Origin of the sequence: Micromonospora alfalfae, assembly GCF_022230925.1 — a bacterium.
Classification (GTDB): Bacteria; Actinomycetota; Actinomycetes; order Mycobacteriales; family Micromonosporaceae; genus Micromonospora; species Micromonospora alfalfae.
Genome location: NZ_JAKKFH010000011.1, coordinates 169656 through 284998 on the forward strand (window position 1 = coordinate 169656; position 115343 = coordinate 284998).

104 protein-coding genes (2 of these 104 cut by a window edge) are annotated in these 115343 nt (G+C 69.8%); 41 read left to right on the forward strand and 63 right to left on the reverse strand.

Features of this window, described 5'->3' with window-relative positions:
* The 7 genes from MED01_RS11525 to MED01_RS11555 form a co-directional block, all read right to left on the reverse strand.
* On the reverse strand, nt 1-32 hold the start of the coding sequence (locus MED01_RS11525) for a glycosyltransferase family 4 protein (RefSeq protein ID WP_238668507.1). 1282 nt of this gene lie to the left of the window's left edge; 32 of the gene's 1314 nt are visible here — the first part of the coding sequence; its start codon is at nt 30-32; its stop codon lies off the left edge, out of view.
* A 243-nt stretch (nt 33-275) separates the two neighbouring features.
* A complete protein-coding gene (locus MED01_RS11530; protein WP_238668508.1) occupies nt 276-1154 on the reverse strand; it encodes a sulfite exporter TauE/SafE family protein in 879 nt (292 codons plus the stop codon).
* Complete coding sequence (locus MED01_RS11535; protein WP_238668509.1) at nt 1151-1747, reverse strand: rhodanese-like domain-containing protein; 597 nt, start codon at nt 1745-1747, stop codon at nt 1151-1153. Before MED01_RS11535 ends, MED01_RS11530 begins: the two co-directional genes overlap by 4 nt.
* 92 nt (nt 1748-1839) lie before the next feature.
* Entirely contained in the window at nt 1840-3240 is a 1401-nt protein-coding gene (locus tag MED01_RS11540; RefSeq protein WP_238668510.1) for an MBL fold metallo-hydrolase, read from the reverse strand.
* Nucleotides 3241-3581: 341 nt separating this feature from the next.
* Entirely contained in the window at nt 3582-3851 is a 270-nt protein-coding gene (locus MED01_RS11545) for a metal-sensitive transcriptional regulator (protein WP_130400556.1), read from the reverse strand.
* A gap of 182 nt (nt 3852-4033) precedes the next feature.
* Nucleotides 4034-6310, reverse strand: coding sequence for a catalase/peroxidase HPI (katG, locus tag MED01_RS11550; protein WP_238668511.1), 2277 nt, complete (start codon nt 6308-6310; stop codon nt 4034-4036).
* A complete protein-coding gene (locus MED01_RS11555) occupies nt 6307-6762 on the reverse strand; it encodes a Fur family transcriptional regulator (RefSeq protein ID WP_308193459.1) in 456 nt (151 codons plus the stop codon). The genes katG and MED01_RS11555 overlap by 4 nt, the downstream gene beginning before the upstream one ends.
* Nucleotides 6763-6961: 199 nt before the next feature.
* Between MED01_RS11555 and MED01_RS11560 the strand changes: the two genes are divergently transcribed.
* The 3 genes from MED01_RS11560 (at nt 6962) to MED01_RS11570 (ending at nt 9979) form a co-directional block, all read left to right on the forward strand.
* Nucleotides 6962-7369 carry a YciI family protein gene (locus MED01_RS11560; protein WP_238668512.1) on the forward strand — a complete coding sequence of 136 codons (408 nt, stop codon included), beginning with the start codon at nt 6962-6964 and terminating at the stop codon, nt 7367-7369.
* Nucleotides 7370-7377: 8 nt separating this feature from the next.
* Nucleotides 7378-8523, forward strand: a complete 1146-nt coding sequence (locus MED01_RS11565) for an RNA polymerase sigma factor (protein WP_238668661.1) — start codon at nt 7378-7380, stop codon at nt 8521-8523.
* Between the two features lie 430 nt (nt 8524-8953).
* Complete coding sequence (locus tag MED01_RS11570) at nt 8954-9979, forward strand: glycoside hydrolase family 11 protein (protein WP_238668513.1); 1026 nt, start codon at nt 8954-8956, stop codon at nt 9977-9979.
* Nucleotides 9980-10233: 254 nt separating this feature from the next.
* On the opposite strand, the gene MED01_RS11575 is transcribed toward MED01_RS11570, so the two are convergent.
* The 9 genes from MED01_RS11575 to MED01_RS11615 form a co-directional block, all read right to left on the reverse strand.
* Nucleotides 10234-11748, reverse strand: coding sequence for a serine/threonine-protein kinase (locus MED01_RS11575; protein ID WP_238668514.1), 1515 nt, complete (start codon nt 11746-11748; stop codon nt 10234-10236).
* A 59-nt stretch (nt 11749-11807) separates the two neighbouring features.
* Nucleotides 11808-12701 carry an SGNH/GDSL hydrolase family protein gene (locus MED01_RS11580; RefSeq protein ID WP_238668515.1) on the reverse strand — a complete coding sequence of 298 codons (894 nt, stop codon included), beginning with the start codon at nt 12699-12701 and terminating at the stop codon, nt 11808-11810.
* Between the two features lie 199 nt (nt 12702-12900).
* On the reverse strand, nt 12901-13515 hold the full coding sequence (locus MED01_RS11585; protein ID WP_238668516.1) for a dihydrofolate reductase family protein: 615 nt from the start codon (nt 13513-13515) through the stop codon (nt 12901-12903).
* Nucleotides 13516-13901: 386 nt separating this feature from the next.
* Nucleotides 13902-15308, reverse strand: a complete 1407-nt coding sequence (locus MED01_RS11590) for a glycoside hydrolase family 62 protein (RefSeq protein ID WP_238668517.1) — start codon at nt 15306-15308, stop codon at nt 13902-13904.
* Nucleotides 15309-15494: 186 nt separating this feature from the next.
* Complete coding sequence (locus MED01_RS11595) at nt 15495-16580, reverse strand: hypothetical protein (RefSeq protein ID WP_238668518.1); 1086 nt, start codon at nt 16578-16580, stop codon at nt 15495-15497.
* A gap of 57 nt (nt 16581-16637) precedes the next feature.
* Entirely contained in the window at nt 16638-17081 is a 444-nt protein-coding gene (locus MED01_RS11600; protein ID WP_238668519.1) for an OsmC family protein, read from the reverse strand.
* 25 nt (nt 17082-17106) lie between these two features.
* Nucleotides 17107-18846, reverse strand: coding sequence for a multicopper oxidase family protein (locus MED01_RS11605; protein WP_238668520.1), 1740 nt, complete (start codon nt 18844-18846; stop codon nt 17107-17109).
* Nucleotides 18843-19295: a DUF6220 domain-containing protein gene (locus MED01_RS11610; RefSeq protein ID WP_238668521.1), complete on the reverse strand. Its 453-nt coding sequence runs from the start codon at nt 19293-19295 to the stop codon at nt 18843-18845. The genes MED01_RS11605 and MED01_RS11610 overlap by 4 nt, the downstream gene beginning before the upstream one ends.
* Before the next feature lie 10 nt (nt 19296-19305).
* Nucleotides 19306-20301, reverse strand: a complete 996-nt coding sequence (locus tag MED01_RS11615) for a carboxymuconolactone decarboxylase family protein (protein ID WP_238668522.1) — start codon at nt 20299-20301, stop codon at nt 19306-19308.
* Nucleotides 20302-20445: 144 nt separating this feature from the next.
* Between MED01_RS11615 and MED01_RS11620 the strand changes: the two genes are divergently transcribed.
* The 3 genes from MED01_RS11620 to MED01_RS11630 all read left to right on the forward strand — a co-directional run bounded on the left by MED01_RS11620 (nt 20446) and on the right by MED01_RS11630 (nt 23084).
* Entirely contained in the window at nt 20446-21576 is a 1131-nt protein-coding gene (locus tag MED01_RS11620; protein ID WP_238668523.1) for a sensor histidine kinase, read from the forward strand.
* A gap of 25 nt (nt 21577-21601) precedes the next feature.
* Nucleotides 21602-22264: a response regulator gene (locus MED01_RS11625; RefSeq protein ID WP_238668524.1), complete on the forward strand. Its 663-nt coding sequence runs from the start codon at nt 21602-21604 to the stop codon at nt 22262-22264.
* A gap of 106 nt (nt 22265-22370) precedes the next feature.
* On the forward strand, nt 22371-23084 hold the full coding sequence (locus MED01_RS11630) for a hypothetical protein (protein ID WP_238668525.1): 714 nt from the start codon (nt 22371-22373) through the stop codon (nt 23082-23084).
* Between the two features lie 13 nt (nt 23085-23097).
* Here the strand turns inward: MED01_RS11630 and MED01_RS11635 are convergent, their stop codons facing one another.
* Together MED01_RS11635 and MED01_RS11640 are read right to left on the reverse strand one after the other, a co-directional pair.
* On the reverse strand, nt 23098-23865 hold the full coding sequence (locus MED01_RS11635; RefSeq protein WP_238668526.1) for a class I SAM-dependent methyltransferase: 768 nt from the start codon (nt 23863-23865) through the stop codon (nt 23098-23100).
* A gap of 257 nt (nt 23866-24122) precedes the next feature.
* Nucleotides 24123-26831: an RICIN domain-containing protein gene (locus tag MED01_RS11640; protein ID WP_238668527.1), complete on the reverse strand. Its 2709-nt coding sequence runs from the start codon at nt 26829-26831 to the stop codon at nt 24123-24125.
* Nucleotides 26832-27383: 552 nt separating this feature from the next.
* On the opposite strand from MED01_RS11640, the gene MED01_RS11645 reads away from it, so the two are divergent.
* On the forward strand, nt 27384-28526 hold the full coding sequence (locus MED01_RS11645; RefSeq protein WP_274525566.1) for a LacI family DNA-binding transcriptional regulator: 1143 nt from the start codon (nt 27384-27386) through the stop codon (nt 28524-28526).
* 163 nt (nt 28527-28689) lie between these two features.
* The gene (locus MED01_RS11650) at nt 28690-30273 is read left to right on the forward strand and encodes a gluconokinase (RefSeq protein ID WP_238668529.1); all 1584 of its coding nucleotides are present in this window, start codon (nt 28690-28692) and stop codon (nt 30271-30273) included.
* 26 nt (nt 30274-30299) lie between these two features.
* Here the strand turns inward: MED01_RS11650 and MED01_RS11655 are convergent, their stop codons facing one another.
* Genes MED01_RS11655 through MED01_RS11675 form a run of 4 tightly spaced genes read right to left on the reverse strand, consistent with a single transcriptional unit; the run spans nt 30300 to nt 34415 of the window.
* The gene (locus MED01_RS11655; protein WP_238668530.1) at nt 30300-31190 is read right to left on the reverse strand and encodes an ABC transporter permease; all 891 of its coding nucleotides are present in this window, start codon (nt 31188-31190) and stop codon (nt 30300-30302) included.
* Nucleotides 31190-32089 carry an ABC transporter permease gene (locus tag MED01_RS11660; RefSeq protein ID WP_238668531.1) on the reverse strand — a complete coding sequence of 300 codons (900 nt, stop codon included), beginning with the start codon at nt 32087-32089 and terminating at the stop codon, nt 31190-31192. The genes MED01_RS11655 and MED01_RS11660 overlap by 1 nt, the downstream gene beginning before the upstream one ends.
* Nucleotides 32086-33198, reverse strand: coding sequence for an ABC transporter ATP-binding protein (locus tag MED01_RS35690; protein ID WP_274525567.1), 1113 nt, complete (start codon nt 33196-33198; stop codon nt 32086-32088). Before MED01_RS35690 ends, MED01_RS11660 begins: the two co-directional genes overlap by 4 nt.
* Nucleotides 33195-34415 (reverse strand): ABC transporter substrate-binding protein, encoded by a 1221-nt coding sequence (locus MED01_RS11675; protein WP_112584430.1) that lies wholly within the window; start codon nt 34413-34415, stop codon nt 33195-33197. The genes MED01_RS35690 and MED01_RS11675 overlap by 4 nt, the downstream gene beginning before the upstream one ends.
* A 185-nt stretch (nt 34416-34600) precedes the next feature.
* Between MED01_RS11675 and MED01_RS11680 the strand changes: the two genes are divergently transcribed.
* Together MED01_RS11680 and MED01_RS11685 are read left to right on the forward strand one after the other, a co-directional pair.
* Entirely contained in the window at nt 34601-35683 is a 1083-nt protein-coding gene (locus MED01_RS11680) for a LacI family DNA-binding transcriptional regulator (protein ID WP_238668532.1), read from the forward strand.
* 148 nt (nt 35684-35831) lie between these two features.
* The gene (locus tag MED01_RS11685; RefSeq protein ID WP_238668533.1) at nt 35832-39293 is read left to right on the forward strand and encodes an alpha-glucuronidase family glycosyl hydrolase; all 3462 of its coding nucleotides are present in this window, start codon (nt 35832-35834) and stop codon (nt 39291-39293) included.
* Between the two features lie 176 nt (nt 39294-39469).
* Here MED01_RS11685 and MED01_RS11690 read toward each other — a convergent pair whose 3' ends face one another.
* Nucleotides 39470-42469, reverse strand: coding sequence for a glycoside hydrolase family 95 protein (locus tag MED01_RS11690; RefSeq protein WP_238668534.1), 3000 nt, complete (start codon nt 42467-42469; stop codon nt 39470-39472).
* A 455-nt stretch (nt 42470-42924) separates the two neighbouring features.
* Between MED01_RS11690 and MED01_RS11695 the strand changes: the two genes are divergently transcribed.
* Nucleotides 42925-43392 (forward strand): hypothetical protein, encoded by a 468-nt coding sequence (locus MED01_RS11695; RefSeq protein ID WP_238668535.1) that lies wholly within the window; start codon nt 42925-42927, stop codon nt 43390-43392.
* A 76-nt stretch (nt 43393-43468) separates the two neighbouring features.
* Nucleotides 43469-44476 carry a hypothetical protein gene (locus MED01_RS11700; protein WP_238668536.1) on the forward strand — a complete coding sequence of 336 codons (1008 nt, stop codon included), beginning with the start codon at nt 43469-43471 and terminating at the stop codon, nt 44474-44476.
* 15 nt (nt 44477-44491) lie between these two features.
* Here the strand turns inward: MED01_RS11700 and MED01_RS11705 are convergent, their stop codons facing one another.
* The gene (locus tag MED01_RS11705) at nt 44492-45295 is read right to left on the reverse strand and encodes a helix-turn-helix domain-containing protein (RefSeq protein ID WP_238668537.1); all 804 of its coding nucleotides are present in this window, start codon (nt 45293-45295) and stop codon (nt 44492-44494) included.
* A gap of 172 nt (nt 45296-45467) precedes the next feature.
* On the opposite strand from MED01_RS11705, the gene MED01_RS11710 reads away from it, so the two are divergent.
* Both MED01_RS11710 and MED01_RS11715 read left to right on the forward strand, forming a co-directional pair.
* Entirely contained in the window at nt 45468-45812 is a 345-nt protein-coding gene (locus MED01_RS11710) for a DUF1330 domain-containing protein (protein WP_238668538.1), read from the forward strand.
* A 110-nt stretch (nt 45813-45922) separates the two neighbouring features.
* Entirely contained in the window at nt 45923-46798 is an 876-nt protein-coding gene (locus tag MED01_RS11715) for an alpha/beta fold hydrolase (RefSeq protein ID WP_238668539.1), read from the forward strand.
* A gap of 7 nt (nt 46799-46805) precedes the next feature.
* Here MED01_RS11715 and MED01_RS11720 read toward each other — a convergent pair whose 3' ends face one another.
* Nucleotides 46806-47036, reverse strand: a complete 231-nt coding sequence (locus MED01_RS11720) for a hypothetical protein (RefSeq protein WP_238668540.1) — start codon at nt 47034-47036, stop codon at nt 46806-46808.
* 125 nt (nt 47037-47161) lie between these two features.
* Here MED01_RS11720 and MED01_RS11725 point away from each other — a divergent pair, with 125 nt between their 5' ends.
* Entirely contained in the window at nt 47162-47557 is a 396-nt protein-coding gene (locus MED01_RS11725; protein WP_238668541.1) for a hypothetical protein, read from the forward strand.
* Between the two features lie 15 nt (nt 47558-47572).
* Here the strand turns inward: MED01_RS11725 and MED01_RS11730 are convergent, their stop codons facing one another.
* From MED01_RS11730 to MED01_RS11745, 4 genes are all read right to left on the reverse strand, one after another.
* Complete coding sequence (locus MED01_RS11730; RefSeq protein ID WP_238668663.1) at nt 47573-47956, reverse strand: hypothetical protein; 384 nt, start codon at nt 47954-47956, stop codon at nt 47573-47575.
* A gap of 124 nt (nt 47957-48080) precedes the next feature.
* Entirely contained in the window at nt 48081-49250 is a 1170-nt protein-coding gene (locus tag MED01_RS11735) for a hypothetical protein (RefSeq protein WP_238668542.1), read from the reverse strand.
* Nucleotides 49247-49762, reverse strand: a complete 516-nt coding sequence (locus tag MED01_RS11740; protein ID WP_238668543.1) for a SigE family RNA polymerase sigma factor — start codon at nt 49760-49762, stop codon at nt 49247-49249. The genes MED01_RS11735 and MED01_RS11740 overlap by 4 nt, the downstream gene beginning before the upstream one ends.
* Before the next feature lie 234 nt (nt 49763-49996).
* On the reverse strand, nt 49997-51175 hold the full coding sequence (locus MED01_RS11745) for a MalY/PatB family protein (RefSeq protein WP_238668544.1): 1179 nt from the start codon (nt 51173-51175) through the stop codon (nt 49997-49999).
* Nucleotides 51176-51458: 283 nt separating this feature from the next.
* Here MED01_RS11745 and MED01_RS11750 point away from each other — a divergent pair, with 283 nt between their 5' ends.
* Nucleotides 51459-52505: an SMP-30/gluconolactonase/LRE family protein gene (locus MED01_RS11750; protein ID WP_238668545.1), complete on the forward strand. Its 1047-nt coding sequence runs from the start codon at nt 51459-51461 to the stop codon at nt 52503-52505.
* 51 nt (nt 52506-52556) lie between these two features.
* Here the strand turns inward: MED01_RS11750 and MED01_RS11755 are convergent, their stop codons facing one another.
* Entirely contained in the window at nt 52557-53195 is a 639-nt protein-coding gene (locus MED01_RS11755) for a hypothetical protein (RefSeq protein ID WP_238668546.1), read from the reverse strand.
* Nucleotides 53192-53353 (reverse strand): NAD(P)-dependent oxidoreductase, encoded by a 162-nt coding sequence (locus tag MED01_RS11760; RefSeq protein WP_238668547.1) that lies wholly within the window; start codon nt 53351-53353, stop codon nt 53192-53194. The genes MED01_RS11755 and MED01_RS11760 overlap by 4 nt, the downstream gene beginning before the upstream one ends.
* Before the next feature lie 73 nt (nt 53354-53426).
* Here MED01_RS11760 and MED01_RS11765 point away from each other — a divergent pair, with 73 nt between their 5' ends.
* From MED01_RS11765 to MED01_RS11775, 3 genes are all read left to right on the forward strand, one after another.
* Nucleotides 53427-57509 carry a tetratricopeptide repeat protein gene (locus MED01_RS11765; protein ID WP_238668548.1) on the forward strand — a complete coding sequence of 1361 codons (4083 nt, stop codon included), beginning with the start codon at nt 53427-53429 and terminating at the stop codon, nt 57507-57509.
* Between the two features lie 65 nt (nt 57510-57574).
* Nucleotides 57575-58255 (forward strand): haloacid dehalogenase-like hydrolase, encoded by a 681-nt coding sequence (locus MED01_RS11770; RefSeq protein ID WP_238668549.1) that lies wholly within the window; start codon nt 57575-57577, stop codon nt 58253-58255.
* Nucleotides 58252-59112, forward strand: coding sequence for an oxygenase MpaB family protein (locus MED01_RS11775; protein WP_238668550.1), 861 nt, complete (start codon nt 58252-58254; stop codon nt 59110-59112). Before MED01_RS11770 ends, MED01_RS11775 begins: the two co-directional genes overlap by 4 nt.
* Nucleotides 59113-59157: 45 nt before the next feature.
* Here MED01_RS11775 and MED01_RS11780 read toward each other — a convergent pair whose 3' ends face one another.
* The 5 genes from MED01_RS11780 to MED01_RS11800 form a co-directional block, all read right to left on the reverse strand.
* Nucleotides 59158-59598: a DUF5980 family protein gene (locus MED01_RS11780; RefSeq protein WP_238668551.1), complete on the reverse strand. Its 441-nt coding sequence runs from the start codon at nt 59596-59598 to the stop codon at nt 59158-59160.
* Nucleotides 59599-59981: 383 nt separating this feature from the next.
* Nucleotides 59982-62306, reverse strand: coding sequence for a beta-xylosidase/alpha-l-arabinosidase (locus MED01_RS11785; RefSeq protein WP_238668552.1), 2325 nt, complete (start codon nt 62304-62306; stop codon nt 59982-59984).
* A 38-nt stretch (nt 62307-62344) separates the two neighbouring features.
* Nucleotides 62345-63205, reverse strand: coding sequence for a carbohydrate ABC transporter permease (locus MED01_RS11790; RefSeq protein ID WP_238668553.1), 861 nt, complete (start codon nt 63203-63205; stop codon nt 62345-62347).
* Nucleotides 63206-63207: 2 nt separating this feature from the next.
* Nucleotides 63208-64206, reverse strand: coding sequence for a carbohydrate ABC transporter permease (locus MED01_RS11795; RefSeq protein ID WP_238668554.1), 999 nt, complete (start codon nt 64204-64206; stop codon nt 63208-63210).
* Entirely contained in the window at nt 64203-65507 is a 1305-nt protein-coding gene (locus MED01_RS11800) for an ABC transporter substrate-binding protein (RefSeq protein ID WP_238668555.1), read from the reverse strand. The genes MED01_RS11795 and MED01_RS11800 overlap by 4 nt, the downstream gene beginning before the upstream one ends.
* 139 nt (nt 65508-65646) lie before the next feature.
* Here MED01_RS11800 and MED01_RS11805 point away from each other — a divergent pair, with 139 nt between their 5' ends.
* From MED01_RS11805 to MED01_RS11820, 4 genes are all read left to right on the forward strand, one after another.
* Nucleotides 65647-66651 (forward strand): LacI family DNA-binding transcriptional regulator, encoded by a 1005-nt coding sequence (locus MED01_RS11805; RefSeq protein WP_238668556.1) that lies wholly within the window; start codon nt 65647-65649, stop codon nt 66649-66651.
* A gap of 146 nt (nt 66652-66797) precedes the next feature.
* Nucleotides 66798-68645, forward strand: coding sequence for a glycoside hydrolase family 15 protein (locus tag MED01_RS11810; RefSeq protein WP_238668557.1), 1848 nt, complete (start codon nt 66798-66800; stop codon nt 68643-68645).
* Nucleotides 68646-68773: 128 nt separating this feature from the next.
* On the forward strand, nt 68774-69328 hold the full coding sequence (locus MED01_RS11815) for a hypothetical protein (RefSeq protein ID WP_238668558.1): 555 nt from the start codon (nt 68774-68776) through the stop codon (nt 69326-69328).
* A gap of 619 nt (nt 69329-69947) precedes the next feature.
* Nucleotides 69948-72137, forward strand: coding sequence for a HelD family protein (locus tag MED01_RS11820; protein WP_238668559.1), 2190 nt, complete (start codon nt 69948-69950; stop codon nt 72135-72137).
* A 766-nt stretch (nt 72138-72903) separates the two neighbouring features.
* On the opposite strand, the gene MED01_RS11825 is transcribed toward MED01_RS11820, so the two are convergent.
* Entirely contained in the window at nt 72904-73299 is a 396-nt protein-coding gene (locus tag MED01_RS11825) for a DUF3224 domain-containing protein (protein ID WP_238668560.1), read from the reverse strand.
* A 263-nt stretch (nt 73300-73562) separates the two neighbouring features.
* Here MED01_RS11825 and MED01_RS11830 point away from each other — a divergent pair, with 263 nt between their 5' ends.
* Nucleotides 73563-73880: a hypothetical protein gene (locus MED01_RS11830; protein ID WP_238668561.1), complete on the forward strand. Its 318-nt coding sequence runs from the start codon at nt 73563-73565 to the stop codon at nt 73878-73880.
* A gap of 92 nt (nt 73881-73972) precedes the next feature.
* Here MED01_RS11830 and MED01_RS11835 read toward each other — a convergent pair whose 3' ends face one another.
* Nucleotides 73973-74659, reverse strand: a complete 687-nt coding sequence (locus tag MED01_RS11835) for a hypothetical protein (RefSeq protein WP_238668562.1) — start codon at nt 74657-74659, stop codon at nt 73973-73975.
* A gap of 233 nt (nt 74660-74892) precedes the next feature.
* Nucleotides 74893-75900 carry a WD40 repeat domain-containing protein gene (locus MED01_RS11840; protein WP_238668563.1) on the reverse strand — a complete coding sequence of 336 codons (1008 nt, stop codon included), beginning with the start codon at nt 75898-75900 and terminating at the stop codon, nt 74893-74895.
* A 342-nt stretch (nt 75901-76242) separates the two neighbouring features.
* Between MED01_RS11840 and MED01_RS11845 the strand changes: the two genes are divergently transcribed.
* Entirely contained in the window at nt 76243-76509 is a 267-nt protein-coding gene (locus MED01_RS11845; protein WP_238668564.1) for a hypothetical protein, read from the forward strand.
* Between the two features lie 35 nt (nt 76510-76544).
* On the opposite strand, the gene MED01_RS11850 is transcribed toward MED01_RS11845, so the two are convergent.
* Nucleotides 76545-76835, reverse strand: a complete 291-nt coding sequence (locus MED01_RS11850) for a hypothetical protein (RefSeq protein WP_238668565.1) — start codon at nt 76833-76835, stop codon at nt 76545-76547.
* A gap of 152 nt (nt 76836-76987) precedes the next feature.
* Nucleotides 76988-77761: an alpha/beta hydrolase gene (locus MED01_RS11855; RefSeq protein ID WP_238668566.1), complete on the reverse strand. Its 774-nt coding sequence runs from the start codon at nt 77759-77761 to the stop codon at nt 76988-76990.
* Between the two features lie 217 nt (nt 77762-77978).
* On the opposite strand from MED01_RS11855, the gene MED01_RS11860 reads away from it, so the two are divergent.
* Nucleotides 77979-78587, forward strand: a complete 609-nt coding sequence (locus tag MED01_RS11860) for a TetR/AcrR family transcriptional regulator (RefSeq protein WP_238668567.1) — start codon at nt 77979-77981, stop codon at nt 78585-78587.
* A 155-nt stretch (nt 78588-78742) separates the two neighbouring features.
* On the opposite strand, the gene MED01_RS11865 is transcribed toward MED01_RS11860, so the two are convergent.
* The 4 genes from MED01_RS11865 to MED01_RS11880 form a co-directional block, all read right to left on the reverse strand.
* Nucleotides 78743-80182, reverse strand: coding sequence for a dihydrolipoyl dehydrogenase family protein (locus MED01_RS11865; protein WP_238668568.1), 1440 nt, complete (start codon nt 80180-80182; stop codon nt 78743-78745).
* Nucleotide 80183: 1 nt separating this feature from the next.
* Nucleotides 80184-80741: a hypothetical protein gene (locus tag MED01_RS11870; RefSeq protein ID WP_238668569.1), complete on the reverse strand. Its 558-nt coding sequence runs from the start codon at nt 80739-80741 to the stop codon at nt 80184-80186.
* 81 nt (nt 80742-80822) lie between these two features.
* On the reverse strand, nt 80823-81122 hold the full coding sequence (locus tag MED01_RS11875) for a hypothetical protein (RefSeq protein ID WP_238668570.1): 300 nt from the start codon (nt 81120-81122) through the stop codon (nt 80823-80825).
* 243 nt (nt 81123-81365) lie between these two features.
* On the reverse strand, nt 81366-82601 hold the full coding sequence (locus MED01_RS11880; protein ID WP_238668571.1) for a low temperature requirement protein A: 1236 nt from the start codon (nt 82599-82601) through the stop codon (nt 81366-81368).
* 310 nt (nt 82602-82911) lie between these two features.
* Here MED01_RS11880 and MED01_RS11885 point away from each other — a divergent pair, with 310 nt between their 5' ends.
* Entirely contained in the window at nt 82912-84156 is a 1245-nt protein-coding gene (locus MED01_RS11885) for a PQQ-dependent sugar dehydrogenase (protein WP_238668572.1), read from the forward strand.
* Between the two features lie 114 nt (nt 84157-84270).
* Here the strand turns inward: MED01_RS11885 and MED01_RS11890 are convergent, their stop codons facing one another.
* On the reverse strand, nt 84271-84963 hold the full coding sequence (locus MED01_RS11890) for an SMI1/KNR4 family protein (protein ID WP_238668573.1): 693 nt from the start codon (nt 84961-84963) through the stop codon (nt 84271-84273).
* A 153-nt stretch (nt 84964-85116) separates the two neighbouring features.
* On the opposite strand from MED01_RS11890, the gene MED01_RS11895 reads away from it, so the two are divergent.
* Both MED01_RS11895 and MED01_RS11900 read left to right on the forward strand, forming a co-directional pair.
* Nucleotides 85117-85725 carry a DinB family protein gene (locus MED01_RS11895; RefSeq protein ID WP_238668574.1) on the forward strand — a complete coding sequence of 203 codons (609 nt, stop codon included), beginning with the start codon at nt 85117-85119 and terminating at the stop codon, nt 85723-85725.
* 276 nt (nt 85726-86001) lie between these two features.
* Nucleotides 86002-86154 (forward strand): ATP-binding domain-containing protein, encoded by a 153-nt coding sequence (locus MED01_RS11900; protein WP_238668575.1) that lies wholly within the window; start codon nt 86002-86004, stop codon nt 86152-86154.
* Between the two features lie 71 nt (nt 86155-86225).
* On the opposite strand, the gene MED01_RS11905 is transcribed toward MED01_RS11900, so the two are convergent.
* Nucleotides 86226-86987 carry a hypothetical protein gene (locus MED01_RS11905; protein ID WP_238668576.1) on the reverse strand — a complete coding sequence of 254 codons (762 nt, stop codon included), beginning with the start codon at nt 86985-86987 and terminating at the stop codon, nt 86226-86228.
* Nucleotides 86988-87126: 139 nt separating this feature from the next.
* Nucleotides 87127-87468 carry a VOC family protein gene (locus MED01_RS11910; RefSeq protein WP_238668577.1) on the reverse strand — a complete coding sequence of 114 codons (342 nt, stop codon included), beginning with the start codon at nt 87466-87468 and terminating at the stop codon, nt 87127-87129.
* 196 nt (nt 87469-87664) lie between these two features.
* Here MED01_RS11910 and MED01_RS11915 point away from each other — a divergent pair, with 196 nt between their 5' ends.
* Complete coding sequence (locus MED01_RS11915) at nt 87665-89236, forward strand: LPXTG cell wall anchor domain-containing protein (RefSeq protein ID WP_238668578.1); 1572 nt, start codon at nt 87665-87667, stop codon at nt 89234-89236.
* Between the two features lie 112 nt (nt 89237-89348).
* Here MED01_RS11915 and MED01_RS11920 read toward each other — a convergent pair whose 3' ends face one another.
* The 3 genes from MED01_RS11920 to MED01_RS11930 all read right to left on the reverse strand — a co-directional run bounded on the left by MED01_RS11920 (nt 89349) and on the right by MED01_RS11930 (nt 91592).
* Nucleotides 89349-90092, reverse strand: coding sequence for an alpha/beta fold hydrolase (locus MED01_RS11920; protein ID WP_238668664.1), 744 nt, complete (start codon nt 90090-90092; stop codon nt 89349-89351).
* Between the two features lie 97 nt (nt 90093-90189).
* The gene (locus MED01_RS11925) at nt 90190-90759 is read right to left on the reverse strand and encodes a DJ-1/PfpI family protein (RefSeq protein ID WP_210781253.1); all 570 of its coding nucleotides are present in this window, start codon (nt 90757-90759) and stop codon (nt 90190-90192) included.
* 89 nt (nt 90760-90848) lie between these two features.
* Nucleotides 90849-91592: a GntR family transcriptional regulator gene (locus MED01_RS11930; RefSeq protein ID WP_238668579.1), complete on the reverse strand. Its 744-nt coding sequence runs from the start codon at nt 91590-91592 to the stop codon at nt 90849-90851.
* A gap of 388 nt (nt 91593-91980) precedes the next feature.
* Between MED01_RS11930 and MED01_RS11935 the strand changes: the two genes are divergently transcribed.
* The 7 genes from MED01_RS11935 to MED01_RS11965 all read left to right on the forward strand — a co-directional run bounded on the left by MED01_RS11935 (nt 91981) and on the right by MED01_RS11965 (nt 100406).
* Nucleotides 91981-93414, forward strand: coding sequence for a sugar ABC transporter substrate-binding protein (locus MED01_RS11935; protein ID WP_238668580.1), 1434 nt, complete (start codon nt 91981-91983; stop codon nt 93412-93414).
* A 47-nt stretch (nt 93415-93461) separates the two neighbouring features.
* Nucleotides 93462-94361, forward strand: a complete 900-nt coding sequence (locus MED01_RS11940; protein WP_238668581.1) for a carbohydrate ABC transporter permease — start codon at nt 93462-93464, stop codon at nt 94359-94361.
* Nucleotides 94361-95272 (forward strand): carbohydrate ABC transporter permease, encoded by a 912-nt coding sequence (locus MED01_RS11945; RefSeq protein WP_238668582.1) that lies wholly within the window; start codon nt 94361-94363, stop codon nt 95270-95272. Before MED01_RS11940 ends, MED01_RS11945 begins: the two co-directional genes overlap by 1 nt.
* Nucleotides 95272-96339 carry an ABC transporter ATP-binding protein gene (locus MED01_RS11950; RefSeq protein ID WP_238668583.1) on the forward strand — a complete coding sequence of 356 codons (1068 nt, stop codon included), beginning with the start codon at nt 95272-95274 and terminating at the stop codon, nt 96337-96339. The genes MED01_RS11945 and MED01_RS11950 overlap by 1 nt, the downstream gene beginning before the upstream one ends.
* Nucleotides 96339-97415: an ABC transporter ATP-binding protein gene (locus MED01_RS11955; protein ID WP_238668584.1), complete on the forward strand. Its 1077-nt coding sequence runs from the start codon at nt 96339-96341 to the stop codon at nt 97413-97415. The genes MED01_RS11950 and MED01_RS11955 overlap by 1 nt, the downstream gene beginning before the upstream one ends.
* A gap of 255 nt (nt 97416-97670) precedes the next feature.
* Nucleotides 97671-99131 carry an NAD-dependent succinate-semialdehyde dehydrogenase gene (locus MED01_RS11960; RefSeq protein WP_238668585.1) on the forward strand — a complete coding sequence of 487 codons (1461 nt, stop codon included), beginning with the start codon at nt 97671-97673 and terminating at the stop codon, nt 99129-99131.
* 66 nt (nt 99132-99197) lie between these two features.
* Nucleotides 99198-100406, forward strand: a complete 1209-nt coding sequence (locus MED01_RS11965) for an iron-containing alcohol dehydrogenase (RefSeq protein WP_238668586.1) — start codon at nt 99198-99200, stop codon at nt 100404-100406.
* Between the two features lie 57 nt (nt 100407-100463).
* On the opposite strand, the gene MED01_RS11970 is transcribed toward MED01_RS11965, so the two are convergent.
* The 12 genes from MED01_RS11970 to MED01_RS12025 form a co-directional block, all read right to left on the reverse strand.
* A complete protein-coding gene (locus MED01_RS11970) occupies nt 100464-100769 on the reverse strand; it encodes a GNAT family N-acetyltransferase (protein ID WP_238668587.1) in 306 nt (101 codons plus the stop codon).
* A gap of 143 nt (nt 100770-100912) precedes the next feature.
* Nucleotides 100913-101854, reverse strand: coding sequence for a DUF5996 family protein (locus MED01_RS11975; protein ID WP_238668588.1), 942 nt, complete (start codon nt 101852-101854; stop codon nt 100913-100915).
* 65 nt (nt 101855-101919) lie between these two features.
* Complete coding sequence (locus MED01_RS11980) at nt 101920-102891, reverse strand: CPBP family intramembrane glutamic endopeptidase (RefSeq protein WP_238668589.1); 972 nt, start codon at nt 102889-102891, stop codon at nt 101920-101922.
* Between the two features lie 351 nt (nt 102892-103242).
* Nucleotides 103243-104874 (reverse strand): phosphoenolpyruvate--protein phosphotransferase, encoded by a 1632-nt coding sequence (gene ptsP / locus MED01_RS11985; RefSeq protein WP_238668590.1) that lies wholly within the window; start codon nt 104872-104874, stop codon nt 103243-103245.
* Nucleotides 104867-105142 carry an HPr family phosphocarrier protein gene (locus MED01_RS11990; protein ID WP_238668591.1) on the reverse strand — a complete coding sequence of 92 codons (276 nt, stop codon included), beginning with the start codon at nt 105140-105142 and terminating at the stop codon, nt 104867-104869. Before MED01_RS11990 ends, ptsP begins: the two co-directional genes overlap by 8 nt.
* 9 nt (nt 105143-105151) lie before the next feature.
* Nucleotides 105152-106192, reverse strand: a complete 1041-nt coding sequence (locus tag MED01_RS11995) for a zinc-dependent dehydrogenase (protein WP_238668592.1) — start codon at nt 106190-106192, stop codon at nt 105152-105154.
* The gene (locus MED01_RS12000) at nt 106189-106623 is read right to left on the reverse strand and encodes a PTS mannitol transporter subunit IIA (protein WP_238668593.1); all 435 of its coding nucleotides are present in this window, start codon (nt 106621-106623) and stop codon (nt 106189-106191) included. The genes MED01_RS11995 and MED01_RS12000 overlap by 4 nt, the downstream gene beginning before the upstream one ends.
* Nucleotides 106616-106924, reverse strand: coding sequence for a PTS sugar transporter subunit IIBC family protein (locus MED01_RS12005; protein WP_238668594.1), 309 nt, complete (start codon nt 106922-106924; stop codon nt 106616-106618). The genes MED01_RS12000 and MED01_RS12005 overlap by 8 nt, the downstream gene beginning before the upstream one ends.
* A 4-nt stretch (nt 106925-106928) precedes the next feature.
* Nucleotides 106929-108089 (reverse strand): mannitol-specific PTS transporter subunit IIC, encoded by a 1161-nt coding sequence (gene mtlA, locus MED01_RS12010; protein WP_308193458.1) that lies wholly within the window; start codon nt 108087-108089, stop codon nt 106929-106931.
* Between the two features lie 59 nt (nt 108090-108148).
* On the reverse strand, nt 108149-109057 hold the full coding sequence (gene pfkB / locus MED01_RS12015) for a 1-phosphofructokinase (RefSeq protein ID WP_238668665.1): 909 nt from the start codon (nt 109055-109057) through the stop codon (nt 108149-108151).
* A gap of 13 nt (nt 109058-109070) precedes the next feature.
* Nucleotides 109071-109832: a DeoR/GlpR family DNA-binding transcription regulator gene (locus MED01_RS12020; RefSeq protein WP_238668595.1), complete on the reverse strand. Its 762-nt coding sequence runs from the start codon at nt 109830-109832 to the stop codon at nt 109071-109073.
* 404 nt (nt 109833-110236) lie between these two features.
* A complete protein-coding gene (locus tag MED01_RS12025) occupies nt 110237-110467 on the reverse strand; it encodes a hypothetical protein (RefSeq protein WP_238668596.1) in 231 nt (76 codons plus the stop codon).
* 167 nt (nt 110468-110634) lie between these two features.
* Here MED01_RS12025 and MED01_RS12030 point away from each other — a divergent pair, with 167 nt between their 5' ends.
* The 4 genes from MED01_RS12030 to MED01_RS12045 form a co-directional block, all read left to right on the forward strand.
* Nucleotides 110635-111858, forward strand: a complete 1224-nt coding sequence (locus MED01_RS12030; protein WP_238668597.1) for a sensor histidine kinase — start codon at nt 110635-110637, stop codon at nt 111856-111858.
* Nucleotides 111846-112502 (forward strand): response regulator transcription factor, encoded by a 657-nt coding sequence (locus MED01_RS12035; protein WP_238668598.1) that lies wholly within the window; start codon nt 111846-111848, stop codon nt 112500-112502. The genes MED01_RS12030 and MED01_RS12035 overlap by 13 nt, the downstream gene beginning before the upstream one ends.
* A 111-nt stretch (nt 112503-112613) precedes the next feature.
* Nucleotides 112614-113375, forward strand: coding sequence for an ABC transporter ATP-binding protein (locus MED01_RS12040; protein WP_238668599.1), 762 nt, complete (start codon nt 112614-112616; stop codon nt 113373-113375).
* Nucleotides 113372-115343: the 5' portion of an FtsX-like permease family protein gene (locus tag MED01_RS12045; RefSeq protein WP_238668600.1), read on the forward strand. 497 nt of this gene lie beyond the right edge of the window; 1972 of the gene's 2469 nt are visible here — the first part of the coding sequence; the start codon lies at nt 113372-113374; the stop codon falls past the right edge of the window. The genes MED01_RS12040 and MED01_RS12045 overlap by 4 nt, the downstream gene beginning before the upstream one ends.

Here is a 115343-nt window from a genome sequence, read left to right on the forward strand (position 1 = left end):
ACATTGTCGGTCTGCAGGTCGGGGTGGGCCACGATGACTCCCTGCGTGACTAGGTGCGCGCCCGCGCCCGGGCAGATCAACACCTTGCCATGAACGGGCCCGTCCGCCAGCCGATCATCCAGATAAAAAAATCATCGGTGGGAATCGTGACTCGTGAAATGCCATCTGGATGACATCTACGCGGACGGCGGTAGAGCCAGGTCGACCAGCGAATGAACGCCCTGGGCAGCCGCAACGGCTCCCGCCCCGCCGTGCACACCCAGGCTGGCCGATGGTCAGTGGCGGGACGATGATCCGGTCGGTTCGGGCACTCTCCTGGAGTGCCGGACGGTCAGCGTCACGGTGATCACGGCGACGACGCCGACACCGGCCCAGAGCAGCGGTCTGGTCCGCAGGTCGTCGGGCAGTTGCTGGCCGAGGACGAAGACGCCCATCACCACGACGAACCAGCCGAACGCCTTGCGCAGGATGTCCGCCGGGATCCGATCGGTGAGCCGTCCGCCGACGAAGCTGCCCGCGATGGCGGCGATGCTGACCGCTGCCGCGAGGCCCCAGTTGATGTCCACACTGGCCAGATAGCCCGCCAGGCCGGCGAACGACTTCATGGCGATGACCACCAGCGAGGTGCCGACCGCGACCGACATCGGCAGGCCACCGAGTAGCACCAGGGCGGGTACCACCAGGAAGCCGCCGCCCGCGCCGACCAGGCCGGTCACCAGTCCGACCACCACACCGTCGAGGATCACCCGCGGTACCGGCAGTTCGTGCGGCACCACAGTGCCGTCGGCCTGGCGTCGGCCACGGATCATCGCGACCGCGGTGGCCAGCATCATCACCGCGAACCCGGTGAGCAGGATTCCGGCGGGGATGAGCCCGGCCAGGCGACCACCGGCGTAGGCGCCGGTCATGCCGGCGAGACCGAAGATCAGGCCGGTGCGCCAGCGCACCCGGTGGGCGCGGGCGTGCGGAATGACGCCCACCAGGCTGGTGGCACCGACGACGAGCAGCGACGTCGCGATGGCCTCCTTCGTGGGCAGGTCGGCGACGTAGACCAGCAGCGGTACGGCCAGGATCGACCCGCCCCCGCCCAACAGCCCGAGGCTGACCCCGATCAGCACGGCCAGCCCGATGGTCAGCGCCAGGGTGGCGGTCATGCCCGCTTCACGGCGCTCCCGCGCAGCTGGCCGACGACGGTGTCGAGGTCGGTGGCACCCCGGTTGTAGGGCAGCTTGCTGAGCATCATTCCCATGGCGCAGGTGTTGGTGACAGCGGCGAAGGTGAGACCGGCGCCGATGAACCCGGCCACCCACTTGAGCTGCGGCACGAACACCGAGGCGAGAACGCTGACCAGCACGATCGAGCCGGCCACCAGGCGAACCTGACGTTCGAGGTCCCAGCGGGGCACGCCCCGCGTGATCGGCGCGTTGGCCGCCTGCCAGGACATGATGCCGCCGTCCAGCACCGTCAGGTTCGGCAGGCCGGCCTCAGCCAGTGCCTGCCGGGCCTGGACTGCGCGGGCACCGGAGCGACACACCAGAACGACGTCCTCGTCCAGCTGGTCACGCACCTCCTGGCGGTGCTCCTTGAGCAGGTCGAGCGGCACGTTGTAGGAGCCGGGGATGTGCGACGTCTCGAACTCCGTCGGGGTACGCACGTCCAGCACGCGGGGCGCACGACCGGATTCGATCAGCTCGCGAAGGCCGGTGGCGTCGAGCGTGGCGGCGCGCGCGGTCTCGGAAGTACTCATTTCTCCTCTTTCCTGGATGAGGTGCCAGCTGTCATGGCAGGGGGATGCTGGCCGGCGGCGGTGGCGCCGGCCGGTGGTGCGGACCGTTCAGGTCAGGCGGCGGTGACCAGTTCGAGGCCGGCGACCTGGGCCTGACCGAACGCGTCGTCGACCACGACCACCTCGTGGCCGGCGTTCGCCAGGAGAGAGGCGGCGGCGGTGGCCCGGTAGCCGGAACCGCAGTGCACCCAGACGGCGCCGGTCGGTACGTCGGCCAGCCGCCGGGGCAGGTCGGGCAGCGGGATGTGCACGGCGCCGTCGATGTGGCTGGTCCGCCACTCGTTGGTCATCCGCACGTCGAGGATCACGTCCGCGCCGGGCAGACCGTCTGGGACGTGGCCCTTCCGAGCCGCCGCGAGGGCCACGAAGTCCGCCATCCGCAACTCCCGCAGCTGACCGGGCCCAGTGGCCCACTGCCCGGCGTCGCCGGTGGCCTGCGCGGCGGGGCGATCGATGCCGATGCGGACCAGTTCACGTTGGGCGTCGGCGACCTGCTGCGGTGTCTCGGCGAGCAGGGTGATCGGCACCCCCCACTCGATCAGCCAACCGAGCCAGGTGGCCATCGGACCGTCCAGACCGAGACTGACCGTGCCGGTCAGGTGCGAGGCGGCGTACGCCTTGCGGTGCCGCAGGTCCACCACCCACTCCCCATCGGTCATCCGCTCGCGTAGTTCGGCGGCGTCGGCGCGGGTCACCGGCGTGAGGTCGATCGGGGCCGGGCCGCCGACGTTCACCACCCCCATGTGGGCGTAGTACGCCGGGTAGGCGTCGAGGCCGGCGAGGGTCTCGGTGACGAAGTCGTCCGCGGCCAGCCGCAGGACGGGGTTCTTCTCCTTCTCCCGGCCGATGGTCGACTCCGGAGCGTCGGACTGGCTGGCCGAGCAGAAGCTGCCGAACCCGTGCGTCGGCCACACCTGCGCACCGTCGGGTAGCAGATCCGCCAACCGTTTCGCCGAAGCGTGCTGGTGCTGGGCCAACTCGTGGGCGTGGTGCTGGCCCAGCAGGTCGGTACGGCCCGTCGTGCCGAACAGCAGCGACCCGCCGGTGAAGACGCCGGTTGCCTCCCAGCCGACGTCGGTGGCCACGTCCAGGACGTACGACAGGTGGTGGAAGGTGTGACCTGGCGTGGCGATCACCCGCAGGCGAAGGGAGTCGGAGACGGTCACCTGGTCGCCGTCGGAGACCAACGTCCGCTCGAAGCCGACCTCGTCGGCCGCGGCCACCAGGTAGTGCGCGCCGGTGATCCGGGCGAGTTCCAGCCCGCCGGAAACGTAGTCGTTGTGCAGGTGCGTCTCCAGGACGTGGGTGATCCGGACGCCTTTCTCCCCCGCGAGGTACATGATCCGGTCGATGTCGCGCTGGGGGTCGACCACGATCGCGACCTGCCCGTCCGACGCCACGTAGCTGCGATCACCGAGGGAGGACGTCGCGACGACGGAAACCTCAACTGGCATGTCTGCGCTCCTTCGAAATACCCCGGGGGGTATATAGACGACACACTGCTGTTCGGTTCTTCACCCACACGATTACCCGCTCACGCCATCGCCAGTCGGCGGAGGGCGTCGCCGAGCTACCGCTCTGCCCGCGCGAGGCGCAGGCCCGCCGCACCCGGTCGCCGCTTCATCGACTCCGTGTCGCGGAAATGCGGGTATCCGTCAAGCCGCGACACCCCGATACCGAGCCTGGAGTCGGATCGCCGCCGACGCGGCGGCCCTTCGGGGACGATGCCCCGCCCGGCCGTGCCCCGACGCGACGGTCCGGGCCACCCTCTCGGGCGGCAGGGCCCGGCCGCGCCTCAGGCGAGAGCCAGGAAGAGCTTCTCGAGCTCCTCCTCGGTCATCTCCGGCTCCTCGCCACGGTCACGCGCGGCCCCACAGTGCCGCATCCCGGACGCAATGATCTTGTAGCCCGCGCGGTCGATCGCCTTCGACACCGCCGCGAGCTGGGTCAGCGCCTCGCGGCAATCCTGACCGTTTTCCATCATCTCGATAACCGCGTTGAGCTGCCCACGCGCCCGCTTGAGCCGGGTCAGCGCATCCGAGGTCATCTCCGGTCGAAGCTTCATCGGCACCTCCTGGAGGCCACCATACCCCCGGGGGTACCCGACTCGCCAACACAGCGTCTCGGAGCCTGGGGAACCCACCACCGGCACTGACACACGGACAAAGAGGTCAGATCGGACGGCACGGTACCGAAAGAGCCCCGATCGATCCTGACGGATCGGCCGGGGCTCGTCGGTGGTACCTGTCAGGCGATGTCGAACCGGTCGAGCTCCATGACCTTGGTCCAGGCCGTCACGAAGTCGGCCACGAACTTGTCGCGGGCGTCCTGGCTGGCGTAGACCTCGGCGAGGGCGCGCAGCTGCGAGTTGGACCCGAAGATGAGGTCGACCGCCGTGGCGGTCCACTTCACCTCATCGGTGGCCAGGTCGCGGATCTCGTACACGTGCTCGTCGGACTTCGACGCGCTCCACCGGGTGCCCGGGGAGAGCAGGTTGGCGAAGAAGTCGTTGGTGAGCACGCCCGGCCGGTCGGTGAGCACACCGTGCCGGCTGCCGCCGACGTTGGCGCCGAGGGAGCGCAGGCCGCCGATGAGGACGGTCATCTCGGGCGCGGTCAGGTTGAGCATGTAGGCACGGTCGACGAGCAGCACCTCCGGCTGGGTCTTCTCGCCAGCGCGCAGGTAGTTGCGGAAACCGTCGGCACGCGGCTCGAGGACCCGGAAGGAGTCGGTGTCGGTCTGCTCCTGGGTCGCGTCGGTGCGGCCCGGCCGGAACGGCACCGTCACCTCGACGCCGGCGTCCCGCGCCGCCTTCTCGACGGCTGCCGAACCGGCCAGCACGATCAGGTCGGCGAGCGAGATCTTCGCCCCACCAGCGGCGTTGAACTCCTGCTGGATGCCCTCAAGGGTGGTGAGGACGGTGGCCAGCTGCTCGGGCTGGTTGACCTCCCAGCTGCGCTGCGGCTCAAGGCGAATGCGCGCCCCGTTGGCGCCGCCGCGCTTGTCGGTGTGCCGGAAGCTCGCGGCAGAGGCCCAGGCGGTGGAGACCAGCTGGTCGATCGTGAGACCGGACGCCAGCACCTTCGCCTTGAGCGCGGCGATGTCGGCGTCGCCCACCAGCTCGTGGTCGACGGCCGGCACCGGGTCCTGCCAGAGCTGCGGCTCGGCCACCCACGGCCCGAGGAAGCGCTCGATCGGGCCCATGTCGCGGTGCAGCAGCTTGTACCACGCCTTGGCGAAGGCCAGCGCGAACTGGTCGGGGTTCTCCAGGAAGCGGCGGGAGATCTTCTCGTACGCCGGGTCGACGCGCAGCGACAGATCGGTCGTGAGCATCGTCGGCCGGTGCTTCTTCGCCGGGTCGAAGGGATCCGGGATGATCGCCTCGGCGTCCTTGGCGACCCACTGCTTCGCGCCGCCGGGGCTGGTGGTGAGCTCCCACTCGTAGCCGAAGAGGATCTCGAAGAAGCGGTTGCTCCACTGCGTCGGCACGTCGGTCCACGTCACCTCGAGACCACTGGTGATCGTGTCGCCGCCCTTGCCGCTGCCGTGGGTGCTCAGCCAGCCCAGGCCCTGCGCCTCCAGCGGGGCACCCTCGGGCTCCGGGCCCACGTGGTTGTCGGCGACGCCGGCACCGTGGGTCTTACCGAAGGTGTGACCACCGGCGATCAGGGCGACGGTCTCCTCGTCGTTCATCGCCATCCGGCCGAAGGTCTCGCGGATGAAGTGCGCCGCCGCGGCCGGGTCCGCGTTACCGCGCGGGCCCTCCGGGTTGACGTAGATGAGCCCCATCTCGGTCGAGCCGACGCCGGCCGCCATCTCCTTCTCGGAGGCGTAGCGCTCGTCGCCCAGCCAGGTGTCCTCCGGACCCCAGAAGATCTCCTCGGGCTCCCAGACGTCCTCGCGACCGAAGCCGAAGCCGAAGGTCTTGAAGCCCATCGACTCCAGGGCGACGTTGCCGGCGAGCACCAGCAGGTCGGCCCAGGAGATCTGCTGGCCGTACTTCTGCTTGACCGGCCAGAGCAGCCGGCGGGCCTTGTCCAGGTTGGCGTTGTCCGGCCAGCTGTTGAGCGGGGCGAACCGCTGCCCACCGTCGCCGGCGCCGCCACGGCCGTCCTCGATCCGGTACGTGCCGGCGGCGTGCCAGCTCATCCGGATCATCAGGCCGCCGTAGTGGCCGAAGTCGGCCGGCCACCAGTCCTGCGAGGTGGTGAGCACCTCGACGATGTCGCGCTTGAGGGCCTCGACGTCGAGCTTCGCGAACTCCTTGGCGTAGCTGAAGTTCTCGCCCAGCGGGTTGCCCTTTGACGAGTGGGCGTGCAGCACCGACAGGTCGAGCTGGTTGGGCCACCAGTCCCGGTTGGTGCGCGGACGACCACCGGTCTTCGGGGTCGGCGAGTCGATCGCCGGGTTCTCACTCTCACTGCCGTGCGCGGTCACCGAGTCGTGCGCGACCGGGCAGCCGGCCGCCGCCTTCTGGTCCACGCCCTGCGCACTGACGGGGCCGTTGTCCTGGGTGTCGCTCATGTACTTCCTTCCGAGCTTGCGGATCTCTGGGGCGTGCGTTCGGTCGCGCAGTCGGGGCAGGTGCCCCAGTAGACGACCTCCGCCTCGTCGACCGTGAAACCGTGGTCGCCCGAGGCGGTGAGACAGGGAGCGTGACCGACGACGCAGTCGACGTCGGCGATGGCGCCGCAGGAGCGGCACACGACATGGTGGTGGTTGTCAGCGATTCGGGACTCGTAGCGGGCGGTCGCCCCGGCCGGCTGGATGCGCCGCACCAGGCCGGCGTCGGTGAGCACGCGCAGCACGTCGTACACCGCCTGGTGGGAGACCGTGGGCTGCTCCGCGCGGACCAGCGCGATCACCGCGTCGGTGCCGACGTGCGGGTGGTCGCGCAGCGCCGCGAGCACCGCCAGCCGGGGCCGGGTCACGCGCAACGAGACGGCCCGCAGCTGCGCCTCGAAGTCGGACATCACGGGTACGAACACTAGCTCACTATTTTGGAACGAATCAAGTTTTGCGCCGCCCGAGGTACCCCAACGGCGGACGATTCACCCGAGGTTAACCTGCGGGAGGGAAAAAAATCGGACAGCCATGTCGAGAAATGCCGACCGGCTTCGTCCCCGGAGTGAACGTGACCACGATGGGTCGCAGCCAACACCGAGGAGCATCACGATGGCCAAGTACCTGCTGCTCAAGCACTACCGGGGCGGCCCGGCCGGGGTGAACGACGTACCCATGGACCAGTGGACGCCGGCGGAGATCTCAGCCCACATGCAGTACATGCGCGACTTCGCGGCCCGACTCGAGGGCACCGGCGAGTTCGTCGACGCTCAGGCGCTCGCCCCGGAGGGAGCGTGGGTCCGGTACGACGGCGAGGGCCGGCCCCCGGTCACCGACGGCCCCTTCGCGGAGACCAAGGATCTCATCGCCGGCTGGATGGTGATCGACGTCGACAGCTACGACCGGGCCGTTGAGTTGGCCGGGGAACTGTCGGCCGCTCCCGGGGCGGGCGGGAAGCCGATCCACGAGTGGCTGGAGTTGCGCCCGTTCCTGAGCGAGCCCCCCACCATCACGGAGTGACGGCTCCGATGGACGAGACGCTGCTGCGCAGTCTCACGCCGAGCGTCCTCGGGATCCTCGTCCGCCGCGGAATCGACTTCGCGGCGGCCGAGGACGCCGTGCAGGACGCCCTGGTCGAGGCGGTCCGGGTCTGGCCGGCCGACCCGCCGCGCGACCCGAAGGGCTGGCTGACCGCTGTGGCGTGGCGACGCTTCCTCGACGCGGCCCGGGCCGACACCGCTCGCCGTCGGCGCGAGGATCTCGTCGACGAGGAGCCGGCGCCAGGGCCCGCTCCCGCTGTGGACGACACGCTCCAGCTCTACTTCCTGTGCGCCCACCCGTCGCTGACGCCGTCGTCGGCGGTCGCGCTCACGCTGCGCGCCGTCGGCGGGCTGACCACCCGGCAGATCGCCCACGCCTACCTGGTGCCCGAGGCGACCATGGCGCAGCGCATCAGCAGGGCCAAGCGCACCGTCTCCGGGCTGCGGTTCGACCGACCCGGTGACGTCGCCACAGTGCTGCGCGTCCTTTACCTGGTCTTCAACGAGGGCTACTCCGGCGACGTGGACCTCGCCGCCGAGGCCATCCGGCTCACCCGGCAGCTCGCGGCCGCGATCGACCACCCCGAGGTGGCGGGGCTGCTCGCCCTCATGCTGCTGCACCACGCCCGGCGCGCCGCCCGGACCGCCCCCGGCGGCAGCCTGGTGCCGCTCGCCGAGCAGGACCGCGGCCGCTGGGACACCCGGTCGATCGCCGAGGGCGTCGAGATCCTGCAGGCGGCCCTGGCCCGCGACCAGCTGGGTGAGTTCCAGGCCCAGGCGGCCATCGCGGCGCTGCACGCGGACGCGCCGACCGCCGCGGAAACCGACTGGGTGCAGATCGTGGAGTGGTACGACGAACTGGCGCGCCTGACCGCGAACCCTGTCGTCCGACTCAACCGCGCGGTGGCGGTCGGTGAGGCCGACGGCCCCAGGGCCGGCCTGACGGCGCTCGCGGCGGTGGACGACGCACTGCCCCGGTACACGGCGGTGGCGGCGTACCTGCACGAGCGCGACGGTGATCTGGCAACGGCGGCGCGGTTGTACGCCGAGGCCGCCCAGCAGGCCCTCAACCTCGCTGAACGCGACCATCTGACCCGACAGGCCGCCCGGCTCAACGCCCTGCGTCGTCGCTGACCGCTCGGGCAACTGGAGCGGCTGCCCCTGCCACCGGCCACGGCCGGGACACCTGGTCCGGAAAGTCTCCGGAACTTTCGGCGGCCCCACCCCGACCGTTGTTCGGCTGTTGCGACGCCGCGGTGACCGTCCCGGACTCTGATCGACTACTGACCTGGATGGATGCCGCTCCGGTGACGGCAGCGGTGTTGCCAGCCTGTTTCCGAAAATTGTTGACAAGTCGACGGCTGGGTTAATACGGTCGCCATCGACGGCGCTCGATTGTCGTCAGCACCAGCCACCACGACCCACTTCTCCGATCGTCGTGCAGGACGACCGGCCCACCACCACCGAGCGGTACGACGCCGTGGCCGTCCCCCGACCACCGGCAGCCTGCCGAGGCGTACCGCGCCGCTGGCCCCCGCCAGCCGTCAGAGGAGGCAACAGTTCCATGACCGACACCAGCCACACCAAACCGAGAGGCCGCGGCCGTATGCGGCTGCTCCTGGGCGCCGCCTGCGCCGCCGTCGTGGCCGTCGCCGGCACGATGACGGCCACCAACGCGTACGCCGAGGCCGACCGGACCCTCACGTCGAACCTCACCGGCACGCACAACGGGTACTACTTCTCGTTCTGGAAGGACAGCGGCAACGCCAGCATGACGTTGCGCGCCGACGGCCGATACACCAGCAGTTGGGACAGGAGCACCAACAACTGGGTCGGCGGCAAGGGTTGGGCCACCGGTAACCGCCGGACGGTCACCTACTCGGGCAGCTACAACCCGGGTAACAACAACACCTACCTCGCCCTGTACGGATGGACGCGCAACCCGCTCATCGAGTACTACGTGGTGGAGAACTTCGGCAGCTACAACCCGAGCAGCGGCGCCCAGCGGATGGGTACTGTCACCACTGACGGCGGCACCTACGACATCCTCCGCAGCCAGCGGGTCAACGCCCCGTCGATCGACGGCAACCAGACGTTCTACCAGTTCTGGAGCGTCCGCCAGCAGAAGCGGTCGAGTGGCACCATCACCACCGCCAATCACTTCGACGCCTGGGCCCGGGCGGGCCTGAACCTCGGCACCAACCACAGCTATCAGGTGATGGCCACCGAGGGTTACCAGAGCAGCGGAAGCTCCGACATCACCGTCCGGGAGGGCAGCGGCGGCGGCAACCCGACCAACCCGCCCACCACCGGCAATCCGGGGACCGGAAACTGCAACGCGACGATCTCCGCCGGCCAGCAGTGGGGTGACCGGTTCAACCTCAATGTCGCGGTCAGCGGCACCAACAACTGGGTCGTCAGCCTCGGCCTCGGTGGCGGTCAGAGCATTCAGAACAGCTGGAACGCCGCCGTCAACGGCAACAGCGGCACCGTCACCGCGACGCCGAACGGCAACGGGAACAACTTCGGCATAACGATCATGGCCAACGGCAACTGGAACTGGCCGACGATCAGCTGCCGCACCAGTTGACCCTGATCAGTACCTGACATCGAAGCACTGGCGTGGCGGCCTCGGTCGCCACGCCAGTGCCGCGTTGCGCAGGCCACTCCCCCGTCCGCCTCGGTTCCCATGACGGCCTCGGGCCGACCCCGCGCGACGTGCCCCTTGCGCTGCGCCCGCCGAGGCACCGCCGACGTACAACTCAACGGCGTTTCCGCGGGTGCAGAGCAAAGGGCGGATCTTGCGCCACGAGTTGCGAGACCACGGGGCGTTGCCGCCGTGCGCTACACCTGCGGCACCGCCGTCTCTCCTCCGGCAGTCGATTCCTCCGCCGGAGGTTGCACGGATGGGTCCGCCGCCGGGTTCTCCGTCGGCCCCGAGGTCGACGGCGCTGTCGTTCCGCCCGTCGGGGCTGCCGTCGGGGCTTTCGTCGGCTCCGCAGGAGCGCTCTCGGACGCGGTGGGACCGGGCGCATCGGTAGTGCCTCCACCAGACGGCGTCGACGGCTCCACCGTCTCCTCGTCCCGGGTGGGCGTCGGGGTCGGGGAGCCGGGCGCCCGGACCGGCAGGCCCGCAGAACTGCGGGTGGCTGGTTCACCGCCACCCACTCCGGGGCCTGGTTCCCGCTCGGTCGGCACCGTTGGCGACACCGCGGGAGGCGTCGACGGTCGCCCGGTCGGGCCGGGCATGATCCCGATGGGATCGGCGAGCACCAGGACGGCAGCCGCGGCGGCCATTGATCCGAGAAGCACCGCGAGCGCTCTTGGCCCAGGAGTGACGGCCCGGCCCACCGTGCCGCCGAGGGCCGACCGCCGGGCAGAGGTGACCTCGGTCCGCACCCCGATCTCGGTCGCCCCGGTGGCGGTGGACGGCAGGTGGTCGGACGGGTCCGCGAGTGTCTGCGCCGCCGTGGCCGTGTCCGCTGCCGTGGCCAGGTCCGCTGCCGTCGGGAAGCGGTTGGCGGGCTCCTTGGCCATCGCTGTGGCGACCACCCGCCGGACCTCCGCCGGAACGTCCTCCGGCAGCGGCGACGGTTCCTCCTCGAGGTGCCGCAGCGCCACCGCGACGGCATTCTCGCCCTGGTGCGGTGGCCGGCCGGCGAGGCAGTGGTAGACGACAGCCCCCAGCGCGTAGATGTCGATCGCTGGTGTTGTCTCGTTCTTCGCGACCTGCTCGGGTGCCATGTACAGGGCAGTGCCGACGATCTGGTTCGTTCCGGTCAGGCTCGTCGCTTCCTGCGTCACCGCAACACCGAAATCGACGAGTACGACGTGTCCGTCCGGCTCGATGATCAGATTGCTGGGTTTGACGTCACGGTGGACGACACCGGCGTCATGCGCGGCCTGCAACGCTCTGGCGGACTGCACGGCGATCGACATCGTCTCGGCCACGTCCAGCCGGCCGAGCTCGGCGATCCGCTCCGACAGGGGCTGCCCCTGCACGCACTCCATCACGATGTAGGCGAGGACCAGCGCTCCGGATTGGGACACCTCACCGTAGTCGTAGACCTGGGCGACACCTGGGTGACGCAGGGCCGCCATCGCCCGCGCCTCGCGCCGGAACCGCTCACCGAAGCCGCCGTCGGTAACCAACCGTGGGTGCAGCATCTTGACCGCCACGCAGCGGTCGAGTGTTTCGTCGACCGCCCGCCACACGTCACCCATTCCGCCGCTGGCGATGCTTTCGACCAGGCGGTAACGGTCTCCGACGACTTGCCCCACATTCGGCATAGCTTTCGGTACCCCGTACTCCTCGATCTCAAGCACGTCGAGGCTGGGCACCGCGTCGCGTCGGCGCACCGCAGGCCGAGCCCGCCCCGCCGCTGCCGGCGGGGCGGGCTCGGCCGTCTACGGCATGGTCAGCCGTTCAGCCTGGCAATCAGGGCGGTGGCCATGCCCTGCTCACCTCGGGCGTTGGGGTGGAACGGCGCTGCCGAATTCTGCGGCACCAGACCCTCGACCCACCGGGTGCCGCTGCCCTTGCACGAGTCGCGGCCGATCGACGGGGTGTAGACATCGGCGTAGGTGGCGCCGTTGGCGCTCGCGACACTGGCGAGCATCGCGTTGAGCGACTTCTCGACACCACGCAGGTACGGCACGTCCTGGTAGGCGATCGGAACGACCGGCCAGCAGCCGTAACCGCTGTCCGGCAGGATCGCCGGATAGCCGAGCACCACGACCCGCGCGCCCGGTGCGGCCTGCCGGACCGCCTGGAGCACGGCGGTGATCTTCGGCGTGGCGGCGACGATCCGCGCCTGCAACTGGTCGACACCTCCGGCGGTGTAGCGGTTCTTGCACGGAGAGCCGAGCGGGCTGCTGACGCTCGCCTGCGCGCAGTCGCCGATGATGCCGGAGAAGCCGATGTCGTTGCCGCCGATCTGCACCGTCACCAGCGACGTGTTCGACGTGACCGCGTTGAGCTGCGGCGGCAACGTGATGCCCAGTTGGCCGCTACCGCCGTAGAGGATGTCGTCAGTGGTGGCGCCGGAGCAGCTCACGTCGGCGAACGACGACGAGCCGGCGGACGCCGCCACCAGCGACGGGTAGTTGCGGTTGGACCGCAGGCAGTTGAGGTCGACCTGGGTGGGAATCAGCGGGCCGGCTGTGTACGAGTCGCCCAGCGCGACGTAACGGCCGGTGGGCACGGCGGCGCTGGCGGGGGTGGCGACGGTGAGCAGCACGCCGGCGGTGGCGAGGGCGAGTGCTGCCAACCGGGTGGCTGCCCGCGGGCGGGGCAGGCGGGGACGGGTCATGGCGCCTCCCAGGAGGGATCAGGGGTGGTGGTGCCCGAGATCCTGTCGCCGTCGACGCCCACCGTCAATATCGATGGACCTCACTAAATGATGGTCCGAAGTGTGGGATGCATCGGTGGTGGTCAATCAGATGGCGCGGGTGAGGTTGCCGCGCACCTCACTCGCGCTGCACCTCCCGCCGAACCGCCCACGCCGCGCACTAGCCTCCGGCCTGCACCTGCTCCTTGATCTCGTCGTAGCCGACCGGAGTCGGTGCCGTGCCCGGCGCGTAGATCACGCGCAGGACGCCGGTCGGGAACGCCTCCGTTGCCACCAGTCGCAGGTGGTACGCCGCGTCTCCCTCGTCGAACAGCTTGCGGCCCTTGCGCGCGGCCACCGGATGCACCAACAGACGCAGCTCGTCGACCAGGCCGGCGGCGAGCAGTTGCTGCACGACGGAGATCGACCCGGGGATGAGGATTCCCCGGACGCCGGCATCGGCCTTGAGCGCGGTGACGGCGTCGAGGAGGTCCCCGTCGATCAGCTCGCAGTTGCGCCAGGAGAACTCCAGCGGCTGGCGCGAGACGACGACCTTGCGCATGTCGCCGAGTTGCTTGGCGAACGGCGCGTCGTCGCCACCCGCGGCCTCCCGACCGGGCCAGGCCCCGGCGAAGCTGTCGTACGTCTCGCGGCCGATGAGCAGCACATCGGCGGCGTCATAGTCCTCGGTGACGGCGCGGCCCATGTTCTCGTCGAAGTACGGGAAGTGCCAGTCAGGGTCGATCTCGGCCACACCGTCGGCCGAGATGAACAACGTGGAGATGACCTTTGCCATCGCGGGGGATCCCTTCGAGCCGGGTGATGTCGGTAGGTCGACCGGCGCATCGTCCCAAACTCGTCGTCCACGGGCCGCCCCGATGGCGCGTGTCGTATCCCGTCTTTGTCAGTCAGACGTCACGGGGGCGATCCGATGCCAGGTGTCGAGCAACTTTGGCTGCCCCAGCCCGTTCGCCCTCTCGACGTGCGGCAGACCGGCGTCGAGCCAGTCTCGCAGCACAGCGCTGCCGTTGCGTGATCGACTCGCGTTCAAGAAAGTCGCGGCGTCAGGACGATCGGGATACCGCGACTTCCATGAACCCGAGTGGATCAAGCGCGCCCGGCGTGGTGCGGGCGGGCTCGGCGTGACGCCGAGCCCGCCCCTTGCGGGTCAGTCGAGCATGATCAAAGCGGGCGCTGCAAGGTCAGCAGACCCGGCCGGTACGGCAACAGGCCGTAGTCGCCGCCGGAGCTGGGGGAACGACCCTGGTAGAGCAGTTGCAGGTTGCAGGGGTTGACGGTCATGGTCTGGTCGGCGTTGGTGCGCAGCAGCTCACCGTGGCTGATGTCGTTGGTCCAGGTGGCGCCGCTGTTGGCCTTGCCGGCGAACGGGTTGCTCTCGCTGGTGGCCTGCGGCGTCCATGAGCCGCCCAGGCTGGTGGCCGTGAACGAGCGGAAGTAGCGACCCTGCGAACCGATCGCCTCGACGATCATGAGATAACGGGTCTGGCCCTGGAGCTTGTAGACCTGAACGGCCTCGAAGAGGTTGTTGGTGGTGTCGCTCATGATGGTCGTGTAGTTGGAGCCGAAGCTGCCCGGGAAGTTGCCGATCGGCATGCTGGCCCGGTAGATCTTGCCGTTGTCACCGGCGAAGAACAGGTACATGTTCTGGTCGTCGCCGATGACCGCCTGGTCGATCGGGCCGGTGCCCGAGCCGGTGATGCTTCCGCTGAACAGCGTCTGCGCCGCCGACCAGCCGTTCGGGTTTGTCGGGTTGGTCGAGGTCCGGTAGGAGAACGCGGGCCCACCCCACTGGTAGGTCAGCACCCAGATGTTCTTCGGCGCGAAGTAGAACAGCGACGGTGCGACTGTCGCGTTGTTCATCGCGTTCTGGCTGGCCGAGCCCATCTGCGAGTAGTTCGTGAAGAGGCCGAAGTTCATCGAGCCCCACCGGGTGCCAGTGTCGTGGGTGGTGGCGTAGACGAGTTGCTGGCCGTTGTAGGGGGCGACTGTGAAGTCCTTGAGTGACACCCAGCCCGACTTCGGGGTGGCCAACACCCCGGTGGAGGACCACCGGTACGTCGAGGGAAGATTGCACGTCTCGCTCGGCGGCGGGGTCGTCGGCGGCGGATCGGTCGGCGGCGGGTCAGTGGGCGGCGGGTCGGTCGGCGTCGTGCCACCGGTGCAGGTGACACCGTTCAGGGCGAAGCTCGTCGGTGCCGGGTTGCTGCCCGTCCAGGACCCGTTGAACCCGAAGGACACAGTGCCGTTGGCCGGGACCGCACCGTTGTAGCTCACGTTCTTCGCGGTCACCGCCGACCCGCTCTGCGTCAGCGACGTGTTCCAGGCCTGCGTCACCGTCTGCCCGGCGCCGTACGACCAGGTCAACGTCCAACTGCTCAACGGGTCACCCAGGTTCGTGATCGCCACGTTGGCGCCGAAGCCGCCCTGCCACTGTGACGACACGGCGTAGTTCACCGAACAACCCTCAGCCGCGGCGCCGGCCGGCAGCGCCGCGACAACTGTCGACGACACCAGTAAGCCGACGCCGGCCGCAACCAGACCGACATTGGTGGCTCTGGATCTGGTCATATAGCACCCTCCTCGCGGGACGGCGGCCTATACATTGGTGGCGGTCGCTGTGTCGTGACCGATTGTGAGCGTTAACAGGCCGCGTCAGGTATGTTACGGGAGCGCTCCCATACCCTCAACAGCATCTATCCCTCGTTCTCGCCGACGTCGACTTTGCCGGCGTGGCTGACCCGGCAGCGACCTTCCTCAGACGACGGTGAGGGTGAGGACACCAAACTGGTTGCTCCGCTGCACGTAGTGCGGCAGATAGAACTTCCACGTCACAGTCAGCTCACGCCCGGCCCGCATCGAGGCCGGCACCTCGGCGACCATTTCGAACACGGCACTGCCGCCGGCGGGGATCTGCGGAAGCGCGAGGCAGTTCAGCCGGTACAGCTGGGCCGAGTTCACCGCGTCGTTTGTCGCGTCGCCGAGTGAGAACCGTTCCATCAGGTAGGCCGGGCACGGGTCCAGCGCGAGGGGGCCGTCGGTCGGGTTCCCCAGCGTCACCCGGAAGGTGAGCCGCGACCCGGCAACGGCTGTCGTCGGCCCCTTGACAGCGACGCTGAGCTTTTCGAGCGGCGAGGACGGGGGCTTCGACACCGTCACCGGGTCGGTGAACCCGCTCGCGGACAGCGTCCCCCGCGCGCGGGGGTGGACCCCCTCCCCCTGCGGACAACCCGGACGCTCGTCGGCGGTCACCGGTGCGCGCAACCTGCCGCCGTTGTGCGGCAGCTCGATCGCGAGCTCCAACGACCCCTTCACCGGCTGACAGAACGGCCCGGACCAGTCCAGGCGCAGGCTGGCGTTGCCGCCGGCCGGCACGGCGACCACCCGGGTGCGGCCCTCCTCGTTGATGCCGTGGGTGTAGAGCATCGGGACCTCACGGCCGCCAGCGAGCATGGTCGTGGGCACCTCGCCCTGCAGGGTGCACTCGACGGTCGACGAGTTCCGCACGTCCACTTCGCCGATGAGCTTGCCGATGGCGGCGTCGAAGCCCCGCGGCGTCTCACCGCCGGTGCCGGGCCGCGTCCAGGTGGTGAGCCGGCCGGTCAGCTGCTCCGCCCGGCACGGTCTGCTGCCGGCGCCCGGCGTTCTCGGCGCGGCAGGGCGGCCGTTGAGGTCCTCGTCGGTGATCTTCAGGTCGGCCCAGGGCACACTGCCGTCGGCGAGCAGCTCGGTGGGCGCCGGCTCCGCGACCGTCGGGTCCGAGTGACCCGGACGGGCGTTCGGGTCGGCGCACGCCGCCACCACGGTGAGGACGATCAGCAGTGGCACCAGTAGTCGACGCATGCCGTCACCCTCACACAGACGAACCACACGGGCCTGAGTAGCGGTGCTCAGCGCCGATCAGTCTCCGGTCGGCCCGGGGCCCTCGGCGATCGCTACGGGAGTACCGAGCTCGACGGTACGGGAGACCGTGCACAACCGATCGTGCGACTGCTGCAACGACCGGGGCAGCGCCGCACGGGCCGCGTCGCCCTCCTCGCCCTCCGGGAACGTCACTGTGAACTCGACCCGCAGGTTCCGCATCCGGTTTCCGCCGGCCTCGTCCCGGATCTTGTCACCGGTGACGGCGACGGCGAACCCGGTCGGCTCGGCACGACGACTGGTGATGTGGTCCACGTCCACAGCGGTGCAACCGCCGATGGCGGCCAGCAGCAACTCCACCGGTGTGAAACTGCCGTCCTCGCCAGTGCCCAACGACAGCGACCCGCCACGGGAGTTCCGCACGACGTAGTTGCCCAGGCTGGCGCGCTCGATCGCCACCGAGCGGAAGGTGTCCTCAGTCATGACAGAAAACTACCCGCCTCAGCGATCACGAGTACATGAGATGCAGCGTCATCCCGGCATCGGCGTGCGCCAGGTTGTGGCAGTGATTGGCCCACGTCCCCGGGTTGTCGGCCCGGAACGCCACCTTCCACACCTCGCCCGGACGGACGTCGAACGAGTCCAGCCACAGCGGGCTTCCGGCCGCCGGCTCGCCATCGCGGGCCAGCACCAGGACGTGGTGGCCGTGCAGGTGCCACGGGTGCACGGTCTGCGACCGGTTGACGATCGTGAACCGTACGACGTCACCCAGGCGTACGACCTGCGATGGGATGTCAGGATCGGCCGCGCCGTTGACCGTGTGGGCGTACCGCGGCACCAGTCTGCGCAGGTCGAGGCCCCGGTCGAGGACGAGGGTGAACGTCTTGTCGAACCGGGACCAGGGCACCGGGGCGGTCGTGCCGTAGCCGAGCGGATCGAGCACCGGCCAGGCGCCGGTCGCCGTCGACACCGGGCCGGTCGAGTAGACGGCCCGCCCGTCGACGAACAGCGCCACCGGGGTCGCCGGCGCGTCGAAGACCAGGTCGTAGCGGCCCCCGGCCGGGATCAGCACCGCGGTGTCCACCAGCGGCGTCGGGCCGCGCAGGTCGACGCCGTCGATCGCCGCCACCCGGTACGCGGTCCCGGCCAGGGCGTACCGGTGCGTCGTGCTGTCGGTGTTGATCAGCCGCAACCGCGCCGGCAGGCCGGCCTCGACATGCTCCACCTTCGGCGCGGGCAACGGACGGCCCGCCAGGGTGTGCACCGGCACTGTGACGTCGAGGCCGGTCACCGGGCCCGGTCGCACCACCAGCACGCCGTAGAGACCCATCCGCACGCCGACATCGGAGGCCGAGTGCGTGTGGTACCAGTACGTTCCGGGCTGGTCGGCGCGGAACCGGTAGACGAACTCCTGCCCGGGCCGCACCGCCGCCTGTGTCACCCCTGGTACCCCGTCCTGATCGTTCGGCACGTCGTACCCGTGCCAGTGCAACGTGACGCCGCGCCCGATGTCCCGGTTGCGCAGCGCCACCTCCAGGACGTCGCCGACGGTGGCGGTCAACTCCGGTCCGGGGACCTGCCCGTTGAACGCCCACGCCGCGACGTTCCGGCCGCCCGCGTCCACAGTGGCGGTCGCGGCGGTCAGGGTGAACCGCCGGGTGGGTTCGTCGGCGATGTGAGCCGCCGGAGGACCATGATCATGTGGTTCGGCGGGCGCGGCGCCCGGGGCGACGGTCAGCCCGGTTCCGGTCAGCAGCGCCGCGACCGCCACCACGAGGGCTGACCGGGACACCGCCCGGGACGGGCGCGCGCCGAGCGCACGCGCCGAGACCACCGTGGCCGCCACGACCCCGGCGACCGCCAGCAGCCCCGCCCCGGCCGACGCCGGATAGCCGTGCAGAACCGTCACGAGCAGGGCGCCGCTCGTGGCGTACCCGGCGAAGAGCAGCGGAACCGCGACGGACCGGATGTCACCCGGGGCCCGCAGCAGCCGCGGACCGGCGACGCCCACCGCCGCGAGCGACAGTGGGGCCGCGATGAGGACCTTCTCCGCGGCGAACCACCAGCCGGCGCGGGCGAGGGCGGTGATGGTGATCGCGCGGGCGAGCGTGGCGAGCAGCGCGACGGCCGCCAGTCCCAGTGCGAGCGGGCGGCGGCGGACGGCTGACGCGGCGCCAGCCCCCAGCCAGGTGCCGGCCGCGAGGACCGCGATCACGAGGTCGGCCACGAGCAGCGACCCGGTGCTCACGCCGGCTCTCCTTCCCGGGTGACCAGCCGAGCCGCGCCGGCGGGAGCCGGGACGGTCAACTGTCGCGCCGCCCGATGGACGCCGACCACGACGTGCACCGCGATGATTCCGTTGAGCGCGTGCAACCCACCGATGGTCAGGCCGAGCGGGGTGCTGACACCCGACGCGTCGGTGGACGCCTCGGCCAACATGGCGATGAGTGGCTGGAGGAGGACCAGGCCGATCGGCAGGATCGCCAGTCCGATGACTTTTCCCGGTGCCTTCGCCAGCGCGGCGAGCAGGGCGGTGAGCACAGTGAGAATCGGGATGACCGCCATGCCGTTGACGCTGTGCAGCGCGTACGCGTCGTCGCTGGCGGGTCTGGTGAACCCGCCCACGGCGGCGAGGACGAACTGCACGGCGAACGCGACGAGCAGCAGGGCGCTGACGATGACGAGAGCCTTGCGCATGAGTTACCTCCTAGAGGCGCGCCGAGGCGACGGCCCGGGCGACGTGGTCGGTGGCCGTGATCGCCCCGTACGCGACCAACCGCACGAGGTCGGCGTCGGCGGGGTGGGAGAGCCGCCAGAGAGCGACGTCGCCCGGGCTGATCGCGCCGGGCGCGAACGCCGCCAGCAACGCGATCCGCGTACCGACGCGGTCCGCGCCCGGCACGTCCCGCACCAGGTCGACGGCCCAGTCCGCGGGCCGCGCCGGGAACCGCCCGTCCTCCCAGCGCACAGTGGCCGTGACGGTCTGACGCGCCACGTCGCCCAGCAGCAGGTCCCCACCCCGGGCGGCGGCGTCCCGCAGCGACGCGTAGGCGACGCCCACCGGGCTGTCCCCCGCCCAGGCCGGAGGTGATGCCGCCGGGTCGACGTCGAGGAGCGGGAGGCTTCGGCCGGGCTCCTTCGACTCCCGGGCCGCCTTGGCGTAGAGCCGCCCCCCGACCGAGCGCACCAGTGGGGAGCGTTGCAGGCCGCCGGGGAGCAGATCGGGGTCGAGCAACGCGGAGACGACCCGGTTGATGAAGTGGAAGGCGAGCAGGGTGCCGGTGATCTCCGGGCCGTGGGTGCTGGTCCAGTCGGCGGCTCTCGGGCTGCGGCTCGCCTGCGCCCAGCCGGCAAGCTGGGCGTGCCTCGACTCGGGGGGCGTCTCGCCCCGGGCGACGGCCTCGGCCAGCTTCGGCGCGCCCAGCGCGTGCAGCAGCAGCACGTGGGCGTCGACGCAGAACTGACAGCGGTTGGCCCGGGACACCGCCGCCGCGACGAGTTCGCGGTCGACCCGGGGCGCGTCCCCGGCGAGCAGCGCCTCCCGCATCAGCGCCCAGGTCGCCGCCAGCACCTCCGGCACCGCCGAGAGCGCCTGGAAGGTCGGCAACGGCCCGAGAAAGTCGTCACGCAACTGTTGGTAGACGGCGGCGGTGCGACCGGTGGCCGCCCTCGTCGGCGTGGGGGTGAAGAAGCGGTATGTCATGGGCTCGATGCTTGTTCCAGCGGGCCGGGAAAACGTCGTGCTGCCGCAGACACTTGCCCCGCCGCTCATACCGCATCCGTGGTACGCCGCAGCTACCACGCGCGCGGGATGCTCCAGCGACGACCGCCGTTCTACAGTGCGACAATGCGCCGCGACCTCCCGTACGCCCTCGGCGGTCTCGCCCTCGGCGTCCTCCTGCTCGGCAACGCCGTGCTCACCCCGGACGCCGCGACGGTCGAGGTGCTCGACGTCGCCCTGGTCCTCGCCACGGTGGTGGCCCTGGCGGCGTGCCGGCGCTACCCGGTGGTGGCGTTGGGCGTGGTCACCGTCGCCATGCTGGCCGTCCACGTCCGGGTGCACCCCGGGGTGTCCGCCGCCTTCCCCGTCCTCTGCGCGGTCTACGTCAGCGCCTGGCAGGGCCACCGGTCGGCCGCCGCCGTGGCCAGCCTCGCCTTCCTCGGTAGCTTCCTGGCCCGCGACATCTCGATGGCGCCGGCCGGCCGACCGGGCCAACTGGTCGCCGAGCGGACGGCCCTGCTGCTCGGCTGGTTCGTGGCGGCCAACGTCGCCGGGCTCGTCGCGCGGCAGCGCCGGGCGTACCTGGAGCAGGTCGAGCAGCGGGCCATCGAGGCCGAACGCACCCGCGAGGAGATGGCGTTGCGGCGCGCCGGGGAGGAGCGCCTGCGCATCGCCCGCGACCTGCACGACTCCCTGACCCACAGCATCTCGGTGATCAAGGTGCAGGCGGGGATCGCCGTGCACCTGGCCCGCAAACACGGCGAAGAGCCGTCGGCCACGCTGCTGGCGATCCAGGAGGCCAGCGGCGCCGCTATGCGGGAACTCCGCACCACCCTCGACGTCCTACGGGCGCCGACCGACGGCGATCGGATCGGACTGGCCCGGGTGGACGAGCTGGCCGAGCGGACCAGGGCGGTCGGCGTACCGGTGCAGGTGACAGTCACCGGCCAGCGCGGGGACCTGCCCGACGAGGTCGACCAGGCCGGGTACCGGGTCATCCAGGAGGCGCTCACCAACGTCGCCCGCCACGCCGGCCCGGCGACCGCGCACATCCAGGTGGAGTACGCCCCGGCGGGGCTGACGGTCGCTGTCACCGACGACGGTCACGCGTCGCCGGCTGAGCCCGTGACCCCGGGCGTGGGCCTGCGCGGCATGCGGGAGCGGGTCAGTGCCCTGGGCGGCACGCTGCGGACCGCCGCGCACGACGACCACGGGTTCACCGTACGGGCCACCTTCCCGCTGGACGGTCCACGATGACCGCCCGCCGCCCGAAGGAGCCGCGATGATCAGGGTGCTGCTCGCCGACGACCAGGCGCTGATGCGAGCCGGCTTCCGGGCACTGCTCGACGCCGAGGACCACCTGGAGGTCGTCGGCGAGGCGACCGACGGCAGCTCAGCCGTCCACCTGTCGCGGTGTCTGCGCCCGGACGTCGTCCTGATGGACGTGCAGATGCCGGGCCTCGACGGCATCGAGGCCACCCGGCGCATCGCCGCCGATCCCGACCTCACCGCGATCCGTGTTCTCATCCTCACCAACTACGGGCTCGACTCCTATGTGTTCGCCGCCCTCCGCGCGGGCGCCAGCGGCTTTCTCCTCAAGGACGCCGACCCCGCCGACCTGCTGCACGCCGTCGCCGTCGTCGCGCGGGGTGACGCGCTGCTCGCGCCGACCGTCACCCGCACACTGATCAGTGAGTTCGTGGCCGGCCCACCGCCGGCCGTGCCGACGGCCGGACGCGACGTGCTGACCGCCCGGGAGCAGGAGATCGTCGAGCTGGTCGCCCGTGGGCTGACCAACGACGAGATCGCCGCGCGCATGGTGATCAGCCCGCTGACCGCCAAGACACACGTCAACCGGGCGATGACGAAGCTGCACTGCCGCGACCGGGCCCAGTTGGTCGTGTGGGCGTACGAGTCGGGGCTGATCACGCCACGGCGGCGGTGATCGCCGTCTCCGAGAGCGGAGTCGATCAACCCCCTTGGGAACATGAGGAAGGGTCGACGCACTAACATTGCCGCCGTCCGCGACGGCTCTGCTGAATCGAGGCGACATGCGTTGGCTCCGTCGATTGCTGGGCGGTAGGCGAGTCCAGCTCGACCCGGGACGCCAGCAGGCGCTGCTGCACGACGTCCAGTCCCGGTACGGCCCCCACGCGCGGATCCGGTTCAACGAACAGGTCGACGCGCTCACCGGTTCGCTCGACAGTGACGACGGCCTGGTGGTGGCGACCCGGATCGTGAGTCAGGTCGCCGACGAGGCCCACGTCGACCTTCAGGCCCAGGCCCAGGAGATCCACCGACGGACGGGCCGACGGCTGCTGGTGCACCGCCGTAACTACCGGCCGCTGTGGAAGGAGGCGGGCCCGGCCCTGCGCTGGCCGCTGTTCGCGTTGCCGTGTGGCTTCCACCCGTACGCGCAGGTGGCCGCCGCCGTCACGGTGCTCGGCAACCGGGCGCCCCGGCTCGACCGGGTGACCGACCCGAACCCGGTGGTGACCCGCGTGTTCGAGGTGCTCGACCTGACCACCTCCGGCTGGGAGTACGGTCGGGTGCGGGTGGACACCGACGCCGCCACTCTTGCTGATCGACTGATCGTCAGTGCCGGGCAGGTCCTCGCGGCAATGGACGATCCGCCGCGACTGCCGCCCGCGGTCCGGGAGCTGATGCGCCGCAACAACACTGTCGCCGTGCACGACCCGTCCGGCCCTCGGGCGGTCGGCGGGATCAACCTGGGCGCGCGGATGCGGGAGGAGTTCCTGGTCTGAGCGCCCTCGGGCGCTACCGATCGGAGCGCCGACGGGCGAGATGCACGACGATGTCTGCGGAAAGCTCGACCCGCTCGGGCAGGATCCGCTCGATCTGGCTGAAGACCTGCTCCTGCTGCGAGGTCGGCAGCGTGAGATACGCCGAGATCGTCGACAGGTGGCCGACGTAGTCGCGCGCACTCATCGTCAGCCGACGCTCGACGACGGTCTGCCGCACATCGGTGAACCAGACGCAGCGTTGGAGTTCCGTGCCGGGCCACTGCATGGCCTGCCCCGGGGGCGTGCCGTCGGGAGAGGCGATCTCGTCGCTCTCCAGGAACGGTGCCCGGGCGGCGCGGACAGCGTCCGCCACCGCCGGGTCGGCCAGCTGGGTAGGTCCGCCGAACGAGGCGAACACACCGCCTGGTTCCAGCAGCGCGGCCACCCGTGACCACCGGCCCTCCGGTGCGGTCCAGTGCAGTGCCGCCGCCGCGTAGACCAGGTGGTACGTCTCGCCCGGCCGCAGGTCCTCGAACGCGGCCCGCACGGTCTGGACACCTGCTGGCACGTGCTTGCGCAGCTCGGCGAGCATGGCCCCGTCCGGCTCGGTCGCGGTGACAGTGACGCCCGCTCCGGCGAACAGCCGGGTCGCCTTGCCGGTTCCGGCGCCGATCTCCAGCGCCGTCCGAACGGGCCGACCCGCGTACGTCAGCACCACGTCGACAAGCTCGGCGGGGTACCCCGGTCGGTACCGTTCGTACTGTTGCGCCACCATCCCGAAGCTCAGTGCGCGAGCAGACATGCCGACAATCCTGTCACCAGTCGTGTCGCATGCCCGATCTTCTGCGCCAAACCGATCGGCTGCGCGTGACCCAGGCGATAGCCGCCGAACGAACGGGTAGCGAGCGGACCGGGCCCGCGTCTGTCCGGATCGGTAGCTCGTGTCCCACCGTGATTGGATCGCGGCCGACTCGGGCGCACAAACCGTGCCCCCGAGTCGGCGCGACAATCGGCAGCCCGTTACCGGCGGCCGAACTTGACACTCACCTCTGCCAATGGTCAGGCGGGTACGAACTGCCACTGTTGGTTGGTTCCGTTGTTGGCGGTCCACTGCACGACCTGCGCCCCGTCGCTGGTCGATGCGGCGTAGACGTCGGCTGCGAGTCCGCTGCTACGGCTGACGATGGTGTAGTAGCCGTCGCCGGTGGGCCGCAGGTACCACGACTGGTTGGTGCCGCCATTGGCCGACCACTGCTGCAGTTGTAGGCCCGTCGTGGTGCTGCCGCCGTTGACGTCGAGCATCTTTCCGGAGGCGGTGTAGCGCAGGGTGTAGGCGTCCTGGGCGGTGCTGATCGTCCAGGTGGGGGTGCCGCTCTGCTGGACCGCTTTGGCGCCGTCGGCGGTGGAGTTGCCGGCGATGGCGAGGGGTTTGCCGCTGTTGCGGTTGACGATGCGGTAGGTGCCGGGTGCGGGTCCGGTTCCGCCGCTTCCACCGAGGTTGAAGTACTCGACCGAGTCGGTGAAGACGGTGCTGCCGGACTTGGCGGTCGACAGCTGCAGGTACACGCGGCTGCCGGTGGCGGGGGCGGTGAAGGACACCGGTTGGGTGACCCGTGAGCCGAGTGGGACGGTCAGGTTGGTACTGCCGGACGCGACGACCGCGCCGGTGGGACTGTCGAGCCGGGCGGTCCAGGTGAAGCCCACCGAGGTGTTGGTGAGGTCGTCGTTGAACACGGTGATATTGCGGGTCACCGTGGCGTTGCGGGCGTAGGTGGGTACCGCCTGCGCCAGCGGGAAGTTGCCGTTCGAGTCCGAATTGCCGGAGGCGGACCAGTAGGGGAGGTCGACCGCGGCCACCGGGTTGAACGCCGCCTGCACGCGCTGGATCTGCGGGTTGCTCCAGGGGTCGGGCAGGTTGTCCACTCCGTAGATCGGGTGACCGCCCTCCTCCGGGGTGAAGTCGGTGGACCGCACGCCGGGCACGACGCTGGCCCAGGCGGACAGCAGCGTGTACGGACGCAGGTCGGTGGCGCCCTTGCCGCGCTTGGCAGCAGTCGCGGTGGCGAACCACTCGAAGCCCTGCTTGTTGTTGCATGCCGGCCAGATGAACTCGCCCTCGCCGTCGGGCCGCCCGTTCACGGTGACCAGGCCCTCCCCGTACCTGCCGAAGCCGTCGACGTAGTGCGGGATCACCGCGAAGTTGGCGTACGTCATCCCGGGATACAGGCTGACATTGTTGCCGACGCCCACCTCGACAATGATCGGCCGGGTGCCGTCGGCGCCGTTCATCGCCGCGTAGAGGTCCTTCTCGAACTGTTCGGAATCCTGGCCGCTCTGGTTCGGCTCGTTGTTCTGACTCCAGCGGATGATCGCGGGGTGGTTGCGGTCGCGCAGGACCAGCGCACGGGCGTGATTGATCATGTTTTCGCGCCCGACGGAGTTCTGCCACTCCTGCGAGGACTGGGAGCCGCGGATCGCGACCTCGTCGATGATCATCAGGCCCATCTCGTCGGCGACATCCAACATGTACGGGCTGCCGGGCTCCTGGTGGATGCGCACCACGTTGTAGTTCAGCCGCTGGTAGTTGTCCACCGCCTGCGGCCAGCCGCCGTTGCCGGACGACGGGGGCAGGAAGCCGGGCAGCGTGTGGTACGCGTCGCCCTTGCCGCCGTTGTTGATCCGGTCATAGTCGGCACCCTGGAGGTTGTCGCCGCGGAAGTTCACGCGCACACCGTTGAGGTAGTAGTAGTCACCGTTCTGGGTGGCCTCCCGGAACCCGAACCGGTACTCGGCGTCGCTCGTCCGGCCGTCGTCGGTGACGGCATGCACCGCCAGCCCGTGCAGCTGCGCCCGGTACCCCGACCGGTACGGCACGTTGGGCCACCAGTACGAGGTGCTGTCGAGGTTCCACGCGACCGGCCCGACGGTCACGGTCACGGTCGAGCGGGCCGCCACGGTGACCGTACGGCTGGGCAGTGCCGGGTAGCTGAAAGCCGTTCCGTTGTTGGACGACAGCGACCCGGTCAACGTCACCGACCGGGAACTGCCCGACGTGTTCCGCACTGTCACGTCATAGGTCAGCGTCTTGTTCGCCACCGACGTACGCACGAATGTGTCGCTGACGTACACCGCCGGGTACACCCGCAGGAACGCGGAACCGAAGATCCCCTGCGGTACAGCCTCGGACCACGTGGCGGCGTCGGGCACCAGGTACCGGCCGTTGGATGCCTTCAACGCGCCGCGGCCCTTCACGTTCACGGTGATCGTGTGGGTGGTGCCGGGCGCCGCGTATGCGCTGATGTCGAAGTTCGACGGGGTGAACGCCGTCGTCTGGGTGGCGACCACGCGGCCGTCGACCGACAGTGTCGCCTGGTGGTTGACGGCGCCGAACTCGATCCAGGTCGACTGCGGCTGCCCCGAGTCCGGCACGGTGATGCTGCGCGAGTACACCGCCTCGTTCACGGTGGTGAAGCCCTGCTTGTACCAGCCGCCACCGGGCACCGCGATCGTCGTCGCCGACCGGCCCGCGGGCGTGAAGGCCCACGTCCCGCTCAGATCGACCGAGGCGACCGCGGCGTTACCGGCCGCCACACCGTCAACACCGGCGGCCGCGACACTCTGCGTCGCGACCGGCGCGGCCAGGGTCGACCCGGGGGGCGCCAGGGTCAGGCCACCCAGCGTCAGAGGCAGGCTGAGCGCCACGGTCGCGGCCAGCCCTCTGGCCAACGCCGACAATCGGCCACCCCAGTGGACGTTCGTATGATGCACGGTTACCTCCTGTGACTCATCCGCCAGCTCCGCAACACCGGTTCAGGGCACAGCCTCAAGGCCGATACTCGAATCGATTCGACAAATTTGCCGGCGTCGCCGACCACCCGGAAAGGGTGGTTGCGGCCCAGATGCATTGACATGTATCAAAGGGTGTATCGAGCGTGAAGTCAAGGTTTCAAGACGGTTACTTCCTGCTCCTGACGCCTCGCAAGCTTCGATTGGCCGTCAACAAATACGACTCCTCCGGAGTGCCAAGGCATCGCGCTCAGGCATTCCGTCTAGCCGGCCCAGCGACGCGGCGCCGATCGAATAGCGAACCGATTCGCCTCTGCGGCGTCCGGCCGCCTGACACGCTAAAGGCGCGGAAAGCACTGTGGCCCTCGGTGAAGTCGGCGGGCAGCCCGGCCCGACTTGTTCGGTTCGAAGAGGGCGTTAGGGTTCTAGTTAGGAACGTGCTTCGCCAGCGTCACGGGCGGGTCACGGGCTCTTGATGGCGAGTGTCTGACTGCGTAGACATGACTGCGCAATCATACAGGACTATGGCCGGCGATGGGAGATGCCGTGACGCGACTGGCGAGGCCGGGTGGAAGCCCTCCGACGCCGCGCAGCGTGGACGTCGCGCGGCTGGCCGGCGTCTCTCAGAAAACGGTGTCCAGGGTCCTCAACGACGAGCCGTATGTCTCGGCCGACGTGCGCCGGCGGGTCCTGGACGCCGCCGAGGAGCTCGGCTACCGGCGCAACCAGGCGGCCCGGGCGCTGGCCTCCGGGCGGACCCGGTCGATCGGCGTGGTGACGCTCGGCAGCGCCTTGTACGGGCCGGCGTCGTGGCTCATGGGCATCGAGCGGGCGGTCCGGGACGTGGGCTACACGCTGCGGGTGGCCGCCACGATCGAGGGCGACCCGGGCGGCATCGCGGGCGCCCTGGCGTCGCTGCTGGACCAGGGCGTGGACGGCGTCGTCATCTCCGAGCCGATCGACGAGGGCGTCGGCCTCATCAGCGTCGACGTGCCGGTCCTGGTCCTCGGCGCGCCGCCCGCCTTCGCCGCGCCGCAGGTGGTGACCGCCAGGGTCGGCGCGGGCCGGCTCGCGCGGGCCGCGACCGAGCACCTGCTGGAGCTGGGGCACGCGACCGTCCATCACCTGGCCGGCCCGCAGCGGTGGTATACGGCACGGGACCGTCTCGCCGGCTGGCGCGAGGCGCTGCGAGCCCACGGCGCGGACGAGCCGCCGGTCGTCGAGGGCGACTGGTCGGCCACGTCCGGCTACGCGGCGGGCCGGGAACTGGTCGGCGATGGCACCGTGACCGCGGTGTTCGCCGCGAACGACGACATGGCGATCGGTCTCATCCGCGCGCAGCTCGAGGCCGGGCGCCGCGTGCCCGAGGACATCAGCGTCGTCGGGTTCGACGACATCCCGCTCGCCGCCTACGTCACTCCCCCGCTCACCACCGTGCGGCAGCCGATCGACGAGGTCGCGCGGCAGGGCCTCGCGCGGCTGGTACAGGTCATCGAGAAGCCGGACGTCGAGCTTCCACCGGCGGCCGACCAACCGGTCGAGCTCGTCGTCCGCGCCTCGACGGCGCCACCACCGCCCCGGCCGATCCCGGGACGTGGCCGCCGAGGGAGCCCTCATGCCCACGGCGGCCCGCATGGTCAGCCCGCCGACAGCGAAGTCCCATCCACCCAGCCCTGATCAGCGTCGATATGTCCACCTACGGCGGCACGTCACCCGAGACCCGCACCAGCCGTCGCTGACGAGCGGCGGCAGCACCCGCGCGACGCGCACCTCTCACTCCGACACGACAACTGCGCGCAACCGCTTGCCCACCCGCCAAACACCGCTCGACCATGTGCTCATGGGGCCGGAGCGTCGTTTCATCCTCGGGGTCGACGTGGGCACCACCGCCGTGCGGGCGGGCGCGTTCGCGCTGGACGGCTCCGCCCGACACGTCCGCACGCAGGCGTACCCGCTGCTCCAACCGCTGCCCGGCTGGCAGGTACAGAACCCCGACGTGCTGGTAGCGGCCACCCTGGCCGCGGTGTCCGCGTGTGTCGCCGACACCGCCGGGGCCGAGGTCGTCGCCCTCGCGGTCAGCTCCCCCAGGTACGGCGTGATCGGGCTGGACGCGACACTCAGCCCGGTGACGCCGCTGCTGACCGGGCGTGACACTCGGTCCGCGGAAGTGGCCCGCGACCTGCGGGTCTCCGGCCAGAGCCGGGAGCTGCACCGCGTTACCGGCACGCCCGTGCACCCGGGAAGCCCGCTCTGCAAACTCATGTGGTTCGCCCGCCACGAGCCGTACCTCTGCACCGCGACGCGGTGGTGGATCGGTCTGAAGGACTACCTGGTCCATCGGCTGACCGGGACGTTGGTGACCGAGCTGTCGTCGGCGTCCGGCACCGGCATGTTCGACGTCCATCGTCGGGTATGGAGCGCGGGCATACTCGACCTCGTCGGGGTGTCCGGCAGGCAACTGCCTCCGGTCCTTCCCACGACGGGCGTGCTGCGGCTCTCCTCGGCGGCCGGGCAGGCGGTCGGCCTGCCGTCCGGCACACCTGTCGTCGTGGGCGCGGGTGACGGTCCGTCGAGCAGCCTGGGCATGGCGGCGATCGACAGCACCGTCGCTGGTCTGACGCTCGCGGCCACCGGGGCCCTGCGGACGGTCGTCGCGGCTCCGCTCGTCGACCCGGCGGAGACCTTCTCCTGCGCGGCGCTGACCGAGGACGCCTGGGTGATCGGCGAGACGGTCGACAACGGCGGCAACGTCGTGCGGTGGGCCGGTAGAGCGCTCGAACCCGACCTTCGCCCGGCGTCCGATGACCAGCTCGCCGCCACCGAGCTCCTGGCTCTCGCCGAACGGATCGCCCCGGGAAGCGACGGACTGGTGATGCTGCCCTATCTGCTGGCCGACCGGGACTCGGAGGGGGAATCCGGCCCTCCGGGCGCGTACCTGGGGTTGCGCAGCGAACACTCTCGCGGTCACCTGGTACGGGCCGCCGTGGAGGGCGTCTGCCTCCAGCTCGGCGGCATCCGTGACCGCCTGGCCGAGCTGACACCGGTCAGCAGCGTTCGCCTGGCCGGCGGCGCGTTCCGATCTCCGCTGTGGCGTGCGGTGATGGCCGCGGTCCTGGATTGCCCAGTGCAGGCGTCAGGTGCGGCCGATGACGTCGCCCTCGGCGCGGCCGCGCTCGGGCTCTTCGCGATCGGCCTGGCCCCCGATCTCCCCGGGGCCGTCGCCCAGCTCGATCCCGAGAGTGCCCGCACCAAGCCGATCACGGTCGACCCTGCCCTCGCCGCGGCGTACCGCGGTCTGCGGACGAAGCTGCCCGCACTCATCACTGTCGCGGGCCGGCTGGGCGAGATCCTCGACGAGGTGGCAGCCGGCCCGCGCATAGACAGGCGGGCCGGCGCGATGCCCCGCGGCGTCATGCGCGGGTGACCGGGACGGTCGAGGCGGCGCCGGCCTCAGTGCTCCGGTTCGTCCTTGACCCGCGCCACGAGCTGGGTCGGGTTGACGTAGCGCAGCGCGACGACGAGGAGGACCAGCATCATCGACGTGTAGATGACCGCCATGGCGTCGACCGACTGCTGCGCCCTGATCCCGGAGGCGGACATCGAGTAGTAGAGCGCCACGACGAGGGTCTGCGAGTCGGGGCCCGCGGTCAGGAAGGTCAGCTCGAACATGCCGACGGTCCGGACGAGGACGAGGATCGCGGAGGCGAGGATGCCCGGCACGAGCAACGGCGTGAGGACCCGGAGGAACACCGTCCGCAGGCCCGCGCCGCACATGCGCGCGGCGCTCTCGATCCTCGGGTCGATCTGCTCGATGAACGGGGTCATGGTCAGGATGACGAAGGGCACCGACGGCACGAGGTTGGCGAGCACCACCCCGGACATGTGCCCGGCCAGACCGAACTTGTAGAGGACTGTCGCCAGCGGGATGCCGTACGTGATCGGGGGCATCAGGATGGGCAGCAGGAACACCAGGAAGATCAGCCGTTTGCCCGGGAACGAGCGCCGCGCGAGGGCGTAGGCCGCCGGCACGCCGATCAGCAGCGAGAGGCCCACGACGAGTACGGAGACCTCCAGCGTCACGACGATGACCGACAGGAGCGCGAACTCGTCCCAGGCTCGGGCGTACCAACTGGTGGTGTAGCCGTCCGGGAGCCAGGTGTCGAACCAGCGCTGGCCGAACGAGCTCACCAGCACGGACGCCACGACGCCCAGCAGGTTGAGGAAGAAGAAGATGACGACGCCCCACACGATCCAGGCGGCCGGTCGCGCGGCGATGCGCCGCCGTCGGTCGGTGCTGGTGGCGGGGGGCCGCGCTGGTGGGGCCTGGGTGGTCGTTGCCATCAGCCCTTGCCTCCGGTGGAGCCGGTGTAGAAGCGGCTACGAGCGGCCAGCACCACAGCGATGATGACCAGCTCGACGAAGCCCATGATCATGGCGATCGCCGAGGCGTACGGGTAGTCGTACTGCTCGTAGGCCGCCTGGTAGGCGGCGAGGGAGATGACCCGGGTCTCCCCGGCCGGGTTGCCGACCAGAACGGCCGACGGGAACACGCTGAACGCCAGGACGAACGTCAGGCAGAAGGTGGTGGCGAGGCCGGGCATCAGCAGCGGCAGGGTGATCCGGGTGAACCGTCGACGCCAGTCCGCGCCCAGCGTCGCGGCCGCCCGTTCCAGGGTCGGGTCGATGCCGGACAGGTACGACAGCACCAGCAGGAACGCGAACGGAAAGCCGGTGATCACCAGCGAGAAGAACACGCCCCAGTAGTTGTGGGTCAGCCGCACCGGCTCGTCGACGAGGTTGCTGGCCAACAGGATCCGGTTGAACCAGCCGGTCGGGCCGAGGAAGTTCAGCAACCCCTGTGCGGTGAGGACAGTGCCGAGCGTGATCGGGACGACCAGCAGCGTGGTGACCAGCCGCTTGCCCCGGAACCGGCCACGCATCCGGTAGGCGATCGGCACCGCGGCGAGGACGTTCAGGAGCGCGGCGGGCAACGCGATCCGCAGCGTGATCCAGATCGTGCCCCGCTCGTAGGAGTCGGAGAAGAACCGGGCGTAGTCGCTGAACGGCCCGCCGGTGGTCGGCTGGAACGAGAGCGTCAGCCCGTAGAAGAACGGGTAGAGGAACAGGGCGATGACGAAGACCAGGGCCGGGACCAGCAACCAGAGCTGACGATCGACGCCCCGCTCGGCGAGACGGTGCTGCCAGTGCGCCAGCGGCCTCCCGGGCCCGGCGCCGCTCACCGAGTCGCCCCCGGAGCGTCCGCGAGGCGCTTGGGCTGCGTCTGCGCGTCGGCCTGATAGACGAGCAGACGCTGCGGGTCGACGGCGAGCTTGACCTGGTCGCCGGGCGCGATCCGCTGCTCGGTCCGCAGGTGCAGCAGCAGGCCGGTGTCGGTGCGGGCCTCGGCCGCCAACTCGCGGCCCTGGTACTCCACCACCTCGACCGTCGCCGACATGGCGTTGCGGGTCTCGCCGGGCCCGTCGACACGGATGTCCTCGGGGCGTACCGCGACCATCACGTCCGCCCCGGTCTGGAGGCCCCCCACCACCTCGCCGAGCAGGCGAAGGCCGGACGCCTCGACGGTGGCCCGGGCGCCCTCGGACTGCTCCACCCGCCCCCGCCACAGGTTGCGGTAGCCCATGAAGTCGGCGACGTGCCAGTTCGCCGGTCGGGTGTGCAGCTCACGCGGCGATCCGATCTGCTGCACCCGCCCCTCCCGCAGCACCACCAGCCGGTCGGCCAGGGAGAGCGCCTCCTCCTGGTCGTGGGTCACGTAGACGGTGGTGAGCCCCAACGACTGGTGCAGCCGGCGGATCTCGGTCCGCATCTCCAGGCGCAGTTTGGCGTCGAGGTTGCTCAACGGCTCGTCCATCAACACCAGCGACGGCTCGAACACGACGGCGCGGGCGATCGCGACGCGTTGCTGCTGGCCACCCGAGAGCTGACCGGGCAGCTTGTCGACGTGGTCCTCAAGTCGCACCAACCGCACCGCCTCCGCCGTACGCCGGCGCGTCTCCTCCTTGGGCAGCCGCCGCATCCGCAGCCCGAAGGCGATGTTCGCCCGGACCGTCATATGCGGAAAGAGGGCGTAGCTCTGGAACACCATGCCGAAGCCGCGCCGCTCCGGCGGGAGCGTGTCGATGCGGCGCTCGTCCTGCCAGATGCTCCCCTCCGTCAACGGCAGTAGCCCGGCCAGGCAGTTCAACGCCGTCGACTTGCCGCAGCCGGAGGGGCCGAGCAGGGCGATGAACTCCCCCGCCTCGATCGTCAGGTCCAGCTCGCTGAGCGCGGCCTGGCCACCGAACCGGCGGGACACCCCGTCCAGCCGCAGCTGGGTGAAGGCGCTCATCCCTGCTTGACCTTGCCGCCGCCGATCTCGCGGTCCCAGCGGCTGAACGCCGCCACCAGGCTCTTCGCGTCCAGCGGGACCTCGGTCGGGTTCCCGGCGATCAGCGCGTCGTACTCGGGGCGACCGAACTCCCGGATCGCGTCCTGGCTCTTCTGCGGCGCCGACGAGAGCTGGACCTCCTTGATCGCCGGGCCCGGGTAGAAGTAGCCCTCGTCGTACGCCTTCGCCTGCTGTTCGGGGGTGAGCATGAACGCCAGCAGGGCCAGCACGGCGGCCTGGGTGTCGGTCGACACGCCCTTGGGCAGGACGGCGTAGTGCGCGTCGGTGACCCAGTGGAAGCCGTCGATAGGGGTGATCCTGGCCTCCTTCGGCACCGTACCGAGCACCCGCGGGTTGATGTCCCAACCGGTCGTGCTGACGATCAGGTGAGCGGTGCCGTTGGCGAGGTTCTTCATCGTCTCGGTGGTGCCGGACGGGTAGTAGTCGACGTACTGGCCCAACTCCTTGAGGAAGGCCCATGTCTTGTCCCAGCCCGCCGTGGGGTCCTTGGGGTTCGAGTCGCCGAGGATGTAGGGCAGACCCATCAGGAATGTCCGCCCCGGGCCGGAGTTGGCCGGTCGGGCGTACTGGAACTTCCTGGGGTTGGCTCTGGCCCAGGCGAGCAGCGCGTCCGCGCTGGTGGGTGGCGTCGCCAGGCGGGACGGCAGATATTCGAGCAGCGGACCTGACGGGTAGTAGGTGACTGTGACGCCCGCGTTGCCGGCGAGCTTCTGCATCGCGGCGGCCGGCTCCAGGTAGTTGCTCATGCCGCCGAGACGGTCCTGGAAGGTCGGCAACACGTCGATCCAGAGCCCCTGCTCGATCCCGGCGGCCAGGCCGTCGACGCCGGTCAGCACGAGACCGATGTCCACCCGGTCCGCCCCCTGCTGGGCCTTGATCTTCCCGGCCAGCTCGGGTGCCGGGGCCTTCGAATAGGTCACCCGGGAGATCACGTCGGGGTTCTTCGAGACGAACTCGTCGATCATCCCCTGGGTCAGCTGGAGGTTGCCCGCCACGTCGAGGACGTTGAGCGTGACGGCCTTACCGGGCCGCTGTGGCACCTCACCGGTGCTGTCGCCAGTGTTGTCGCCGGGTGCCTCGGGTGCCCCACACCCGACCGTGCCCACCAGGAGCGACGATGCCGTGACCAGGAGAGCGCCGCGCCGCGAGATACCCATGAGCCGTTCCCTCCGCCAGGTGTCATCAGTGCTGATTCAGGCAGTCGGCGCGCCGCGGCGGCAACGGGTTGCCATGTATTGCCTCGCGCGAATGTGACCGGGCTGCTGGATTGTTGCGGGGGCATTGCCGAGTATTCACCGCCGCCATACCATGATCACGGCGCGTAGCCGGGAGGAGCATGCAGATGCCCGACCACATCAGGCCGCCGGGACAGCGAGTCACGATCTACGACGTCGCCCTCGAGGCGGACGTCTCACCGTCCACGGTGTCCCGCGCCTTCTCCCGACCCAGTCGCGTCAACTCCGAGACCGCCGAACGGATCCGGCAGGTCGCCGAGCGGTTGGGCTACCGGACCAACCCCCTCGCTCGCGCCCTCACCACGTCGCGTACGCAGATGATCGCGCTGGTCATCGCCGACATCACCAACCCGGTGTACGCCGAGATCGTGCGCGGCGCGCAGGACGCGGCGACCGACGGCGAGTACACGACCGTGCTGATCGACGCCCAGGAGTCCGACCGGCTGGAACGAGCGGCCGTCGAGCGCACCATGTCGACGGTCGACGGCATCGTGCTGGCCAGCAGCCGGATGTCCGACTCCGCCATCCGGATGGTCGCCAAGCAGCGACCGGTGGTGGTCCTCAACCGCGCTCTGGCCGACGTGCCCTGCGTCGTCACTGACGACCCCCGTGGGGTGCGGCGGGCCGCCGAGCACCTCGGTGAGCTGGGGCACGACCACATCACCTACGTCGCGGGGCCGCAGGCGTCCTGGCCCAATGGCATCCGCTGGCGGTCGCTGCTCGAAGCGGGCATGGAGCTGGAGATCAAGGTTCGCCAGATCGGGCCGTTCAGTCCGACCATGGCGGGCGGTGAGCGGGCCGCGCAGGAGCTGTCCGCGCGTCCCGCGACGGCGGTCCTCGCGTTCAACGACCAGATGGCGATCGGGATCATCCGCGGTCTCAGCCGGATGGGCGTCAACGTTCCGGGCGACGTCAGCGTCGTCGGTTTCGACAACATCCTCGCCGCCGACATCGTCACACCCGGGCTCACCACCGTCGCGGCTCCGCTCTACGCGGAGGGCTCGGCCGCGACCCGGCACCTCCTCACGATGATCGACGGGTCGCCCGGGCACACCGGCCGACCCATGGTCCTGCCGGTACGCCTCGTGGTCCGCGACTCGACGGCAGCGCGCAACCCGGACCCCGGTCGGGCCCGACCTGCGTGGGTACGGCAGCGGCCCGTTCCCGGCCCGGCGGCCCACAGGCCGTGAGGGCCGGACGGCCCCGCGACAAGAAACGACAACTCGTTGCCGACCCGGAGCCACGCCGGGAAGGATCGACGCGCATCCATCCAGCAACGTCGTTGCGCTCGCGGGACGGGCCGAACGGCGTCCCCAGCGAACGAACGAGGAGATGGCGATGAACCGAGCTTCGGTGCCCCGGCTACGGCGAACCCTCATCGTGCTGGGCACGGCACTGGCCACCGTCGCGGCCACCCTCACTGTCGCCACCACCACGCCGGTCGCCGCGGCCCCGTCGCCGGACGACTACAACGGCTCCGACCTGTGGCTACGGTACGTACCGGTCGACGACGCGAAGCTGCTGCGTGACTACCGCCGCGCGGCCACCGCGATCGTGGTCGAGAACGCCGACGCCACGAAGGTCCACCGGCACACGACGGACCTCGCCATGGCCCCCGGTTCGGGCGAGAAGCTCGTCGAGACCACGCTGGGCGCCGCCCGGGACGAACTGGTGCGCGGCCTGGGCGGGCTGCTCGGTCAACCGACACCCGTGGCGTCGGTCGACGACGGCACGGTCCCGGACGGCGCGGTGGTGGTGGGCACGCCGACGAGTTCGCCGCTGGTGGGCCGCACCATCGCGACCCGCGACCTGGCCACTGTGGGCGACGAGGGCTATCTCGTCCGGTCGGTGGCGAAGGGCAGGACACGCTTCACCGTCATCGCCGGCAACACCGACCTCGGCGCGCTGTACGGCACCTTCGCCTTCCTCCGGCTGCTCCAGACCCAGAAACCCGTCGACCACCTCCGCGTCGCGGAGTCACCGAAGATCAAACATCGGTTGCTGAACAACTGGGAGACCGAGCGTCTCTACGCCGGCAACAACGCCTCCGGGCTGGGTGGGCTGAACGGGGAGAGCGGGGCGATCTTCAACTTCGCCGCGACCGGTGCCAGCGCCGGCCGGAACCTGCCCGTCATCCTCGACCGCTACCTCGTCATGGCCCGCGCGTTGGCGTCCCTGGGCATCAACGGCATCACCATCAACAACGTCAACGCCGACAACGCGTACCTGACGAGCACCCGCATCGCGCAGGAGGCGGCCCTCGCCGACGCGTTACGTCCGTACGGCATCAAGCTGGGCCTGTCGATCCGCTACACAGCGCCCACCGACAGCCGGTTCGCGTCGGACACCCTGACCAACAGCCAGCTCGATCCGTACGGCGCGGACTTCCGGGGCTGGTGGCACCGCCGGGCCCAGCAGATCCAGGCTGCGATCCCGGACTTCATGGGCCTCACCGTCAAGGCCAACTCCGAGGGCCAGCCAGGGCCACAGGACTTCGGGTACGACCACGGTGACGGCGCCAACGCCATCGCCGCCGCCGTGGCGCCGCTCGGGATGACTGTGCACTGGCGGACGTTCGTCTACAACGCCGAGGTCGACAACGACCGGCTCAAGCGGGCCTACCTGGAGTTCGGGCCGATCGACGACGAGGTCCAGCCGGACGGCAGCAGGGGACGCTTCGTCGACAACGTGTTCCTCCAGACGAAGAACGGGCCACTGGACTTCCAGGCCCGCGAGCCCATCCACCCGATGTTCGGCCGGATGGAGAACACCAACCAGGCCCTGGAACTCCAGATCACGCAGGAGTACACCGGCCAGAACTGGATGCTGGCCTACCTCGGCCCGATGTACGAGGAGATCCTCAAGACCGACACGTACGCGACCGACGCGAACGGAAAGCTGCTCAAGAAGCGCCTGGTCGGCAACATCGTCGACGGGACCGCCCAGCACCACCCGGACACCGCCATCGTGGGTGTGGCCAACCTCGGCAACGCGGACAACCTGACCGGGCACCACTTCGCCCAGGCGAACCTGTTCGCCTTCGGACGTCAGGCGTGGGACTGGACGCTCGACTCGGCGGACATCGCGACCGACTGGACGCGGATGACCTGGAGCAACGACCGGCGCGTCGTCGACACCATCCACCGGATGATGATGGGCTCGTGGGAGTCGCTGGTCAGCTACCAGACGCCGCTGGGCATCGGCCACCAGTTCGCCGAGGGCGCCCACTACCGTCCCGACCCCGCCGACTGGGCTGGCCGCGACGACTGGAGCCCGATCTACTACAACAAGGCCGACAGCGTCGGTCTGGGCTTCGACCGCTCCCCCACCGGCAGCAACCTGGCCGCCCAGTACTTCCCTCGGTTGCAGCAGCGCTACGGGAACATCAACTCGGTCCCGGAGAACCTGCTGATGTGGTTCCACCACGTGCCGTGGGGCCATCGCCTGGACAGCGGCCGGACGTTCTGGGACGAGTTGGTCTACCGCTACCAGATGGGCGTGCAGTACGTGACCTGGATGCGGGAGACCTGGGCCACGCTCCAACCCGACATCGACGCACGCCGGTTCGCCGAGGTACGCGACAAGCTGGCCGTGCACGAGGCGGACGCCGCGGACTGGCGGGACACCTCGGTGAACTACTGGAAGGAGTTCAGCGGGCGGGACATCCCGGTCGACGACGCGCCACTGTCGGCGACGATCGTCGTCAACGGCAAGAGGTTCGGCGGCTTCAACCTGTCGGACACCTCGTACACCATTCCGGTGCCGGCCGGGGCGTCGCCGACGATCACCAAGGTGCGGACGGCCGACCGGAAGGCCCGCTACGAGATCATCTCCCAGGCGTCCGGCGTGCCCGGTCAGGCGGTCGTCAAGGTCACGACGGAGAGCTTCTTCGGCCCACTGGTGAAGAACTACGTCTTCAACCTGGTGCCCGACACGACGCTGACGGCCCTGCGCGTCGACGGCAGGCGTCTGGCGTCCTTCGCGCCGACGGTGCTGCGCTACAACGCCCTCACGGCGGCCGGCACCACCACAGTGCCGGCTGTCACCGCCAACGCCGCCGACCCCGCCGCCACTGTCGCGGTCGAGCAGGCGACCACCCCCACCGGGCAGGCTCGGGTCACCGTCACCAACGGCGGAGCCTCGTCGGTCTACACGGTCGACCTGAACACCACCATCACCGGCAGCGACGAGTTCGACTCGACCCAGCTCGGCCCGCAGTGGCAGTGGGTCCGCCCGGACGAGGGCAACCGGCGTCTGGCCGACGGGTCAGTGGTCATCACCGCCCAGCAGGGCGACCTCCAGGGCAACACCAACACCGCGAGGAACCTGGCCCTGCAGGACGTCGACGGTGACTGGACGGCCGAGTCCAGAATCGTCTTCTCACGCCCACTCGCCACCAACAACGAGCAGGGCGGTGTGCTCGGGTACGCGGACGACAACAACTACGTGAAGCTCGCCTGGGAGATGGGCAACGCGACAGCCGCCGTCAACAAGACCCGGATCGTCTTCCTGCGCGAGCAGAACGGCACGGCGTCCACACTGGAGATCACCGGAGCCGACGCCCAGCGCATCGTCGGGGCCGACGGCGCGATCTGGCTGCGACTGACCAAGATCGGGAACAGCTACCGCGCCTACTACTCCACCGACGGAAGCGTCTACCGCTACATCGGCTCCACCACGCTGAACGTCGAGCCGACGAAGGCCGGGCTGCTGGCCTTCAACCGGGCCGGCACCTCCACCGACCTCGACGTCGCCTTCGACTACTTCCGGATCGAGAGCCGCGGCGAGCGCATTCGCTAGCCCACCCGCTGGCCGGGTCCGGTGCCACGCCGGACCCGGCCAACGTGTGGCTCGACGGGTCTGGACGTCGTGGTCGTCGGCGATCCTGGTTAGGGTGACGCCGCCTGACGCGACCGGGCCCGCCCCCAGAGTGGGGACGGGCCCGGTCGTGCTCCCCCGAGCAGGAATCGTTGCCGTCAGCCCCCGATCGCGATGGCGAAGATGTGCATGGTCGGCACGTTCGTGGCGGGCCGGGCGCTGATGTTCGGCAACACCACCGAGGCCACTGCCTTGTTCTGCAACCCGACGCCCACGTAGTAGACGCAGGCGGCGGTGTTCTGCCGCTGGTTGTTGGGCCGGTTCTGGTACGCCGACACGATCGCCGCCGTTCCGGCGGAGTTCGGCCCGCCGTACCAGTCGGGCGTGCTCAACGTGAACGTCTGGCGGGTGCCGTCGGCGTAGACCACGGTGCCGGTCCCCGACACCGCGCCGTAGGTGCCGGTCAGCAGGAAGCCGAGCGTGCTGCCGGTGCCGGTCACGCCGATGGTCTGGCCAGAGGCGATCGCGTTGTCGGCGGCCCCGGAGCTGACGTTGGGCCAGCGGAAGTTGACCCCGTTGCGGCTGATCGTGCCGCCCGGGCTGGCGCCGGCCGACGCCAGGGCCTGCGCGGACAGGGAGGCTCCGCCGCCGTCGAAGTTACCGACGTTGGTGTTGCTGTCGCTGGTGATGCCGACGTTGCTGAAGCTCTGCTCCAGCGTCGGCGTGGTGGCACCGGAGCTGGTGACCCGGTAGGTGCGTCCGGCCTGCACTGTGACGTCGATCAGGTCGGACTCGATCCGGGTGGTCCGGGCCGCCGTGCCGTCGGCGGTGTCGACCACGGTGACGGTGCCGGTCAGGATCCGGGAGCGCAGGCGGACGGTGCCGGCCCGGTCCGGTCGGATGAGGATCTCGGTGGCCGCACCGCTCGCCCAGGTGATGCCGACCGTGTGTCCGCCCCGACCGCGCAGGCCGGTCACCCGCCCGCTCGGCCAGGCCGGCGGCAGCGCGGGCAGGACGTGCAGCTCGCCGGTGTGGCTCTGCAACAGCATTTCGGCGATGCCGGCGGTGGCGCCGAAGTTGCCGTCGATCTGGAACGGCGGGTGCAGGTCGAACATGTTGGGCGCGAGCCGCGCGGTGGTGGCGAGGTAGCGGATCAGGTCGTGGGCCCGCTTGCCTTCCTCCATCCGAGCCCAGAAGTTGATTTTCCAGGCCAGCGACCAGCCCGTGCCGTCGTCGCCGCGCAGCGCCAGGGTCCGCCGGGCCGCCTCGAACAGCTGCGGGGTACCGCGCTTGGTGATCTGGTTGCTGGGTGCCAGCCCGTAGAGGTGCGAGATGTGCCGGTGGTTGGGTTCGGTCTCCACCCAGTCGTAGAGCCACTCCATGATGTTGCCGCGCGAGCCGACCTTCATGGGTGGGAGCCGGTCCCGGGTGGCGCGAACCTGCGCCCGGAAGGTGCTGTCCACGTTGAGGATCTCGCTGGCCCGTGCGCACGCGTCGAACAGGTCCCGCAGGATCTGGTTGTCCATCGTGGGGCCGGCGCACACGCTGGCGTTCGAGTGGTGGCTCAGCTCCGGCGAGTTCGACGGGTTGGTCACCAGGTAGCCGAGGGTCGGCTCGGTCACCAGGGTGTTGAGGAAGAACTGCGCCGCGCCCTTCATGGCCGGGTAGTTCGTCCGCAGGAACTCGATGTCGCCGTTGAACAGGTAGTGGTCCCAGATCAGCGTGGACAGCCAGGCCCCGCCGGTCTGCCACATGCCCCAGAACGCGCCGTCCACCACCGCTGTGGCCCGCCACGCGTCCGTGTTGTGGTGGGTGACCCAGCCACTGGCGGAGCCGTACTGCACCTGGGCGGTCCGCGCTCCGGCGACGGCGAGGTCTCTGACCATGTCGAAGACCGGGTTGTGGCACTCGGCCAGGTTCGTGGTGTTGGCCGGCCAGTAGTTCATCGGCAGGTTGGCGTTGATCGTGTATTTCGAGTCCCATGCCGGGGCCAGCGAGTCGTTCCAGATGCCCTGGAGGTTGGCCGGCTGGGTGCCGGGCCGCGAGGACGAGATCAGCAGGTAGCGACCGTACTGGAACAGCAGCGTGGAGAACTGCGGGTCGTTGACGCTGTTGTGCTGGGCGATCCGGACATCAGTGGTCTGGTCGGCCGCGGACGTGCGGCCCAGGTCCAGGGTGACCCGGCCGAACAGCGCCTGGTAGTCGGCCACGTGCCGGCTGCGCAGCTGGTCGTAGCTGCTGGCCCGCGCGGCGGTGAGGCGCTGCCGGGCGATGCCCTGGTAGTCGCCGCCGACGTTGCGGTAGTTGACGTAGCTGGAGCCGATGGAGATCAGCAGGACCACGCTGTTGGCGTTCGTCACCCGCAGGGTGCCGCCGGAGCTGGACACGCTGCCGCCGCTGACTGTCGCGTTGGCGAGCGCGAGGAAGCGGACCTGACCGTTGACGCCCTCCATGTTTCCGGAGATGCCGTCGAGGCCGATGGTGGTGCCGTCGGGGCTGGACACCGACGTCCGCTGCGGGCTGTCGAAGGTGGCGGTGAAGCTGATCGAGCCGGTCCGGTCGGCGGTCAGTCGCATGGCGATGACCTGATCCGGCGCGCTCGCGAAAACCTCCCGCTGGTGGCGAACGCCGTTGAGCACGTACGACGTCGTGACGGTGGCGGTGGTGAGGTCGAGCGTCCGGTCGTACTGTGACGCTCCGCTGGCGGAACCGAAGGCGAGCCGCAGGTTGCCGACGGTCTGGTAGGCCAACTGGCCGCCGGGGTTGCCCATCATGGTCTGGTTGATCAGATCCTGGGCCTGGGTCCACTGGTTCGCGTTCACCAGCCGCCGGATCTCCGGCAGCGCCGCCGCGCCTCGGGTGTTGCTGGGATCGTGCGGCCCACCGGCCCAGACGGTGTCCTCGTTGAGCTGAAGCCGCTCGGTGTCGACGTTGCCGAAGACCATCGCGCCGAGCCGGCCGTTGCCGATCGGCAGCGCCCGTAGCCAGTCGGTGCCGGCCCCTTCGTCGTACCAGAGGGCGAGGTCCCCGGCGGCCAACACCTGCGGCGGGGCCGCCGAGTCGGCCTTGGCCACGGCGCTCCAGGGAACCGGCAGGAGAGCACCGCCCGCGCCGGCTGCGCCGATCTTGAGGGCCTGCCGTCGGGTCAGGTCTGACATCGATCCTCCAAACGGTGACCAGTCCGGCCACCCCGAAGCGTGACAACTATGGGACTCGACATGGGGATCCGCTTGGGTGCGCCAACCGGGACCCTGCCTGAGCAGGCCGACGCCGGGCCTTGGCGAGCCAGACATCTGATGTGTTTCGGGAAGGTTACTCCGGGACCACAGAATAGGCAACGGTCGATCGATGGGAGCCCACAGCGCCGCACTGGCCGGTCAGCAAGATGCACGGGTGGATGAGCAGTGCCGCGCTGACACGGCACCGCACGGCGATCGGCCAGAATCACGCCGACGACCACCCACCCCGACGGCCATACATCAGATGTACGCAGGCAGACAGCCGAGCTGGCCGTACATCCCCTCCGACGTGCACCCCGACGCGACAGCGCAACCCCGGTGGGGCCAAGGACGTGTACTGGGAAACCCCGATCGATGCTTCCCCCGGAGGAACGATGACCCTGACCGCGCTCCGCGCCTTCCTGCCTGTCGCCGCGCTGACCGGCCTGGCGGCCTGCACCACCGCCGCGCCCACTCCCGCCGCCGGGACGAGCACCACGCCACCGGCCAGCTCCGCACCCGCCTCGCCCGCTACGCCGCCCACCGCCGTCAGCGCCTCGCCGACCCGCAGCACGTCGTCAGGCACCACCCCGGCCGCCTGTCCGGTGACCGCAGCCACCCTGCAGGCCGCATCGGGATTGAGCAGCACCCACCGGATCGATCCGGATCAGATCAGGTGCGCGAGGCAGTGGGCCACGGCCGGCGTGCTCGCCGTCGACCCGGGAATGCAGGGTGACGGTGTGCTGCTGTTCAAGCACTCGGACGGCGGGTGGCAGAAGCTGGGCGAAGGCAGCGCACTCGAATGCACCCCGTTCGGCATTCCGCCGGAGATCGGCGACCAGGTCGGCTGTCGAGACCATTGAGCAGCGGCCCCGTCCACAATCGGGTTGTTCTCGCCGGCTGCACGGGTGACCATGGCGGCATGCCGGGAGCTCGGGGGTGAGATCGCCTCTTCAGGGTGGACTACCGCCCGGCGGCGCGGTGGTGGTCGGGGCCGTCGTGGAGATCGCCTGCGACGAGTCGGGATTCTCGGGCACGAACCTGCTGCACTCGACCGCCCCGGTGATCACGCACGCGAGCGTCGACCTGGCCGTCGACGAGGCGGTCGCGCTCATCACCGCCCTGCGGTCCGGGTTCCGGTTCGCGCCGCACGAGCTCAAGTCCGGCCGGTTCCTGCGCGGCTCGGGTGCGCACGAGGCACTGGAGTGGTTCCTGGCGGCGCTGGCCGGCCGCGCGCACGTCCACCTCATCGACAAGGAGTTCTTCCTCGTCACCCGAATCGTGGACTTCCTGCTGACCGAGCCGTCGTACGCGGCGGGCACCCGGCTGGCTCGCGAGCACCATCCGGCCGCTCTCGCCCTGTACGAGGCCGGACGCTCGGCCGGCGGCGACTGGGGCGCCTTCCTGTCGGCGTTCGTCGACCTGGTCCGGATGAAGCGGCGACTTCCGGTCGACCAGACCGTACGGCGGTTCTTCCAGGCCCGGGACACGCTGCGGCGCCACGGTCTCGGCACTGTGGCCGACGCCGTCCTCGACGGGCTCAGTCCGAGGCACGTGCGGGCCGTGGTGGCCAGGCTCGACGTCGACGACCGCACTGTCCCTCCACCACTGGAACCGCTGCTGCCCGCGCTTGCGGAGACGGTCCTGTCCTGGAGCGACGGCCGGCGGCAGGTGTTGGTGACCCACGACGAGCAGAGCGCCCTGACGGCCGACCGGCTGACCCGCCTTCAGCGGGTGTTGGCCGACGAGGGCCAGCCACAGTCGGCCGGTGTGCACCGGGCTTTGGCGTTGCCGAACGGGGTGTCGCCCCTGGCGGGGCTCGTGATGGTCGACTCCCGCGACGATCCGCGCGTGCAGGTGGCGGATCTCCTCGCGGGAGTGGCCCGGCGGATGCCCGGCATCATCGACGACACGCTCCGTCAGCCGCCGCCCGCTCCCCCGGGGTGACGGGCAGCGGCCGAGTCACGACGCGGCACGGGCTCGGAGGGTCTGCGTGGTCGCCGGGTCAGCGGGAAAGAACGCCTCGACGGCCAACCCGGCGACTGTGACCTCGCGCGGCGTACCGAAGAGGGTGGTGGTGCTGACGAAGGACAGCTCGTGATCACCGTGCCGGTAGCGCAGTGGAACGAGGACACGTGACACGGCATCGCTTGTCGGTGTCGTGTCGACGTCGTCACCGGGATAGCCGCGAAGCTCCTCGTGCAGGTCGTACAGGATCGGGTCGTTTGTCGTCGCCGCCTGCTGGTGCAGCCGTTTCAGCAGATGGGCGCGCCACTCGGGCAGGTTGACGATGCGCGGTGCCAGACCGTCGGGGTGCAGGCTGAGGCGAAGCACGTTGACGGGTGGGGCGAGCAGGTGTGGCTGCGCGTCCATGGTGAACAGGGCGACGGCAGGGTTGGCGTCGACGAGGTGCCAGTGCTCGTCGACGAGCAGCGCGGGGTACGGGCTGTGACCGTCGAGGATCTGCCGCACCGCGGCCCGTACCGGTGCCAGCTCGGGGTCGCTCAGCTGGTGGCGGGGGTAGGCGGGCGCGAAGCCGCCGGCCAGCAGCATCCTGTTGCGCTCGGCCAGCGGCATCTCCAGGTGTTCGGCCAGCCGCAGGATGAGGTCGGGGCTCGGCCGGGATCGGCCGGTCTCGACGAAGCTCAGGTGCCGGGCCGACACTCCCGCCTCGATCGACAGGTCGAGCTGGCTCATTCCGCGAGTCCGGCGCCAGTCGCGCAGCAACTCCCCCACCGGTCGCCCGTGCCGGGTAGAGATCGTCACCCACCGACCCTAGTTCCACACCGACAGACGGGCCATTACCTGCAAGGTAATCGACAGCCCAACCGGAGAGCGGAGATAGTTCTCCCGGCACGACCGATCCGATCACGGGGGCGCGGCAGCCCACGCCGACCGCCACCACAGCCAGAAGACCAGACGCAAAGGACAGGCACTCATGGCCGCGTACGCGCTCGCGCACCTCCGCAAGGCACCCTTCCACGCCGAGGTGCTGACGTACCTGGAACGAATCGACGCCACCCTCGCGCCCTTCGCGGGCCGGTTCCTCGTCCACGGCGGTGCGATCGACGTCCTGGAGGGCGACTGGACCGGCGATGTGATCGTCATTGAGTTTCCCGACCTGAACCAGGCCCGCTCCTGGTACCAGTCCAGCGACTACCAGGAGATCAAGCCGTTGCGGACGAGGCACCTCACCGGTGAGGTGATTCTCGTCGACGGAGTCGAGCCCGACCACGACTCGTCGCAGTTGGCCGCGACCATCCGCCGCGCCACCGAGCGGTAGCACCTGACCCTCGACCGTCAGGGTCGACGCACGCGCGTCGCCCCGAAGAACCCGATGGCTCGCCGGCCGCAAGGCACCCGACCCAGGTCAGCCGACCGTAGTCTCATCGGATGCAGGACATCCAGACGCACACCCTGGCCATTCCCGGCGTCGACCTGGTCTACGACGTCCGCGGCCCGCTACCTCCCACTGGCGGCCATCGGGCGCTGCTCATGATCGGCCAGCCGATGACGGCGGAGGGCTTCGCCGCGCTCGCCCCGCACTTCGCGGACCGCACGGTCCTCACCTACGACCCGCGTGGCCTGGGCCGCAGCGTCCGCAAGGACGGTCGGTCCGACCACACGCCGCAGCAGCAGGCCGCCGACCTGCACGCGCTCGTGCAGGCGCTCGACGTCGGTCCGGTCGACGTGTTGGCCAGCAGCGGCGGCGCGGTGACAGCACTCGAACTGGTCGCCACCCACCCGGACGACGTCGCCACCCTGGTGGCGCACGAACCGCCGATCAACGCCGTGCTTCCCGACGCCACTGCCGCCGAGCGCGCCCGAGCCGGCTTCTACGAGGCGTACCAGGCGAAGGGCTCGGGTGCGGGGATGGCGGCGTTCATCGCCATGACGTCCTGGCAGGGCGAGTTCACCGATGCCTACTTCGCCCAGCCCACCCCCGACCCGGCGATGTTCGGCATGGCCGCCGACGACGACGGCAGCCGCGACGATCCGCTGCTGTCACAGAGCTCGTGGGCGGTCACCGACTACCGTCCCGACGCGAACGTGCTCACCGCCGCGCCCACCCGGATCGTGGTCGCTGTCGGTGAGGAGTCCGCCGGCACGTACACCGCCCGCACCGCGCTGGGCCTCGCGGCGCTGCTCGGCCAGGAGGCCGTGGTCTTCCCGAGCCACCACGGCGGGTTCCTCGGTGGTGAGTTCGGCTACGCGGGCAAGCCCGCGGAGTTCGCCGCGCGACTGCGCGAGGTGCTGGACGCCGGCTGACCTCTGCTCAACCGGTGGCGTCGGAGTAGACATCGACGTCGTAGAGCAGCTGCACATCGCGGCGGCCGTTGGTGACGCCGACGAAGACCGGGTCGCCGGACGGGGTGTGGCCCTGACGCCACACCTGTTCCCGGGCCGCCTCCAGCGACTCGTGATGGGCCCTGCCCTCCTGATGCAGTTGCAGCACCCGGCGGGCGGTGCCCCGGTCGGTGTCGAGGTGGATTCGTAGGAGAGGCATGCCGGGACCTCCTCGCTCGACGTCGGATCTCGTGCAGCTGGCCGACCAGCCGTATCGTGAGACACGGGGGCGACGATCCGCCGTCTTCGATTAAACGCCACCCGCTGCGGTCGAGGAGGGCATTTATGACTGGTCTGGCGACCGTCGGCGCAATAGTGGGTGTCCTGCTCGCCGGCCTCGTGGTCCTGGTCCGTAAGCCGACCAACACCCGGTCGGTGCTCAGATGGTCGGCCCTGGCGATCACCGCGTTGGTGGCCGCCGCGCTGGTTCCCTTCACAGTGGACGACTCGGGGGCCGCGGCCAGCTATCTGCTCGGCGTTCCCGTTGTCGCGGCACTGCTGCCCGTTGTCGCGCAGCGGGTCGGTCGGCTGACAGTGGTCGCCGATGTGGTGGCCGCGTTCGTCCTCACCGGCTGGGGTCTGCTGCTCGGGCTGGGCATCGGTGTCGCGTTCCTACCAGCGGTGACACTCCTGATCGCCAGCGCTGCGGGCACTTGGGCGCCGCGACCGTCCACCACGTGACCCGGTGACCAGCGGTCAGCCGTCCGGGGTGAACAGCCCCTGAACGCCGACGACGATCGCGATGAGGCCAAAGACCGCCAGCAACAGTCGGACGCCGGTGGCGCCGTCCGACTGCTCGTCGCGCGGCGTCGACCGCCCGGTCAACCGGCCCCACAGCAGGGCGAGCCCCACACCGATCCCCACCACCTCGAAGTGGAACACCCGGGGCCCGGACACCAGGTGGACGATGAGGTAGTAACCGCCGGTCACCAATGCCACGAGGCCGACCACCCACGCGATCGGGGCGGCCCGACCGGCGAGGCGGCCCAGGTCATCGCCGACTCGTGGCAGCAGCCGCAGCACCGCCACGGCGAGCAGGAAGCCACCGACGATGTTGGCGAGGTCGAGCAGCAGAGCCATAATCACTGGGAGTCTCCGTCGATCGGGTGATCAGCCGGTGGGAGCGTACCCACGGACCCGGTCGGTTGAAACGGTCCGGACGGCACGCCCCCACGACGGAGTTCGGGCTGGGCCGCTCAACCCCTCACCGCGTGCACCGCCACACCAGCGGCCGGTACGCCTGGTTCTCGTAGACGGCCCCGACCACAGTCAGACCGTCGTCGCTGATCCCCTCCGCCGTGTACGTGCCCGCCTCGGTCGCCCGGACCTCCGGTCGGCCCGGCAACCGGCGGGAGGTGCCGTCCGGGGCCACTACCAGCGGCGCACCGTCGGCGACCAGCACGTCACCACTGCCGGCGATGCCGCTCGCCCCCGGGAAGGGCACCAGGCTCACCACTCCGCTGGCGAGATTCCACAGCACCGGCAGCATCTGCACGGCGCCGCTCCGTCGGCCGCCCGGAACCATGCCGATCGCCCATTCGCCCCGCGCCGATTCGACCGACGCACGCGAATAGCCGTCGGGCAGTGCCAGCGCCGACCCGACGCCCTGCGGCGTCCACCGGTAGGGCAGATCGCCCACGGTGCCGACGATCGTGCCGTCCTCGGTGATCCCGGTCGCTGACGACCCTCGCTGGCCGACCAGCCGGTACTTCTGGGGGGTGTCGGTCGACCACGACACAGCCTGGTGCGAGTCGTCGGACCTACGGGCGGTGCCGACGATGTCGCCCCGACCGTTGACGGCGTGCACGAGCACCGCGTCGTAGCCGGGCGGTGTGGCCAGGAAACGCAGCTTCCCGTCCCGGTACAGCCAGCCGATGCCGTCGCCGTTGGTGCCGACCACATCGCCGCGGGTGTTGACAGCCGCCGCGTGTCGCGCGGTGGCCGGCAGGACCACCGGCCGGTCGTCGGTCCACAGCACGACCCGGCCGTCCTCCTGCCCGGTACCGATGTCGCCGACGATGTGCCGTCCGGTGCTGTCGACTCTGTTGGCCACCGCGACCGGACCGCCGACCGGCTGCGGCAACCACGACGCCTGGCAGGTGACCGGCGGGCGGGAGGTGGCCGACCCGGTTCCCGCCGGCGACACAGCGAGCGCCGGCGTGGTGGGAACCGGCGGGCTGGTGGTCCCGCCGACCTGGACGGCACCCACGACACCGACCCCGGCCAGCACCGTCAGCGCGGCGATCCCGCCGACCCGGCGACGCTGACGGCGCCGCCGACCGTCGCGCACCGCCCGGCTCAGGTCGACCCGCGGCTCCGGCGCCGGCGCCGACCGCAGCAGCTCGGCGATCCGCTGCTCGTCCACCGTGGTCATCTCGGACTCCTCACTGACATCTCGGTGACGTCGAGCACCTGGCGGACGGCCGCCAACGCCCGAGCCGTCTGCGACTTCACGTTGCCTTCGGAGCAGCCCATCGCGGCGGCCGTGTCGGCCAGCGACAGGTCGCACAGGAACCGCAGGACCAGCACCGTGCGCTGGCCGCGCGGGAGGCGGGCGAGCGCGGCGAGCAGGCTGCCCCGCTCGGCCAGGTCGTCGTGCGGTGTCACCGGCGAGCGCTCCGGCTCCGGCACCGACCCCAGCAGGCGAACCTTCGCCCAGCTCAACCGCTTCTCATCGACGAGCTTGTGCACCAGCATCCGATGTACGTACGCGTCGACGTTGTCGGCCCGGCTGACCCGGCGCCAGTTCACGTAGAGCGCCGTGACCGTCTGCTGCACCACGTCGTCGGCCAGATGGGCGTCACCGCACATCAGGAACGCGGTCCTGTGCAGGCTCGGCAGTCGCGCGGAGACGTACTCCACGAACTCACCCTCGGCATCCACCATCGAGGCTCCCTCCTCCGCAAGCTCGACGGGACCGGACGATCATCAGGTTGCGTCCCCGTCGAAGAACTGTCGGAAGCCCTACCGATCGGTCGGGGTCCCGCCCGGACCCGGCGGCGGACGGATCAGCGGGTCAGGCGTGCCGCGAGGCAGGTCGGTGCCGCCAGCGCCAGTAGGGCGTCCCGGCGCAACAGCCGGGGAAGGAGTCGAAACACAGCTGCTGCCGGCCGCCCGGTCTCAGCCAACGGCGCTGGTCATCCGGCGTACCGCCTCGATGATGAGCTCCGGCGCGGTGGCCAGGTTCAATCGGACATGCCCCACACCGCCGGTGCCGAACGCCAGTCCGGAGTTCAGCGCCACCCGGCCACGGTCGAGGAACACGGTGGCCGGGTCGTCGTCGAGGCCCAGGGCGCGGCAGTCCAGCCAGGCCAGATAGGTGGCCTGGCCGGGCTGGTAGCGGACGGCCGGCAGGTGCTCGGCGAGCAGCGCGCTCAGGAGCCGACGGTTGTCGTCCAGGCCGGCCAGCAGGGCGTCGAGCCACTCGCCGCCGTCGCGGAAGGCAGCGGTGTGGGCGATCACGCCGAGGTGGCTGGTGCTGACGCTGACCCCGAACGGGACACGGGCGAGGTCCCCGGCCGCTGCCGGGCCGGCGACCAGAAGCCCGCCGCGTAGGCCGGCCAGATTCCACCCCTTGGAGGCGGACATCAGCGACAGGCCGTTCTCCGCGCCGGGCACCGAGAGGTACGGCACGAACCGCGCGTCCCCAGCCACCACCGGAGCGTGGATCTCGTCGGCGACCACCCGCACCCCGTGCCGCTGGGCCAGTCCGGCGACGGCGGTCAACTCGGCCGCGTTGTGCACGACGCCGGTCGGGTTGTGCGGGCTGCAGAGCAGATACGCGGCCGGCCGTCCACCGGCGCGAGCCCGCCGGAACGCATCCTCCAGCGTGCCGAGGTCGATCCGCAGGTCCTCGCCGAGTGGTGCCTCCACCATCCGGCGCTCGGCGTGCGCCACCGACTCGTAGAACGGCGGGTAGACCGGGCAGTTGACGACCACCGCGTCCCCAGGCTCGGTGACCAGTCGCACCGCCTCGACGACGCCGTGCATGACGTCGGGCACCAGCGCGGTGCGCTCCACGGCCAGCCCCTCCCAACCCCACCGCTGCGCGGCGAACTCGGCCACCGCCTGCGGGTACGCCGTTCCGGCGGGGTAGCCGGTGTCTCCGCGCGCGACGGCATCGGTGATCGCCCGTGCGACCGGCTCGGCCAGGGGCACGTCCATCTCGGCCACCCAGAGCGGCAGCACGTCGTCGGGGTACTCGCGCCACTTGAGGCTCGTCCGCTGCCGGAGCTGGTCGATCGTGAGCTGGCGGAGGGGATTGACCGCGGTTCGGGCACCACCGAGCAGGCCACTCATGACCCAACCCTATTCCCTGCCTCCGGCAGACGCCTCAGGTCATCACTGACTCGTCCACTGTGGTCGTACCGAAAGGATTTCCGGAGACGGTTATGCCATTGACCAGCGTCTTTGTATTTGCCACCCTCGTCCCGCTCGGAATCAACGACGAAAGATTGCTGCGGGTTGCCGGTTCATAACCTAGGCTCCCGAATATCCACATCGACGGCCCGCCCTCACGCCGTGCCAGCCACCGACCTCGCACGCCGGCCATCGCCACCCTCGACGCCGATTGGAGTACTCGATGACCTGGCGTCCCACCATTGCCGCACTGGCCGGCCTGTGCCTGGCGGTCAGCGCCACCCCATTACCCGCCGGTGCTGCCGCCGACGCTGCCCATGTCAGCGCTCACACCGCGTTCGCCGGTCCGCCCGGCGCACCGCCCGGGGCCTGCCCGACCGGGGCCAGCTACGGCTCACCGCTGCCGGCCAGCACCGTGACGGCCCCGCGGATCCAGGGCGGTTTCACGTTCCTCGAAGGGCCGGTCTGGGTCGCCGACGGCGGCTACCTGTTGTTCTCCGACATGGCCGCCGGCACCGGGCCGTACAACGTGCAGCCGTCGACGATCCGCCGGTTCACCCCGCAGTCGGGCTTCGACACGTTCATCGCCGACGCCGGCAGCAACGGCCTGGCACTCAGCGCCGACGGCCAGCAGCTCGTCGCGGCCACCCACGACCAGCGGAGTGTGTCCGCGTACCGGTTGAGCGACCGGGCCCGCAGCACCGTGGCGGCGAACTACCAGGGCCGGGCGTTCAACTCGCCGAACGACGTCGCGGTCCGTTCCGACGGTGTCGTCTACTTCACCGACCCCAACTTCCAGCGCGGCAACCGCCCCGATCAGATGAGCGGTCGTACCAGCGTCTTCCGCGTCTCCAACGGGCAGGTGTCGCTTGTCGACGACCGGCTGCGCCAGCCCAACGGCATCTCGCTCTCGCCGGACGGGACCGCGCTGTACGTCGGCGCCTACTCCGAGAACAAGATCTACAAGTACGCGGTCCAGCCCGACGGCAGCATCGGCGCCCGCAGCGTCTTCGTGAACTACATCGGCGGCCCGGACGGTGGCACCATCGACTGCGCCGGCAACGTGTACTGGACCTCGGGCGGGGACTCCCTGGTCCACGTCTACTCCCCCGCTGGCACCCAACTCGGCACGATCCGGTCCGGCAACTCCGGCACGACGAACGTGGCGTTCGGCGGCCCCGACCGGCAGACCCTCTTCGTCACGTCGGGCCGGTGGGGCGACTCCGGGCTCTACAGCGTGCGGCTCAACGTCCCCGGATATCCGTACTGACCGACGGCTGGATGGCGTGCCGCCTCCGTCGTAGCACGACGAGGCGGCGCGCTATCCGGCGGTCGCGGCGATGAACACCACCGCCCCGACCACCACCAGCGCGGCGGCCAGGAAGGTCTGCCGGCGGGCCCGGCGCAACGCCTCCCGGACCTGCCAGGCGTGCGCCGTGGCGAGCAGCCAGCGCAGGTACGGGTCGGTCCGGGCGATGTTGCGGCGCGCGGTGGCGAGCCCTGCCCGCAGGGCGGCCCGCTCCTGCGGCGGGGCCGTCGACAGGCGACAGGTGATCTCCGCGGCGATCCGGCGATGACGCAGCAGAGAGTCGACGTCACCGGCGTACCCGCCGAAGTGATACCAGGGCTCGGCCTCCAGCCGCTCGCGCAGGCCGCGCAGCTCCGGCCCGGTGAGCGTCGCCGGCGTGGTCATCGGCGGGACGAGCACCTCGCTGGTGCGCCAGATCGCCCAGGCCACGCCGAGCAGCGTCACCAGCAGGCCGCCGCCCGCCCATGCCGCATGGGCCCAGTCGGTGACAGTGCCGGCGGCGATCAGCGGGCCGCCGCCGAGCAGCAGCGCGCCCACCGCGCCGGCCGAGGAGATGATCCACCGTGCCGCCGCCCGACTGTCCGCTACCGAGTCCAATGGGGACGGTAGCGCGTCCAACCCCGCGCCGCTCGTCGGCGGCTCCCCGGTCATCGGCTGTCGTCGCGGAAGACGACACCCAACGGGCCGGTCTCGTCGTCGGGCAGATCGGTGTACGGCACCCAGCGCTGGCCGTCGAAGAACTCCAGCTCGCCGCTGTCGTTGATTCGCACGGCGTTGACCTGCGCGAGCTCCTCAGGATCGTCAGCCATGGATACAGTATCGGTCAGCCCGGCAATCCACTTCGGCGTCGGGTCGTCCGCCGGGTGACCGCAGGGGGCCTTCGTGATCCGGTTGACCGTCAGCGCGACCGACGTGGTCCTGGCCGTTCGGGGCGACCGGCGCCGACACCCGGTGGGCCCAGCCGATCAACGCACCGCCGACCTGCTCTGGCGGCTGCGCGGCGGCCCCTCCGTGGAGCTGTCGTACGAGGTCGGCGTCGCGCTCGGCCGCCGCTTCCTCGACGCCCCCGGCCCGGTCCTGCGCGCTGAACTCGACCGCCCCGGCCGGCACCGGCTCGGCATCGAGGTCGTCGACGCGAGCCTGGCCGACCTGCCCTGGGAGACCCTGGTGCTGCCCGGCGAGGAAACGCCGCTGGCCCTGCACCCCGACGTCGACGTCTGCCGCACCGGCCCCGACACACCGGCACCCACGGTCCGGGTGGACGGCCCACTGCGGATGCTCGCGGCGATCGCGAGCCCTGACGACTCGACCCACCCGCTGCTGGACCACGAGCGGGAGCTCGGTCGGATCCTCGGCGCTGTGGAACCCGGGCATCGGCACGGGGTGCGGGTGCGCGTCCTGGAGTGGGGCAGCGCCGCAGCGATCCGGGCCGCCCTCGCCGAGGAGCCGTTTCACGTCCTGCACATCTCCAGTCACGCGCGCCCCGGCGCGCTGCTGCTGGAGACCCCCACCGGCACGGAGGACCGCGTGGACGCCGCGCGGTTCCTGGCTGAGGTGCTACCGCCGGGCCGGACCGTGCCGATGATCGTGCTGGCCGGCTGCTCCACCGCCCGGCCGGATCAACGGGAGCTGCCCGGGCTGGCCGGCGCGCTGCTGACCCACGGCGCGCCGGCGGTGCTGGCGATGAATGGGACGGTCAGCGACTGGTACACCATCGAGTTCTGCGCTCGGCTCTACGAGCGATTGGCCGCCCGCAGCGAACCGGAGTTGTTGGCGGAGGTCTCCGCCGTACGCCGCGAGCTGGCCCCGACCGCCGCCGAGTGGTGGATGCCGACGCTGTTCCTGACCGACCCCGGGCTGCGGTTGGCCGGCGGACGGGACGACGCTGCCGTCGCCGCGCCGCCCGGCCGGTCGCTCGTCGGGGACGGTGTGGTGCGCGCACCCACGGACTTCGTGGGCCGCCGGGAGATCCTGCGCCGGCTGTCCCGGGAAAAGCTGCGGGTTCTCGTCCACGGCATCGGCGGCATCGGCAAGACGAGTCTCGCCGCGGAACTCGCACGGCGGTTCCGCGACGCGGGTGGCATCGTCGTGGCGACCCACGGCGACGGCACCGTCGACGGGATCCTCGACGAGCTGCGCCGCCAGGTGCAGAGCCGGTGCGCCGCAGCGACCCCGGACGACCCGCTGCGGCGATGGCTCATCGCCCTCGCCGAGCCGGGCCAGGACTGGCGGCGACGGTGGGACGCGATCGGCACCGACGGCCCGCCGCTTCTGCTCGTCCTCGACAACGCCGAGGACGCGCTGGACGCCGAGCACCTGTTGGCCGACGCGGATCTGGCCGCGTTCCTCGCCGCCTGGGCGTCCCGCCACGAGCTGGTGGTGACCAGCCGGCACCCGTTCCCGGTCGCCGGTCTGGAAACCTGTCACCTCGGTCCGCTCTCCTGGCAGGAGACCCGCAAGCTGCTCTGGCGGCTGCCAGGCGTGGGCCAGCTGGCGCCGGCGGAACAGCAACGGATGTGGCACCGGCTGGGTGGTCACCCGCGCGCGCTGGAATACCTCGACGGCCTGCTGCGCGGCGGCAGCGCCCGATCCGACGAGGTGGCCGGCCGACTGGCCGCGGCCGGCGGTGGCCGGGACGCCGGGCCGGACGGGGTCGGCACGCCGCTGGCCGAGGCCGGCGCGCTGGCCGCCGAGGATGTGCTGCTGCCCCGGCTGCTCGCCCGCCTGGAGGCCGTCCCGGCGGCACGTCGGTTGCTGCTCGGCGCGGCCGTGTACCGCACCCCGGCGGACCGGACCGGCCTCGCCTGGCAGCTCGCCGACCCGGCGGACGGCGACGACCTACCACCGGCACCGGCGGGGCTGGACGAGTCGGTCGAGACGCTGTCACAGCTGGGGCTGCTCGCCCCGGTGACCGGGGGCCACCTGGTGCACCGGTGGACGGCGGCGAGCCTGCTGCGGATCGCCGGCCGCGACGCGGTGGTCGACGCGCACCGCCGGGCGGGCCGTTACTGGGGCTGGCGGGCCCGGTCCAGCACCGACCAGCACGACTTCATCCGCCGAGCCGTCGAGGCGCGGTACCACCACCTGGCCGCGGGCGACACCGACGAGGTCGTCACCTACTCCGAGCTGGCCTGCCAGGAGTTGCACACGGCCGGGCACTGGGCCTGGGAGGAGAAGATCTGGCGCGAGCTACTGCCGATGGCGCCCCCGGGCTCGGCACGCCGGGCGAGCTTCCTGAAGGGACTCGGCGACGTGCACCTCAGCCGTGGCGAGTACCCGCAGGCGACGGAGCGCTACGAGGCGGCGCTTGCCGTCTACCGGGATCTCGGCGACGACAGCGGGGTCGGCAAACTCCTGCACCAGTTGGGCCTGGTCGCCGACAACCGGGGCGACCGGGCGACAGCGGACCGGCTGTTCCAGGAGGCGTTGACGATCCTGAGCCGGCTCGACGACCGCTCGGCGGTATCCCGGACCCTGCACCAGCTCGCCGGGATCGCCCGTGGCAACGGCGACGGCGAACTGGCCATGTCGCGTTACCTGGAGGAACTGGCGATCGCCCGGGAACTCGACGACCTGGACGGGATCGCGGCGAGCCACCACCAGATCGGCGTACTCGCCTTCGAGGCCCGGGACTTCGTGAAGGCGGAGCAGTGCATCCAGGTGGCGATCACCACCTACGGACGGTTGGGCGCCCGGGTCCGGCAGGGCAGCGGGCTGGTGATGCTCGGGCGGATCGCGCTCGCCCAGTTCGCGTACGAGACCGCCGAGGAGCGGGTCCGTGCCGCCCTGAAGATCTTCGAGGAGGTCGGCAGCAACGGTCACATCGCGGAGTGCTCGCTGCTGCTCGGTCACCTCTCCCGCGACCTCGACGACCTCGAATTCGCCGAGAGCTGCTTCGCCAGCGCCCGGACGATCGTCGCGGCCCTCGGCGAGGACCGGCTGCTGCGCCGCTGCGACGAACTGCTCGGCGGCGTCCGAACTGTCCTCGGCCGGGCTGCCGAGGCGGTGCCGAACACGGTGAACGCGATCGGCGGGGACGACGAGCCGCCGCTCCAGGCGGCCCTGGAATGGCTGGCCGTGCAGCGCCTGGAGCTGGGCCCGCAAGCCTTCTCCGCGGTACTGGCCCGGCACCTCGACCCGCGGCAGGCGGCGCAGCGGGCCGAGTGGGTCGAGGCGTACCTGCGGTTCCGGTTCGACGCCTCCCACCCGACGCCGCTCGGCAGTGGGTACGTCCTGCTCGCCATCGCCGCCGCCCAGGCGGGTGAGTTCGGCACCGCCCGGATGTGCCTGCTGCGGGCGTTGCCGATCTGTGCCGCCGCTGGTTATCAGGCGGGGGTCGCCAAGTGCCACGAGGACCTCGGCATGGTGGCGCTGGAGACCCGCCGGCTGGCCGAGGCCCGGTCCCGCTACGAGCAGGCGCTGGAGGTCTACCGGGTGCTGCGCCACGAGCCCAACCAGGCCATCGTCCTGCACCAGCTCGGCCGGGTCTGCGAGGAGCAGGAGGATCTCGTCGGCGCGGATGGGTTCTACCGCCGCTCCATCGCCATCAAGAAGCGGCTCGGGAACCTGTCGGGCGTCTCCAACAGCACCTTCCACCTCGGCCGGGTGGCCGGTCTGCGCGGCGACCGGGCCCTGGCCGAGCGGTGCTACCGGGACTGCCTGCGGATCGACAGCGAGCAGGGCAACTGGGAGGAGGTGGCGCTCGATCAGGTGGCGATCGGGCAGCTGCGCGTCGAGCAGGGCCACCCCGCGGAGGGCATCCCGCTGATCGTCGAGGCACTGAACATCGACCGGCAGATCGGGTCGACGAACACCGCGCTCGACCTCAACGCGCTGCGCGAACTGCGGGCCCGGCTCGGCGACGACGAGTTCACTGCCATCCTCACCGACGCCTTCGGCCCGGCCCGCGCGGTCGAGGTGCTCGACCTGATCGCGGTGCTACCGGCCGCGGCCGAGCCGACCTGACCCACCCGGGCACCCGTACACTCGGCTGATGGCGAACCGCCCGCGGCAGCGGGGTCGATAGACCGATGAGGGCGTCGACCGCAGACACCGTGATCTTCGATTTCGACGGCGTACTGCTGCGCGGGGACGCATTCGGTCTGTTCCTGCGGCGCACTGCTTTCGCGGGTGCCCGGCTGCCGCTCGCCGTCGCCGTGCTCGTTCTCCTCGCGCCGGTCGCCACCGTTCCCGCCCTCCGTCCGTGGGCGGCGCGGTGGGTGAGCCGGATCGGCTTGTGGGGCCGGGACGCGGACGGGTTGCGGGCAGAGCTGGAACGCTTCGGCGCGGACCTCGGTGCGGAGCCAGGGCGGATGATCGCGCCCGGTCTGCGGATGATCCGTACCCACCTCGCCGCCGGCGACCGGGTCATCGTGGTGACCGCGTGCGAGCACACCCTGGCGCGCGCCGTGCTCGACGCGATCGGCCTCGCCGGGGTCGAGCTGGTGGCCTCGCACATTCGCGGGCCGAGGCTGATAGTGCACAACCACGGTGCGACCAAGATGGCGCAGCTCGCCGGCCAGGGGGTGACGCCACCATGGCGGGTGGCCTACAGCGACTCGCTGTCGGATCTGCCCATCCTCGGCGCCGCCGAACAGCCGGTGCTGGTCAACGCGAACGCGCGTCAGGTCGCCCGGGCGCGCCGGTTGCTCGGCGCCCGGCTGACCACCGTCACCTGGTCGGGTGGCCAGGGCCCGGAGGTCCCCCGATGAGAGGCCGCTACGACAACCTGACCCGCACCCGTGCTCTCGACCCGGAGCGCGACTACCTGGTCATCTACCAGACCATGCTGCGCTACGAGTTTCCGTGGGACATGAAGCTCGGGCTCAACCTCGCCTTCAACCGGTCGTTCTCCATCCCCGCCATCGCCGCCGTACACACCGCCACGGGCGAGCTGACCGAACGCACCCAGAAGCGGATCGACGACACCGGCCTGCTGATGTACGAAATGGTGCTCAACGGCTTCGACCAGCCTCGGGGCCGCGACGCGTTGCGGCGCGTCAACCAGATCCACAGTCGGTACGACATCAGCAACGACGACTTCCGCTACGTCCTCGGCTGCCTGGTGGTGATCCCCACCCGGTGGTTGCAGGAGTACGGCTGGCGCCCGCCCTGCTGCCACGAACGGCACGCCACATACCTGTTCTACCGGGAGCTCGGTCGACGGATGGGCATCACCGACATCCCCGGGTCGTACGACGAGTTCGAGACCTGGTTCGACGCACACGACGCGGCTCACCTGCGGCCCAACGACGACGCGGCGGCCATCGAACGCGCCACCCGCATGCTGATGCTCACCCGGATCCCCCGGATGCTCGCCCCGCTGGGAAACGCGCTGGTCAGTGCCCTGTACGACGCGCCGCTGCGGCGCGCGACGCGGGTCGACACGCCAGCCTGGCCGGTCCGGGCGGGGTTGCACCTGGCCCTGCGGACGCGCTCGCGGTTGCAGCGGTGGTTCGGGGCACCACTGACGACCGCGTTGTTCGCCGACGGGATCACGGCCAAGAGCTACCCCGACGGGTACGAGATCAGCCAGCTCGGCCCCCACCACGACGGTGTGCGCGAGTAGCTCGTCGGTGCTGCTCGCGTCGTCGGCTCGGACGCGCGCCGCCCGCTAGCAGGACGAACGAACGTCAAGGACGACCGGGGCGCTCTGCGTGACAGCGCCGTCGGTGACCCGGAGCTGGGGGACGTACCGCCCGGGCGCGACGCCGCTCAGCCGGAACGCGGCCAGGATCTGAACGACGTGCCCGTCCCCGGAACCGGGTAGGGCGGTCAACGGGCTGTACACCTCGACGCCGACCGGCATGCCCGTGTAGTCAGCGGTGATCGGTGCCGACCACGTACCGTCGAGCACGACGAAGAAGTACAGAGCGCGCGGGTCGTCGGGGGTTGCGCAGAGCCGCTGCGGCAGGTCGACGAGGGTCCAGGTCGACGGGGTGTGCGTGGTTGTCGTGCCGGGCGCCGCCGAGCCGGGCGTGCCGCCGGAGAGGGCGAGCAGTGTTGTCGCCACCACGGCGACAGCGATCCGTGATGCCGTGTGAGTGAACTTCACAATCGACTCCTCAGGTCTGCGCGGCGGGAACTGGCGAGCGCCGCACGACGCCGGCGGGACACGCCGAACGACGACCCGCTGACCCGCGGAACAGCGGTGCCGACCGCCGATCCGGCAGCCCGCCTCGACGGGAGGCTAGCCCGGTAGGTGGTCGTTGACCAGTGCTACAGCCGCATTTCAGAGGTTTCTGAAACACGCTTGACATTGACGCCCGTCTCTGCCACCGCATTCAGGGTCAACAACGCCTGACGACTCAGGCCCCGCTCGATCCGACCCGACTGGACGTATTGGCACGCCAGGCGGGGACGGAATGGGCACCGGGAACCGGGCCGCGAGTGGAGCCGGCCCGCCGAACGTCCGTTGGGACGGCGACGGACCGGTTCTCAGCGGACGTCGGTGGTGGTCCAGCGTGGAGAGGCGTTGGTGACCGCGACGGTGTCACCAACCAGCGTGGTCAGCGCCTGGGTGTCCCGCCGCGCGCTGGTGCCGACCCAGAGCTCGATGTCTCCGGGCTCCACGACGCGGGTGAACGTGCGGTCGGAGAAGGCCAGCCGGGTGGTGGGCACCGTCAGCTCGACAGTGACGGACTGGCCCGGTTCCAGGTGGACCCGCCGGTAGCCGAGCAGCTGCGCCACCGGCCGGGTCACCGAGGCGACCACGTCACGACCGTAGAGCTGGACCACGTCGTCGCCAGCGACCGCGCCGGTGTTCGTCACCCGCACCGTCACCCCTACCGCCCCGCTGGTCGGCGCCGTGCTGGGCACTGTGAGCTCGCTGTACGCGAATGTCGTGTAGGACAGGCCGTGGCCGAACGGCGCCACGGGCGTCGCCGGCAGGTTGGTCACCTCGTTGCCCGCACCGAGGGTGGGGTGCAGATAGGAGTACGGCTGCGCGCCGGCCGAGCGGGGCAGGCTGACCGGCAGCCGACCCGACGGGTTGACCCGCCCGGAGAGCACCCCCGCTATCGCCCCGGCACCCTCCTCGCCCGGGAAGAACGCCTGCACCACCGCCGCGCAGCGCGAGAGCGCCCAGCCGATCGCGTACGGCCGGCCGGTGAGCAGCACGAGGACGACAGGTGTGCCGGTCGCCAGCACCGCCTCGACCAGTTCACGTTGGACGCCTGGCAACTCCAGGTCGTCCCGGTCGCAGCCTTCGCCGACAGTGCCGCGTCCGAAGAGACCGGCGTGGTCGCCGACGACCAGCACGGCAACGTCCGCGTCGGAGGCCGTGGCCACCGCCTCGTCGAAGCCGGACCGGTCGTCGTCGTTCACGTCGCAGCCGCGTGCCCAGGTGACGAGATCGTCGCCGTGCTCGGCCCGCACGGCGTCGAGAACGGTCGGCACCTCGATGCCGGTCTCCACACCGGGGTGCTGGACCAGGACGTGGTTGAGGAATGAGTAGCACCCGAAGAGCGCGCTCTGCCGGTCGGCGTTCGGGCCGATGACTGCAACCCGTCGCCCGGCGGGCAGCGGCAGCGCGTCCCGGTTGGCGACCAGCACGATCGATTCCTCGGCGAGCCGGCGGGCGATCGACCGGTGCTCGGGCGAGTCGAGGTCGATCGACTGGGGCGGCTCGTCGCTGAAGGTCGCGTCGAGCAGACCCAGGTCCTGCTTCTGGCGCAGCACCCGCAGCACCGCGCGGTCGATGAGCGCCTCGTCGAGCTTGCCCGCCCGCACCGACTCCCCCAGGGTCAGATAGGCGTCGCCGGTCGGCAGTTCGACGTCGAGCCCGGCGGTCAACGCCTGCCCGGCCGCGTCCGCGTGATCGCTCGCCACGTGGTGCAGCAGGTTCAGGAACGCCACACCGTAGTAGTCGGCCACCACGGTGCCGTCGAAGCCCCACTGGTCACGCAGGATGCCGGTCAGCATCGTCGGGTCGGCGGCGACCGGCACCCCGTCGATCTCGGTGTACGAGTGCATGACACTGCGGGCGTCGCCGTCGATGATCGCCATCTCGAACGGGAGGAGCAGCACGTCGGCCAGTTCCCGGGGGCCGACGTGCACCGGGGCGAAGTTGCGCCCGGCGCGCGAGGCGGAGTAGCCGGCGAAGTGCTTGAGGGTGGCGTGCACCCCCTGCGACTGCAGACCGCGCACGTACGACGTGCCGATGGTGCCGACCAGGTACGGGTCTTCGGCGATGCACTCGTCCACCCGACCCCAGCGGGGGTCGCGGATCACGTCGAGCACCGGCGAGAGCCCCTGGTGCACGCCCAGGGCCCGCATCGAGGCGCCGATCGCCTCGGCCATCTCGGTGACCAGTTCGGGGTCGAACGCGGCACCCCAGGCCAGCGGGGTGGGGAACGTGGCCGCCTTCCACGCGGACAGCCCGGTGAGGCACTCCTCGTGGACGATCGCCGGAATGCCGAGCCGGGTGCCGGTGACCAGGTCCCGCTGGAACTTCCACAACCAGGACGCGCGTTGCGCCGCATCCAACGGGCGGGTCCCGTAGGCGCGGGTGAGGTGACCGAGCCCGTGCCGGGAGAATTCTTCGAGCTTGAAGGCGTCGCCGAACTCCCCCTGCAACGGTGCGACCGCCTCGCCGTCCTCCTTCTCCCAGAAGCCGACGAGCTGGGCGATCTTCTCCTCGATCGTCATCCGGCCGAGGAGGTCGCGTACGCGGGCCTCGCCGTCATGCCCGTCCGGTCGTCCGTGCTCCGGACCTGCCTGAGCCGGCACCGGCTCGCCCACCACCGCGTGGACCTCAGTCATGCTGTGCCTTCCTCTGGTTGTGCTCGTGCCGCTGCCGCTCAGCCCTTTACCGCGCCCTGCAGGCCGCCGACGATCTGCTTCTCCGCGAGCGTGAAGAAGAGCAGTGCCGGCAGCATCGCCAGCGAGGTGAAGGCGAGTACGCCTGCCGTGTCGGTGGTGTACTGGCTGGAGAAGTTCTGCACGCCCAGCGGCAGGGTGTGCAGGTTGACGTCGCTGAGGACGAGCAGCGGCAGCAGGAACGAGTTCCAGCTCGCCACGAACGCCAGGACGCCAACGGTGACGAGCGCGGGCCGCGACAGCGGCATCGCGACGCGCCAGAGGAAGCCGAGCCGACTCGCACCGTCGATGGCGGCGGCGTCCTCCAACTCTCTCGGGATGGCCGAGAGGAAGGGACGCAGGATCACGATCGTCAGTGGCAGTGAGAAGGCGACCTGCGGCAGGATCACCGCGTAGTAGGAGTTGATCAGATTCAGGTCACGCAGCATGAGGTAGAGCGGCAGGATCGCCGCCCCGGCCGGAAACAGCAGACCGAGGGTGAAGAAGGTGTAGAGCCCTTCCCGCCCGCGGAAGCGGTAGCGGGCGAGCACGAACGCGGCGGCCAGTCCGAGCACGACCACTGCCAGCGTGGTTCCCAGGGCGATGACCGCGCTGTTGAACGCCTGTTGCCAGAAATTGCTCTGGGTCAGCACCCTGGCGTAGTTGTCCCAGACGAACGGGTCGGGCAGGCCGGCCGGGTCCGCGACGATCTGCGGGGTGGTGCGGAACCCGCCGATGACCACGTAGATGACCGGGGCGATCGACACCGCCGCGATCGCGAGGGCGAGCGCGTAGGTGAGCGGCGTGCCCCAGGAAACCTGACGGCGTCCGCTGGACGGGGGGAGAACCGAGTTCACGGCCATCGTCACTTCGCCCTTCCGGTGATGGCGCCCTCGATGTCGCGGCGGAGCAGGAACCGCTGGAACAGCAGCGCCGCCACGAAGGAGATGACGAACAGGATTACCGCCACAGCGTTGCCGTAGCCCCACAGCCGGGCGAAGAACCCGTTGTCCACCATGTATGTCGCCATGGTTGCTGATGCGCCGAGGGAACGCACCGCGGGCACCGAGGTCACCCAGATCATGTCGAAGATCTGCAGCGAGCCGATCATGGACAGGAACATCCAGATCCGGATCGTCGGGCCGAGCAGCGGGATCGTGACGTGCCGTTGGATCTGCCACCAGCTCGCGCCGTCGATGGCCGCCGCCTCGGTCAGCTCATCGGGCACGTTGGACAGTCCGGCGAGGAGCAGGATGATGGCGAAACCGACGTACTTCCAGGTGAGGATGGCCAGCAGGGTCCAGATGACCACATCCAGGTCCGCCAGCCAGGCCTGCACCAGGCCGCCCATTCCCAGGGACCGCAGCAGCGCGTCGACGGTGCCTTCGCCGGTCAGCAGCAGCTTCCACATGATGCCGACGGTGACCTCGGCCAGCACGTACGGCACGAACACCAGCAGGCGGAACACGGCCCGCCCACGGAAGCGACGGTTGAGCAGCAGGGCGACGCCGAGGGCGATCGGGCCCTGGATCAGCAGCGACCCGAAAACGATGATCGCGTTGTTGCGCAACGCGTCGAGGAAGATCGGATCCTGGAAGGCGAGGGTGTAGTTCCGCAGACCGACGAACTCGGTGGGAGGGCCGACCCCGCGCCACCGGAACAGGCTGTAGTAGACAGCGAAGCCCATCGGCACCAGCACGAACATCACGTAGATCAGAACGGCCGGCGTGGTGAGCCCGATGATCTCGTACCACTTGCGGCGGTTGTCGGCTCGGCGGGCGGACTCGCGCCCGGCCTTGTGGGGGCCCGCCGGCGGCGCGGAAGCGCCACCGGCGGGCATACGGATCTGGTTGGCGGAGGTCACTTGCTTGCGGCCGCCTTCATTGCCGAGACGACCTTCTCAGGCGTCCCGTTGCCGGCGAAGATGGCGACGATCGCGTCGTTCATCGCGTTGCCGACGGTGCTGCCGTAAGCCGTGTCCAGCCAGAGCTGCACGTAGCTCGCGCCGGAGGTGGCATCCAGGATGGACTTCAGCGCGGGGTCCTTCACGGCGTCCGCCGCACCCTTGGCGACGGGCAGGCCGGTGCCGGTCTCGGCGTAGCCCTTCTGCACCTCGGGGCTCACGATGTACTTGAGGAACTCGACGCACTCGGCCGGGGCGTTCTTGGCGCAGGAGAACCCGTCGCCACCGCCGAGAGCCGCCTTCGGGTCGCCCGGGGAACCGGCGATCGCCGGCACCGGGAACCAGCCGAGGAACGACGCGAGCTTCGCCTTGTCAGTGGTGACGGTGTCCAGCGTGCCGCGGTTCCAGTCACCCATGAGCTCCATCGCGGCCTTGCCGTTGGCGAGCATGCCGTTGGCGCTGGTCGGGTCGTTCTGGCCCGGCGTGGCGATGAAGTTGGGCTGGAACGGCTTGGTGTCGATGAACGCCTTCAGGTCCTGGCCGGCCTTCACGAAGCACGGATCGTCGAAGTTCTTCTCCGCCGATGCCTTCTTGAGGGCGTCGACCGAGCAGGCTCGCAGCGCCATGTTGTACCACCAGTGCGCGGCCGGCCACTTGTCACCGGCGCCCACGGCGATCGGAATGACGTTGGTCGCCTTGAGCTTGGTGACCGCGGTGTTGAGCTCTTCGAAGGTGGTCGGCGGAGCCGAGATGCCCGCCGCGGCGAACATGTCCTTGTTGTACCAGATGCCCTCGATGCCCATCCGGAACGGCAGGCCGTACTGCTTGCCCTTGACCTGCCAGATCTCCGCGGCGCTGCCGATGTTGCCGACCTCGGTCTTGACCTGGTCGGTGATGTCCTTGAGGTAGTCGGCCTCCACCTGCTCGGTCATCTCGCCGCCGCCCCAGGCCTGGAAGATGTCCGGCGGGTCGCTGCTCAGCAGCGCGGCAGGGAGCCGCGTGCGCTGGAGCTGGTTCGTCTCGATCGCCTCGATCTCGATCTTGACGGTGGGGTGAAGTGCGGAGAAGTCCTTGGCGACCTTCTCCCAGTAGGTCTTGCCGGGCCCGTCCTGCGAGGCGTTGTGCCACCAGCTAAGGGTCACCGGATCCTTGTACAGCTCGCTCTGAGGGGCCGCCTCTTCGCCGCCGCTACAGCCGGCGGTAACAAGAACACTTGTCATTAACAGTGCCAGGACGGCACTCGCACGCCGCTTCGTTGCCATCGATGTCTCCTCGACTAGTCAGTCGCGGTACTCGGCCTGCGGCGAAGTTTTACAGTCATGTAACTTGATGTCAATCGGTATCGATAACGTTTTCGAGTCGGTGGCGACGCACCCGCTGCGGGGCCCTATCATCATCGACGTGGTGTTTCAGCAGCGCGTCAAGATGTCGGATGTGGCACGTACTGCCGGCGTCTCGGTCGCGACAGTGTCGAAGGTCGTCAACGGCCGCTACGGCGTGGCCCAGGCAACCGTGGAGCGCGTCCAGCAGGTCATCCACGAGCTCGGCTACGAGGCGAGCCTGGGGGCGCAGAGCCTGCGCAGCCACCGCACCAACGTGCTCGGCATCCTGGTCGCCGAGTTCGAGCCGTTCTCGACCGAACTGCTCAAGGGGGCGTCGCAGGAGGTCGCCGGGAGCGGATACCAGCTGCTGGCCTACTCCAGCGGGGACGGCGAGGGCGCCGCAGTGGGGTGGGAGCGGCGCTCGCTCGCCCGACTCTCCGGCACCCTCATCGACGGCGCCGTGATCGTCACGCCGACGGTGGTCGAGACCGAACACAGCTTCCACGTCGTGGCCGTCGACCCACACACCGGGCCGTCCGACCTGCCCACCGTCGACTCGGACAACTTCGCCGGCGCCGTGCTGGCGACCAACTACCTGCTGTCCCTCGGCCACACCCGGATCGGGCACATCAGTGGACGCACCGACCTGAAGTCGGCGCAGCTGCGCGAGGCCGGCTTCCGCAGTGCGATGGCCGACGCAGGCGTGCCGGTGGACGAGCGGCTCGTCCGCGTCGGCGGGTTCCGGATCGAGAGCGCCGCCGGCACGGCCGCGGAGCTCCTCGCCCTCACCGACCGGCCGAGCGCGATCTTCGCGGGTAACGACCTCTCCGCGATCTCCACGATGACAGTGGCCCGCGACATGGGCCTGTCGGTGCCCGACGACCTGTCGGTGATCGGCTTCGACAACGTACCGGAGTCGGCGCTGGTCAACCCACCGCTGACGACCATCATGCAGCCGCTGCAACGGATGGGCGCCGAGGCGTTGCGCCTCCTCGTCGACCTGATCGCCGGCGTCGAACGCGACACCCACATCCGGCTCCCCACCGAGCTGGTCATCCGTTCCTCCTGCCGCCCGCTGCCCTGACGCCCGGGGCCAGGCGGCGCAGGGACCCCGATCGTCGCCGTCGCACGTGGGGGCACGCGACAGGGTGGCGGAACGTGAATCTCGCCTAAGGCGACAATTCCTCCCCTAGGTTCGGTGCGCAGGACGCAGCCGAACCGGGGAGAGACGTGGACACCTATCCGGCGATCGAGGATCACGGTCTCATCGGCGACCTGCAGACCGCCGCGCTGGTGACGTGCGACGGGACCGTCGACTGGTTCTGCGCGCCGCGGTTCGACTCGCCGAGCATCTTCGCCGCCCTGCTCGACAAGGAGAAGGGCGGCTACTTCCAGATCGCGCCACACGACGTGCGGTACGTGACCAAGCAGCTCTACCTCCCCGGCACACCCATCCTGATCACCCGGTTCATCAGCGCCGACGGGGTGGCCGAGGTGATGGACTTCATGCCGGTCACCGGCGAGCGGGTCACCGACACGCATCGGCTGGTCCGCACCGTCACCATGGTCCGCGGCAGCATGCGCTTCCGGGTGGAGTGCCGGCCGCGCTTCGACTACGCCCGCGAAGAGCATCAGCTTGAGCGCCACCACAACGGTTACGTCTTCCGCAGCCGGTCGGCGACGCTGACGTTCAATCCGGTCGACCCGGTGCGGCGGTTGATCTCCGAACAGGGTGACGTCCACCTTGAGGGCGGCGACCTGGTCGCGTACGGCACGCTGAACGAGGGCGACACCGGCGGGGTGGTCCTGGAGACGGGCGGCGCCGAACCGCGCATCTTCGCGCCGGAAGAGATCCAGGGCATGTTCGAGTGGACCCGGGACTACTGGCGGCGCTGGCTCGAACGTTCCAGCTACACCGGCCGCTGGCGGGAGATGGTCGAGCGCTCGGCCATCACGCTCAAACTCATGACGTACGCGCCGACCGGCGCGATGATCGCCGCACCCACCACCGCGCTGCCCGAACTGGTCGGCGGAACCCGCAACTGGGACTACCGCTACACCTGGGTACGCGACACGTCGTTCTCGGTGCACGCGCTGCTCGGCCTCGGCTTCACCGAGGAGGTCAGCCAGTACATGAACTGGCTGGACGAGCGGATCCGCGAGGCCGGCGACCACCAGGACCCGCTGAAGATCATGTACCGGGTGGACGGCTCCTCCGACCTGCACGAGGAGGTGCTGGACCATCTGGAGGGCTACCGCGGCTCCCGGCCGGTGCGGATCGGCAACGGCGCCGCCGACCAGCTCCAGCTCGACATCCACGGCGAGGCCCTCTACGCCATGCACCTCGCCGACGAGCAGGGCATCCGCGTCTCACACCAGGTGTGGAAGAGCACCGTCCGGTTGGTCGACTGGCTCTGCCACAACTGGGACCAACCCGACGCCGGCATCTGGGAGAGCCGTCACCACCCCCGCAACTACACCTTCGGTCGGGTGATGTCCTGGGTCGCGCTGGACCGGGCCATCCGGCTGGCCACCCGCACCGGCCGCCCCGGGGACATGACCTGCTGGACCGAGCAGCGCAACCGCATCTACAACCAGGTCATGGAGCGCGGATACGACCGGGCCCGCGGCACCTTCGTGCAGGCGTACGACGAGAACGTGCTGGACGCGGCGCTGCTCGCCATGCCGGCGGTCGGTTTTGTCACGCCGAGCGACCCGCTGTGGCAGTCCACCCTGCAGGCGATCGAGCGCGAACTGGTCTCCGACAGCCTGGTCCACCGGTACGACCCGGTCCACTCCCCCGACGGCCTCCCGGGCCACGAGGGCACCTTCAACATGTGCACCTTCTGGTACGTCGAGGCACTGGCCCGTGCCGGCCGCCTCGACGACGCCCGACTCACGTTCGAGAAGATGTTCACCTTCAGCAACCACCTCGGCCTCTACGCCGAGGAGATCGCCGCGACCGGGGAACAGATCGGCAACTATCCCCAGGCGTTCAGCCACCTCTCATTGATCAATTCTGCGTTGACTCTCAACGACCTGCTCGACAGCGAGGCCGACTCCCGCCGCAGGCGGTAGCGCCAGCATGCTCCGGCCGGCCGCCGCCCACCCGGAGCCGACGGCGGGAAGAGCTTGACGCGCCCACGTCCATCGCGCATGGTCGATAGGCATCGACCATCTCGAATGTATTGACACTGGGGGAACCGATGAAGGCATTCGTCACCACCGTCTCGGTTGCGGCCCTGCTGCTCCTGGCCACGGGCAGCGCATCCCACGGCCAGCCAGCGGCCGACCCGCCCTGCACCGGGCAGATCCACCCGAACCCGGGGTTCGAGCGCGGCACCGCCGACTGGACGGCCGGCCCCCGCATCGTCGTGCTCGGCGACGCGACCCGGCCCGCACACACCGGCCGCGCGTACGCCACCTTCGCCGGACTGGACGTGACACGTGCCGACCTGCTGCGCAGCACCGTCACGGTGCCGGCCAACTGCGACCTCACGGTCCGCTTCTGGGTGCGGACCACCACCACGGAGACCAGCCGCGGCGACTACCTCAACGTCGGGCTGGCGGTCACCGGGATACCCCCGAAGACGAGGTTCTCGCTGGCCTTCGACGGCGGGGCGCAGTGGCGGCAGTACGTCATGTCGAGCGGAACCGCCACCACCGAACGCACCGCGACGGCCAGCTTCCTCGCCAGCGAGACAGCCGGCAACGGCGCCACGACCTTCGACGTCGACGACGTGTCCTTCACGTTGAGCTGACCTGGGCGGGCCACTCCACCGTCTCCAGAGCGGGGTGGCTCCTGACCGCGTCGACCAGTCGCCTGGACCCACTGACCTTCGTGCCGAGTAGGTCGTGGTCGGTCCAGACGAACCAGGACCGGTCCATGGTCGGTGAGAACGGGTAACACCCTTCACGTTCTTCGAGCAGTTCGGAAACGGCCGACAGGGGCCCCGCCACACATGACGGTCGTCGAAGTCGCCGGCCGTCAAGAATGCGTGGAAGGCGACGCAGTCGGGCCTTGAGCCGTCGACCGAGTAAACGGCCCACTGGTGTTCGGTAGGGCATCAACGCTCTCCTCGTCGAATGACCCTGCCAACACGCCGCCATCGTGCCGCACCAACCAGATCGACGCAGCGCCGCCTAGGCCGACGAGCACCCGCACTGCTCGCAACGCGGCCGCAGAACAGACGACGACTGGACTGTCAATAGCGAATCGCGATTGGTGAGGCCACAAGCAACCCCGGAACTGCAAGGCATTGAGATTCCGATCTCTGCCGGCGGATTTCCTGGCCGGTGAGGGAAACCAACTCTATGCTTGCCGCCGAATAGGCTGCGGCTCATCCGGGCCGAGGGTCACCCCGATACAAGGATTTGCGAATGCACCGGAAGTCTGTTCTGGGCAACGGCACCGCCGGCGTCAGCGAAGTAGCACCTGACGGTCACCTGCCGGCCTCGGCCGCAGAGGGCGCCGCGCGCCGATCCGCGGTCGCCGAGGAACAGGCTTTTCTGGACCTGGCCACCGCCCAGCGCGACAGGCTGGCCGATCACCTACAGGTCGAGCTTTCGTCAGAGCCCCTGGACGCATTGGAACAGGCCCGGCAGCGCATGCTCCGCCAGCAGTACGACGAGCTACGGCGAGCAGAGGAGGGGCTGGTCTTCGGCCGCCTCGACGGCCTTGACGGCACAGTGCGCCACGTGGGCCGCGTCGGCCTCCGTAACGACGGCGAAGGCACTGAGCCACTGCTGGTGGACTGGCGCGCTCCCGCAGCTCGCCCGTTCTACACGGCGACGGCCGTCGACCCACAGGGTCAGGCGCGGCGCCGGCACATCCGTACGACGGGATCGGCCGTCGTCGGCGTGGACGACGAACCCCTGGACGGCAGCGCGACTGCGGAACTCGTCGGCGAAGGTGCGCTACTGGCCGCCCTCGACCAGCGCCGCACCGGTCGCATGTCGACGGCGATCTCCACCCTGCAACGCGAACAGGACGACATCATCCGGGCGGAGGCGACCGGCCCGCTGATCGTCCAGGGCGGTCCCGGCACGGGCAAGACGGTGGTTGCCCTGCACCGCGTCGCGTACCTGCTGTTCACCCACCGAAAGATGGCCGACCAGGCCGTCCTGGTCCTGGGCCCGTCGCCGCGGTTCCTCCAGTACATCGCCCAGGTGCTGCCGGCGCTCGGTGAGACCGCCGTCGTCTCGGCGACCTGCGACACCCTGCTGGCCGACATCCAGGTGGGCCGTGACGAGAGCCGACTTCTCGCCGAGATCAAGGGCCGCGCCCTCTGGCAGCCCGCGCTCGAAGGCTATGTCGTGTCGCTGCTCCCCCGGCCTCGCGAGCTGAAGCTGCGCTGGGAGGGCGACTTCTATGTCATTCCCACCGCAACTGTGGCGCAGGCGCTCGCCTCGGCGGTGCAGGGACGCCCGTACCACAGCGCCCGCGCAGCGTTCGCCGAGCAGTTGCACCACCTCCTGGCCGATGTCGTCGCCGAGCAGCGCGAGGCGCTGATGGAGGAAATGGAGGAAGGCTTCGAGGACATCCTCGCCCGCGTGGACAAGGGCATGGCGCACGACCAGTCCTCCACCCCGACGTCCACCGGCAGCGACATCGACGGGTTGCTCTCCGATGAAGAAGTCGAGCAGCTTCGTAGTCGTATCGCCGAGAACGCCACCATCGCCCGGTTCATCGAGGCGTGGTGGCCCACCCTCGACCCCGAGACCCTGCTGGGTGACCTCCTGACCGACCGCACCCTGCTGACCCGGTTCGCCCCGCAACTGTCCCCCGAGGAGATCACCGCCGTCGCGGCCGAGCCCGCCCCATGGGCATCAAGCGACATCCCGCTGCTCGACACCCTCGCCGACCTACTCGGCGAGGTCGGCGCCCCGCAACCACAGGGCGAGTTCCTCGCCGAACGCGCTCGCCGCATGCGCGGCTGGGTGTACGGCCACGTCGTCATCGACGAGGCGCAGGAGCTGTCCGAGATGCAGTGGCAGATGGTCCTGCGGCGCTGTCCCAGTCGCTCCATCACCGCCGTCGGCGACATCGACCAGGCCGAGGCAGCCCACCGGCACACCAGTTGGGCGCAAGCGGTACGGGCTGCCTTCGGAGACCGCTGGACCGCCGCGGAACTCACCATCTGCTACCGGACCCCGCGCGAGGTCATGGACCTCACCGAGCCGGTCCTGAAGAAGGCTGGCAGCCACAACACGCCGCCACGAGCGGTACGCTCCTCCGGCATCGCCCCCTGGGAGCGCACAGTCACGCCCGCTGAGCTTGCCGGCGTCGCCGTCGAAGCAGTGCAACAGTTGCGGCAACGGTGGCACGGCGGCACTGTCGGCGTCATCGCCCCGGCGGAGCGCATCGCCACACTGCAAGCCGTGCTGAGCGACGTGCCGGTGCTCACCGCAACCCAGTCCAAGGGACTGGAATGGGACGCGACGCTCCTCATCGACAGGCAGGGCGTCGCCGCTGAACCACGCGGCTGGAACGGCCTCTACGTGGCGCTCACCCGATGCACCCAGGAACTCGGACAGCTGACCCTCACGCAACAATCGGCATCCGCATGACGTCTGTTGGATGCTGTTCGAGATGCGCGCTGTTCTGCTGAACCAGGAACGGTCCCACGCTCTGACCAGCGTTCGAACAAGTCCGAACAAGCCGGTGAGCAGCCCGGACAGGCGCGCTTGTGTTCGGAACCGTCATCGGCGGTAGCGACCGCCTATCCAGCGTCCATAAGCTGAACTCCAACCATCAGTGACGCTGCCGAATCGAAGCTGGAGAACGAGTTTCGCCCACGCGGGTTGCGGACCTCGGACACGTTCGGCAATTCGTCATCGCTGCCGGCTCGTTCACACGGCAGTCGTGCAGAAAGTGAGGCAAGATCTTGAGGAGATCACTGCTGGCGCTGGCAACGGCGATCGTCCTTCCGCTGAGCACACTGGCTGTGCCAACCCCGGCGCTCGCCGCGGGTTGCACGAATACCGCGCGCATAGAAATGCGGTTCGCAGAGGCGCCGTGGCGCTACGGCTACAGCAGTTCGTCCAACGTGGCCGGATACGCGTACCCCGAATACACCTACATCATGGACGGGCGCTGCACCAGCCCAGCCGGTCTCTTGTGGTACCGAAGGGCAGCGGATCCGGTCGTGGTGTACATCTACAGCGCGCACCGAATCGACTAGCCTCGCACCTCGAGAAGGCTTTGGGGTGGTCACTGCGTCGAAGCGCTCTCCGTGCCGGGATGATCGGCCTTTCGCGGGTCGGATCTTTCCGCTACGGAGGGCGCTTTCCCACACGACACACCCGGAGGGTCTGGACGGTGACGGGGGATACGTCAGGCCAGTGTGTACTCCAAGACATAGGAGTGGCTGCCGTCGTCGGACTGGACGATCTCGAACGCCCCCGCGATCCCTGTAAGTTCACCGGAGCCCGTTCCCGGGACGACGCGGATCGCGAGTTGCTCACCGTGGCTGCCGGGTGCGCTGTGTTGGAGGACGAACGAGCCCTTGAGGACGTCGAGTTCGCCCGTGAATCGCTCCACGGCGACATAAGCAGCGGGGGTGCCCTCGACATCGGCCACCGACAGCATGTTCACCGTACTGATGCCGGCCAGGCCGCCCTGGAAGGTCTTGGTGAGCCGGGCCCGGCCAAGCGCGGCCCCCGAGCCTTCGTCGAGCACCTCCGGCTCGAATGATGTGACGTCAAAGGTCCCGCCAGCCTTCGTGCTCATTCCGCACCCTCCCACCTTGATCGCATTATCACGTCGCAGCCTTGCACACGGCACTGACATCCCCCGGACCATGACCCTCGCAGGCCCGCTCGGTGCTTCCGGCGGAGGACCGCCCCCTGCTCGCCCCTCCCCCCGTTCCCGTCACCTAGCCGCGTCATCGGTGTCCGCGCCTCATCAGTGATCATTGAGCGGTTCTGAGCCCTGCGGCGCCCTCGGCCGACTCCGGTGCGTTCTCCCTGGCCGGTCCGCCACTGTTCGCCGCGTTGGCCCCGGGGCGGAACATCCTCATCGCCGGAGCCGGCGGGGGCTTCGACGTGTACGCGGGCCTGCCGTTGGCGTTCGCGTTGTGGCGCGCCGGTGCGCAGGTGCACCTGGCCAGCCTCTCCTTCTCGGAACTCGAGTTGATCGACCGAGACGCGTGGGTGGCCGAGCACGTCGCCGCGCTTCGGCCGGACACCACCAGTCCCGACTGGCACTTTCCGGAGCGCACGCTCGCCCGATGGCTGGCGGCTCAGAGCGTGTTTGGGATGTGCGTTGGTCGGGCGTGCCGCACAGTGGGTGCGATCGGTCGAACGCGCTGACGCCCAAACCGCTTTGGCTGAAGGCAAAGCGGTGACCAACTGGGTGTCGTCAAAAGCGGAGGGAAACCGTCCTCCTGAAGGCTGAGGAGCCGTCAGGCATCGTATCGGAAGTGTGCCGGCGGACCGCCCTCCGGGCAGGCCGGGCCGGGCGTGTGCCCGCACTCGATCCAGTGGTCGCCGCCTGGGGGTACCTGGTAGGTCCGGGGTCCCGGTGCTGCGGTCGTGACAAAGCTCCGACCCCGGTTGGTCACCTCGACCCGCTTTCGTTTCCCAGCGACCACGAGGTCGAGTTCGAGAGTCCACTCCACCGTGCCGGTGGTGAACGCGGTCAGGTCGAACACCTCGGTCTCGCCCTTCGCGAGGGTGAACCCGAACAGTGGCCTGCGCCCCTCAATCAGGGTGCGGTAGCGGGCGGCCGGCTGGGGAGCGTCCAGGTCCATCTCGACGTCCCGTGGTTCGGCGGCTCCCTGCTGGCCGCCGCAGCGCAGTTGCACACCGGCCGGTTCCGGAGTTTGGCTGCGCCGGATCACGCGGGCACGCAGGTTGTCGATCAGCACCCCCTGGTCACCGGCGCCCTGCACGACGACGCGCACCCGGCTCACCTTGTGATCGACCGCGCCGAGGGCGCGCGCCCAGTCGATCAGCGTCGCGCAGCCCACCGGTGGATCATCGGAGGGCCGGGCGTCCTTCGGCAGCACCATGGCGAACTCAGCGGTGCCCCAGGTGTCCACGGTGGCCGGATTCACCACGACGTGTACCGCGACGACCTGCGGGTCCACATGATCAACCCATCTGGGAACATAGATGCTCGCGACGGCGCCAACGAGGGCGGCTACCGCAGTGCCCAGCACGAACCACCATGCCCGATGTAACGATCCCAGCACCCGACGCAGCCGCGGTACAGGCTGATCGCCGCCCGGTTTGTCCCGGTCCGCTGCCGGACGCCCGCCCCGGACTACCTTCTTGCGGTCCGGACCGCTGGTGCCGCGCCGCCGTTTCGGTTTGCCGCCGCTCACGACCCGGACCCCTGCCACGAACCCGCCAGCTTGCCGTCCGGGACCGACCACACGTGGCCGTACTCCGGGCCGGCCAGCAGCCAGCCGCCGTTCTCCGTGAACTCCAACTCGGTGGGGTTCACGGCGGGTTTGGCTCCTGAGGCCACGGCCGGCACCTTCCAGTGTCCAACCTCCTGGGGAGGGCCCGGATCCCAAAGCACCACTTCGTCGTTCAGGGTCAGGAATGCCACGTGCCGAGCCTGCCGGTCCACTGTGCTGGTCAGGGTGCTACCGCAGGCGCAGGGCCGCCACTGGAATGTCTGCTCGTCCGGCACCCAAACCAGGAAGCCTTCTTGACCGGCGATCACCACCCGCTTTCCGCCGTTGACCACGGCCAGCCCTGCTACGTCCAAGATGACACCCGGATCACTCGGCACCTCGATGCTCGACGGAAGCGGCGAGACGATCTCACGGCGACTGTGCAGATCGTGGAGCCAGTAGCGACTGTTGTCCCGTTCATCGAACAGTTCGACCACCAGATGGCCGCTGTCGGCCGAAAAGCGTAACTTGCCGGTGCGCGGCTGGGGTTCGCCGTCCGGACGCTTTACCTCCTCGGGCAGGGGCAGCGCCGTGGGGTCCTTCGTGGTGAAGTCGTAGAGGACCACCGAGTCCGGTAGTCCGACCGCGAGGTATCGCCCGTCGGGAGAGAAGTCCATGCTGATCCGGGCGTCTTCGGCGCCGGTGCCGAACCGGTCGAACTCGGCACCGTCGGCGGTGGAGACAACCACCCAGTCGCCGGCCAGCCGTGCCTGATACTTACCGTCCCGGGTGAGCTGGGCGCCGGCGAGACTCCGACGGGCCAGGTCGAACTCAGGACCGGGCGGCGCCGCGCTGCTGACCGACGGCTCGACGATCTGGTCGGTGCCGTCCAGTCGAGTCGGCCCCGGTTCGGTGGTGCAACCGGCCAGCAGCAGACTCACCAGTCCGGCGACCATGGCCCGCGTTGGCCAGGCTCTCGCCGGCACCCGGCAAGCCGACGGTGCCCTGCGCGGGGGATGGCGCCGACCCGCCAGCGCGCCGACCCGCTCGGACAGCCGGAGCGGTTGGCGCGGATCGCACATCGCCGCCGATTGCCACAGCACCAGTGCGCCTCCAGTGATCCACTGTGGTCACTCATTTCGCTCAGGCATTCTATCCTTTGGCGTCGATTCGCCCGATGGCAGAATACTGACAGTTCGCTACTCGATGGTATTGACAGTCCAACAACGCATTCAGACGCAGGGACCTCAGGGTCCCACTGCACTCGGACGGGGCTGGGCTTCGACTCCCGCGACCAGGTCGCCTTGTCGCCGTGCGCGGGGGCGGTAGTGACTGAGAGAGCGTTTCGCATCGCCGCCGCCACCAGCGGCGAGTTCGGGGACGTCCGATTCACCCGACGCACCGGCGGCGGCGACCTGTTCGTCAACCCGCTGATGGCGATCTACTTCGCCGTCGATCTCGACAAACTCGCGGCCCGATGCCTCTACCTCGAGCGCATCGAGAACACCATCGGCAGACGGCAGGTCATCACACGCATCCAGGCGTTCCGCGACGAACTTCTCGACGCACGCATCCCCCGCGCTTTCCCGCACTGAGCCAACACCGCGCTCAACGGGCCGGGGTCACTCACCTAGATGGCGCCGTCCTCCACCTTGCTGAGCATGACGTCGACGTCACCAGATCGGATCATCTCTCCCAGGGCCGCCACCATCGCCTCGACACCGGGTCTTGGAATGATGACCAGGTCAGAGCACCAGAAGTATCGGCCGCCCCCAACCTCCCCGGTCCCAGCCCACCGTTGCAGGAGACGACCGATCTCACCCGTCGTCATGAACGTGGCGTAACGATGGGTACCGTCAGCGAGGTACAGGTGCGCATCGATGTTGTCGGCAGTCTCGGGCTCGTCGTCCTGGCCGGCCATGAACTGAACGCGAGCGCCCTCGACCACGCGGTCCCATTCCGCTGTCTGACTCACCGAAGCATCATCGCAGCTTCGGACGCTCGGCTTGGGTACCGTTCTGCTCGGCACCGACAGCGGTGGGATGAATCGGACCGCCGCCTCGGCAAGCCTGGTCAGCCCCGGCGACTCTTGGACATTTGCATCGAGCGTGTGGTGGCGCTGGCGGCGGTGTCGATGAGGTCTGCGACCGGGCCGGGTTGCGAGACTGCCACCGCGTGGGAGGCGGCGATCTCCACTGCCGTGGATCCCGCCCTGTCGGCCAGGAATCGCTGCAAGTCTGGCGGAATGCCCAGGTCCTGGGTGGTGATCAGGGTCCAGGACGGGATCGTCTTCCAGGCGGCCTTCGTCACGCCCTCCTCCTGGGCGCTCGCCGAGGCGGGCCGTTGCGCAGCGGCCATGATTTCGGCGGTGCCGGGGTCGACGTCGCCGGCGAAGACCTCGGGGAACTTGTCCTGCAAGATGTACTGGTCCATTGTCATGCCGCCGTCGTCGGAGGGGACCGGCACCATGTTGATGCTGGTGGCGAGCTGACTTCCGGGGTACTTGGTGAGCAGCCCGATCACGCTTTCGCCGACGTCCGGGCTCACGCTGGCCACGTACACCAGAGCTTTGACGTTGGATGCGCCATCTGCGGCCTCGGTCATGACCAGCCCGCCGTAGGAGTGGGCGGCCATCACTACCGGTCCGGGCAAGCTGTCCAGTAGCGCCTGCACGTAAGCGGCGTCCTTCTGCACACCCCGCAGCGGATTGGCGACGGCAATGACCGGGTAACCCCGACGTTTGAGGTTGGCGATCACCCCATTCCAACTCGAACAGCCGGCGAATGCCCCGTGGACCAGCACAACTGTCGGCATTTCCTGGGCAGACATGTCAGAAGCAGCGCTCATCTGAGTTCCTTCCGAGGGGCTCGCCTCCCGCTGCCTGCGGTACGCAGACCGGACCCGACGAGGACGGTCGGCGGAGCATTTCCACGGAGTGCCTCGTCAAACGTGTGGCCGGCGCCCGACTCGGACACGAGATGTCGCAGGCTGTGGGGTCATCGCGTGCCGCGCCCAATGCCTCAGGTACAGATAAGACCGAACGTTCTGTCGCTAAGATAGGTGGATGGCGAGCGACGAACCCACTGCCCGACCCTCCGAGGCACGTCTCAAGCTTCTCCGCACGGCGACCAGGATCTTCTACGCGGAGGGCATTCACTCCGTCGGCGTCGACCGGATCATCGCCGAGGCGAAGGTGACCCGGGCTACCTTCTACCGGCACTTTCCCAGCAAGGACGACCTCATCCTCGCCTACCTGCGCGAGGTGCATCAGCTGGAGCGCGGCATGGTCGACGATGCTCTCGCCGCCAACCGGTCGCCGGTCGAGCCGCTCCTGGCCATCGCCAATTCCATCGCCCAGAACATCCAGTCCCCCGGGTTCCGTGGGTGCGCGTTCCTGAACGCCGCAGCAGAGTATCCCGACACGAACCATCCCGTGCACCAGGAACTCACTGCCCACCGGAAATGGTTCCTGGACACCATCACCACGCTCATGGCACAGGTCCACGAAGAAACGGCGGATCCCGCGGCGCGCCACTTCGTCATGCTCCGGGACGGCGCCATGGCTGCCGGATGCCTCTCCGACCCCACGTTGGTGTCCGAAACCTTCCTGCGCGGTGTCGAAGGACTCCTCAGGATCAACTCGGAGCGGCAGTCGGCAGAGTCGGCCCGTTAGCCCCCCGCACGGCCTCGGGCTGGGCCACCCCGGGTAGGAGGATGACCCAGCTCCTCGGTGATGCCGCCACCGGTTGAACCCGCCCCCGCTCGGCGGGCTTCGTCTCCCTCTCGCCGCAGCGGGTGCCCGGCCGGCGACGGCGCGGACGGCTCAGGTCAGCGGCCGTACGCCTCCAGCAGGCGCAGCCAGACCTCGCTGACCGTCGGGTACGCGGGCACGGCGTGCCACAGCCGCTCCAGTGGGACCTCACCGACGATGGCGATGGTCGCGGCATGGATCAGTTCCGCGACGTCCGGGCCGACGAGGGTGACGCCGACGATCACCCGTCGGTCCTCGTCCACGACCATCCGGGCATGCCCCTGGTAGCCGTCGGCGTGCAGCGCGGCCCCGGCGACGGCGGCCAGGTCGTAGTCGACGACCCGGATCCGCAGTCCGGCGGCCTCGGCGGCGGCTGCGGTCAGCCCCACCGACGCTATCTCCGGGTCGGTGAAGACGACCTGCGGCACGGCGCGCTCGTCAGCGGTGGCGACGTGCCGACCCCACGGGCGGTCGTCTGCCGCTTCGCCAGTGGCCCGCGCCACGATCACGTCGCCCACCGCGCGAGCCTGGTACTTGCCCTGGTGGGTCAGGAGCACACGCCGGTTGACGTCCCCGGCCGCGTACAGCCATCCGTCGCCGATCAACGCGCCGGTGCCGTCGACCACCCGCAGGGTGTCGTCGACAGTGAGCCAGGCGCCCGGCTGCAGGCCGATCCGGTCGAGGCCGATGTCGTGCGTGTGCGGCGTACGGCCGATCGCGACGAGGATCTCGTCGGCCTCGACCTGTGTGCCGTCGGTGAGCGTGATGTGTACCGTGCCGTCGCCGTCGCGGTTCACCGACGTGACCTCGGCACCGAGTTGGACCGACACGCCAGCTTCCCGCAGGGACTGCGTGACCCGCTCGCCGACGAACGGCTCCGCCGCAGTGAGCACTCCGTCGCGGACGAGCATCGTCACCGCCGATCCGAGGCAGGCGTACGCGGTCGCCATCTCCGTGGCCACCACGCCACCACCGATGATGGCGAGCCGGCCGGGAACCTCGCTCGCGGCGGCTGCCTCACGGCTGGTCCACGGTGCCGCCGCGCGCAGACCGGCGATGTCCGGCACCAGTGCGCCGGTTCCGGTCGCGATGACGACCGCGTGTCGGGCGGTGAGCGAGGTGGTGGCGCCGTCCGCGTCGGTCACCTCGACGATCCGGTCGGAGCCGATCCGCCCCTGGCCCCGGTACAGGGCGATCCCCGCGGAGTCCAGCCAGGACACCTGCCCGTCGTCCTTCCAGTGCGAGGCGACGGCGTCCCGGCGGCGCAGCACGGCCTTCGCGTCCAGCTCGCCGGTCACCGCCTCGCGCGCACCGGGAAGCTGGCGAGCCGCCCGGAGCGCGGCCTGGCTGCGCAGCAATGCCTTGGTAGGCATGCAGGCCCAGTACGAGCACTCGCCACCCACCAGTTCCCGCTCGACGATCGCGGCGGTCAGGCCGCCCTGCACGACGCGGTCGGCGACGTTCTCCCCCACCGGCCCCGCCCCGATGACAACGACGTCGTAGGTGGCCTTCCGCACGTCAGTGTCCCTTCGCGGCGCGGCCGAGGCGGATGGCCGCGATGAGGAAGAAGATGGCGCCGGGGATGGCGTAGCCGACCGCGTTGGTCAGCGCCGGGTTGTCCGCCGAGGCTGCCGCGACGAACGATCCACCGGCGATGACGGAGATTCCACCGCTGATGATCATCGGCCACTGGCCACCCATCTTGCGCCGGGTGACGCCCACGATCAACTGAACCAGCCCGGCCACGACCGCCCAGGCACCCCAGACGCGCAGGACCGCGGGGATGCCGGACGCGCCAGCGACGCCCAGGCCCACCGCGGCGAGCAGGCTGATCGCGACGTTCACGTACAGCAGGGTGGGCGATCCGGTGGCCCGCGACGCGCGGACGTCGACGATGGCGGCGGCCACGTCGAACAGCGGGTAGAGCACGAGCAGCGCGGCGGTGAGGGGGTTGAGGTGCTTGGCGAGTGGGAACGTCACGGCAGCCCAGACGATGGCGAAGGCGAAGCGACCGAAGTACAGCCGCCGCAGGGCGGCGGCCGTCGTCGAGATGCCGGGAACGGCAACGGTGGTCATGGTCATCCTTTCGGTGATTCCGGAGCGAAGGGGACGCCCAGCGGGGGTGCGGGCCGCCACCGGGAGGGATAGGGCGGGGTGCTACTCGATGTCTGAGAACAGCCCCGTGATCTCCACCTGAGCGCCCTGGAGCCCACCGAAGACGGCACCGGCAACGGGCGTCGCGACTGCGGCAGCGGCGTCCTCGTAGCTGCCGAAGTACAGGTCGAGCGTCCGGTACGCGGGAGTGGGTGTGCCGTCCTCCTTCGGCCACACCTTGGCCGACTCGACCCGCTGAAGCTTCGGGAACGTCTCCGCGGCCAGGCGTACGTCGGCGTAGACCTTTTCGAACTCGTCCGGGTCGTTGGGGTTACCGATGATTAGGGTGATCTTGGTGGGCATGGCGGTCTCCTTCAGGTGCAGCCGTACACCTGGCCAGCGCCAGGTAGAACGAACGTTCTGTCTGTGAGAACAGTACCCACCCGGCCCCCTGCCGTCAATACCGACCGTTCTATCTAGGGGCGGCGGTGGCGTTGTGTCGGTCTCCCCCATCCGGGCGGAGCACGGTTCGACATGAATGCGCGGTGCGTGCCTGGTCGGGCGGTTACGCGACGAAACGGGCTACCGCGGCGAGCGAGCTCCGCGTCACGCCTCGGAGTCGCGATCTTCGGACGTCTCTCGTCCGATCGGCGAGGCGGTAACCTCCTGCGGTCGACCCCGCCTGCGCAGCGCGTCCAGGAGCGCGACCACGGCCAGCACTCCGGCCACCACGCTCAGCCCCGCCATCGGCGTCCAACGTGCCAGCAACGGCGTGAACAGCAGCAGGGCAGCCAGGCCGATGATCTGGGGTCGGGACGCATGGTCGAAGATCTCGTACTCCAGCCGCGTACGGGCGACCAGGAAGAGCATCGGACCGCCCACCACGAACAGCAGCCAACTGGGTCGAGGCTGCCCGAACGGATGATCGATCACCAGCTCGTATCCGACCGCCGTGACGAGCACGCTGAGCACGATCAACAGATGCGTCCGTTCCGACACCGCGCCCAGCCGGCCGGGCATACCCGCCCGGTCGAACGCCTCCGCCAGCAGCAGACCGGCACGATAGAAGTAGATCCGCCAGAGCAGCGCGCTGGTGGCGAACGCGACAGTGAAGGCGGCTGCCCGCTCCGCGGAGTAGTCCGCGCCGCTGAAGACCACGCCGACAACCAGAATCGACTCACCGAGCGCGATCAGGAACATCTGCTGGTAGCGGTCCGCGAGGTGAGTCCCCGCGATCCGCCACCGCCCTACCTTCGAGACGCCGAGCCACGGCAGCGGCCAGCCCAATGTCCAGGCGAGGTAGTCGACAGCAAGGGCGACGACCCACAGCGGCAGGCGGAGGTGATCCGGGCCCAACGCGCCGGCCAGCCACAGCGGGGCGCTCGCCAGAGCCCACACGACAAGCCGGAACGGCACCAGCCGTCGCGGATGGCCACGCAGCGCGACGGCGACCACGAGCGGCCGCACCACCATCACCATCAGGTACGCGACCACGAACGGCAGCGCTCGCTCCTCCATGGCGCGGGGCAGCGTCACCGCCATGATCAGGCCGGCGAACATGGTGCCGACCACGACGGCCTGAATGACCGGCCGCTCCGGCTCGTACCGGCTGGTGATCCAGGCGGTGTGCGACCAGATCAACCAGAGCGCCAGAAAGAGCAGCAGGGTACGACCGAACCCCGTGACGAGCTCCCAACCGGTGTCTTCGGCCAACCCCGCGAATCGTTGCGAGACCCGGGTGAGGGCCACAACGAAGGCCAGATCGAAGAACAGCTCCAGGAACGTCGCCCGACCCGAACTCACCGGGGGACGCAGCAGCTCGGCACCCCGCCCCGCCGCCATCGTCCGCCTCCGTCCGCCCCTCGCTACCAACGAGCCGGCCACCAGCGGAGTTGCGTCAACGCCCGCCTGGAGTCTGGCGTGGCACCGCACTACGGACAGGAGTGACCGGTGCTGCCACGACTCCTGCGGCGTGCATCGGCGAAGGAAATCCGTGCCGTCCTCCGCTCGCCGCTCCCCAGGCCGCAGTGCGGGAAGCGGCCGCAGGCTCGAACGGAACGCGCAGCCATCGGTTGGATATCGATTTCAACCAATGTATCGTGGGAACGCTCCCAGACCGCGTCCACCACTTCACCTGCTCGAGGAGCTGAACATGTCACGACGACGTCGTCGCCCGGCCGCCATGCTGGCCGGGTTGCTCGCTCTGGCCCTGGCTGCGTCCCTGTCGCCACCGACGCCGATCGCCGGCACCGCCGCGGCCGGCCCATCCAAAACCCGTGCTGTGCCACTCACCGAGCTGACCGTGGTATCCGAACGGGTGGCTTTCGGTCTGCAGCGTCCGATCGCGATCAGCGGGCTGCCGGACGGCCGGATGCTGATCGCGGAGAAGAACGGCACCGTCCGCGCCTACCACCCCGACACCGGATTGGCGGCCGAGCCGGTGCTCGACCTGACCGCCCGGATCGACACGTCGGACAACGAGCGCGGCCTGCTCGGCATCACTCCGGCGCCGAACTTCGCGCGGACCGGGATGCTCTACGTGGCCTACACGAGCCTGCCGGCCGGCGCGCTGACCCTGGCGCGGGTTCCCATCAACGCTCCCGACCGGGTGCAGGTGCTGCTCACCCAGGAGCACGCCGACTACGGCAACCACAACGGCGGACAGGTGGCCTTCGGCCGCGACGGCTACCTCTACTGGTCCCTCGGCGACGGTGGCTACGCGAACGACCCCTACAAGAGCGGCCAGAACCTCGGCACCCTGCTCGGCAAGATTCTGCGGATCGACGTCAACCGCAGCTGCGGGGGAAAGCCCTACTGCGTGCCCTACGACAACCCGTTCGTCCGCACCTCGGGCGCGCGGCCGGAAATCTGGGTCTACGGGCTGCGCAATCCGTGGAAGTTCTCCATCGACCCGGCCGACAACTCGCTCTGGATCGGTGACGTCGGCCAGGGTCTGATCGAGGAGATCAACCACGTCCGCCCGTCGCAGCGTGGCGCGAACCTCGGCTGGTCCTGTCGAGAGGGCACGCCGGTGTTCGACGAGACGCAGTGCCGGCCGGGCGTGCGGCTCACCGACCCGATCGTGGAGTACGACCACTACATGACGGAGAACTGCTCCATCATCGGCGGCCTGGTGTACCGGGGGTCCGTCACCCCGGAGGCGCGGGGCACCTACATCGCCAGCGACTACTGCTCGACCCGTGCTTTCGCCGTGCGTCCCAAGTCCACGGGTGGCTACGAGTCCGCTGAGATCGGCACCTTCCCCACCCAGCCGACGGCGTTCGGCGCCGATGTGAACGGCGAGCTGTACGTGCTCAGTGACCTCCCGGGATGGCTGAGCAAGGTGCGGTTCGAGCGGGTCCAGCCGACCCCCACCGGCGGGGCGACGATCCGCTGAACCTCGGGACATGCCCTTGACACCCGCGCTACCTCCGGGGACGGCCGCGTTCGGCGGCCGTCCCCGGCCCACTCCCACGGCGGGCTACCACCACGCGTTCGGCCCGGCCTCGGCCTAGAAAAGGGTCTGCTGTGACGGATCGCCGGCCTCTTGATCAGGCTGGCGGCGCCCCCGCTCGGAGTCGGTCGCGCCCCACCAGCTCGTACGATCGGGATCAAGGTGTGGCGGCTCAAGGCTTCCGTTGAGCCACCCGTCGAGCCAGTCCACAAGAGAGATCCCCTCCGGGTAGAACGAGTGCTCGCCAAGGCCCGAGTTCGGGTCGAAGCCCCACATCACCGCTCTCTGGCCCGCGCAATCGACGTACGAGTAGATCGCACATCCCCAGTAGGCGATCGGCAGCAAGCCGGCGGGTTCGCGTGGATGGAGTCGATCGACCGCCGTACGTCCGAGATCGTCCGTGCAACCGCCCGCAACGCCCAGCACGGGGCCGAAGCCGCCATTGGCGACCTCCACATAGATGCGTCGCAGCAGCGGCGGCAGCGGATACCCAAGCACCCGTTCAGCGTCGTTCACAGCTTGAACAGAGGCAGGTTCAAGGGGTGGCAGCGGGTCGACGGCGTCGGTTGCCAACGCGGCAAGGTGTTCCCGCGATCCACGTGCCACCAGCCACCGGGTGTCCTCGGGCATGGGATTCACCATCCACCTGCCGTTCGCATCAAGAGAGCCGGGGCGGATGCACACGTCATCGCTGTAGTCGCGAGCTGCCACGCGAGCGGCGATGCACTGAAACACCTCGTCTTCGCGCATCCTCCCAGTATCGTTCGCCGGCCGGCCCGGCCGATGCCCGCAGCAGGCCGCCAGCAGGCCGAGGCCGACCGGCGCGGCCCACTCGCGGCCCACGGCCGGCGACGGCGTCCGCCAGGGGCGCAGCCACGTCTGCGCTGTAGGTACCGTGCGGGAATGACAAGGAGCGAACGAATCGCCGACCAGCTGGACCGCCACTGGCACAAGAACCTGCGGCCGCGGCTGCACGGTCTTGCCGATGAGGAGTACTTCTGGGAGCCGGTGCGTGGCTGCTGGAGCATCCGCCCACGTGGCATGTCGACCGCACCGATGTCGGCAGGTTCAGGAGAATGGACGATGGACTTCGCCTCCCCTGCCCCGGCGCCGGCGCCGGCGCCGGTGACCACGATCGCCTGGCGACTGGCGCACATCATCGTTTCCTGCCTGGGCTACCGGGTCGGGTGGCACTTCGGCGGCCAGGACGTCGACTCCCAGACGTTCGCCTACGCGGGGACCGCTGACGAGGCGCTGAGACAGCTCGACGAGATGTATGGGAGATGGAACGCGGGGGTCCGCGAGCTCTCCGACGCCGACCTGGAGAATCCGCCCACCGTGGGTCCGGAGCGGTTTCCCATGGAGGGCATCGTCCTGCACGTCAACAGGGAGCTGATCCATCACGGCGCCGAGATCTCCCTGCTGCGCGACCTCTACCGCTGGCGGGACGAAGCTGCACCGCGAGCAGTGGATCGACAAGCGGCTCCGAGCCTCGTAGCGTTCCCAGAATGAGCAGGAGCGACGAGCGTCACCTGGTCGCCCTCTTCTGGGCGCAGCGACGTCCGTGAGCCAGCCTTCCGCAGGGGACCGTGGGCAGACACACCTGAACGTCGTCCAACCCCCGTCGATCAAGCCCCTTTTCTCAATCTCCCGGCCACAGGCACACGTACGCCGTCGTTCGGCTGAACCGCGCGGCGACGCCGCGGATTCGGCCGGGCCTCGGCAGTATCCGAACCCTCAGGGACTCGCCCGTGGCCAGCCGTCCGCACCCCCGATTCGGCAAGGGGTGTGGAGTTCGACGGGGTAGTGGTCGTGGAGCCGCGCTACTTCGTACGACAGGAGGAGTTCGCCGGGACCCTGTACACGAGCCTGACCCGGGCGAACCGCGAACTCGTCGTGGTGCACAGCAAGCCACTGCCTGAATCGCTCACACAACGCTGACCGTCTTGAAGCCACAGCGGTCGGGCCGGGTAGGTGGCTACACCGCCATTGCCCGGGCGGAGTGCAGTCGCTCACCCCTCGATTCGGCGCGGTCCCAGAGCCCGCACCAACTCATCGATCAATGCCGGGTCCTCTTCCAGCATCCGCCTGATGCTGTCGCTCACCTGCTCCGGGCCGAGCGTGCTCTCCACGTTCAGTTCCTCAGCCCCGACGTTGCGCAGCACTCTCGCCTGTACCTCGTTGAACAGTCGTCCGTCCTCGGTGAGCAGTTGCGCCATCATCGCCGCGACGAAACGCTCCCTCGCTTCCGCCTCGCTGCCCCCGGCGCTGAAGCTCTCAAGCGCCGCAACCAGTTCTGGCGACGGTTCCCCGCCCACAGTCGACGTAACCCAGATCGGACCCGTCTCCGGGGCCGATTCGGCGGCGATGGCACCACGAGAGGTTCGTTTTCCCGACACAAAGTTCCACGTCGACCGCATCGCGGGGAGCGCCTGGTTGTTCCATGTCGACTTCACCGCTGGCACCGCCTGCTGGGTCAACGCGGTCTTCGCAGCAGGCAGCGCCTGCTGCACCAGCCACCGCTCGACATGCGGCGCGGCCGCCATGGCAGCCCTCGCGGCGGCTTCCAGAGCAAGCGTCTTGACCAGATCCTTGAATTCCGACGACTCTCGCCCCGGCCCTGCCGAACCCGTGCTGTCACCGTCCGGGATGAACGTGCCGTGGTCAACGAGTTTCCCGGCGTCATTGTATAGATTTTGGTGAAGTCCGCCCGCTTTGGACACTCCTGGGATCAGCCCATCGGGATACTCGAACCGGCCTCTGACGCTAGCCATCGCACACCATGAACGGCACTGTATCGAAGTCCCCTAGGCGCTGGAATCATACGAACGCCACTGCCCCGACCGATTTCCGGTCGGGGCAGTCTGCGTGTCCGTCGCCCCTACGGGGGTCTGCGGACGTCGCCAACCTTCGTCAGACCGGCTCGCCGCCGATGCCGATCTCGTTGCCGTCCGGGTCGCGGAAGGTGGCCTTGCGGACGCCGTTGTCGTAGGTCTCGCGCCCGGCCGGCTCCAGGCCGCGCTCGGCGATCTGGGCGATACGGGCGTCGAAGTCGCTGACGAAGACGGTGTGCATGGCGTGCCCGGCATGGTCGGGCCGCACCTCGATGAACAGGTACCGGTGCTCGGCGAGTTCCCACACCGCCTCGGTGTCATTCGGTAGGAACGATGGCGGGGCGCCGAGGAGTCGCTCGTACCAGGCCGCCGCGGCGGCGTAGTCGCGAACGGGAATGCCCGCGAACAGATCTACGGTCATGACGCCATGCTAGGTGCCCGGCCCCGGAAGATCAGAAAAATGACGATCGCCATGGTGCGGCGGTCGGCCGGACGACGATGCTGGCCCTCCGTTCGGCCGATATCCGCCGCTGGCGCCCGAGTGGGGCGGCACCAGCCCCTGACGGCCTCATAAGCTCCACGGGCCCCATTGATCAACCCCACGGAGGAACCCGGTAATGCCCAAGCAACTCGCCCGACGCTGGCTTGCCGGGCTCGGCGTCGTAGGCGTGCTCCTCGCCGCCTCCGCCATCCCCGCCTTCGCCGCCCCTGCCGCCGAGGACCTCGATTTCTTCGCCCAAGATGTGGTTGTCGCCCCCGGCGGCCCTGCAAAAGGGACGAACCTCTTTGCCCGCACCCGCACCAGCAACTCGGAGTGGGGCGAATACACGGTGAAGGTGGACCGGAGCAAGGTCGCTGGCTTCGCCGACGTGCGGGACGCCAACAGTGCTGCCCCCTGCACCGAGTCTGGTGCGATCCTCACCTGCAAGGTGGTGGCGGAGGAAAACGACTACTACACGTACATCACCATGGTCGACCTGGTCGTCCGGGCGAAGAAGAGCGCCACGCTCAACCAGCAGGGCGAAATCAAGTTCACCGTCACCGATGGCGGCGGCGGTTCGGCCACCTACCACTCGAGCGTCAGCATCGGTGAGGGCGTGGATCTCGCCGGCATCGAGCAAGGGCTCCAGCTGACAGGCACCCTCGGCGGCACGCTCGACGTCCCGCTCACAGTGGCGAACCGCGGCGAGAAGGCCGTCCACAGCGTGGTGCTGTTCTTCGAAGGCGGCTACGGTTACGGCCCGTCGAAGCGGTACAAGAACTGTGAGTACAGCCCCGCCGACGCCTTCCGCCACGCCTTCGCCTGCCGGTTCCCCAACACCATCGAGCCGGGCGGCGCCGCACGGCTCGACTCCAGCTTCGGTTTCACAGTGCCGACCGACGATCCGGCCCCGAACGGTCACACCGGCGCGGCGCGCTGGTTCACGCCGGCAGACTGGGAGGAGTCCCAGTCCTTCAACCCGGCGCTACTTGGCCAGCAGGGCACCGAGGGGGAGCTGAGGCTTGAGCCGGTTGGTCTGCAGAGCAGGTCGCCGCAGACAGACGTCAACCACCAGAACAGCAGGACGGTGATGAGACTCCAGGTCAGCGGTGACCAGGGGGCTGAGGTGGCGGCGCTCGGGACGCCGACGACCGCGACCGGAGAGGTCGGCGCCACGGTGCCGTTGAAGGTCGGCTACGTCAACAACGGCCCGGCGGCTGTCAACGTTGACGGAGCCAAGGATCTCCGGGCCCGTACCGTGCTCTCGCTGCCGAGTGGCGTCACGGCCGTACGCGTTCCGATGACCTGCTCGAGCTACGGCGACTGGGTGCCTGGAAAGCCTGGCGCCAAGGTTTACCACTGCGGCGAGCACAAGCGCCTGGCGCAGGGCGAGAAGATGGAGTACGAGTTCGGACTGCGCCTCGACGAGGCCGGCACCCGGGCCGCCCAGGTGCAGCTGACCTTCGACGCCGGCGTGGACCTCAACCCTGCCAACGACAGCGCGAAGGTCACCATCATCGCGAGCGCTGACGGCGGGAGCGAGAACCCCGGCGGGGATGACGGCCAGGGAGGCGGGGACACCGATGGCTCGCTGCCGATCACGGGTGCCAAGGCCGGCCTGACCGCCGCCATCGGTGGCGTACTGCTCGCCGCCGGCGCTGCGGGCTTCGTGGCGACCCGCCGCCGCAGGAACCGCTTCGTCGCCTGATCTACTCCCTGCACCAGCGGTGCCCCGTCGACCTCAGGTCGTCGGGGCACTGCTGTGCGTCTCATGACCTGCCGTGACTCTGCACGGTCGTCGCCCTGGCATGCCGCAGCAGCTAGTGATCGCGGTCCAGGCGGAGGAAGCACGACAGCAGTTGCCTGAACTCGTGCGGGTGCTCGATCGCCGGCACGTGCCCGCATCGGTCGAGCACGTGCAGACGGGCATCGGTCAGGTGTTCGAGCAGGGGCTGGGCTGCCGTCTCGAGCGGGGTGATCCGGTCCTCGGCGCCGTGAACGAGCAGCACGGGCGCGCGCACCGCTGCCAGCGTTTGCGCCGAGAGGGTGAGGTCGTCGACCCACCGTGCCCTTGGTGGAGGGAACAACGACGCGAATGCGGCCTCCCCCGTTCGCATCGCGGCTGCACGGGCGTCGACGGCCGAATCGGTCACGAGCGCTTGGTCGAGGACGAGGCGACTGAGCATGTCTCGTGCCCCGAGCGGGCCGGCGGGGGCGGCCCAGACCGCGTCGAGGTCGGCCGACAGCGGCGCCCCGGGGGCGCCCATCGTCGAGACCGCGACGACACGGGTGACCTGCTGGGGGCGCGTGGCCGCCAACGCCAGCGCCACGGCGCCGCCCATGGAGTGACCCACCACGGCGTAGTACTCGATACCGAGAGCATCCATCAGGCCCGCGGCCTGCTCCGTCCACAGCCGGAGCCCACCCCTGGAGCCCGCCGGGATGGGTGTACGGCCGAACCCCGCCTGGTCCGGGGCCACCAGGTGCCAGGACGCGCCCAGCGCCTGCGCCGTCGTTGCCCAGGCTCCGGACCCGGTAGTGCCGGGTCCGGAGCCGTGCAACATCAGCACCGCGGGCCCCGCGCCGCTCTCCAGGACGTGGACGGGGGAACCGTCCACTGTGACGGTCCGGAGTGCGGTCACCAGGGCAGGCCAGGTGTGCTCATGCCGAGGCGGGGTCGACGGACTTCGAGAAGAGCTCCATCATCGCCCTGCCGAACTGCGGCATGTCGGGCCATCCCCGGCAGGAGACGAGGTTGCCGTCCACGACGTCGGGAGCGTCGATGACCGTCGCGCCCGCGTTCTCCATGTCACCGGTGATGGGGGGAAAGCACGCCGTCTTCCGACCCTTCAGCAGCCCGTACACCGCTGGTACCTGCGCGCCGTGGCACACCAGCGCGATGGGAAGGTTGCGCGCGAAGAAGTGCTCGGTGATGCGCCTGACGTCGGCGTCGACCCGGATCCACTCGGGAGCACGTCCCCCGGGAATGATGAGGGCGTCATAGCGCTCGACGTCGACCTGGGCCCAGGGTACGTCGACCGGCAGCTTGCGGCCGTTCTTCTCCACGTAGGCGTCGGAGTTGGGGTCGAACTCGTGGATGACCAGTTGCACGTCACGCATCGTCCGTGACGAGACGTCGACGTCCCAGCCGCCCTCCTGCACGCGATAGTAGGGATACATGGTGTCGAGCTCCTCGGCGGCGTCGCCGGTCAGGAGCAGCGCTCTGGGCACCTGCTTCTCCTCGCATCTGGGGGCGGGTGAGGTGGATCCAATCCGATCCGATCAGGATTGGGTTAGCATTCCTGGGCCCAGCGCGCTCGTCAAGCCTCTACCGACATTGCCCCGGCGTCCTCGATCTCGTCGAACACTCGTCTGAAACGTTCGCCGGACCGCAAGATGTGGCGACGCATCGCGTAGGCGGCGGCGTCGGGGTCACGCGCGGCGATCGCGGCCACAACTTCCTCGTGCTCGGCCATGGCCAGGTGAGTGACCTGGGTGTCGTGGTGAAGCCGGAAGAGGTGCACGTGGCTGTGCAGGCGAGCGAGCGCTTCACGGATGACCTGGTTCTCCGCACTCAGGGCGACGAGATCGTGAAAGGCGGCGTCGCGTAGTCCGAAGGCGCCGTAGGCCATGGGCCCGCTGCCCCCCTCCAGCTCGGCCATCTCCTCCAGCATCCGTCGCAGTCCGGCCACCTGCTCCGAGGATGCGCGTTCGGCGGACCTACGGGCCGCCGCCGGCTCAAGGAGCAGGCGGACCTCGAGCATGTCCTCGAATCGGTGCCGGGTGATCTGCGGAGGGATGCGGTAGCCGGCATGGGGTACCCGCACGACAAGGCCCTCTGCCTCCATCCGGTTGAGAGCGTCTCGGATCGGTGTCTGTGAGACCCCCAGCTCCCGCGCCAAGACGTCGATCGTGACGCGGGAGCCAGGCTCGATGCGTAGCGACATCAGCTGCCCGAGCAGCGTGTCGTACACCTCGTCGGCAAGCCGGCCGCCAGATCTGCCCGGCGGCATTCCGCCCGTCACGGACCTGCGGCCCCGCACGATCATCGCTTCGTCGTCCATCGTGACGTGAGGTCCCTTCTTACGCCTTCGCGAGCCTATTGACATCAGTCACAACGCTGCGGCATGCTGACGCCCCAACTCGATCGTATAGGAAAAGTGACTGTCGCCCGCCATCCTGCACATCGCGGCACCGCCCGTCACGGCTCCACTTCGATCACCTGGAACTCCACGAGCATGCTCGACGTCCTGCTCGGTTCGTCACCGGGTCGCAGCTGGACCGAAGGACTTCTCGACGGCATGAAGACCCGGTACGCCGCGGCGTACTCGGACGCCGGTCCGCGGGTCGGTCCCCGCGGCAGCCCGGCGACGTGTCTGAACAACCCAGCAACTGCTCGGCGAAGCACATAGCGAGGCCTTAGAAGTCCCCACCCAGAAAGCAGGCAAGAAGATGCGGTTTCCGAAGCGAATAGGGCAAACGTCTAATACCGGGCGGAAGGTGCGGCTGGCGACGGCGGCCATGCTGCTGGTGGCCACCACCGTGACGGCCTGTGGCGATAGCAAGGACGACGGCGCGAAGACGAGCGCCCCGAAGGCACCGGCGACCATCCCGGAGCTCACCAAGGATCCGCTGACCCTCAGCTTCATCTGGTTCGACTGGCCCCCTGCGAAGGTCCTCGAAGACTTCGCGAACGCGGAGTACAAGAAGGAACGGCCGAACGCGACCATCAAGGTCAACACCGTGCCGAACGCGAACTGGCACGACGCGATGTTCACCCAGTTCGCCGCGCGCAAGACCGACTTCGACATCGCGATCCTGGACTCGCAGCACATCGGTGAGGCCGTGACGAACGGCAACATCCTCGACCTCACCGACTTCGTCAAGTCGAACATCGACGTCAATGCCTACAACCCGTACCTCCTGGCCGCCTACGGCCAGTTCCCCCAGGCGGAGACCGGCAAGCGCGACGAGAACGCCAGCCTGTACGGACTGCCGCTGCTCGGCGACACCTGGACGATGATCTACCGCAAGGACCTGATCGGCGACAAGCCACCGCAGACCTGGGACCAGATGATCTCGGCCGCCGAGAAGTGCCAGGCGGACAACCCCGGCATCAGCGGGCTGGCTTTCCACCAGGCAAACGGCTCCGACGCCGCGGCCGTAACCTACAACACGGTCAACGGCGTCTACGGCGGCAACCTCTGGGACCCCAAGGCACGCAAGATCGACGGTGTCCTCAACGACGCCGCTGGCCAGGAGGCGATGGACGTCCTGGTCAACAAGATGAAGCCGCTGACCGCCAAGGGCTCCGGCAACTGGTTCATCGACGAGGTCAACGCGGCTGTCGCCCAGGGCAAGGCATGCATCGCGTTCAACTGGATCGCCGCGAGCGGCGGTCTGCTCGATCCGAAGCAGTCGACGCTCGGCACCACGCGGGAGCAGATTCTCGACAAGCTGGGCTTCGCCACCCTGCCGAGCCAGAAGACCGACCTGGTCCCGCTCGGCGGTATGGGGATGCACGTCTCGGCCTACTCCGCCAGCGCGAACCAGGCCGAGGCCCTGAACTTCATGAAGTGGTTCGAGCAGGCTGACGTCCAGAAGAAGTGGGCTGCGGCCGGCGGCGTGCCAGCGCGTACGGACGCCCTGCAGTCGCCCGAGTTCCTCAATGCCGGGCCGTTCAACAACGTGTACGCCGACTCGGTGCCGCGGATGCGGGACATGTGGAACGTGCCGGAGTACGCGCGCCTGGTCGACATCGAGAACACCAACGTGAACGCGGCCCTCAACGGCGCCAAGAAGCCGAAGGATGCGCTCGACGACATCGCCAAGGAGCAGCAGGGCGTACTCGACTCCAGCAACCGCAAGGGTGGCGGCGGACTGTGAAAGACCCCGCCCCTCTGACCACCGACCACCCCGGGCAGGTGGTGTCTGTGACGCCACCTGCCCCGGGGCGGTCCCGCCGGCTGAGCGACCGCTGGCTCGCCGTCACGTTCATCTCCCCGGCGATGCTGCTGTTGCTCGCCATGTCGGTGTTCCCGTTGCTGTGGTCGTTGTACCTGTCCTTCACCGACTACTCGGCCACCCGCGGCGGGCCGGCCCACTTCATCGGGTTCGGGAACTACACAGCGATCCTGACGTCGGCGCAGGTCCACACGAGGGCCCTGACGACCTTGCTCTACGTGGTCGGCGCGGTCGGCCTGCAGACCGTGCTCGGTTTCGGCATCGCCTACCTGATCTCCCGACGCACGCACGGGCGAGGAGTGCTGACCACGCTGTTCCTGGTTCCGATGATGCTGTCGCCGGTCGTGGTCGGGCTGTTCTGGCGGTTCATGCTCGACGCGCAGTTCGGCGTGGTCAACAGCATGCTCGGCTCGGTCGGTCTGGGGCAGGTGGAGTGGCTCACCCGTCAGCGGACCGCACTGATCTCCCTGATCGTTGTTGACACCTGGCAGTGGACGCCGTTCATCATGCTCATCGCACTCGCCGGCCTCAGCGCGGTTCCCAAGTACCTGTACGAGGCGGCCTCGATCGACCGGGCGTCCGAGTGGTTCCGATTCCGCACCATCACTCTTCCGCTGGTGTGGCCGCTGCTTCTCATTGCCGTGATGTTCAGGGCCATCGAGGCCTTCCGGCTGTTCGACCTCGTCTACATCCTCACCAACGGAGGCCCCGGCGTCTCCACCGAGACGTTGTCGTTCCACATCTACAAGGTCGCGTTCCTGGGCTTCAACACCGGAACCGCATCGGCGTACGGGATTCTCATGGTCCTCGTCGTCATCGTCCTCACGCAGCTCTACCTGCGCTACCTGAACAAGCTCAAGGAGGACTGATGGCCGTCTCCGTCGACGAGGCCGTGTCCACAGGCCCGGCCCGGGATCACGCTCCCCCGGCGCGCCGCCTTGGCGGTCGCGGCCGCTCCGTGCTGGAGGTCGTGCTGCTGACCGTGCTGGCCGTGTTGATGCTCTTTCCAGTGCTGTGGATGCTCGAGACGTCGATCAAGGAGAACCGGGACGTCTACGCCATCCCGGCCAAGTTCTTCGACTTCGACGTCACCATGGCCCACTTCAAGGACGTGTTCGTCGCCCCCGACGGTGGTCGCACCGCCTTGTCCGTCTCGTTCTTCAACTCGGTGGTGGTCGCCGGTGTCTCCACGTTGCTGGCCACCGTGCTGGGGGTCCCGGCGGCCTGGGCCTACTCACGCTTCGCCGTGAGAGCCAAGAAGGACCAACTGTTCTTCATCCTGTCCACCCGCTTCATGCCGCCAGTGGTGGTCGTGATCCCGATCTTCCTGATGTACCGCGAGTTCGGACTCATCGACAACAAGCTCGGCCTGATCCTCATCTACGCCGCCTTCAACGTCCCGTTCACGATCTGGATGATGAAGGGGTTCGTCGACGAGGTGCCCGCCGAGTACGAGGATGCCGCCATGCTCGACGGCTACACCCGTCTGCAGGCGTTCTGGCGATACACCCTGCCGCTGCTCGTGCCCGGCATCGCCGCGACGGCGGTATTCGCGCTCATCTTCTCGTGGAACGAGTTCGTGTTCGCCACCTTCCTCACCTCCAGCGACAGCGTGCGGACGGCCCCACCGGCCATCGCCGGTCTGATCGGCGGCACCACCACGGACTGGGGTCTCGTGGCCGCCTCCTCAGTGGTGTTCGCCCTACCGGTGCTCGTCTTCGCGTACCTGGTGCGCAAGCACCTCATCGCCGGTGTGACGCTCGGGGCGGTGCGACGCTGATGGCGGGCATCGAGGTGACAGCGCTGCACAAGCGCTACCCGGACGGGACGGTCGCGGTTGAGCACGTTGACCTGTCCATCGGCCACGGCGAGCTGTTCGTGATGCTCGGCCCTTCGGGTTGCGGCAAGACGACGACGCTGCGGGCCATCGCCGGCCTGGAGAGGCAGACCGCGGGCGACATCCGCATCGGCGACACGCTTGTCAACGACCTGCCGCCGGCGGAACGCGACATCGCCATGGTGTTCCAGTTCTACGCTCTCTACCCGCATCTGCGAACCCGCGACAACCTGGCGTTCCCCCTGCGGGCCGAGGGACTGCCCAAGCCGGAGGTGCACGCCCGGGTCACCGAGGCCGCCCGGTTGATGCGGCTCGGCCCGCTCCTGGACCGGCGACCGCGCCAGCTGTCCGGCGGGGAGCAGCAGCGTGTCGCGCTCGCCCGCGCCCTGGTGCGCCGACCGCGTGCCTTCCTCATGGACGAACCGCTCACCAACCTGGACGCGGAGCTGCGGGCGGACATGCGCACGGAGATCAAGCACCTGCAGGGGGAACTGGGCGCGACGATGGTCTACGTCACCCACGACCAGGTCGAGGCGATGTCACTCGGTCACCGGATCGCCATCCTCAACAAGGGCCGCGTGGAGCAGATCGGCACCCCGCTGGAGGTCTACGACCGTCCGGCGAGTCTTTTCTGCGCCGCGTTCATCGGCTCTCCGCCGATGAACCTGATCGAGGTGGAGGTGGTCGACGGGAAGCTGCACAGTCAGGGCGGACTGGTTCTCCCGCCACCGCCCGGCCTGCCACGCGACCGCCGCCTGGTCGCAGGCGTCCGGCCGGAGGCGCTGGAAGTCACCGCACCCGAGGCGGAAGGCTCGATCCCGGCCCGGGTGGTCTCGGTGGAGTGGCTGGGCGACGAAGTCATCTACGTGGTCGACCACGGCGGCCAACGTGACGTCCGGGTCCGGATGCCACCGACTGTTCGTTTCGCCGCTGAAGCAAAGGTCGGGCTGCGGCACACCGGCGGAACCCCGACGGTCTACGACGTGAGCACGGAAGAGCTGGTGGCCTGATGGGAACCGTTGCAGCACACGGGCTGCGCAAGTCCTTCGGCAAGGTCCAGGCGCTGGACGGGGTGACGCTGGACGTGCCGGACGGCTCGTTCTTCGTCGTCCTCGGGCCTTCCGGGGCGGGAAAGACGACGACCCTACGGGCGATCGCCGGCCTGGAGAAGCTCGACGCCGGGTCGGTGCACCTGGACGGGCGGGACGCGACCCGCGACGCCCCGGCCGAACGCGACCTGGCGATGGTCTTCCAGAGCTACGCCCTCTACCCGCGCCACACCGTGTACGAGAACATCGCTTCGCCGCTGCGGGCCCGGCGCTGTTCGTCGGGCGAGATCGCGGCCGCCGTCGAGCAGATGTCCAGCCTGCTGCACATCGAACGTCTGCTGCAACGCCGGCCCTCCCAGTTGTCGGGCGGTGAGATGCAGCGTGTCGCCCTGGCCCGGGCGCTGGTCCGTAGCCCGCGCGCGTTCCTCATGGACGAACCGCTCACCAACCTCGACCTCAAGCTCCGCGTCGAGATGCGCACCGAGCTCACCCGCATCCACCGGAGCCTCGGAGCGACCTTCGTCTACGTGACGAACGACCAGGTCGAGGCCCTGTCCATGGCCGATCAGGTCGCGGTCCTCAAGGAGGGGAAGGTGCAACAGGTCGGAACGCCGACCGAGGTGTACGAGCGTCCCGCCAACCAGTGGGTCGCCGCATTCGTCGGGAGCCCACCGATCAGCCTGCTCGCCTGCCGCGCCGATGGAGATCGTCTGGTCGGTGCGGACGGCTGGACGCTGCCACGGCCCCGCTGGACCACGGCTGAGGACGGTCGTGAGCTGCTGTTGGGCCTGCGCGCGGAGGACCTGTCAGTCGAGCAACGTGGGGACGTGTCGTTGTCGGGCGAGCTTTACGGGCTTGAGCCGCTCGGTGACCGAACGGTGGTCGACGTCCGAGTGGGGACGGAGATCCTCAAGGTCAAGGCGCGACCCACAGTCACCGGTACTCCGGGCGAGCGCCTGCAGGTCACTGTCGACCTGGACCGTGCGCACCTGTTCGACGCGGGCACCGGGCTGTCGCTGTCCGAGGCGGGGCGGTAACGGCGCCGGGCGGCGACGGCGACATGCGCCGACACGTGGCATTCGAGCCTCCGCGGACCGTCACCAGCGCGAACGGCCTGACGACGCTGAGACGGCCGTGGCCCGCGCAGACGATCGGCGGCGCGGGGGCGATGCCGCATTCGACCCGCTCGGCAACCTCGCCCCGACGAGGGCGTGTGACCCGTCCGTCTACGCGCACAGCGTGATCGCTGAGGCACGCCGGACATCACGAAGAAGATCACAGGAGGCGACGCGATGAGTGACCCGATGAACGTGCTGGCTCCCGAGCATCGGCGGCTCCGGATCGGCGACGCCTGGCGCGACGCCGCAAGCGGAGCCACCTTTGCCGTCGAGGACCCGGCCACCGGCAAGACCATCGCCGAGGTGGCGGACGCCGATGTCGTTGACGGGCTCGCCGCCCTGGACGCGGCGAGCACGGCAATGGCGCAGTGGGCGGCTACCCCGCCGCGGAAACGGTCAGAGTTGTTGACAGCGACGTCCCGGGCACTGACCGAGCGATCCGAGGAGGTCGCCCGGCTGATAACGCTCGAGATGGGCAAGCCGCTCGCCGAGGCTCGGGGTGAGGTGGCCTACGGCGCCGAGTTCTTCCGTTGGTTCGCCGAGGAGGCGGTACGCGTCGAGGGGCGCTACAGCGTCGCTCCCGCTGGCGGGTATCGCATCCTCACCGTGCCGAAGCCGGTCGGACCGTGCGTCTTCGTGACGCCCTGGAACTTCCCGTTGGCGATGGGTGCCCGCAAGATCGCTCCCGCGCTGGCCGCGGGCTGCACGACGATCACCAAGCCAGCAGGTCAGACGCCACTCACCATGCTGTTGCTGGCCCGCATCATGGAGGAGGTCGGCGTTCCCCCCGGCGTCGTCAACGTGGTGACCACGAAACGCTCCGGCGCGGTGGTCTCGGCACTGCTGGCCGACAGTCGGACCCGCAAGCTCTCGTTCACCGGGTCGACAGAGGTCGGGCGCGTGCTGCTCCGACAGGCCGCGGACAACGTGCTGCGTACCTCAATGGAACTGGGCGGCAACGCGGCCCTGATCGTGTGTGCCGACGCCGACCTCGACGTCGCGCTCGACGGCGTGATGGTGGCCAAGATGCGCAACATCGGGGAGTCCTGCATCGCGGCCAACCGGATCTACGTCGAGGAGCCGGTGCGCGAGGAGTTCACCGCACGCTTCGTCGAGCGGATGGGCGCACTGTCAGTGGGTCATGGTCTCGACGACGGCGTGGACGTCGGAGCGTTGATCGACGAGGCCTCGGTGACCACAATCGATGGGCTCGTCGCCGACGCTGTCGATCGCGGGGCCCGGGTCCTCGTGGGTGGCGAACGTCCGGATGGGCCGGGCCACTTCTACCCGCCCACCGTCCTCGTCGACGTACCCGAAGACGCGCAGATGCTGAAGGCGGAGATCTTCGGCCCGGTGGCGCCGATCATCTCGTTCACATCCGACGACGAGGTGATGGCGAAGGCCAACGACACCGAGCACGGCCTGGCTGGATACGTCTTCACCCGCGACCTCCAGCGGGCGCTCCGGTTCAGCGAGGGGCTGGATACGGGAATGCTCGGCATCAACCGTGGCCTGATCTCGGATCCGTCAGCTCCGTTCGGTGGCGTGAAGCAGTCCGGGATCGGCAAGGAGGGGTCGCACGAGGGCATCCTCGAGTACCTCGACCTCACCTACGTGGCGATCGACCTACCATGACCGGCCTGCTGCCCCGGGCGCCCGCCGACCAGCACATCGCCGCCGACGTTCCGGAGAGGCACTGACATGCTTGAGACCGTCCGCGGACCACGCCAGCTGATAGTGGGCGAAGGGGTCGCGCAGAACATCCCACGAGTGGTGGCCGAGAGCGGCTCGCGGGTCCTCATCGTGACCGACAAGGTTCTGCTGGGGCAGCCCGGCGTGGCCGAAATCGTGGCCGCCGTGCGGGAGAGGGTCGAGGCCGTCGAGGTCTTCTCCGATGCGACTCCAGACGTGCCACTCTCCGATGTCGCCCTGGCCGTCTCGGTGGCCGCCGAGGTGGATGCCGACGTGATCCTCGCCATCGGGGGTGGCACGGTGATCGACCTCGCCAAGATCGTCGGCGTCATCCGCCGCCACGGTGGGACGCCGCGCGACTTCTACGGCGAGTCGAAGGTGCCGGGGCCGACGATTCCTCTCGTCGCGGTCCCCACGACGTCAGGCACCGGCTCCGAGCTCACACCCGTCTCGGTGTTGACCGACCCGGACCGCGAGCTGAAGGTCGGGGTGTCCAGCGTCCACATCGTGCCCGACTTCGCCATCGTCGACCCCGAACTCACCTACACCTGCCCTGCGAGCGTCACCGCCCACTCCGGCATCGACGCGTTGTGTCACGCGGTGGAGAGCTACACGGCGCGACCCCGGGCCCACGGACCGCGCGACCCGGTGGAGCAGGTGTTCCTCGGCCGCAACCCGATCACCGACCACTACGCGCTCCTGGCCGCCGAGCGGATCGCGCGTAGCCTGCGTCGTGCTGTCAGGGACGGCGGCGACACCGAAGCGCGCGCGGACATGTCCTATGGGTCGATGCTGGCCGGGCTCGCCTTCTCCCATGCGGGCAACGCTGCCCCGCACGCTCTCCAGTACCCCATCGGCGCGGCCACGCACACGCCGCACGGCCTGGGCGTCGGGCTGCTACTGCCCTATGCCCTGGCGGCGGCCAAGGATGCCATCAGCGACCGGTTGGCCATCCTCGCCGGGGTGTGCGGGCTCGACGTGACAGACGCGACGGATGCCGAGGCCGCAGATACGTTCCTCACCTGGCTCGACGGTCTCCTTGCCGACATCGGTATCCCTCCCACCTTGGCGGACATCGGCGTGGCACGCGCCGATCTCCCGCGCTTCGCGGAGATGGCCAGTGGCGTCACCCGCCTGATCCAGAACCATCCAGGCCCGACCGACACCGCCAGCCTGACCGCGATCCTCGAAGCGGCCTGGACCGGGAACCGGACCTGACACGTCCTGACGCGCCGATCCCGGGCCGCCGGTGCGGCCCGGGAACCGTCCCTGCATTCAGTCGCTGACTCTGCTGCGGGACTGGTAGACCAGGTCCTGGTAGTCGGGATGCCTGGCGATCCAACCCGCGAAGAACGGGCAGGTGGCCAGGACGAGCAGGTGCGCGGCGCGGGCTTCGTCGAGGGCGGTGCGGACCAGCGCCGACCCGATCCCCCGGCCCTCGTAATCCGGCGAGACCTCGGTGTGCACGAACGCGACGAGCTCCGCGGTGCGGATGTACTGCGCGACGCCCGCGATCCTGGACTCGCCGTCGACCCGGGCCTCGTACCGGTTGGCCTCGGGAACGTCCTTCACTTCCACCATCACGTGTCCTCCGTACGTCTCAGGGGTGGCCGGGAACGGCTGGCCGTTCCCGGCCCGATCAGATCAGCCGCCTACCGCTGAGCGGTGGCGAGGAGCCGCATCTCCTGGCGAACCAGACCGCTGCCGCTCGCCCGCCGGTGTTCTCAGGCAGCAGGGGTCTGCTGCCACCGCAACGGGTTGTCCTCCAATGCCGAGCGGTCCCAGCGCCCCAGGTCCGCGGCGGCTTCATAGGTGGTGCGGAGAAACTCGGCGACTGCGCGGTCCGGGTCCGGTGCGGCGCGTACGACCTCGTAGGGCAGCAGGAACTGCTGGAACTGGGAGCTGAAGTAGGCGCCTTCGGGACCGACCTGCTGCTCGGCGAACCCGTCAGGTGCGGGGTAGGCGTAGGAGTAGAAGGCGCCTTCCTCGCCGCCACCGGGCCAGAAGCCGCAGCTGGACAGTTCCCGGGAGTAGCCCTCGACCATTACCCAGTCCCCGCAGTTGGGCACTCCGCCAGGGTGCGGCGGGGCCGACCGGCCGGAGAAGCGGGTGCAGGCGAGGTCCATCCCGCCCCAGAAGAAGTGCACCGGACTGACCTTGCCCACGAAGTGCGACCGGAACTCGCCGATCACCCGGTTCGCCTGCAGCAGTTGCCGCCAGAACAGGCTGGCCGCCTCTGCGTCGTAGGAGGCGTGATCGTGGTCCTCGGCGAACGGGATAGCCGGGTCGACCTCGTTGGGATGCGGCCGGATCGGTGCCTCGATCCCGAGTTGACTGAGCATGTCCAGGATTCGCGTGTAGAACTCGGCGACCGGCATCGGCCGGAGCGGGAGACTGCGTGCACCGCCGTTGCTGGTACGGACGTCGAGTTGGTGGCCGAGGAAATCGAACTCGATCTCGAAGGCACCCGCGCGGTACGGGATGGTCGACGTCGTCAGTCCGCGCGGACTCACGTACAGGGTCACCTGCCACCAGTGGTTGAGCAGCGGCGCGTGAGCCATGCGGATCTTGCCCACGATCTGGGTCCACATGTGCAGGGTGTCGCGGGTGGGGGTCCAGTCCGAGACCCGAAGGCTCGGCCAGCTCGTCGTTGTCGGGTTGGTCATGGTTACTCCATTCATTGGCGCTGTGACCGGTGGATGACGCTCGTCGCGTTCGTGTCCTGTCGAGGTCAGCTCGCGCCCGCCCCCCGGGAGCGCCGCTCGCGTAGCCAGACCAGCACCACCATGGCGATGTTGACGGCGCCGAGGATCAGCAGGGACGCGTCACCGGAGTCGGTGGACCGGTCTATCGCGTAGGGCTCGCCGTCGGCCAGCACCGTGTTGACGATCCCGAACAGGACGTTGTTGGCGACGTGGAAGGCGACCGGCGCTTCGATGCCGCGGCTGATGATCGCCATCAGGCCGGTGCAGAGGCCGACGACTGTGTAGTAGCCGAACAGCCAGGGGTCGTTCGACCCGTGGAGCATGGCGAAGCCCAGGCTGGAGACGACGAGCCCGACGGCCAGTGCCGGCCGGACCGCCCGCACCCAGGACGCGGCCGCCGGCAGCACGGCGCTTCGCCACCACAGCTCCTCGCCGGCTGACTGTAGCGGCGTAGTCAGTAGGGTGACGACCAGCAGGCCGATCGTCGTGCCGCTGAGACCGAAGGCCTTCCAGCCTGGCGAGTCGGGCGCGACCAGTGCCACCACACCGAGCCCGACGCCCACCAGCAGCGTCGCTCCGACCAGGTAAGTCCTCAGGCGGCGGGCGTCGAAGCCCCGGGGTGAGCTGATCAGGCTGCGCCACGGCACCGCGGCGATCCGCGCCAGAAGCAGGACCGCCACGACGCCCGCCGCGAAGATGCTGATGTTGATGGCCAGGGACTTCAACGGTGTCATGGTGGGTGACATCGGGTCGTCGCTGCCCTCGATGACACCCACGAGCTGCCACGACAGCACCTGGAGGGCCAGCATCACCAGCGGTGGCACGGCGACGACCACTAGCGGCTTCCACCACGCCATGCGCAGGTGAGCGCCGAACGGGCGGGAGGGGTCGACGGTTGGCCGGGGACGTTCCCGCGTCAGCGGGGGCGAGTCGCCGGAGACCGGCGGGTTCGGGCGACTCGTGCTCCCCTGGGGCCCGTCGGTTGGTGGTGCGTTCATCGGAGCATTTCCTCTCGGGGTGAATCCGTCAGGCGCCCACGAGCACGTGCCGTGAAGCACGTTTTTCGCCGCTGGACGAAGGCGCACCGACAGATCCGCCGGTCAGCATGTCCGGTCTGGCCGGAAAGGTACGCGTTACATTGCAGCACCTGCGGTGGCGTGCGGGCAGTGACACCACGTCACCACCTCGCCATGACATTCCGCGTACCTGAGGGGCTGTGGCACCGGTCCGACCGACGTTCACCCCAGGAGCGCCGGTGGACCCCGCGCCGGGCGGACCAGCGCTGCGTCACAGTCTGGCGATGACCGGCTCACCGCACGGGAAGGCCGTCGCCCAACCGGAGCTGGTACTTAAGCGCCGGCCGCCGCCCGGGCTGCCTCCGGGCTGGGAGCGGCAAGGGCCGCCTCGGCGATCTGGCGGCACTCGGCCAGGGTGTGCGCGGCCAGGGACTCGCGCACCGCCGGGATGCTGCGGGGTGCCATGGACAGGCTGGTGATGCCGAGGCCTGCCAGCACCAGCGCGAAGGCGGGATCCGCTGCGGACTCTCCACACACACCGACCGGCTTGCCCGCCTCGACGCCGGCTGCCGCGCAGGAGGCGAGGAGCGCGATCAACGCGGGCTGCCACGGGTCGAGCAGGTCAGCGAGGTCACCGCACATGCGGTCGGCGGCGAACGTGTACTGGCTGAGGTCGTTGGTGCCGACGCTGAGGAAGTCGACATGGCGCAGCACCTGGCCGGCGCGCAGGGCCGCGGCCGGCACCTCGATCATCACGCCGGCCATCGGCAGGCCGTGCTCACCACAGGACCCGGCGAACGATGCCGCCTCCGCCGCAGTGGCGACCATCGGCGCCATCACCCACACGTCGGCGTCCGTCGCAGCGGCCGCCGCCGCGATCGCCGCCAACTGCGTACTCAGCACGGACGGTGTCTGCCGTGCGACCCGCAGACCGCGGATGCCCAGCGCGGGATTGGGTTCAGCGGCCAGACGCAGGAACGGCAGTGGCTTGTCGGCACCGGCGTCGAGGGTGCGCACGACGACCTTGCGGCCGGGCAGCGCGGCGAAGACGTCGCGGTACGCGGCGACCTGTTCTTCGTACGGCGGCGGGTCGCTGCGGTCGAGGTAGAGCAGCTCGGTGCGGAACAGGCCGACGCCTTCCACCTCGCCGGTGAGGTCGCGGGCGGAGCCGATGTTGGCCAGTAGCGCGACGGGATGGCCGTCGGCGGTCCGCCCGGGGCCTTGGGAGCGGGTGCGGCGTTCGATCTCCGCGAGCCGGTCCGCGTTGACAGTGGTCACCGTGTCGGCGGAGACGCCGGCCACCACGACGCCGCTCGCGCCGTCGAGACTGGCCAGCGCGCCGTCGGCCACGTCCAGGATGCCCGCGCAGCGGACCACGGCCGGGATTCCGAGTGTCCGGGCCAGGATCGCGGTGTGGCTGGTCGGTCCGCCCTCGGCGGTGACCAGGCCCAGCACCAGACCCGGTTCGAGGCCGGCGGTGTCGGCGGGCGCCAGGTCGCGGGCGATGAGCAGGTACGGATGGCCGGGGTCCGGCACGCCCGGCATCGGCTGTCCCAGGCACGCCGCGACGAGGCGGTCCCGCAGGTCGTCGAGGTCGCTGACCCGCTCGGCGAGGTACCCGCCTGCGGCTTCGAAGGCGGCCCGGTGCCCGGCGAGCACGTCGGTGAGCGCGTGCGGCGCGTCGGCACCGCCGTCGATGGCGATGTCAGCGGCGTCGATGAGCGTCTCGTCCTGCGCCATCATGACCTGCGCGCGCAGGACCTCGGCGGCGGTCTTTTCCAGGACGGTGTCGGCGCGACGGGTCAGGTCGGCGGCGACGGCGACGACAGCGGCCCGGACGGTCGCCTTCTCGGCTTCGGGATCAACGTTCTCCGCCAACGGCGGCACTGTCGGAGGCGGGGCCAGCCGGTAGACCGGCCCCGCCGCACCACCGGGGCTGGCCCCGATCCCCCGCAGTTCACGCATCGACGGCGTCCAGGTCACGTTCGAGGAGGTCGGCCAGGATGTCGACGGCGGCCTGCGCATCGTCGCCGTCGGCCTCCAGTGTGACCTCGGTGCCCTTCTTGGCGCCGAGCGACAACACACCGAGCATGCTGCGGGCCGGCACGGGTTTCTTGTCGCTGGTGCGGATGGTGACCAGCACCGGCTGCTTCGCCGCCTCGGCGACGAACAGCGCCGCCGGGCGGGCGTGCAGCCCGCTGGCGGAGCCGACGAGGACTGTTCTGGTGGGCAACGGATCCTCCTACGGTTCGATCGTCACCTTGATCGCTTCGCCGCGCGCCACGATGCCGAAGGCGTCGAGGGTGCGGTCGAGCGGCAGACGGTGGGTGATGAGGTCGGCGACCGGCACGGAGCCGTTGGCGATGAGTCGCAGCGCTTCCTTGTTGTCCTCCGGGCTGGAGCCGTTGGCACCGACGATGGTCAGTTCGCGGTAGTGCACGAGGTTGGAGTCCAGCGAGATGACCGGCTTGTCCTTCGGCAGGCCGCCGAAGAAGCTGATCCGGCCCTGCCGCGCGGTCATCTGCACCGCCTGCTCCTGGGCGGCGCCGGCGGCCGTGGCGGTGATGACGACGTCGGCGCCCCGGCCCTCGGTGAGCTTGAGGACCGCGTCGACGACGTCGGTCTCGGCGCCGCAGATCGCCGCGTCCGGCTGCACCAGGTTGGCGGCCAGGTCGAGGCGTTCGCGGTTGAGGTCGACGAGGAACACCCGGGCCGCGCCGCGCGAGCGGGCCAGGCGGACGTGCAGGCAGCCGATCGGCCCGGAGCCCACCACCACCACGTCGTCGCCCTCGCCCACACCGGCGAGGTTCTGGCCGTTGAGGACGCAGGCGAGGGGCTCGGCGACGGACGCCTCGGCGAAGCTGAGTCCCTCGGGGATCCGGTTGAGCCCATCGACGGCGAGGACGTTGTGCGGCACGACAGCGTATTCGGCGAACCCGCCGTCGAAGTGGTAGCCCATCGACACCTGGTTGGGGCACACCGTCATCCGGCCACGCCGGCACTCGGCGCAGGTACCGCACGGGATGGCGGCGATGACCTGGACCCGGTCCCCCGGCCGCCAGCCCGTGACGTCGGCACCGACTTCGGTGATCTCGCCGGCGATCTCGTGGCCCATGACGCGCGGCGGGGCGATGTGGTGGTGGCCGAAGCGGGAGATCTTCACGTCGGTGCCGCAGGTGGAGCATGCGCGGACGCGGATCTTCACGTCGGTGGGCCCCGGCGTGGGCTCGGACGCGTCCTCGATGCGGACGTCACCGGGTGCGTGGAATCGGACGACCTTCACGAGGGCTTCCCTTCGAGGATAGTGATCACGTCATCGGCGCTCGTCGACTCTCGTAGCCGCTGCGCCTGCGCCGGGTCCATCAGCACCGAGGCGAGCTGGGCGAGGATGTCCACGTGCCCGTCGCCGGCTGCGGCGATGGCCACGCAGACCCGCACGTCGAAGCCGTCCCAGTCGACGCCGTCGGGGAAGCGCAGCACCGCGAGGGCGTCGCGCTGGACCGATTCCTTGCTGCTCAGGGTGCCGTGCGGGATGGCGACGCCCTCGCCGATGTAGGTGGAGACGCTCTGCTCGCGGGCGAGCATCGCGTCCACGTACGCCGGGGCGACCGCGCCGACCTCGACGAGTACCGCGCCGCAGCGGCGGATCGCCTCGTCCCGCGATCGGGCCCGCTCGTCGAGCCGGATCGCGTCACGGGCCAGCAGCTCAGCCACTCAGCTCACCACCGCGCTGCACCGCGTTCACGACCCTGGTGACGGCAGGGTCGCCGATGAACACCTGGATCGGCACGATCACCGTGTCGGGTGCGCTGACCCTGGCCCGCGCGGCGAGACCCTGGTGGCAGATGACCACGTCCGCGTCCGTCGGGATCGAGTTGACCGGCGTGTGCTCGACGGTCACGGCGTTCTTTGACAGTTGCCGCCGGAGTTGGCTGGCCAGCATCACGCTGCTGCCCATGCCGGCGTCGCAGGCGACGACGACTTTCCTGATCTCGGTGCCGTTGATTGTGGGCATCTGTTCAGACCTCCTGCTTCGCCGACTTGTCGAGGGTCTCGTCGGGCTCGACAGCCCCCTCTTGCTCTGGGCGGACAGCCGTCTCCTCGTCAGGGCCGACAGCGTCCGCGGCGGGCTCGCCGCGCCCGAAGCCGAGCAGGGCCGAGGCGACCGCGAAGGTGACCGCGGCGGCGACCACGACGCCGAGAATGACTCCGAAGTGGCCGCCCTTGGGGGTGACCGCGAGGTAGGCGAAGATGCTGCCCGGCGAGGGGGTGGCGACCAGGCCCGCACCGGTGATCACGAAGGTGCCGACGCCGGCCGCGCCCCCGGCGATCATGGCGAGGATCAGCTTCGGCTTCATCAGCACGTACGGGAAGTAGATCTCGTGAATGCCGCCGAGGAACTGCACGATGATCGCGGCTGGGGCGCTGGGGCGCAGCGCGCGGGGGCCGAAGACCATGAAGGCGAGCAGCAGACCGAGGCCGGGACCGGGGTTCGACTCGATCATGAACAGGATCGACTTGCCCTTGTCGGCCGCCTCGGCGATGCCCAGCGGGCCGAACACGCCGTGGTTGATGGCGTTGTTGAGGAAGAGCACCTTGGCGGGTTCGACGAGCACCGAGGTCAGCGGCAGCAGGTCCTTGCCGACGAGCCAGTCGACGCCCGCGCCGGCCTGCTTGGTGAGCCACTCGACCACCGGGCCGATGCCGTAGACGCCTCCGATGGCCATCGCGGCGCCGATGATGCCGGCGCTGAAGTTGTCGACCAGCATCTCGAAGCCGGGACGGATCTTGTTTTCGACCAGGCCGTCGAAGAGCTTGAGGACATAGGCCGTGAGCGGGCCGATGATCATCGCGCCGAGGATCATCGGCACGTCCGCGCCGACGACGAGGCCCATTGTCGCTACCGCGCCCACGACGGCGCCGCGTTGGCCGTGGACCAGCCGGCCGCCGGTGTAGCCGATGAGCACCGGTAGCAGGATGCTGATCATCGGGCCGACCAGTTCGGCCAGTGTCGCGTTGGGGATCCAGCCGGTCGGGATGAACAGTGCGGTGATCAGGCCCCAGGCGATGAACGCGCCGATGTTGGGCATGACCATCGCGGCCAGGTAGCCGCCGAGGCGTTGCACAGTGGCTCTGAGGCCCTGGCCCTTCACCTCTGGTGTGTAGGAAGAGGAGGTCACGGGGGTATCTCCTTCATCGAGGGGCGGTCCAGACGGCCGCGGGGGAAAAGCTCGTCCGGCTAGGGGTGGATGGTGACGTCGTGGCGGAACAGGTCCGCCGGGCCGGGCATCCGGCTGCCGGGCAGGCTCACCGCGGCGGCGCCCCAGGCCAGGCCCTCGGCGAGGGCGGCGGCACCCTGCGCGCCCGCGGCGAGGAACCCGGCGAGCAGCGCATCGCCGGCACCGACGGTGCTACGGGGCCGGGCCACCGGACAGGTGCCGGTGCGCACTCCTTCGGCGTCGACCAGGACAGCGCCGTCGGCGCCGAGGCTGGCCACGACGGTGCCGGCTCCCCAGGCCCGCAGGCACTGAGCGGCATCGACCACATCGGCGAGGTCCTTCAGCGGGGCGCCGACCACGTCGGCCAGTTCGTCGCGGTTGGGCTTGAGCACTGTCGCCCCGGCCAGGGCGGCCTCGCGCAGGGCGGGACCGCTGGTATCGACGGCGACCCTGACGTCGGCAGCACGCAACTTCCGGCACAACTGGGCGTAGGCGTCGGCGGGCAGGCCGGGCGGGACGCTGCCGCACAGCACGACCCAGTCGGCACCGCTGGCACGGGCGAGCACACTGTCGGCCACCTCGTCGAACTCGGCACGGCCCATTGTCGGACCAGGCTCGTTGATCTTGGTGACGGTGCCGTCGGGCTCGGCCAGGGTGATGTTGGAACGGGTCCGTCCGGAGATCGACACGGCCAGGACCTCCACACCCTCCGCCTCAAGGAGGCGGATGAGCTGGTTGCCCTCGTCACCGCCGGAGGGCACCACCGCTACCGACGGCACCCCGTTGGCCAGCAGGGCACGGGATACGTTGACGCCCTTGCCGCCGGGGTCGAGGTGCGCGGTGGCAGCACGGATGACCTCGCCCCGGATGAGTGAATCGACCTCCACGGCCCGGTCGAGGCTGGGGTTGAGGGTGACGGTGACGATCATGCCCGGACCGCTCTCATGCGCGTACCGCCCGGACGCCTGCCGACTCCAGGTCACCGACCAGGTCGGGATCGGCACGGCTGTCGGTGATGAGCAGGTCGACGTCCAGCAACTCAGCGAAGCGGGCCAGATAGTCGTTGCCGAGCTTGGTGTGGTCGGCGACCACCACAGTGCGACGGGCCGCACGGACCATCGCCCGCTTCACCGCCGCTTCGGACGGGTCCGGCGTGGTCAGCCCACGCTCGACCGAGATGCCGTTGGTCCCGATGAATGCGACGTCGACGTAGAGGTCCGCCAACGGCGACAGCGCCCAGTCGTCGACGGTCGCCAGGGTCTTGCCGCGGACCCGTCCACCCAGCAGCAGAACGTTGAGGTTGGCACAGGTACCGAGGGTCGTGGCGATGACCGGCGAGTTGACCACGACGGTCAGCTCCCGGTCGACCGGCAGCAGCTGCGCCAGCCGGGCGGTCGTGGTGCCGGCGTCGAGGATGATCGCGCCCTCCTCCGGCACCTCGTTCAAGGCGAGTTTGGCGATGCGCTCCTTCTCCTCGATGAGCACCGCGTCACGTGCCGCCAGCGCGGGCTCGAACCCGAGCCGTTCGACCGGAATCGCTCCACCGTGGACCCTGCGCAGCACCCCGGCTCGCTCCAGGATGGTGAGATCGCGGCGGATCGTCTCGGACGTCACGTTGAGCCCATCGGCCAGGCCAGCCACCTCGACGCGGCCCACGTCCCGGGCGATGCGGAGGATCTCCTGCTGCCGCTCCTCGGCGTACATGTTGTTTCACCGCCGTTTCGTTTTGCTTGTGCTTTGTTTACGCCCGGTTGCAGGGGAAGTCAAGAGAGTGACCACAGAAAACCACACCGGGCGTTCGCAGCACGCGCGGAACATCGGCGAAGCGGCTCACCACCGCCCAACCCCGCTGCCGCTTCGACACCGTCGTCACCGTCGAGAGCGGACGGACGGCCGGCAACACGCCACCTTTGCCGGCCGGCGTCGGATCGGCCGACGCGCTGCGCCAACTCGAACTCCCGCGCAGCCTCGGTGCGAAGCCCGCCGCACGGCGTGCCGGTGCACGTCTTGCGGCGGGCTTCGAGAAGACCGCTCCACCGTCGCGCCCTGAACGACCACCTGCGCGAGGTGGCGACGGTGATCGAGCGCGACAGATGGGGTTTGTGTCCCTACGACTCTCGCCCCCGGTTACGGCGGTGGTGGACGATCAGCGCGACCGCGCAGAGCAGCGCCACCAGGCCGAACCCGGAGCTGATCCACTGGTTGTCCGCCGCTGTCGACAGCACCACGTTCGCCGCCGCGCTGACGAAGAGCACCAACCACAGCAGCGGGCGCAGCAGGCCGCCCGGCCTTTTCGGTGCGGCGACCGGGGCCTCGGTGATGCGGTACGGATCGGTCATGACTGCCTCCTTCGGCGAACGTTCCTCAACGCCGTCAACGCTAGGTAGGCGGCGCGGCCGGGACGATCCCGCCAGCTCGACGACAGTGGTACAGCAGGCTGTACCTTCCGCGCCGACGTCGTCGGGTGCGGCCTGCGGTGGCCTATGTTGGCGGAGGAGGTGGGTCGATGGCGTACGTGCGGGGCCGGGTTCGCGCCTCGGTCAACGCCCTGGAGCACCTCGTCGGAGGGCTGGGCACCGCCACGCTGGCGCTGGGCGCGCTGCTCTGGGCGGCGATCGTCGCGGTGGCCTGCCTGGGCGGGGTGGGGCTGCTGGCGGCGCCCGGTGCGTTGCGGGCGGTGCGGTCGGTGGCCGACCGCGAGCGGGCCCGGCTGTCCCGCTGGGGCGACTCGATCCCCACCCCCGGTCCGGTGCCGGACGGGTTGCGGACGGCTGTGCACGATCCCTTCGTGCGCCGGGAGCTCGGCTGGGTCGGGCTGTGCTCGCTCATCGGCCTGGTGACCGGGCTGGTCGGCGTCGCGCTGCCGCTCTACGCGGTGCAGGACGCCACCTTCCCGCTGTGGTACCGGCTGGTCCCCCCCGACGCCGCGCCGGGGATCGTCTGGTGGCGCATCGACGGCCTGTCCGACGCGCTCTGGGTCGGCCTGCTCGGGGTGGGCTGGCTGGCGGCCGCGATCTGGTTCAGCCCGGTACTGGCCCGTCTCCAGGCCTGGCCGGGCCGGTGGCTGCTGCCTCCGCCGCCGGGTGTCGACCTGTCGATGCGGGTAGCCGAGCTGACCGCCACCCGCGCTGCCGCGCTGGACGCCCACGCTGTCGAACTACGCCGGATCGAGAGGTCGCTGCACGACGGCACCCAGAACCGGTTGGTCGCGGTCAACGTGTTGCTGGGCGCCGCAAGGCGGGCCGTGCGCCGCAATCCGGACCGCGCCGACGAGATCCTCGGGCAGGCGCAGGACGCCGCGGAACAGGCACTCGGCGAGCTGCGTACGGTGGTGCGCGGGATCCTGCCGCCGGTGCTGGACGACCGGGGTCTCGCCGGCGCGCTGGCGGGCCTGGCCGGCAGCTGCGCGGTGCCCTGCCGACTGGAGGTGGACGTGGCGGTGCGGTGCGCTGCCTCGGTCGAGGCCACCGCGTACTTCGTGGTGGCCGAGGCGCTGACCAACGTCGTCCGGCACAGCGGTGCGAGCCAGGTGGACGTGGTAGTGCGCCGCGAGCGCGGCCGGCTGCTGGTGAGCATCGAGGACGACGGGCACGGCGACGCGGACGAGACACGTGGCTCAGGGCTCACCGGTATCCGCCGGCGGGTCGAGGCGTACGACGGCCGGATGACGCTGACGAGCCCACCGGGAGGGCCGACGAGAATGGACGTGGAGCTGCCATGCGGATCGTGATCGCCGAGGACGACCCGCTGCTGCGTGAGGGTCTGGCGCTGCTGCTGCGGGCGGAGGATCTGGACGTGGTCGCCACGGCCGGCACTCCGGGCGAGTTCCTGGTCGCCGTCGACGAGCATGCGCCGGACGTCGCGATCGTTGACGTACGGATGCCACCGACCCACACCGACGAGGGCATCGTGGCCGCGGTGGAGGCCCGGCGGCGGCGCCCCGGCCTCGCGGTGCTGGTCCTGTCGGCGTACGTGGAGCAGGCGTTCGCCACCGACCTGTTCTCGGTCGGCGCCGTCGGGCTCGGTTATCTGCTGAAGGAGCGGGTGGGCCGGGTCGAGGAGTTCCTCGCCGCGCTGCACCGCGTCGCGGGCGGCGGCAGCGTGATCGACCCGGAGGTGGTGGCGCAGTTGCTCGCTCGCAACCGCCGGACGGACACGGCGCTGAGCGAGCTGTCGCCGCGTGAGCGTGAGGTGCTGGGGCTGATGGCCGAAGGGCTCGGCAACGGCGCTATCGCCGAGCGGCTGTTCGTCACCGACGGCGCGGTGCACAAGCACATCCGCAGCATCTTTTCGAAGCTTCAGCTGTCACCGGACGACAGTGCCGACCGCCGGGTCACCGCTGTGCTGCGTTACCTGGACGGCGATCGGCGGTAGTGCCTGCTGTACCCGGACCTGGCAGCCCGCGGGATGGTTGCCGTTCTCCCACGTCAATAGCGTTTCTGGTGCGCGCAGTTCTTGCCGATGACACGGAGAGAGGCCACCAGAATGCCGGACTATCCGGGACAGACAATCGAAGCGGCGGTACGCGTCGAACACCTCACCCGCGTGTACGACGCCGGCCGTGACCAGGTGACTGCGCTCGCGGGCCTCGACGTCGGCTTCGACAGGGGCACCTTCACGGCGGTGATGGGGCCCTCGGGCTCCGGCAAGAGCACGCTGCTGCAGACCGCGGCCGGGCTCGACCGGCCCACCTCCGGTCGGGTGGTCATCGGAGGCACCGACCTGTCCGGGCTGTCCGAGACCCGCCTGACCGAGCTGCGTCGTACCCGGATCGGGTTCGTCTTCCAGGCGTTCAACCTGATCGGCGCGCTCACCGTCGAGGAGAACATCGTGCTGCCCCTGCGGCTGGCCGGCGTCCGTCCGGACCGGGACTGGCTGACCCGGGTGGTCGAGCGGGTCGGCCTCACCGACCGACTGCACCACCGGCCGGCCGCGCTCTCCGGCGGCCAGCAGCAGCGGGTGGCGATCGCCCGCGCGCTGGCCACCCGCCCTGAGGTGATCTTCTGCGATGAGCCGACCGGCGCTCTCGACTCCCGCAGCGCGGCGGAGGTGCTGACGCTGCTCCGCGCGGTCGTGGACGAGCACGGCCTGACAGTGGTGATGGTGACCCACGACCCGATCGCCGCGTCGTACGCGGACCGCGTGCTCGTGTTGGCCGACGGTGCGATAGTCGCCGACCTTCCGCAGCTCGGAGCCGCCCGTATCGCCGAGCACCTGGCGTCGCTGGATCGGCGGGTCCTCCGATGACCGGGCTCGCCGCCCGTCTGCTGCGCCACCGCGCCGGCCCCGCCGCCGCTACCCTGCTGGCCCTGACCGCCGGCGTGCTGATCCTGGTGGCGATGGGCACCCTCGTCGAGTCCGGGCTGCGTTTCCGCGCGGAACCTCGGCTCTGGGCGGCGGCCGACGTGGTCGTCGCCAACCGCACCGTCAGCCACACGTTCAAGGAGTTCGGCGACACCACCACGAGCACAGTCGCGCTGCCCGAGGGCGGCACTGTGGACGCGGCAGTGGTGGACCGGATCCGCCAGGTGCCGGGCGTCGCGGACGTCGCGGGCGACGACGCCGTGGTGATCGGCTCCCCCGCCGCCGTGGGCCACGGCTGGGACACGTACGCCTTCACCGGTCGTCGGATCGCCACGGGTGCCGCGCCAGGGGCCGACGACGAGGTGCTGCTCGACACCCGGCTCGGCGCGGCACCCGGCGACCGCATCGACCTGGTCGTGGGCGGGGTCAGGCGGTCGTACCGGGTGAGTGGAACCGCCGACACCGGTTCGACCGCGGTGTTCTTCACCGACGCGCAGGCCGCCCGGTTGTCCGCCCACCCGGGCCGGGTGGATGCGATCGGTGTGCGGATGGTGCCCGGCGCCGACCTCAACGCGGTACGCGAGATCGCGTCGGCGGCCGGCGCCACCGCGTACGTCGGGAAAGACCGTGGCAACCTCGAGCAGTCGGAGAACCAGGCCGCCCAGACGTTGCTGGTCGGGGCCGGATCAGCTTTCGGGGGGTACGTCGTCCTGCTGATCGTCTTCGTGGTGGCCGGCACGATCGGGTTGTCCGTCCGGCACCGTCGGCGTGACCTGGCGTTGCTGCGCGCGGTAGCGGCCACGCCGGGGCAGGTGCGTCGCATGTTGGTCGCCGAGGCCGCGCTGCTCGCCCTGGTCGGCTCTGCGATCGGCGGTCCGGCCGGTCTGCTGGCGGCCCGTTGGGTGCACGGCGAGCTGGTCGGGCGGGGGTTCGTGCCGGCCAGCTTCCCGATGGTCGGCGGCCTGTTCGCGGTGCCGGCCGCGGTCGGTACGGCGGTCCTCGTGGCGGTGCTCGCCGCGTTGGTCGCCGCACGCCGGGTCACCGGGATCAAGCCGATCGAGGCGCTCGGCGAGATCGCCGTCGAGCCTCGGCGGAGCGGCCGGGTGCGGCTGATCGCCGGCGTGCTGACGCTGGCGGCGGCCGGCACCTCGGGAGCGTTCACGCTCGGTGCCGGCGGGTCGACCGGGGCACAGGCCGGCGCGGCCGGCATGTTGTACCTGTTCGTCATCGCGGTGGCACTGCTCGCACCGAGGATCAACGCGTACGCGGCACGTCTGCTCACACCGTTGTTGCCGCGGGTGTGGCGGGTCAGCGGCTACCTGGCCGCGGCCAATCTGCGGGCCAACGCGCAGGGCATGGCGACAGTCCTGACCGCCCTCGTGCTGTCCGTGGGATTCGGCGGCTCGGTCTGGTTCCTGCAGAACAACCTGGAACGGCAGACCACCGCGCAGAGCAGCGCGGGAACCCTCGCCGAGCGGGTACTTGTCGCACCGGGCGGGCTGCCTGCGGACGCAGCGCGGGAGATCCGCGAGTTGACCGGGGTGCAGGCCGCCACCGGTGTGCGCCGTACCCAGGTGGTGGTGCGGGCGTTGGGCGGCATCGAGCCGGTCGGCGCGCAGTCGGTCGACCCGGCGGGCGTCACCTCGACAATGGACCTTGCCGTGCGCGAGGGCAACCTGGCCGACCTGCGCGCGGGTACCGTCGCCGTGTCCGCGATGCAGGCGTCCTCGTCCGGCTGGGACGTCGGCGACAGGGCGGAACTCTGGCTGGGCGACGGCACCCCGGTCACGTTGGACGTCATAGCGATCTACGGCCGTGGCCTCGGCTTCGGCGACGTCACGTTGGCTGCCGAGACGGTCGACGGGCACACGGCCGGGGACACCGACGACGAGATCCTGGTCAGCGCCGGCC

Excerpts from the sequence above, each read along its gene's own strand:
- MED01_RS11760 (WP_238668547.1), bottom strand. The coding sequence starts at position 53,353 with ATGGCTGACGATCCTGAGGAGCTCGCGCAGGTCAACGCCGTGCGAATC.
- MED01_RS11850 (WP_238668565.1), bottom strand. The coding sequence starts at position 76,835 with ATGGCCGGCCAGGACGACGAGCCCGAGACTGCCGACAACATCGATGCG.
- MED01_RS35690 (WP_274525567.1), bottom strand. The coding sequence starts at position 33,198 with ATGAGCGCCTTCACCCAGCTGCGGCTGGACGGGGTGTCCCGCCGGTTC.
- MED01_RS12035 (WP_238668598.1), top strand. The coding sequence starts at position 111,846 with ATGCGGATCGTGATCGCCGAGGACGACCCGCTGCTGCGTGAGGGTCTG.
- MED01_RS11785 (WP_238668552.1), bottom strand. The coding sequence starts at position 62,306 with ATGACTGAGGTCCACGCGGTGGTGGGCGAGCCGGTGCCGGCTCAGGCA.
- MED01_RS11885 (WP_238668572.1), top strand. The coding sequence starts at position 82,912 with ATGTCACGACGACGTCGTCGCCCGGCCGCCATGCTGGCCGGGTTGCTC.
- MED01_RS11580 (WP_238668515.1), bottom strand. The coding sequence starts at position 12,701 with ATGACCCGTCCCCGCCTGCCCCGCCCGCGGGCAGCCACCCGGTTGGCA.
- MED01_RS11905 (WP_238668576.1), bottom strand. The coding sequence starts at position 86,987 with ATGGCTAGCGTCAGAGGCCGGTTCGAGTATCCCGATGGGCTGATCCCA.
- MED01_RS11570 (WP_238668513.1), top strand. The coding sequence starts at position 8,954 with ATGACCGACACCAGCCACACCAAACCGAGAGGCCGCGGCCGTATGCGG.
- MED01_RS11735 (WP_238668542.1), bottom strand. The coding sequence starts at position 49,250 with ATGACCACGGTGGACGAGCAGCGGATCGCCGAGCTGCTGCGGTCGGCG.
- MED01_RS11800 (WP_238668555.1), bottom strand. The coding sequence starts at position 65,507 with ATGGCAACGAAGCGGCGTGCGAGTGCCGTCCTGGCACTGTTAATGACA.
- MED01_RS11530 (WP_238668508.1), bottom strand. The coding sequence starts at position 1,154 with ATGACCGCCACCCTGGCGCTGACCATCGGGCTGGCCGTGCTGATCGGG.
- MED01_RS11880 (WP_238668571.1), bottom strand. The coding sequence starts at position 82,601 with ATGGCGGCGGGGCGGGGTGCCGAGCTGCTGCGTCCCCCGGTGAGTTCG.
- MED01_RS11970 (WP_238668587.1), bottom strand. The coding sequence starts at position 100,769 with ATGGTGGAAGTGAAGGACGTTCCCGAGGCCAACCGGTACGAGGCCCGG.
- MED01_RS11540 (WP_238668510.1), bottom strand. The coding sequence starts at position 3,240 with ATGCCAGTTGAGGTTTCCGTCGTCGCGACGTCCTCCCTCGGTGATCGC.
- MED01_RS11730 (WP_238668663.1), bottom strand. The coding sequence starts at position 47,956 with ATGGCTCTGCTGCTCGACCTCGCCAACATCGTCGGTGGCTTCCTGCTC.
- MED01_RS11645 (WP_274525566.1), top strand. The coding sequence starts at position 27,384 with ATGGGAGATGCCGTGACGCGACTGGCGAGGCCGGGTGGAAGCCCTCCG.
- MED01_RS11820 (WP_238668559.1), top strand. The coding sequence starts at position 69,948 with ATGCACCGGAAGTCTGTTCTGGGCAACGGCACCGCCGGCGTCAGCGAA.
- MED01_RS11975 (WP_238668588.1), bottom strand. The coding sequence starts at position 101,854 with ATGACCAACCCGACAACGACGAGCTGGCCGAGCCTTCGGGTCTCGGAC.
- MED01_RS11725 (WP_238668541.1), top strand. The coding sequence starts at position 47,162 with ATGACTGGTCTGGCGACCGTCGGCGCAATAGTGGGTGTCCTGCTCGCC.
- MED01_RS11875 (WP_238668570.1), bottom strand. The coding sequence starts at position 81,122 with ATGCCCACCAAGATCACCCTAATCATCGGTAACCCCAACGACCCGGAC.
- MED01_RS12030 (WP_238668597.1), top strand. The coding sequence starts at position 110,635 with ATGGCGTACGTGCGGGGCCGGGTTCGCGCCTCGGTCAACGCCCTGGAG.
- ptsP (WP_238668590.1), bottom strand. The coding sequence starts at position 104,874 with ATGCGTGAACTGCGGGGGATCGGGGCCAGCCCCGGTGGTGCGGCGGGG.
- MED01_RS11710 (WP_238668538.1), top strand. The coding sequence starts at position 45,468 with ATGGCCGCGTACGCGCTCGCGCACCTCCGCAAGGCACCCTTCCACGCC.
- MED01_RS11600 (WP_238668519.1), bottom strand. The coding sequence starts at position 17,081 with ATGACTGAGGACACCTTCCGCTCGGTGGCGATCGAGCGCGCCAGCCTG.
- MED01_RS11790 (WP_238668553.1), bottom strand. The coding sequence starts at position 63,205 with ATGGCCGTGAACTCGGTTCTCCCCCCGTCCAGCGGACGCCGTCAGGTT.
- MED01_RS11590 (WP_238668517.1), bottom strand. The coding sequence starts at position 15,308 with ATGACCAGATCCAGAGCCACCAATGTCGGTCTGGTTGCGGCCGGCGTC.
- katG (WP_238668511.1), bottom strand. The coding sequence starts at position 6,310 with ATGAGCGACACCCAGGACAACGGCCCCGTCAGTGCGCAGGGCGTGGAC.
- pfkB (WP_238668665.1), bottom strand. The coding sequence starts at position 109,057 with ATGATCGTCACCGTCACCCTCAACCCCAGCCTCGACCGGGCCGTGGAG.
- MED01_RS11675 (WP_112584430.1), bottom strand. The coding sequence starts at position 34,415 with ATGGGTATCTCGCGGCGCGGCGCTCTCCTGGTCACGGCATCGTCGCTC.
- MED01_RS11625 (WP_238668524.1), top strand. The coding sequence starts at position 21,602 with ATGATCAGGGTGCTGCTCGCCGACGACCAGGCGCTGATGCGAGCCGGC.
- MED01_RS11630 (WP_238668525.1), top strand. The coding sequence starts at position 22,371 with ATGCGTTGGCTCCGTCGATTGCTGGGCGGTAGGCGAGTCCAGCTCGAC.
- MED01_RS11965 (WP_238668586.1), top strand. The coding sequence starts at position 99,198 with ATGCTTGAGACCGTCCGCGGACCACGCCAGCTGATAGTGGGCGAAGGG.
- MED01_RS11870 (WP_238668569.1), bottom strand. The coding sequence starts at position 80,741 with ATGACCACCGTTGCCGTTCCCGGCATCTCGACGACGGCCGCCGCCCTG.
- MED01_RS11860 (WP_238668567.1), top strand. The coding sequence starts at position 77,979 with ATGGCGAGCGACGAACCCACTGCCCGACCCTCCGAGGCACGTCTCAAG.
- MED01_RS11740 (WP_238668543.1), bottom strand. The coding sequence starts at position 49,762 with ATGGTGGATGCCGAGGGTGAGTTCGTGGAGTACGTCTCCGCGCGACTG.
- MED01_RS11945 (WP_238668582.1), top strand. The coding sequence starts at position 94,361 with ATGGCCGTCTCCGTCGACGAGGCCGTGTCCACAGGCCCGGCCCGGGAT.
- MED01_RS11595 (WP_238668518.1), bottom strand. The coding sequence starts at position 16,580 with ATGCGTCGACTACTGGTGCCACTGCTGATCGTCCTCACCGTGGTGGCG.
- MED01_RS11565 (WP_238668661.1), top strand. The coding sequence starts at position 7,378 with ATGGACGAGACGCTGCTGCGCAGTCTCACGCCGAGCGTCCTCGGGATC.
- MED01_RS11910 (WP_238668577.1), bottom strand. The coding sequence starts at position 87,468 with ATGACCGTAGATCTGTTCGCGGGCATTCCCGTTCGCGACTACGCCGCC.
- MED01_RS11895 (WP_238668574.1), top strand. The coding sequence starts at position 85,117 with ATGACAAGGAGCGAACGAATCGCCGACCAGCTGGACCGCCACTGGCAC.
- MED01_RS11960 (WP_238668585.1), top strand. The coding sequence starts at position 97,671 with ATGAGTGACCCGATGAACGTGCTGGCTCCCGAGCATCGGCGGCTCCGG.
- MED01_RS11815 (WP_238668558.1), top strand. The coding sequence starts at position 68,774 with ATGAAGGCATTCGTCACCACCGTCTCGGTTGCGGCCCTGCTGCTCCTG.
- MED01_RS11935 (WP_238668580.1), top strand. The coding sequence starts at position 91,981 with ATGCGGTTTCCGAAGCGAATAGGGCAAACGTCTAATACCGGGCGGAAG.
- MED01_RS11980 (WP_238668589.1), bottom strand. The coding sequence starts at position 102,891 with ATGAACGCACCACCAACCGACGGGCCCCAGGGGAGCACGAGTCGCCCG.
- MED01_RS12040 (WP_238668599.1), top strand. The coding sequence starts at position 112,614 with ATGCCGGACTATCCGGGACAGACAATCGAAGCGGCGGTACGCGTCGAA.
- MED01_RS11655 (WP_238668530.1), bottom strand. The coding sequence starts at position 31,190 with ATGGCAACGACCACCCAGGCCCCACCAGCGCGGCCCCCCGCCACCAGC.
- MED01_RS11685 (WP_238668533.1), top strand. The coding sequence starts at position 35,832 with ATGAACCGAGCTTCGGTGCCCCGGCTACGGCGAACCCTCATCGTGCTG.
- MED01_RS11770 (WP_238668549.1), top strand. The coding sequence starts at position 57,575 with ATGAGGGCGTCGACCGCAGACACCGTGATCTTCGATTTCGACGGCGTA.
- MED01_RS11750 (WP_238668545.1), top strand. The coding sequence starts at position 51,459 with ATGACCTGGCGTCCCACCATTGCCGCACTGGCCGGCCTGTGCCTGGCG.
- MED01_RS11915 (WP_238668578.1), top strand. The coding sequence starts at position 87,665 with ATGCCCAAGCAACTCGCCCGACGCTGGCTTGCCGGGCTCGGCGTCGTA.
- MED01_RS11930 (WP_238668579.1), bottom strand. The coding sequence starts at position 91,592 with ATGGACGACGAAGCGATGATCGTGCGGGGCCGCAGGTCCGTGACGGGC.
- MED01_RS11610 (WP_238668521.1), bottom strand. The coding sequence starts at position 19,295 with ATGCGCAAGGCTCTCGTCATCGTCAGCGCCCTGCTGCTCGTCGCGTTC.
- MED01_RS11715 (WP_238668539.1), top strand. The coding sequence starts at position 45,923 with ATGCAGGACATCCAGACGCACACCCTGGCCATTCCCGGCGTCGACCTG.
- MED01_RS12020 (WP_238668595.1), bottom strand. The coding sequence starts at position 109,832 with ATGTACGCCGAGGAGCGGCAGCAGGAGATCCTCCGCATCGCCCGGGAC.
- MED01_RS11585 (WP_238668516.1), bottom strand. The coding sequence starts at position 13,515 with ATGGCAAAGGTCATCTCCACGTTGTTCATCTCGGCCGACGGTGTGGCC.
- MED01_RS11535 (WP_238668509.1), bottom strand. The coding sequence starts at position 1,747 with ATGAGTACTTCCGAGACCGCGCGCGCCGCCACGCTCGACGCCACCGGC.
- MED01_RS11615 (WP_238668522.1), bottom strand. The coding sequence starts at position 20,301 with ATGACATACCGCTTCTTCACCCCCACGCCGACGAGGGCGGCCACCGGT.
- MED01_RS11890 (WP_238668573.1), bottom strand. The coding sequence starts at position 84,963 with ATGCGCGAAGACGAGGTGTTTCAGTGCATCGCCGCTCGCGTGGCAGCT.
- MED01_RS12025 (WP_238668596.1), bottom strand. The coding sequence starts at position 110,467 with ATGACCGATCCGTACCGCATCACCGAGGCCCCGGTCGCCGCACCGAAA.
- MED01_RS11680 (WP_238668532.1), top strand. The coding sequence starts at position 34,601 with ATGCCCGACCACATCAGGCCGCCGGGACAGCGAGTCACGATCTACGAC.
- MED01_RS12005 (WP_238668594.1), bottom strand. The coding sequence starts at position 106,924 with ATGCCCACAATCAACGGCACCGAGATCAGGAAAGTCGTCGTCGCCTGC.
- MED01_RS11545 (WP_130400556.1), bottom strand. The coding sequence starts at position 3,851 with ATGAAGCTTCGACCGGAGATGACCTCGGATGCGCTGACCCGGCTCAAG.
- MED01_RS11720 (WP_238668540.1), bottom strand. The coding sequence starts at position 47,036 with ATGCCTCTCCTACGAATCCACCTCGACACCGACCGGGGCACCGCCCGC.
- MED01_RS11690 (WP_238668534.1), bottom strand. The coding sequence starts at position 42,469 with ATGTCAGACCTGACCCGACGGCAGGCCCTCAAGATCGGCGCAGCCGGC.
- MED01_RS11620 (WP_238668523.1), top strand. The coding sequence starts at position 20,446 with ATGCGCCGCGACCTCCCGTACGCCCTCGGCGGTCTCGCCCTCGGCGTC.
- MED01_RS11635 (WP_238668526.1), bottom strand. The coding sequence starts at position 23,865 with ATGTCTGCTCGCGCACTGAGCTTCGGGATGGTGGCGCAACAGTACGAA.
- MED01_RS11745 (WP_238668544.1), bottom strand. The coding sequence starts at position 51,175 with ATGAGTGGCCTGCTCGGTGGTGCCCGAACCGCGGTCAATCCCCTCCGC.
- MED01_RS11950 (WP_238668583.1), top strand. The coding sequence starts at position 95,272 with ATGGCGGGCATCGAGGTGACAGCGCTGCACAAGCGCTACCCGGACGGG.
- MED01_RS11855 (WP_238668566.1), bottom strand. The coding sequence starts at position 77,761 with ATGAGCGCTGCTTCTGACATGTCTGCCCAGGAAATGCCGACAGTTGTG.
- MED01_RS11920 (WP_238668664.1), bottom strand. The coding sequence starts at position 90,092 with ATGTTGCACGGCTCCGGACCCGGCACTACCGGGTCCGGAGCCTGGGCA.
- MED01_RS11560 (WP_238668512.1), top strand. The coding sequence starts at position 6,962 with ATGGCCAAGTACCTGCTGCTCAAGCACTACCGGGGCGGCCCGGCCGGG.
- MED01_RS11695 (WP_238668535.1), top strand. The coding sequence starts at position 42,925 with ATGACCCTGACCGCGCTCCGCGCCTTCCTGCCTGTCGCCGCGCTGACC.
- MED01_RS11825 (WP_238668560.1), bottom strand. The coding sequence starts at position 73,299 with ATGAGCACGAAGGCTGGCGGGACCTTTGACGTCACATCATTCGAGCCG.
- MED01_RS11650 (WP_238668529.1), top strand. The coding sequence starts at position 28,690 with ATGGGGCCGGAGCGTCGTTTCATCCTCGGGGTCGACGTGGGCACCACC.
- MED01_RS11775 (WP_238668550.1), top strand. The coding sequence starts at position 58,252 with ATGAGAGGCCGCTACGACAACCTGACCCGCACCCGTGCTCTCGACCCG.
- MED01_RS11955 (WP_238668584.1), top strand. The coding sequence starts at position 96,339 with ATGGGAACCGTTGCAGCACACGGGCTGCGCAAGTCCTTCGGCAAGGTC.
- MED01_RS11755 (WP_238668546.1), bottom strand. The coding sequence starts at position 53,195 with ATGACCGGGGAGCCGCCGACGAGCGGCGCGGGGTTGGACGCGCTACCG.